This window comes from Streptomyces muensis, from assembly GCF_021474425.1.
Classification (GTDB): domain Bacteria; phylum Actinomycetota; class Actinomycetes; order Streptomycetales; family Streptomycetaceae; genus Streptomyces; species Streptomyces muensis.
Genome location: NZ_JAKEIP010000007.1, coordinates 1 through 109,252, shown reverse-complemented (window position 1 = coordinate 109,252; position 109,252 = coordinate 1). Strand labels below are relative to the sequence as shown.

Sequence of the window (109,252 nt, the reverse complement as noted above, 5' to 3'; positions counted from 1 at the left end):
GGGGTGGGACCGGGTGTGGCTCCGGGTGCTGTGGCTCCGGGCCCGGTGGCGGTCCCGGATGGACCGGGTCCGTATACGGGTTGGTCATGGCGTTCTCCAGCCAGTCCGTGACATCGGCTCTGGACTACTCCCCCGCGTACCCGATGGCCGCTCCAGCAGTCACTCAGCCGCGTCACCGCGGGCGCCCGAGTGGCCCGTCGGGGGCGGCCCCGCGAACCGCCCCTCGGCGGGAACCGCCGTTCGTCAGAACCGCCCCGGGTGCTCCCGCAGCCAGTCCTTCGCCGCCTCCAGCAGCCCGGGGTCAGCCGCCGGGGCCTCGTCGGGGTGGCGTTCGGCCCACTTCACGACGTACGGGCACAGCGGCGCGACGACGACTCCCTCGCGCGCCGCCATGCCGTACAGCTCACGTGCCAGGGAGCCCGCGATGCCCTGCCCCTCGTGGGCCGGTTCCACGATGGTGTGGACGGGGACGAGGGCACGGGCCGGGCCTTCGAGGACGAAGTACTCGATACGGCCGGTGACTTCGTCGCCCAGCAGGGCCTCCAGGCGGCCCGCCGCCCGGTCGTCGCGGATCTCGATGTCGCTCATGGCACGCTCCTGGTCCGGCTCGGGTGGGACGTCGAGTGCGCTCAGAGGGCCGGCACGGCCTGCGGACTGCGCTCCTGGTCGGAGCCCGGCACCGGCTCGGACGGGTCGGCGCCCAGGGCCACGATCCGGTTGGCGCCGTCCACGTGCACCACTCGCGGCTCGAACTCCCGCGCCTCGGCGTCGGTCAGCTGAGCGTAGCTGATGATGATCACCAGGTCACCGGGGTGCACGAGATGGGCGGCGGCACCGTTGATCCCGACGACCCCCGAGCCGCGCTCGCCCTTGATGACGTACGTCTCCAGCCGGGCGCCGTTGGTGATGTCGACGATGTGGACGAGCTCACCGGGGAGCAGGTCGGCGGCGTCGAGGAGGTCCGCGTCGATGGTCACCGATCCCACGTAGTGCAGGTCGGCCTGGGTGACGGTGGCGCGGTGGATCTTGGACTTGAACAGCGTACGAAGCATCGGTGAACTCCCGCACATAGGCTCCCTGCCTGCGCTTTTGCAGGTCAAGGGCTGGTTTTCGTCGCGGGGTGCCCGGAGTCGTCGCCCGTTCCCGCGCCACCCCACGACGAACGGCAGACGCCAGCCTACGCAACGGACTCCGAAGACGTTCGTGACCATCGCCACAGGGCACGCGCACCGTCCCGCCCGCCCTCGCCGTGGCCGCTCCGAAGCCTCTCCGGCCGGGACACGGCATGATCAGTGAATGGAGGCAGCCGAGGACCGGACAGGCGGTGGTGGGGACATGGGTGAGCGGGCGGAGATCTCGTCGCCGAAGGAGGCCGCGAACAACGCGCTGGTGCTGGCGTTCGGGCGGCTGCAGGGGGCCGCGAACCGGCTGGAGTACATCCTGGGGCGGGCCCTGGAGCGTGAGTGCGGCATCAGCCATCTGATGTACGAGGTGCTGCTCATCCTGGGGCGGGCGGAGGGGGCCGGACTGTCGATGCGGTCCCTCGCCCAGGAGCAGGTGCTGACCACGGGTGGGGTGACCCGGCTGGTGGACCGGATGGAGGCGGCGGGGCTGGTCGAGCGCACCGAGGACCCCGGCGACCGTCGTGGGCGCCTGGTGCGACTGACGCCGTTGGGAGAGGAGACCACCGTGCGCGCCTCCCTGCTCCATGTGGAGAACATCCGGCGCTACTTCCTGGCGCCGTTGCCGCCCGAGGACCGGGAGCGGTTCGCCGAGAACCTGCGCGTTCTGAGCCACTCGGCGCGCGACGAGCTGCCTCGTCTGCCCTGAGGTGCACTGAGGTGCACTGAGGGAAGAGGGCACAGATGTGGCCGCCGTCACAGGAGCGAGGAAATATCTGACGCGTCAGCTACTGTTCTGTCAGATGAATCGCTCGCATCCGGCGGGCGCCCTGCCGAGGATCGCCATGCAGCTCGTCTACGTCTTCGATGCCTACTGCGGCTGGTCGCACGGGTTCTCCGGCGCCCTGCGCGAGGTCTCCTCCCGTCACCCGGAGCTGCCGGTGGTGGTGGTCTCCGGGGGCCTGTTCACCGGGCCGCGTCGGGTGCCGATCCGTGAGTTCGGATACGTCCAGGGAGCGAACGCCAAGATCGCCGAGCTGACCGGCGCCGAGTTCGGCGACGCGTACGAACGGCTGATCGCCGACGGGTCGTTCGTGATGGACTCCGAAGCCGCCGCGCGAGGCGTCGCGGCTCTGCGGCGGATCGCCCCCGAGCGCGCCGCGGAGCTGGCCATGGCCCTGCAGCGGGCCTTCTACGTCGACGGTCTGAGCCTCTCCGAGCCCGCGACCTACCGGGAGATCGCCGAGCGGGCCGGGCTGGACGCGGACGCCGTGGCCGCCGCCTTCGCGGCCCCCGAGGCGCTGGAGGCGGCCCAGGCCGACTTCCACCTCGGTGCCGAGCTGGGCGTCACCGGCTTCCCCACCCTCCTCGCCGTCGACGGCGACCGGGTCACTCCCCTTGCCCACGGCCACGCCACGGCCGACGAGGTCGACGCACGGCTCGCGGACCTCGCCACCTCCTGAAGCTCCTCCCCACCCTTCACCTCCCGTTCAAGGAGTCACGATGAGCACTCTGTCCTTCAAGGTCCTGGACCTGGACTTCCCCGCCGGCAGCAAGAACAAGACAGCCACACTCGTCACCGGGGAGAACGAGGCCCTGCTGGTGGACGCCGCCTTCACCCGCGCCGACGGCCACCGCCTCGCCGCCGAGATCCTCGACTCCGGCAAGAAGCTCACCACCGTCTTCATCAGCCACGGCGACCCCGACTTCTACTTCGGCGCCGAAGTCATCGCCGACGCCTTCCCCGAGGCGAGGTTCGTCGCCACCGAGCACGTCATCGCACACATCCGGCACTCCTACGAGGGCAAGCTCAAGGCGTGGGCGGCGCTCGGCGCGAATCTGCCGACCCGCCTCGTCGACATCGAACCGCTCACCGGCGACCTCTCCCTGGAGGGCCACCGCTTCGAACTCAAGGGCGGCCCGGCCGAGCTGTCCGACCGGCACTACCTGTGGCAGGCCGAGCAGCGCGCGATCCTCGGCGGTGTCCTGCTCTTCCAGCAGGAGCACGTCTGGGTCGCCGACACCCGGACCCCCGAACAGCGCGCCGCCTGGGTCGAACTGCTCGACGAGATGGCCGCGCTCGACCCCCAACTGGTCGTCCCCGGTCACCGTCTGCCCGACACCGCCGCCGACGTCTCCGCCATCATCGCCACCCGCGACTACCTGGTGGCCTTCGAGGAGGAGCTCGGCAAGGCCGCCGATGGCGCCGCGCTGACCGAGGCCCTCGTCGCCCGCCACCCGGACCACGGCATGCTGATCGCCGCCCAGATCGGCGCCAAGGTCGCCAAGGGCGAGATGAAGTGGGGCTGACCGCGATGACCGACACCGCCACCGACTTCGCCACGTCCACCGCCCCCGCCGACGTCGTACGCCGCCAGTACCTGGCGTCCGCGAACCGGGACCTGGCAGCCCTGCGCGCGACCCTCGCCCCCGACGTGGAGTGGACGGAGATGGCCGGCTTCCCGCTCGCCGGTACCTACCGCACGCCCGACGGGGTCACCTCCAACGTGATGGAGAAGCTGGGCCAGGACTGGGACGACTGGACCGCCCACGACGACACCTATGTCGTCGACGGCGAGAACGTCGTCGTCCTGGCCCGCTACACCGCGGTCAACAAGGCCACGGGCAAGCCGATCGACGTCCGGGTGGTCCACCACTTCGTGGTACGCGGCGGGTTGATCGTCCGCTTCGAGCAGTTCGTCGACACCGCGCTCGTCCGCGACGCCATGACCGGCTGAGGCTTTCGCGAGCGTGGGGGTGGCGGTGTAGGGAGCGCCGCCCCCACGTTCGATCACGAGATGCGTCGGGCAAGCCGGTGGTCGTGCAGGGCGGCCTTGTAGACGTCCGCCGTCGCCGCGGCGGCCGTGGCCCAGCCGAAGGACCGGGCGTGCCGGAGCGCGGCCTCGCTCATGCGGGTGCGGCGGGCCGGGTCGTCGGCGAAGCCGTACATCGCCCGCGCGTAGTCCGCGGGATCGTGCCCGCGTACGAGGATGCCGCTCACTCCGTCCCGTACCGCCACCGGAAGACCGCCGACCTCGGCGGCGATCACCGGGGTGCCGCAGGCCTGTGCCTCGACGGCCACCAGTCCGAAGGACTCGCTGTGGGACGGCATGACCAGGACGGACGCCGCCCGGTACCAGTCGGCGAGGCGGTCCTGGCCGACCGGTGGCCGGAACAGCACCACATCCGAGATGCCGAGCCGGGCCGCCAGCTTCTGCAGTCCTTCCGGCCTGGCCAGGCCGCTGCCGCTCGGCCCTCCCACCACCGGCACCACGAGCCGCTCACGCAGCCACGGTCGTTCCTGGAGCAGCCGGGCGACCGCGCGCAGCAGGACATCGGGTGCCTTCAGCGGCTGTACGCGGCCCACGAAGAGCGGGATCAGGGCGTCCTGCGGCAGGCCGAGCCGGGAGCGGGCCGCCGACCGGCCGGCCTCGACACCGCGGGCGTCGGGGCGGAAGCGTTGCAGGTCTACGCCGGGGTGGACGACGGCGACCCGGCCGGTCTCGGCGTCGTAGTGACGGAGCAGTTCGCCGGCTTCCTTCTCGGTGTTCGCTATCAACCGGTCGGCGGCCCTGACGACCTGGGTCTCGCCGATCACCCGGGCCGCCGGCTCGGGGGTGTCGCCCTGGGCGAGGGAGGCGTTCTTGACCTTGGCCATGGTGTGCATGGCGTGGACGAGAGGGACGCCCCAGCGCTCGGCGGCGAGCCGGCCGACATGGCCCGAGAGCCAGTAGTGGGAGTGGACCAGGTCGTAGTGGCCGGGGTGGTGACCGGCCCAGACCCGCGTCAGGCCGTGGGTGAAGGCGCACAGTTGGGCGGGCAGGTCCTCCTTGGCCAGTCCCTCGTAGGGTCCGGCGGCCACGTGCCGCACCAGGACGCCGGGCGCGAGTTCGACACTGGGCGGGAGGGCGGCGGACGTGGCCCGGGTGAAGATCTCCACCTCGATGTCGAGGGTGGCGAGGCGCTTGGCGAGCTCGACGATGTACACGTTCATGCCGCCGGCGTCGCCCGTGCCGGGCTGGTGCAGCGGTGAGGTGTGCACGCTGAGCATCGCGACGCGGCGGGGGCGGCGGGGTGCGCCACGTGTCCGAAGTCGGGGCGGCGGGCCGGTGAGTGCGGTGGCGTGCCGTCGCTCTTCGAGCCCGGTCATGGGCCGGCTCACCTCGTCGGCCCCCCGGCCATGGCCTCGGCTCGCAGGTCGAGGCGCTGCTCACCGGCGTACACGTTCATGGAGCCGCCGCGCAGGAAGCCGACGAGCGTGAGGCCGGTCTCGGTCGCGAGGTCCACGGCGAGGGAGGACGGTGCCGAGACCGCCGCCAGCAGGGGGATGCCGGCCATCACCGCCTTCTGCGCCAGTTCGAAGGACGCCCGGCCGGACACGAGCAGGATGCTCCGGGACAGCGGCAGGTGCCCGGACCGGAGCGCACGGCCGATCAGCTTGTCGACGGCGTTGTGCCGGCCCACGTCCTCACGGAGGTCGAGTAGTTCGCCCTCCGGGGAGAACAGCCCGGCGGCGTGCAGACCACCGGTGCGGTCGAACACCCGCTGGGCGGCCCGAAGTTGGTCGGGCAGGGCCGCGAGCAACGCGGGTGTGACACGGACCGGCGGCGTGTCGGCGATCGTCCACCGCGCGGTGGTCCGTACGGCGTCCAGGGAGGCCTTTCCGCACAGACCACACGACGACGTGGTGTACACATTGCGCTCAAGGGTGATGTCGGGCACCGGCACACCCGGGGCGAGCCGCACGTCGACGACGTTGTACGTGTTGGAGCCGTCGGCCGTGGCGCCCGCGCAGTACACGACGCTGGCCACCTCCTCGGCCCGGCCTATGACGCCTTCGCTCACCAGGAATCCGACGGCCAGCGCGAAGTCGTCGCCGGGCGTGCGCATGGTGATCGCGAGCGGCCTGCCGTTCAGCCGGATCTCCAGCGGCTCCTCGGCGACCAGGGTGTCCGGGCGGCTGCTCGCCGCGCCCTCGCGGATCCGCAGTACCCGCCGTCGCTCGGTGACCCGTCCCATGGCCCTGGTTCCTCAGCACTCGATGACGTTGACGGCGAGGCCGCCGCGGGCGGTCTCCTTGTACTTGACCTTCATGTCGGCGCCGGTCTCCTTCATGGTCTTGATGACCTTGTCGAGGGAGACGTGGTGGCGGCCGTCGCCGCGCAGGGCCATCCGGGCGGCGGTGACGGCCTTGACCGCGGCCATGCCGTTGCGTTCGATGCAGGGGATCTGGACGAGGCCGCCGACGGGGTCGCAGGTGAGGCCGAGGTTGTGCTCCATGCCGATCTCGGCGGCGTTCTCGACCTGTTCGGGGCTTCCGCCGAGGACCTCGGCGAGGCCGCCGGCGGCCATGGAGCAGGCGGAGCCGACCTCGCCCTGGCAGCCGACCTCGGCGCCGGAGATGGAGGCGTTCTCCTTGAAGAGCATGCCGATGGCGCCCGCCGCGAGGAGGAAGCGGACGACGCCCTCGTCGTCGGCGCCCGGCACGAAGTCGAGGTAGTACTGCAGTACGGCGGGGATGATGCCCGCGGCGCCGTTCGTCGGAGCGGTGACGACCCGGCCGCCCGCCGCGTTCTCCTCGTTCACGGCCATCGCGTAGAGGGTCACCCACTCCATGGCGCGGCCCGTCGCGTCGCCCTCGCTGCGCAGTGCCCGCGCCGCCGCGGCGGCCCGCCGGCGGACCTTCAGCCCGCCGGGGAGGATGCCCTCGCGGCCCAGCCCTCGGGAGACACAGGCCGTCATGACGCGCCAGATCTCCAGCAGGCCCGCGCGGATCTCCTCCTCGGTGCGCCAGGCCTTCTCGTTCTCCAGCATCAGCGCGGAGATCGACAGGCCGGTCTCCCGGGAGAGCCGCAGCAGTTCGTCACCGGTGCGGAACGGGTGCGGCAGCACGGTGTCGTCGAGTTTGATCCGGTCGGCGCCGACCGCGTCCTCGTCGACCACGAAACCACCGCCGACCGAGTAGTACGTCTTCTCCAGCAGCGGCACCCCGTCGGCGTCGTAGGCGAAGAGGATCATGCCGTTGGCGTGGTACGGCAGCGAGCGCCGGCGGTGCAGGACGAGCTGGGTCGAGGCGTCGAAGTCGATCTCGTGGGCCGGGCCGATCTCGGCGCCGAGGAGGCGGATGCGCCCGGTGTGGCGGATCCGTTCGACGTCCAGGTCGGCCTGGGCGACGTCGACGGTGTGCGGTTCGTTGCCCTCCAGGCCGAGCAGGACCGCCTTGGGGGTGCCGTGGCCGTGGCCGGTGGCACCGAGGGAACCGAACAGTTCGGCCCGTACCGCGGCGGTCTCGGCGAGTACGCCGTCCTGCTTGAGCCGGGTGACGAACATGACGGCGGCACGCATCGGACCGACGGTGTGCGAACTGGAGGGGCCGATACCGATGGAGAACAGGTCGAAGACGCTGATTGCCACGCCATACTCCGGGGGATGGGAGGGGCGTGCCGAGCGGTCACGGGCACGCCCCCTGCGGGAGGTTGTCGGTTTACAGACCGGGGTAGAGCGGGTGCTTGTCGGCCAGGGCCTTGACCCGGGCCTTCAGCGCCTCGGCGTCGTACGAAGCCTTGAGCATCTCGGCGATGACGTCCGCGACCTCGGCAAAGTCCTCGGCGGTGAAGCCGCGGGTGGCCAGCGCCGGGGTGCCGATGCGCAGGCCCGAGGTCACCATCGGCGGGCGCGGGTCGTTGGGGACGGCGTTGCGGTTGACCGTGATGCCGACCTCGTGGAGGCGGTCCTCGGCCTGCTGCCCGTCCAGCTCGGAGGCGCGCAGGTCGACCAGGATCAGGTGCACGTCCGTACCACCGGAGAGCACGTTCACACCGGCCTCACGGGCGTCGGCGGCCGTCAGCCGCTCCGCCAGGATGCGGGCGCCCTCGACCGTGCGGCGCTGGCGCTCCTTGAACTCCTCGCTCGCGGCGACCTTGAAGGAGACCGCCTTGGCCGCGATCACATGCTCCAGGGGGCCGCCCTGGAAGCCCGGGAAGACCGAGGAGTTCAGCTTCTTGGCGAAGTCCTTCTTCGCCAGGATGATGCCGCCGCGCGGGCCGCCCAGCGTCTTGTGGGTGGTGGAGGTGACCACGTCCGCGTACTGGACCGGGTTGGGGTGCAGCCCGGCCGCCACCAGGCCCGCGAAGTGCGCCATGTCGACCCACAGGTACGCCCCGGCCTCGTCGGCGATCCGGCGGAACTCGGCGAAGTCCAGCTGCCGCGGGTACGCCGACCAGCCCGCGATGATCACCTTCGGCCGGTGCTCCTTCGCCAGCCGCTCCAGCTCCGCCATGTCGACGAGCCCGCTCTCGGAGTCCACGTGGTACGGGACCACCTTGAACTGCTTGCCCGAGAAATTGATCTTCATCCCGTGGGTGAGGTGGCCGCCGTGGGCCAGGTCCAGGCCCAGGATGGTGTCGCCGGGCTGGGCCAGCGCGAACAGGGCCGCCTGGTTGGCGGAGGCGCCGGAGTGGGGCTGGACGTTGGCGTACTCGGCGCCGAACAGCTCCTTGACCCGGTCGATGGCGATCTGCTCGGCGACGTCGACGTGCTCACAGCCACCGTAGTAGCGGCGGCCCGGGTAGCCCTCGGCGTACTTGTTGGTCAGGACCGAACCCTGCGCCTCAAGCACGGCGACCGGGGCGAAGTTCTCGGAGGCGATCATCTCCAGGGTCGACTGCTGACGCTCCAGCTCGGCGTCGACAGCGGCGGCGACGGCCGGATCGAGCTCGTGCAGGGGCTGGTTGAACAGGGTCATCGGCGGTCTCCTCGGGTGTGCGCACAGTGGGCGGCGTAGGCATCGGCGTTCAGCGCGCCGGCGATGTTCTCGACCCGTAGCCGGAACAGCCAGCCGCCGGTGTAGGGGGCGGCGTTGACGACGCCGGGGTCGTCGGTCAGTGCCGTGTTGACTTCAAGGACCCAGCCCGAGGCGGGGGCGTACAAGCCGCTGACGGCCGTGCGGGACTCGATCTCGCCACAGCTCTCCCCCGCCTCGACCCAGGCGCCGACCGCGGGCAGCCGGAGGTGGACGACGTCGCCGAGGGCCTGCGCCGCGAAGGCGGTGATGCCGACGGTCGCGTTGCCCTCGTCGACGATCAGCCACTCGTGGTCCCAGGTGTACCGCAGATGCCGCGGGATGCTCGGGGCGGTCTCCCGCGTGGCATGCGGGGAGAGCCGAGGCGAGGCGCTCATGAGACGGCGGCCGCTGCGGCGGGGACGAGGGTGCGGCGGAGCCGGTTGAAGAACTTCGGCTGGTTGAGGGAGAGCACGGCGACCGGGGTGCCCTCACGTCGGTAGACGGCGGTGAAGGCCCGGCTGTCGACGTCGCCCTCGACGACCTCGGGCTCGGCGCCGGGGGCGACGTGTCCGGCGACCTGGATGCGCACGCCGTACTGGTCGGACCAGAAGTACGGCGCGGTGAGCGGGGCAGGGGCCGACACACCGGTCAGCAGGGTGCGGGCGGCCGTCTTCGCCTGCTCGGTGGCGTTGCTCCAGTGCTCGATGCGGGCGTGCCGTCCGGTGAAGGGGTTGGGGCAGCGGGCGACGTCGCCGACGGCGACCACGCCCGGGACACCGGTCGAGCAGCCGGCGTCGCACACCACACCGTCGTCGATCTGCACACCGGAACCGGCGAGCCAGTCGGTGTTGGGCCGCACGCCCACCCCGGCCACGACGATGTCGGCGGGCAGCAGACGTCCGTCCGCGAGGCGTACGCCCGTCACCCGGCCCTCGCCGACGAGTTCCGCCACTCCGGTCCCGCGCAGCAGGCGCACCCCGTGATCGCTGTGGAGCGAGGAGCACACCAGCCCCATCTCGCGGCCGAGTTGGCGCTCCAGCGGTACCTCGAGGGCCTCGACGACGGTGACGTGGAGTCCGAGTCCCCGGGCGGTGGACGCCACCTCGGCACCGATGAACCCGGCGCCGATGACGACGACCCGGGGCCTGCCGTCGAGCAGTTCCGCACGCAGGGCCTGGGCGTCGTCCAGGGTGCGCAGGGTGTGGACGCCGGCGAGTCCGTCGGTGCCGGGGAGCGTGCGGGGGCTGGCGCCGGTGGCGACGACGACTCCGTCGGTGCGCACATGCCGGCCGCCGCCCAGGGTGACGGTGCGGGCCACGGGGTCGAGCCGCACGGCGCGCTCACCGAGCAGCCACTGCGCGTCCAGGATCTCGTACTCGTCCGCGTCGCTCAGCGCGAGCGCGGCGGCGTCGACGTCCCCCTTGAGGAAGTCCTTGGACAGCGGGGGGCGGTCGTAGGGATCGTGGCGCTCCTCCCCCACGACGACGATCTCGCCGTCATAGCCCTCGGCGCGCAGCGCACGGACCGTGCTCAGCCCTGCCAGCGACGCTCCGACGACGGTGATGCTCCTCATGCCGGCTCCAAAGAGAGGGGATGTCTCATATGACACAACGACACTCGCTATACGCAACATGCTTTCCGCGTGGCGCGGGCGTTGTCAAGGGAGGTGTCGTACATCGATTTCTGATGATGCTCACGGTTGCGCGACTCGCAACGTCGGTGGGGCGGATGGCCCCCTGGCCCGTCCACCTGCCGGAGGGGCCGCAACAGCAGGTGGACGGGCGGTTCCGGGGTGGCGGCGATCAGTGCGCGGGCCGTACGTCCAGCTTGTTCTGGAGCCAGGTGTGGAACTCGCCGATGTGGTGCTCACTGGGCACCAGGACGCCGCCCTTGGCGTACGCCTTCGAGCTCATCGCCGGCTGGGTGCGCTCACAGGCGTCGAAGTCCTGCTGGTTGACCCGGTGGAACAGCTCCACCGAGCGGTCCACGTCCTTGCCGCTCTCGACGACGTGCGGCAGGTACAGCCAGTCGCACTCGACGACCGTGCGGTCGGCCGCCATGGGGTACATCCGGTGGAAGATCACATGGTCGGGGACGAGGTTGATGAAGACCTGCGGCCGGACGGTGATCGCGTAGTAGCGGCGGTCCTGCTCCTCGGCGACACCGGGGATGCGGTCAAGACCCTCGGAACCGTCCACGGTGAAGCCCTGGACGTCCTCGCCGAACTCCGCTCCGTGACCCACGTAGTACTGGGCGGCGTATCCGTCCGCGAACTCCGGCAGGACCTCGGTCAGTTCGGGGTGGATGGTCGCGCAGTGGTAGCACTCCATGAAGTTCTCGATGATGAGCTTCCAGTTGGCCTGGACGTCGTAGGTGATACGGCGGCCCAGCCGCAGGTTGTCCATGTCGTAGCGCTCGATCGACTCGAGGTCGCCGAGCCGCTCCACTACCGCGCCCTGCACGTCGGCCTCGAAGGAGGGCGGGTTGTCGGCCAGGCACACCCATACGTACCCGAGCCACTCCCGCACATGGACGTTGACCAGGCCGTACGCGGTGCGGTCGATGTCCGGCATCGAGGTCAGGTTGGGCGCGGCGACGAGCTTGCCGTCCAGGCCGTAGGTCCAGGCGTGGTACGGGCACTGGAAGGCCCGCTTGACCTCGCCGGACTCCTCGGTGCACAGCTTGGCCCCGCGGTGCCGGCAGATGTTCAGGAACGCCTTGACCGAGCCGTCCCGCGAGCGGGAGATCAGCACGCTCTCGCGGCCCACCTGGTAGGTGCGGAAGGCGCCGGGCTTGGCCAGGTCGGCGGCGCGGGCCGCGCAGAACCACATGGTCTCGAAGACCCGCTCCTGCTCCTGGGCGAAGACCGCGGGGTCGGTGTAGTACTCGCCGGACAGCGTGGGGATCAGGCTGGGCGGCAGGTTCGTGATGGTCATCTCGTCACCTTCGGAGAATGTCAGACGCGCACGCGGCGGGGGTCGAACAGGGCGATGGGGTGGTCGGTGCTGCCTTCCGTTGCCAGGTCGGCGATGATCTCGCCGATGACGGGGACGAACTTGAACCCGTGGCCGGAGAATCCGCAGGCCACCGTCACCTGCGGATGATCGGGGTGCGGGGCGAGGACGAAGTGCTCGTCCGGGGTGTTGGCGTACATGCAGGCCGCGCCCTTGAGGAAGCGGCCGGGCAGGGTGGGGATGCGCGGGCGCAGGTACTCGGCCATGGCCGCGATCTCGTCCGGGTGGATCTCGCGGTCCAGGGTGTCGGGGTCGCTGGGGGCGCCCTTGCGGAAGAAGGCGACCTTGGCGCCGCCGTCGGGGCCGTCGAGCGCGGGGAAGCCGTAGATCTGGGTACCGTCCGGGTCCTCCCAGATGTAGACCGGGTGCCGTTCGGCGCTGAACGGACGGACCCCGCCCTCGGGTTGGAACCAGTACATGACCTGGCGCTCCACCGTCACGCGCACGCCGAGGTCGGCCAGGAGCTTCGGGGCCCAGGCGCCGGGGGCGATGACCAGCCGTTCGGCGGTGTAGGCGCCCCGGTCGGTGACCACCCAGGCCTTGCCGCCCGCGCCCTCCGCCTCCCAGCCGAGCACCATTTCGGCGAAGTGCAGATCGGCGCCGTGGGCCTTCGCCAGCTCCAGGTGGGCCGTGACGGTGGCCTCGGGCCGGGCGATGCCGGCCTTGCGCTCGTAGAAGGCGACGTCCTCGGCCGCCGGGTGGAAGGTGGGGAAGCGGCGCCGGATCTCGGCGGCGCCCAGGACCTCGTGGTCCAGGCCCCACTCGTGGGCGCTGCGCAGCGTGCCGGCGAAGGCCTCGCTGTTCTCACGGCCGATCATGAGACCGCCGGTCTCCCTGAAGACCTCGCGGCCGGAGTCGGCGGCGAGCTTCTCCCACAGTTCGTGGGAGCGCAGAAGCAGCGGTACGTAGGCCGGGTCCTCGAAGTAGGCCTGCCGGTAGATCCGGGATCCGCCGTGGCTGGACCCGAGGTTGTGGGCCGGGCCGAAGCGCTCCAGGCCGAGCACGCGCTGCCCGCGAGCGGCGAGGTGACAGGCGGCGGCGCTGCCCATCCCGCCCAGGCCGACGACGATCACGTCGTACGAAGTGGCCATGTCCATCTCCTGGGGAAGTTGGCGATGAGGGTGTGGTGCTGTCGGCGCCCGGCGCCGGTTCAGCGCCGGATCCGGGACATCTCCGGGTCGAAGAGGGGCTCGGCGGCGGTGACGGCCGGGACCTTGACGCCGAAGTACTCGATCTCCACCGCCGTTCCGGGCGCGGCGTGTTCGGCGGGCAGCCAGGCGTAGGCGATCGGGGCGCCGACGGTGTAGCCGTACGCGGCGCTGGTCACGTGGCCGACCGGGCGGCCGTTCACGTACACCGGTTCGTGCCCCATCACCACCGACTGCTCGTCCTGGACGACCAGCGGCGTGAGCCGGCGGGTGACGGTCTCGTCGCTGATGCCCTCCAGCGCGGATCTGCCGGTGAAGTGCGCCTTGGCGCGGCGGACGGCGAAGCCGAGACCGGCCTCGTAGGGGTTGTGCTCGGTGGTCATGTCATGGCCCCAGGAGCGGTACCCCTTCTCCAGGCGCAGGCTGTTGAAGGCGCTGCGTCCGGCGGCGATGATCCCCAGCTCCTGACCGGCGTCCCACAGGGTGTCCCACAGTCTGGCGCCGAGGTCGGCGGTGGTGTAGATCTCCCAGCCGAGCTCGCCGACGTAGCTCAGCCGCATCGCGGTGACCGGGACGTCGCCGAGGTGGGCCTGCCTGGCTTTGAAGTAGCCGAATCCCTTGTGGGAGAAGTCGGTGTCGGTCAGCGGCTGCACGAGGTCGCGGGCGAGCGGGCCCCACACGCCGAGGCAGCAGGTTCCCGCGGTGATGTCCCGTACCTGCACGGAGCCGTCGCCGGGCAGGTGTCGGCGCAGCCGGTCCAGGTCGAGGTTGCCGTTGGCGCCGATCTGGAAGCGTTCGGTCTCCAGGCGGGCGATGGTCAGGTCGCTGCGGATGCCGCCGGCGGAGTCGAGCAGCAGGGTGTAGGTGACCGAGCCGACCGGCTTGTCGAGCTGATTGCTGGTCAGTTTCTGGAGGAAGGCGAGCGCTTCGGGGCCGGTGACCTCCAGCCGCTTGAGCGGGGTCATGTCGTACAGGGCCACCCGTTCGCGGGTGACGAGGGCCTCGGCGCCGGCGATCGGCGACCAGTGGCGGGACGCCCAGGCGTTGCGTCCGGGGATCCGGGCGACCTCGGGCAGGGCGGCGTTGGCCTCGTACCAGTGCGGGCGCTCCCAGCCGCCGCCCTCCAGGAAGACCGCGCCGAGGGCCTGCTGACGGGTGTGGAAGGGGCTGACCCGCAGGGGGCGCGGCCGTTCGGCCGGCTGCAGCGGGTGCAGGATGTCGTACACCTCGGCGAAGTTCTGGCAGCTGCGCTCGTGCACGTACGACGGCGCCAGCTGGACCTCCTCGAAGCGGTTGAGGTCGCATTCGTGGACGTCCGTGCCGGGCCGGCCGTCGACGAGCCACTCGGCCATGGCCCTGGCGACGCCCGCCGAGTGGGTGACCCACACGGCCTCCGCCAGCCAGAAGCCCTGGACCCTGGACGACTCGCCCATCAGCGGCATGCCGTCGGAAGTGAAGGAGAAGACGCCGTTGAAGCCTTCCTCGATCTTCGTGTCCGCCAGGGACGGGAGCAGGGCGAGTGAGTCGGCCCAGGCGCCCTCGAAGTCGGCCTCGGTGAACTCCAGCGAGGACGGCATCACCGCGTCACGGGGGTGTGCCACGTCGTCCAGGCTGACGGGCATCGGCCGGTGGGCGTAGGAGCCGATGCCGATCCGGTCGACGAGTTCGCGGTAGTACAGGCCCGCGTCCTGGTTGCGCAGGATCGGCAGGGACGCCTCGGTGCGCTCGTCGTTGCGGCCGGCCAGCAGCGGGAGTCCGGTGGTGCGGGCGTACTGGTGGGCCAGGGGCACCAGGGGCACCGGCTGTCCGACCATGCGGCCGATCCTCGGTCCCCAGAAACCGGCGCAGGAGACCACGACGTCCGCCGGGAAGGTGCCCTGGTCGGTGACGACCGCGCTGACCCGGTCGCCCGTCGTCTCGATGCCGGTCACGGTGTGGTGGGCGTGGAAGCGGGCGCCGCGGGCCGTCGCCAGGCGGGCCTGGGCCTCGCTCGCCCGCAGCGCCTTGGCCAGGCCGTCGCTCGGGATGTGGAATCCGCCGAGGATCCGCTCGGGGTCCAGCAGGGGGTGCAGTGCCGCCGACTCCTCGGGGGTCAGCAGTCGGCTGTCCACGCCCCAGGAGGTCAGCCATCCGTGCCGGCGCTGGATCTCCGCCAGCCGCTCGGGGCTGGCGGCCACCTCCAGGCCGCCGACCTGGTTGAAGCACCACTGCCCGTCCAGGGTCAGCGCGTTGTACTTCTCGACGGTGTAGCGGGCGAACCCGGTCATCGTCTTGGACCCGCTGGTCTGGAACACCAGGCCGGGGGCGTGGGAGGTGGAGCCGCCCGTGGCGAAGAGCGGGCCCTGCTCCAGGACGGTGACGTCCGTCCAGCCGCGTGCGGTCAGTTCGTCACTGAGCGCGCACCCGACGATGCCGGCGCCGATGATGACCACCTTCGGCTGTGCCGCCATGGCCTTCCTCCAGATTCGTGTGCGGCTCGTTTGTTGCGCTATCCGCAACCATCTTCGCTATAAGCAACGAACGACCAAACTGTCTCCTCGCGGACACTCACTGTCAAGGGGTTGGTCGGGCGAACTCGTTCCCTGACGGGACGGGTCGTGCGAGGATGCGGGCGGACGCCGTGGACGCATGGTTATAGTTGCGGTATGAGCAACCACACTGCAGAGGGCGCAACAACAGGTCCCGCGGCGAGCGGAGTTCAGTCCGTCGACCGTGCCGTCAGTGTCCTGGAGATCCTCGCCCAGCGCGGCGAGGCGGGGGTCAGCGAGGTCGCGGCCGAGATCGACGTCCACAAGTCGACCGCGTTCCGTCTGCTCGGGGCGCTGGAGGCGCGGGGGCTGGTCGAGCAGACGGCGGAGCGGGGGAAGTACCGGCTCGGCTTCGGGCTGGTCCGGCTGGCCGGCGCGGTCACGGGTCGGCTGGACATCACCCAGCAGGGCCGGCCGGTGTGCGAGCGGCTCAGCGACGAGCTCGGCGAGACCGTCAACATCGCGGTCCTCCAGGAGCACTTCGCCGTCAACCTCTATCAGGTGCGCGGACCGGGCGCGGTCGGCACGCACAACTGGGTCGGCCAGCTCACTCCGGTGTACGCCACGTCGAGCGGCAAGATCCTGCTCGCTCATCTGACGGAGCAGGACCGCACGCGGGTGCTCGCGGAGTCGGGGATCCACAAGCTGACGCCGCACACGCTGACGGCCAGGACGAAGCTGGAGAAGAACCTGGCCGAGTCCCGCGAGCGCGGCTATGCGGTGGCGCTGGAGGAACTGGAGATCGGACTGCACGCCGTCGCGGCGCCGATCCGGTCCCGCGAAGGCGAGGTCATCGCCGCGCTCAGCGCCTCCGGCCCCACCTACCGCTTCACCGAGGACCACATCCACGAGGTCGCGCCCGTGCTGATCGGCGGCGCCGACGAGATCAGCCGCCGCATGGGCTGGCTGGGCTGACGCCCCGGGGCGGCGCTCAGCCCAGCGGCGACCGCACCGACTCTCCCGCCTCGGCTCCCCAACGGGCCGTCACCCGTACCGCGTCGGCCGTCGAGGCGACATCGTGCACGCGCAGGCACCACACGCCCTGTGCGGCGGCGAGCACGGACACGGCGGTGGTCGCGGCATCGCGCAGCCGCGCCGGGCGGGGCTGTCCCGTCGCGCGGTCCGCCAGCAGGCTGCCCAGGAACGCCTTGCGGGACGCGCCCACGAGGACGGGATGGCCGAGGGCCACGACCTCCCCCAGACGGCCCAGCAGCTCCCAGTTGTGCTCGGCCGTCTTGGCGAAGCCCAGCCCGGGGTCGACGACCAGGCGGCCGGGCGTGATCCCCGCCTCAAGGGCGGCCTCGATCCGCAGCCGCAGCTCGTCGAGCACATCGGTGACGACGTCGCCGTAGAGGGCGTTCGCCTGCATGCCGGCCGAGTGCCCCCGCCAGTGCATCAGGACGTACGGCGTCCCCGCCCGCGCCATCAGCGGCAGCATGGCGGGGTCGGCGAGGCCCCCTGAGACGTCGTTGACCAGCCGCGCACCCGCGTCCAGCGCGCGGGCGGCGACCTCGGCCCGCATCGTGTCGACACTCACGACGGCGCCCGCCGCCGCGAGTTCCCGGACGACGGGCAGCACCCGTCGCAGTTCCTCATCGACCGGCGGGCGTACGGCGCCGGGGCGGGTCGACTCGCCGCCCACGTCCACGATGTCCGCGCCCTGTTCGAGCAGCGCGAGTCCATGGGCGACGGCCGATTCCGGGGCGAACGACAGGCCGCCGTCGGAGAACGAGTCCGGCGTCACGTTCACCACACCCATGACCATGGTCCGGCCGGGTCGTGGCAGCCCACGCGGATGGAGCCCGGGCGTTCCCGGATGCGCAGGCGCGGTCGTGTCAGCGGTGGTGGTCACGGGGTATCCGCCCTCAGACGTACTCTGTCGCCGCGTCGAGCAGCCAGTCCGCCAGATACCCGGCGAACGACGAACGGACCAGGACCCAGAACCCGGCTCTGGGTTCCTCCCGGGCGGCCAGGACGACCTGGGTGCGGCCCAGTGTCGTCTGGGCGCAGCGTCCGGGGCCGAAGACCCGCGGGTGCAGGTCCAGCGAACAGCCGTGGGCCAGCAGGTCACGGGCGTGCGGGCCGGTGACGAGGAGCGTGGTGCGCTGCGCGGAGACGTCGGTGACCGAGACCGGCTCGTCTCCCGCCGCCTCCCGGATCCGGCTCTCCAGGTCCCGCTCGGTCCCCGGCGGTCCGACCAGGAGCCACTCGTCGGGACCGAGCCACAGCGCGGTCGACTCCCCCGCGCGCACGGCGGTGTTCGGCTGGAGGGGCAGTTGGAGGTCGAGTGCCAGGCCGACGGCTTCGGCCGCAGGCCCCTTGGCGTCGAGGCGCAGGTCGATCTGGGCCAGGAAGGGCAGTTCAGCCAGCCGGATCGCACCCCCGGAGGCGCGCGTCGCGGCGGCCAGGCGATCCGCGACGTGCGACAGGGGGCTGCGGAGCGGGGCGTTGGGGGCGGTCTCAGCCATCGCGGCGGGCTCCCTCGGGGTCGTAGAGGACAGGGCCGGTGACGGTCACCGGCACCAACTGGTCGCCGACAGGGGCGTACAGCAGCTCGCCGATGCGGTCCCGGCCGCCCTTGATCAGGGCGAGCGCGAACGTCCGGCCCAGAGCGGCGCTGCGATAGCTGGAGGTGACGTGGCCGAGCATGGGGACCGGCGGGGCCGGCAGCACACCGTCGGCGATCAGATGGGTGCCCTCCGGGAGGAAGGTGCCCGGGTCCTCGGGGAGGAGGCCGACCAGGTGCTTGCGGTCGGGGCGGACGGTGTCGGCGCGGGAGTAGGAGCGCTTGCCGATGAAGTCCGGCTTCTTCTTCGACACCACCCAGCTCATGCCGAGGTCCTGGGGTGTGACGGTGCCGTCGGTGTCCTGGCCGATGATCGGGTAGCCCTTCTCGGCCCGCAGGACGTGCATGGTCTCCGTGCCGTACGGGGTGATGCCGTACGGGGCGCCGGCCTCGTACACGGCCTCCCACAGGGCGAGGCCCTGCCACGGTGACACGTTGATCTCGTAGGCGAGTTCGCCGGAGAAGCTGATCCGGCAGACCCGCGCCTCGATGCCCGCGACGGTCGTCTCGCGCCAGGCCATGAACGGGAAGTCGTCGTTGGCGACGGCGAGTTGGGGTGCGAGCGAGCCGAGGACCTCGCGGGACTTCGGGCCGACGAGGGCGACCGTGGCCCACTGCTCGGTCACGGACGTGCAGTGGACCTCGAGCTCGGGCCACTCGGTCTGGAGCCACTCCTCCATCCAGTCCAGTACGGCGGCGGCGTTGCCGGTCGTCGTGGTGGCCAGGAAGCGGTCCTGGGCGACGCGGATGACCGTGCCGTCGTCGAAGACCATGCCGTCCGGACGGCACATGACGCCGTAGCGGATCATGCCGACCTTCAGCGTGCTCATCATGTTGGTGTAGAGCCGGTCGAGGAAGACGCCCGCGTCCGGGCCCTGGACGTCGATCTTGCCGAGGGTGGAGGCGTCCATGAAGCCGACGCTCTCGCGGGTGGCGGCGCACTCGCGGAGCACGGCGGCCTCCATGTCCTCGCCGTCCTGCGGGTAGTACCAGGGGCGCTTCCACTGGCCGACGTTCTCGAAGAGGGCGCCGTGCGCGACGTGCCACTCGTGGATGGCCGTCGTACGGACCGGGTCGCTCAGCGCGCCCCGGTCGCGGCCCGCGAGGGCGGCGAAGGAGACCGGCGTGTACGGCGGGCGGAACGTGGTCGTGCCGAGTTCCGAGATGTCCACGCCGAGCAGTTCGGCGACGACGCCGCTGGCCAGGACGCCGGAGGTCTTGCCCTGGTCGTTGGCGGTGCCGGCCGTGGTGTAGCGCTTGGTGTGCTCGACCGAGCGCAGTCCTGCGCCGGTCGCGCGGGCCAGGTCGTCGACGGTGACGTCGCGTTGGAGGTCTACGAAACGGGGCGCGTCGTCCGTGCCGCCCGGGACGACGTACACGTGCATCGGCGGCGTCTGCCGCGGCTGTGCGGGTACCTGCGGGAGGCGGGGCGTCTCGGGCCGGTAGCCCTCGGCCGCCACGGCCCGGGCGCCGGCGGCCGCGCCCTGCGCCAGGACGGTGGCCGGGTCGAGGGCGCCGCTCGCGCTGCCGGCGACCTCGACCGCCTGGCGGGTGGTGTCGGGGACGAAGGAGCCCAGCGTCTCGTCGTGGCGCAGCTTGCCGCCGGACTGGCTGAACAGGTGCGCCACCGGGTTCCAGCCGCCGGAGACCAGCAGCAGGTCGGCGGCGAACTGCCGCTGCCCCGCGGACTCTCCGTACGGCGCGACGGTCACGGCGGTGAGGCGGTCCTCGCCCTCCGTGCCGGTGACGGCGTGGCCGGGCAGGACTTCGATGCCGGCCGCCCTGGCGCGCTCGGCCCACTCCCCCGGTTCGGGGCGGGTGTCGACGATCGCGGTGACGGCGAGGCCTGCTGCCGTGAGGTCCAGCGCTGCGGCGTAGGCGCTGTCGTTGGTGGTGAAGACGACCGCGTGACGGCCGGGCAGGGCGCCGTGGCGGTTGACGTGCGTGCGGGCCGAGGAGGCCAGCATCACGCCCGGGCGGTCGTTGTCCGGGAAGGCCAGCGAGCGTTCGTGGGCGCCGGTGGCGAGGACGACGCGGCGGGCGCGGATGCGGTGGACACGTTCGCGGGAGACGTTCTCGGGGGCGTCGGTGCCGAGGTGGTTGGTGCGGCGCTCCACGGCGAGGAGGTGGTTGTCGTCGTAGTAGCCGAAGACGGTGGTGCGGGGCAGGACGCGGACCTCGGGGGCGGCGTCGAGCTGCTCGGTCACCTCCCGTACCCAGTCGAGGTGTTCGGCGGTGCCGAGGAGGCTGCCGCCGGGTTCCGGCTGGTCGTCGGCGAGGATGACGCGGGCGCCGCTGTTCGCTGCTGCGGCCGCTGCCGCGAGGCCGGCCGGGCCGGCGCCGACGATCAGCAGGTCGCAGTGGGTGTGTACGGCGTCGTAGCGGGCGGCGTCCGGGGCTGTGGCGAGGCGGCCCTGGCCGGGGAGGCTGGTGGCGACCAGGCCGTCGTAGAGCTCGACGGTCGTCGCCGGGAGCATGGGCTCCGGGAAGGGTTCCTCGATCTGCACGACCGCGTTGGGCTCTTCGACGCCGGCCGAGAAGATGCCTCGGGGGCGGCCGAGCTTGATGCTGGTGCCGGCCTGGACGACGCCGTTGGCGAGGAGGGCGGAGGCGAGGGTGTCGCCTCGGTAGCCGCGGTATTCGGTGCCGTCGAAGGTGAAGGTGAGGGGGGTGTCGCGGTCGATTCGGCCGCGGGTGGGGTGGCGGAACGGATTGGTCTCGCCCCCGCCGCCCCTACCCTTCCCATCCTGAAGGGGCTCCGCCCCTTCGACCCCGCTGGGGGCTGCGCCCCCAGACCCCGCTTCGGCCTGAACGGCCTCGTCCTCAAGCGCCGGACGGGCTGAGAGGGCCGGCCTCGGCTCGACAGGTGCTGGGCGTTCCTCTCCCGTCCTGTACACCGTCAGGATCTCGTTCGTCGACGTGTCCCGCACCGCGTTGAACCAGCGGCGGCAGCCCGCGGAGTGGGTCCAGCGTTCGGCGAAGGGGCCCTTGGTGTTGTCGCGGAAGAAGAGGTAGCGGGCCCACTCCTGGTCGGAGAGGGACGCCGGGTCCTGCGGGTAGGGCACGTGGGCCTGGCCGCCGTAGTGGAACTCGGCCTCGTCGCGGGGCCCGCACCACGGGCAGGGGATGAGCAGCATGGTTCGGCTCCCTAGTGGGCCACCGCGGCAGCGCCGTGCTCGTCGACGAGCGCGCCGGTGGTGAAACGGTCGAGCGAGAAGGGGGCGTTCAGGGGGTGTGGCTCGTCGTGGGCGATCGTGTGGGCGTAGACGGAGCCGACGCCCGGCGTGGCCTTGAAGCCGCCCGTGCCCCAGCCGCAGTTGAGGTAGAGGTTGTCGACGGGGCTGAGCCCGATGATCGGTGAGGCGTCGGGGCTGACGTCGACGATGCCGCCCCAGGTGCGCAGCACATGGGCGCGAGCGAAGACCGGGAAGAGCTCCAGGGCCGCCGCCATCTGCTCCTCGATGATGTGGAACGCGCCGCGCTGGGTGTACGAGTTGTACGCGTCGATGCCCGCGCCCATGACCAGTTCGCCCTTGTGGGCCTGGCTGACGTACACGTGGACGGCGTTGGACATGACGACCGTGGGGTGGATCGGCTCCAGGAGCTCCGAGACCAGTGCCTGCAACGGGTGGCTCTGGAGGGGGAGTTCGATGCCCGCCATGGCGGCGAGGACCGAGGTGTGGCCCGCCGAGCAGAGCGCCACCTTGCCGGCCGCGATGGGGCCGCGGTTCGTCCGGACGCCCACCACGCGGTTGCCGACCACGTCCAGGCCCGTGACCTCGCAGTTCTGGATGATGTCGATGCCTGCCGCGTCGGCCGAGCGGGCCAGGCCCCAGGCGACGTAGTCGTGCTTGGCGATGCCGGCGCGCGGCTGGTAGGTGGCGCCCAGGACCGGGTACCGCACGTCCTCGGAGATGTTGACGATCGGGCAGACTTCCTTGACCCCGTCCGCGTCGAGCCACTCCGCGTCCACGCCGTTGAGCCGGTTCGCCTCCACTCGGCGCACGCTGTCGCGGACGTCCTGGAGGCTGTGCGCCAGGTTCAGCACACCGCGCTGGGAGAACAGGATCGGGTAGTCCAGCTCCTCGGCCAGGCCCTCCCAGAGCTTGAGCGCGTGCTCGTAGATGCCGGCGCTCTCGTCCCAGAGGTAGTTGGAGCGGATGATCGTGGTGTTGCGGGCCATGTTGCCGCCGGCCAGCCAGCCCTTCTCCAGCACGGCGACGTTGGTGATGCCGTGGTTCTTGGCCAGGTAGTGGGCGGTGGCCAGGCCGTGTCCGCCGCCGCCGACGATCACCACGTCGTACGACCGCTTCGGCTCGGGATTGCGCCACAGCCAGTCCGGGTGGTCCGGGAGGTCGGCGCCGGGGGTGCGGGGGCTCATCGGACGGCTCCGTCCTCTTGGCGCGGCAGGGACAGGTTCATACGGTGTTCGCGTTCCTCTCGGCGGCCTCGACGACGTTGGCCAGCAACATCGCCCGGGTCATGGGGCCGACGCCGCCGGGCATCGGCGCGAGCCATCCGGCGACCGTCGCGGCCTCCGGGTGCACGTCGCCGACCAGGCCCTCGTCGGTGCGGGTGATGCCGACGTCCAGGACGGCAGCGCCGGGGCGCAGCATGTCCTTGGTGATCAGTCCGGGCGAGCCGGCGGCCGCGACGACGATGTCCGCCTCGCGTACATGCCAGGCCAGGCCCTTGGTGCCGGTGTGGCAGAGGGTGACGGTGGAGTTCTCGGAGCGGCGGGTGAGCAGGAGGCCGATCGGGCGGCCCACGGTGATGCCCCGGCCGATCACGCACACCCGTGCCCCGGCCAGCGGGACGTCGTAACGCCGCAGCAGTTCGACGATGCCGCGCGGGGTGCACGGCAGCGGCGCCTCGACACCCAGGGTGAGCCGGCCGAGGTTGACGGGGTGCAGTCCGTCGGCGTCCTTGGCCGGGTCCATGCGTTCCAGTACGGCGTTGGCGTCCAGGTGGCGCGGCAGCGGGAGCTGGACGATGTAGCCGGTGCAGTCCGGGTCGGCGTTGAGCTCGTCGATCGTCTCCTCGACCTGCTGCTGCGAGGCGTCGGCCGGCAGGTCCCGACGGATGGAGGCGATACCGACCTGGGCACAGTCACGGTGCTTGCCGCCGACGTAGGCACGGCTGCCGGGGTCGTCGCCGACCAGGACGGTGCCGAGGCCCGGCGGGCGGCCACCGGTGGCGGTCAACTTGGCAACGCGCTCGGCAAGTTCACGTCGAATCGCGGCGGCGGTCGCCTTCCCGTCAAGCACTTGGGCAGTCACCGACGGCACTCCTTTCAACAGGGCTCAGCGGCATCGCCCCAAAGGGGCGCGGGGAACTGCGCGACCAGCCACAACGAACCAGCAGCCGATCGACAACCAATCGCGGCACTACGAACCACTCACCCACGCAGACGTGACATCGTGGGGTCGAACAGGGGCTCCTCAGCGACCGCCGCCTCGACGCGCTGGTCGAAGTAGCCGATCTGCAGGGACGTGCCGGGAACAGCCAGCTCGGCCGGGAGCCACGCGTACGCGATGCCCTTGCCGATCGTGTAGCCGTACGCGGCGCTGGTGACGTAGCCGACGGCACGGTCACCGTCGTACACCGGCTCCTTGCCCAGGACGACCGACCGCGGGTCGTCGATGGTGAGGCAGGTCAGCCTGCGCCCCACGTTCTCCTTGCGGCGCAACAGCGCGGCCTTGCCGATGAAGTCCTCCTTGTCGAGCTTGACCGCGAAGCCGACGCCGGCCTCGTAGGGGTCGTGCTCGTAGGTCATGTCGGTGCCGAAGGAGCGGTAGCCCTTCTCCAGGCGGAGGCTGTTGAAGGCGCCGCGGCCCGCGATGACGCCGCCGAGCGGCGCCGCCGCCTCCCACAGGGTGTCCCACAGCTTCTGGCCCTGGTCGGCGGTGGTGTACAGCTCCCAGCCGAGCTCGCCGACGTACGACAGCCGCATCGCCGTGACCGGGACGCTGCCGATGTAGGCGCGCTTGGCGCGGAAGTACTTCAGGCCGTCCTTGGAGAAGTCCTCGTCCGTCAGCGGCTGGAGGACCTTGCGGGCCAGCGGGCCCCACAGGCCGATGCAGCAGGTGCCGGGCGTGATGTCGCGGACCTGGACCGTGCCGTCGGCGGGGAGGTGGCGGGTGAACCAGTCGAGGTCCAGGTTGCCGTTGGCGCCGACCTGGAAGACGTCACGGGCGAGGCGGGCGACGGTGACGTCGCTGCGGATGCCTCCGTCGTGGTCCAGGAGCAGGGTGTACGTGACCGAGCCGACGGACTTGGCGACCTTGCCGGTGCACAGGCGCTCCAGGAAGTCGGCGGCGCCGAGGCCGCTCACCTCCAGGCGCTTGAGTGCCGTCATGTCGTACATCGCGACGGTCTCGCGGGTGACCTGCGCCTCGGCGCCGACGATCGGCGACCAGAACTGGGCGGCCCAGTCGTTCGGGGTGGGGACGGAACGGCCGTCGACCAGGTGGGCGTTGGCCTCGTACCACTGCGGGCGCTCCCAGCCGTTCGCCTCCAGGAAGAAGGCGCCGTGCTCCTGCTGGCGGGCGTGGAAGGGGCTGGTGCGGATCGGGCGCGGGTCGCCGGAGGGCTGGAGGGGGTGGAGGATGTCGTAGACCTCGACGAAGTTCTGGCAGTCGCGGGCCAGGACGTACTCCGGGGCGAGCTGGTGCGGCTCGAAGCGGTTGACGTCGCACTCGTGCAGGTCGAAGGACGAGCAGTGGCCGTCGACCAGCCACTCGGCCATCGCGCGGCCGACGCCCGCGGAGTGGGTGACCCAGACGGCCTCGGCGACCCAGAAGCCCTTGACGTCCCTCGACTCGCCGAGCAGCGGGAAGTTGTCGGTGGTGAAGGAGAACAGGCCGTTGATGCCTTCCTCGACCTTGGCCTCCTGCGTCGCGGGGAGCAGGGACTGGGTCTCGGTCCAGGCGGGCTCGAAGTCCTCTTCGGTGAACTCCAGGACCGAGGGCATCTCGGCGTTCTCGTCGAAGGCGCGGATGTCGTCGGCGGAGATCGGCATGGGGCGGTGGCCGTAGTAGCCGATGCCGATGCCGTCGAAGCGGTCGCGGTAGTAGAGGTCGGCGTCCTGGTGGCGCAGGATCGGGCGGACCGCCTCCTCGGTCTGGCCGGCGAGGGCCGGGACGGGGCCGGTCCAGGCGAGCTGGTGGGCCAGCGGCGTCAGCGGCAGGTTCATGCCTGCCATGCGGGCGATCTTCGGGCCCCAGATGCCGGCGCAGCACACGACGATGTCGGCTTCCAGATCGCCCTGGTCGGTGCGGACACCCGTCACCTCGCCGTCGGCCTTGAGGATGTCGAGGACCTCGTGGCGGGCGAGGAAGCGGACGCCGCGCTCGGTGGCCCGGCGGATCTGGGCCTCGACGGCGAGGACCGCCTTGGCGAGGCCGTCGGTCGGGACGAGGAGGCCGCCGAGGACCTTGTCGCGGTCGACCAGCGGGTGCTTCTCGACGCACTCGTAGGCGGTCAGGATCCGCGACTCGATGCCCCAGGCGGTGATCCAGCCGTGGCGGCGGTGCAGTTCGGCGAGGCGCTCCGGCGTGGTCGCCACCTCCAGGCCGCCGACCTGGAGGAAGCAGGGCTTGCCGTCGACGTCGAGGGAGCAGAACTTCTCGACGGTGTAGCGCGCCAGTTCCGTCATGGTCTTCGAGGAGTTGGTCTGGAAGACCAGGCCGGGCGCGTGCGAGGTCGAGCCTCCGGTGGCCGGGAGCGGCCCCTGGTCGACCACGGTCACCTCGGTCCAGCCCCGTGCCGAGATCTCGTCCGCGAGCGCCGCGCCGACGACTCCCGCTCCGATGATGACCACACGCGGTCCCGCCATCGCCGCACCTCCGGTTGAGTTGCTTTCTGCGCAACGTGATTCAGGTTGCGCAACTCAATGTGCCTGCCGTGCAGGTGGGTGTCAAGAGGTCCGGTGACGTAGGGGAAGGCACGGGAAAGCGGCGTGGAGAACGGCCTGGAAAACGGGAATGCCCGGCGGGCGGTGCGCGTCCGTGCGCACCGCCCGCCGGGCATCCGGGAAGGGGCTACTTGATCCAGGCCTCCACCTTGTCGCGGTTGGCGTCGACCCACTTCTTCGCCGCCGCCTCGGGGGTCATCTTGTCCACCGCGATGTACTTGGCCACGACGTTCTGGTCGTCGTTGGACCAGGTGAAGTTCTTGACCAGGTCATAGGCCGGGCTGCCGGACTTGGCGAACTTCGCGCTGACGATCTTGTCCAGCTTGTACACCGGGTAGTCGCAGTTCACCTTCTCGGCGTCGGCGTCGCAGCCCGTCTTGTACTCGGGCAGCTTGACCTTCTTCAGCGGCACCTCGGACATGAACCACTGCGGCTCGTAGAAGTAGCCGATCACCCATTCCTTGTCCTTCTCCGCCTTGCGGAAGGCCTGGATGAGGGCGGTCTCGCTGCCCGCGTACACCACCTTGTAGTTCAGCTTCAGATTCTTCACCAGCGCCTCGTCGTTGGTGACGAACGACGGGTCGCCGTCGAGGAGTTGGCCCTTGCCGCCGGACTCGGAGGTCTTGAACTCGGCCGCGTACTTGTTGAGGTTGTTCCAGTCGAGGATGTCCGGGTGCTCCTCGGCCAGCCACGGCGGCACGTACCAGCCGATGAGGCCTTCGTTGCCGGTCGGACCGGCGTCGACGGCCGTCTTCTGGCCGGTGATGTACTTCTTCTTCAGGTCGTCGTGACCCCAGTTCTCGACGACGGCGTCGACCTCGCCCGTACCGAAGCCCTGCCAGGCGATCTCCTCCTTCAGGTCCTTCTTGGTGACCTTGCAGCCGAGGTCGTTCTCCGCGACGTAGGCGATGACCGCCGCGTTGGCCTCGTAGCCCACCCACGGGTTCACCGCGAGGTTGAAGGTGCCGCACTTGCCGGAGCTGCCCGAGCCGCCGGCGTCCGAGGAGCTGTCACCGACCTTCGCGCCGCCGCAGGCGGTGAGGGTGAGGCCGAGGACCGCTATGCCGGCCGCGCCGACTCTCCACTGTCTTGCTTGCCCTGCCATGGTCAGTTGCTCCTTACGCGCTGGTACGCCGCGCCGCTGCCTGAGTGATCCGGTCGAACATGACTCCGAGAAGGACGATGGCCAGCCCCGCGGCGAGCCCCTTCCCGTACAGCTGTCCCTGCGAGAAACCGGCCACGACGTCGTAGCCGAGGGCGCCCGCCCCCACCAGGCCGCCCACCACAACCATCGACAGCACGTAGATCAGGCCCTGGTTGGTGGCGAGAGTCAGGGCGCCGCGTGCCATCGGCAGTTGAACCTTGGTGATGATCTGCCAGGTGTTGCACCCGGCCGAGGTGGCCGCCTCCACGGTGGTGGCGGGCACGTTCCGTACCCCGTCCGCGATGATCTTCATGGCGACGGGGGCCGCGTAGACGATGGCCGCGACGATCGCCGTGAAGCGGGTCGCGCCGAACAGCGCGAGGAACGGCACGAGATAGACGAACGGCGGCATGACCTGCGCCGCGTCCAGGGTGGGCCGGATCAGCCGGTCCACCAGCGCGCTGCGCCCCATCCAGACGCCGAAGACGATGCCGAGCAACATCACGAGCACCGTGGCGACGAGGGTCGACGCCAGCGTCGTCATGCCGTCCGACCACACCCCGGTGGCGACCAGCAGGCCCACGCAGACGGCCGTGGTGATACCGGCGCGCCAGCCGCCGAGGACGACGGCGAGCCCGATCAGTGCCGCGCCGACGAGCCACCACGGGGAGTCGGTGAGCAGCGCCTGGAACGGGTTGAGCAGACTGTTGGTGAGGACGTCCCGGAAAGCGTTGGTGACCCCCGAGAGGTTGTCCTGCACCCAGGTGGCCACGCTGTCCGCCGTGCTCCTGATGGTGCTGCCGGTGCTCCCCTCGCCCGGGAACTCCGCGGCCCACAGATAGGTGTGGGACAGATAGGCCAGGACCGCCGTGACCGCCGCACCGGCCGCCAGCAGCGGGCGTCGCCAGGTGATGAAGCGGTTCTTCGAAAGGCGGGCGGCCTCCTCGCGTGCGCTCGCCGCGGTGGTGACCCGGTCCAGCACGATGGCCATGACGACGATGGCCAGACCCGCGTTGAAGGCCGTGCCGACGTCGAGCGTCTGGAGCGCCTGGACGACGGTCTTGCCGAGGCCGGGCGCGTCGATCAGGGCGGCGATGGTCACCATGGCCAGGGCGGCCATGATGGTCTGGTTGACGCCCATCACCACGGTCCGCTTGGACATCGGCAGCAGGACCTTCATGAGGGACTGCCGTCGCGTGGCACCCAGTGAGTCGGCCGCCTCCACCGTGGTCTCCGGGACGGAGCGGATGGCGTGCGCGGTGATGCGGATCGTCGGCGGCGCCGCGTAGATCAGCGTGGCGATCGTGGCGGAGGACGGGCCGATCTGGAAGAACAGGGTCAACGGGGCCAGATAGACCATGGTCGGCATCGTCTGCATGAGGTCCAGGAAGGGCGTGACGACCCGGTTGAACCGGTCCGACAGCCCCGCCCACACGCCCAGCGGGATCGCGAACAGCAGCGCCACGAACACCGCGGAGACGGTGAGCGCCAGGGTGTCCATGCTCTCCTGCCACAGGCCCTGGAGGCCCAGGAAGGTGAAGCCGGCCACCGTGAGGAGCGCGACCCGCCAGTTGCCCACGGCCCAGGAGACGTAGCCGACGATGCCGACGACACCGAGCCAGCCGATCTGCGGGACGGGCCGGTCGACGGACGGCTGCGAGATCAGCTCCTGCACGAAGGTCACCAGGGAGTCGATGACCAGGCGGATCTCGTTGAAGAAGTAGAGGAAGAGCGGGTTGGAGTTGCGGTTGGCGCCGATCGAGTCGTTGACGTCGTTGAACCACCGGTGCAGGTCGGTCAGGTCGGCCGCCGCCAGCGTGAGGGTCTGCTTTCCCCGCAGTACGAGGAAGAGCACCAGCCAGACGACGAGGATCGCGGCCACGACCATGGACCGGCTGACCTTGCGCACGCTCCTGGCGGGAGCCGGCGGCTCCACCGGCCCGGTCTTCTCCGGTCTCTCCGTCTTCTCCACGGCGACGGTCATCACGCGCCGCCTTCCTGCCCGGCGACCACGGCGAGGATCTCCTCGTCGCCGACGATCCCGAGCAGCTTGCCGTTCTCGACGACCTTGACCGGCTTGTCGGCGGCGAGCACCGCCCGGGTGGCCTCCTTCACCACGACGTCCGGGCCCAGCTCGGGACCGTCCAGCGGGTCGCCGTCGGCCGGCGGACGCATGATCCACCGCAGGGTGAGCACGTCGCCGCGCGGAACGTCCTTGACGAACTCGCGGACGTAGTCGTCCGCCGGCGCACCGACGAGTTCGTCGCCGGTGCCGCACTGGACCATCTTGCCGTCGCGCATGATCAGGATGCGGTCGCCGAGCTTGAGGGCCTCGGAGAGGTCGTGGGTGATGAACACCATGGTCTTGCCGACCTCGTGGTGCAGCCGGATGACCTCGTTCTGCATGTCGCGGCGGATCAGCGGGTCGAGCGCGGAGAACGGCTCGTCGAAGAAGAGCACGTCGGGATCGCCTGCCAACGCCCGGGCCAGGCCCACGCGTTGCTGCATGCCGCCGGAGAGCTGGTCGGGGTAGGAGTTCTCGTAGCCCGCCAGCCCGACCAGTTCGACGACCTCCTGGGCCCGCTTGACGCGCTCGGCCCTGCCCATGCCGCGGATCTCCAGCCCGAACGCCACGTTGTCGACGACGCGACGGTGGGGCAGCAGACCGAAGTGCTGGAAGACCATGGAGAACTTGCGGCGCCGAAGATCGCGCAGGCGCGCCGCGTCGGCCTGGCGGATGTCCTCGCCCTCGAAGACGATCTCGCCCGCGGTGGGCTCGATCAGCCGGGTGAGACATCGCACCAGGGTGGACTTGCCGGAGCCGGACAGGCCCATGACGACGAAGACCTCGCCGGGCGAGACGTCGAAGTGGACGTCCCGTACGGCGGCGGTGCATCCGGTGCGGTCCATGAGCTCGCGGCGGGTGAGGCCGCACAGCTCCTCGGAGTCCGGCACCCGGTCGGCCTTCGGCCCGAACACCTTCCACAGCCTGCGCACGGATATGACCGGGGTGGAGCCCGAGTCCTGGGGCGTGCCGCGCCGCTGCGGCACCTCGGTCTGTGTGGTCACGTTCGACCTTCTTTCGGCGTTCAGCCGCTGAACCAGCGCTGCGGCCGGGGTTGGATGTTCTGCCAGATGTGTTTGGGCTCTCGGTACTCGTTCAGGCCGGCAGGTCCCAGCTCCCGGCCCACGCCCGAATGCCCGAAGCCACCCCATTCCGCTTGCGGCACATAGGGGTGGTAGTCGTTGATCCACACCGTGCCGTGCCGCAGCCGCCGTGCGACCCGCTGGGCCCTGCCCGCGTCCTGGGTCCACACGGCTCCGGCGAGTCCGTACTCGGTGTCGTTGGCGATGCGTACGGCGTCGTCCTCGTCGGTGAAGCGCTCCACGGTGAGGACGGGTCCGAACGACTCCTCGTGCACCACCCGCATGTCCTGCCGGCACTCGTCGAGCACGGTGGGCAGGTAGTAGTGGCCGTCGGCCAGCGCGGGGTCGTCGGGCCGGGCGCCGCCGCAGCGCAGTACGGCGCCCTCGGCGAGGCCGGAGGCGACGTACGCCTCGACCTTCTCCCGGTGCTGTGCGGAGATCAGCGCGCCGGTCTCGGCGTCGGGGTCGAAGGGGCCGCCGAGGCGGATCCGGCGGGCGCGACGGACGACCTCGTCGACGAAGCGGTCGTGCAGCGAGTCCTGGACGATCAGCCGTGCGCCGGCCGAGCAGACCTGTCCCGAGTGCAGGAAGACGGCCGTGAGGGCGAAGTCGACGGCCGTCTCGAAGTCGGCGTCGGCGAAGACGACGTTGGGGTTCTTGCCGCCGAGCTCCAGCGCGACCTTCTTCACGGTCGCGGCGGCGGTGGCCATGATCCGCTTGCCGGTCTCCAGGCCACCGGTGAAGGAGACCATGTCCACGGCCGGGTGCTCGGAGAGTGGTGCGCCCACCTCGGGCCCGGCGCCCAGGACCAGGTTGGCGGCGCCGGCCGGGAGTCCGGCCTCCTGAAGCGCCTTGATCAGCAGGATCGAGGTGGAGGGGGTGAGCTCGCTGGGCTTGAGGACGATCGTGTTGCCGGCCAGGAGCGCCGGGGCCACCTTCCAACTGGCTTGCAGCAGCGGGTAGTTCCACGGGGTGATCAGTGCGCACACACCGACCGGCTCGTACCCGACCCGGCTGACGGCGTCGTCACGGCCGGTGTCGATCACCCGGCCGGCGTCGGTGCCCCCGATGCCGCCGTAGTAGCGGAAGCAGGAGACGACGTCGGCGATGTCGTACTCGCTCTCCACCAGCCGCTTGCCGGTGTCCAGGGACTCGGCGCGGGCGAACTCCTTGGCGTCGCGCTCGATGATCTCGGCGGTGCGCAGCAGCAGCGTGCCGCGCTCGCGCTCGGAGGTGCCCGGCCAGGGGCCCTCGTCGAAGGCTCGGCGGGCCGCGGTGATCGCCGCCTCGGTGTCGGGGCGGGTCGCCTCCGAGACGGTCGCCACCAGCGTGCCGTCAGCGGGACATCGAATGTCCCGGTGCCCACCGGCCACCGGGTCCCGCCATGCGCCATCCACGTACAGGTCTGCCACGCGCCGAGCCTTTCCACAGAAATTCGTTGCGCATCGTGCACCCGATTGCTTGTGGTGGAACACCCTGGCGAATGTCCAGACAGACGTCAAGAGGACCGCCGATGACGATTTCACCATGTGACGCTTTTCCCGCCCACCCTTGACCGCAGACGGCACCGCGCCGACCATGTTGCGTATCGCTCACCTTGTTGTGCAATACGCACCAGCGGAGGCCCGCACATGTCCCCTCGCCCGCAACCTGGCCGTGAGTTCGTCCTCACCCTCTCCTGTCCGGACAGCGCCGGACTGGTCCATGCCGTGAGCGGCTTCCTCGTCAGGAACTCCGGCAACATCCTGGAAAGCCAGCAGTTCGACGACCGACTGCAGGGCCGCTTCTTCATGAGGGTCCACTTCGACGTTTCGGACCCCAACACCGATCTGGAAAAGCTGCGTTACCGGTTCGCCCCGGTGGCCCAGGCCTACGGCATCTCCTGGGCCCTGAGCGAGGCGGCCACGCCGACCCGGACGCTGATCATGGTGTCCAAGTTCGGCCACTGCCTCAACGACCTGCTCTTCCGCCGGCGTACCGGCGCCCTGAACATCGAGATCCCCGCGATCGTCTCCAATCACCGGGACTTCGAGAAGCTGGCGGACACCTACGGCATTCCCTTCCACCACGTCCCGGTGACCAAGGACACCAAGCCCGAGGCCGAGGCGCGGTTGCTGGAGCTGGTGCAGGAGCTGGACGTCGACCTCGTGGTGCTCGCCCGCTACATGCAGATCCTCTCCGACGACCTGTGCAAGCAGTTGGAGGGCCGCGCGATCAACATCCACCACTCCTTCCTGCCCAGCTTCAAGGGGGCACGCCCCTACGAGCAGGCCTACCAGCGCGGGGTGAAGCTCGTCGGGGCGACGGCCCACTATGTGACGCCGGACCTGGACGAAGGGCAGATCATCGAGCAGGACGTGGTCAGGGTCGACCACTCGCTCGACCCCGGAGAGCTGGTCACGGTCGGCAGGGACGTGGAGGCACAGGTGCTCGCGCACGCCGTGAAGTGGCACAGCGAGAGCCGGGTGATGGTGGACGGCAACCGCACGGTGGTCTTCCGCTGAGCCAGAGCGGCAACGAGGCGGGACCGGGCATTCCGGTCCCGCCTTCTCGCGTCCCGGCGCCTACTCCGCCTGCCTCTGGACGTCGCGGTGGCGGTAGTACGCGGCCTTCGACGGCGCCTGCGGCTCCTTGCCCAGGATCAGGTCGGCCGCCTTCTCCGCGATCATCATCACGGGCGCGTAGATGTTGCCGTTGGTGACGTAGGGCATGACGGAGGCGTCCACGACCCGCAGGCCCTCCAGGCCGTGCACCCGCATGCTGGCGGGGTCGACGACGGCCATCTCGTCGGTGCCCATCTTGCAGGTGCAGGACGGGTGCAGCGCGGTCTCCCCCTCCTTGGCGACCCAGGCGAGGATCTCCTCGTCCGTCTCCACCTGCGGGCCGGGCGAGACCTCCCCGCCGTTGTAGGGGGCGAGCGCGGGCTGGTCGAGGAGCCGGCGGGCCACGCGGATCGCCTCGACCCATTCGCGGCGGTCCTGCTCGGTGGAGAGGTAGTTGAACCGCAGCGCCGGGTGCTCGCGCGGGTCCTTGCTCTTGATCTTCACCGAGCCGATCGCGTCGGAGTACATCGGCCCCACGTGCACCTGGTAGCCGTGGCCGCCGGCCGGCGAGGAGCCGTCGTAACGGACCGCGACCGGCAGGAAGTGGAACATCAGGTTGGGATAGTCGACGTCCTCGTTGCTGCGGGCGAAGCCCCCCGCCTCGAAGTGGTTGGTGGCCGCCGGGCCCTTCCGGAACAGCCACTGCAGCCCGATGAAGGGAGCGCGCCACTTCGCCATGTACGGCTGCATGGAGACGGGCTGCTTGCAGGCGTACTGGACGTAGACCTCCAGATGGTCCTGCATGTTCTCGCCGACGCCCGGAAGATCGTGTACGACCTCGATGCCGAGCGCCCGCAGCTCCTCGGCGTTGCCGACACCGGAGAGCTGGAGCAGTTGCGGGGAGTTGATCGCCCCGCCGCAGAGGATGACCTCCCCGGCGCGGACCTGCTGGAGGGCGCCGCGGCCGCGCTGGAACTCGACGCCGACGGCGCGCTTGCCCTCGAAGAGGACGCGGGTGACGAGGGAGCGGGTCCTGACGGTGAGGTTCGGCCGCTTCATCGCGGGCTTGAGATAGGCCTTGGAGGCCGAGAGCCGGCGTCCGCGATGGACGTTGCGGTCGAACTTGGCGAAACCTTCCTGCCGATAGCCGTTGACGTCGTCGGTGGGCGCGTAGCCCGCCTCCTGGGTGGCCTTGAGGAAGGCCCCGAACAGGGGGTTGGTGGCCGGGCCGCGCTCCAGGACGAGCGGGCCGTCGTGGCCGCGGAACTCGTCGTCCGGGTCGGCCGCCAGACAGTTCTCCATGCGCCGGAAGTACGGCAGACAGTGGGCGTAGTCCCAGGTCTCCATGCCCGGGTCGGCCGCCCAGCGCTCGTAGTCCATGGGATTGCCGCGCTGGAAGATCATGCCGTTGATGCTGCTGGAGCCGCCGAGCACCTTGCCGCGCGCGTGGTAGACGCGCCGGCCGCCCATGTGGGGCTCGGGCTCGGACTCGTACTTCCAGTCGTAGAACCGGCTGCCGATCGGGTAGGTCAGCGCCGCGGGCATATGGATGAAGACGTCCCACGGATAGTCCGACCGGCCCGCTTCCAGGACCAGCACCCGGTTCGCGGGATCCGCCGAGAGTCTGTTCGCCAGTGCACTGCCGGCCGAACCTCCACCGACGATGACGAAGTCGTACTGCAGGGGAGCCATGGTGCCTCGTCTCGCTCGCGCCGTCGATACGCGAGGCATGCTAGACCCGGTCCCGTGATACGCACCAGGTTGCGAACAACGCAACTTGCGAGGTCTTTGTTGCGGTCCGGTTACTTGCAAGGACGTTGTTTACTACGCGTATAGTTTCACTGTGAGCAACTACAGTCATGACACGGAAACGTCGAATTCGCAGGCCGGGGGCGTCCAGTCGGTGGACCGCGCCATCAGCGTCATGGAGATCCTCGCCCAGCGTGGCGAAGCGGGCGTCAGCGAGGTCGCGGCCGAGATCGACGTGCACAAGTCCACCGCGTTCCGCCTGCTCGGCGCCCTGGAGGCGCGCGGACTGGTGGAGCAGGCCGGCGAGCGCGGCAAGTACCGCCTCGGCTTCGGCATCGTGCGTCTGGCCGGCGCGGTCACCGGCCGTATCGACATCACCCAGCAGGGGCGCCCGATCTGTGAACGGCTCGCCGAGGAGCTCGGCGAGACCGTGAACATCGCGGTCATGCAGGAGCACTACGCGATCAACCTGTACCAGGTGCGCGGTCCGGGAGCCATCACCGCGCACAACTGGGTGGGCCAGCTCACCCCCCTGCACGCCACGTCGAGCGGCAAGGTCCTGCTGGCGTACATGCCCACCAAGGAGCGCGCGGCGCTGCTGGCCGAGGCCGGCATGAAGAAGGTCACGCCGCGCACCATCACCGCGAAGACGAAGCTGGAGAAGAACCTCGCCGAGACGCGGGAGCGGAACTACTCCATCACCCTGGAGGAGCTGGAGATCGGCCTGCACGCCATGGCCGCCCCGGTCCGCAACCGGGACGGCGACGTCATCGCCGCGCTGAGCGCCTCCGGTCCCGGGTACCGGCTGACCGAGGAGCGCATGCACGAGCTCTCGCCGGTGCTGCTGAAGGGCGCAGAGGAGATCAGCCACCGGATGGGCTTCCTGGGCTGACCCGCCGCCCGATCCGCTGTCCGCCCCACCGCCCGCCCCGCGCGGCTACGGCAGGGGGGCGCCGAGGCGTTCGTTCACCCAGTCGTGGAACGCGCCGATGTGGTGCTCGCTGGGCACCAGCACCCCGCCCTTGGCGTACATACGGGAACCCATACCGGGCTGGGTCCGCTCGCAGGCCTCGAAGTCCTGGCGGTTGACCCGGTCGAAGAGTTCCACGGACCGGCTGACGTCCTTGCCGCTCTCGACGACGTGCGGAAGGTACAGCCAGTCGCACTCCACGATCGTGCGGTCCACGGACACCGGGAACATCCGGTGGAAGATCACATGGTCGGGGACGAGGTTGATGAAGACCTGCGGCCGGACGGTGATCGCGTAGTAGCGGCGGTCCTGGTCGTCGGCGACGCCGGGGATGCGGTCCAGACCCTCGGAGCCGTCCACGGTGAAGCCCTGGACGTCCTCGCCGAACTCCGCCCCGTGACCCACGTAGTACTGGGCGGCGTACCCGTCCGCGAACTCCGGGAGCACCTCGGTCAGTTCGGGGTGGATGGTCGCGCAGTGGTAGCACTCCATGAAGTTCTCGATGATGAGCTTCCAGTTCGACCTGACGTCGTAGACGATGCGCTTGCCGACGGAGAGGTCCTCGATGCCGTAGCGCTCGATCGACTCGACGTCGCCGAGGCGGGCGACGACGTCACCGATGACGTCCTCGTCGAAGTCCGGCGGGTTCTCCGCCAGGCAGACCCAGACGTAGCCGAGCCACTCGCGCACGGCCACGCTCACCAGGCCGTACTCGGTGCGGCCGATGTCGGGCATCTTGGTGAGGTTGGGGGCCGCGACGAGCTTGCCGTCCAGGCCGTAGGTCCAGGCGTGGTACGGGCACTGGAAGGCCCGCTTGACCTCGCCGGACTCCTCCGTGCACAGCTTGGCGCCACGGTGCCGGCAGACATTGAAGTACGCGCGGATCGAGTTGTCCCGCGCCCGGGTGACGAGGATGCTCTCGCGGCCCACGTCGACGGTCCGGAACGCGCCGGGCTTCGCCAGTTCTGCGGCGCGCGCGACGCAGAACCACATGGTCTCGAATATGCGCTCCTGCTCCTGGGCGAAGATGCCCGGATCCGTGTAGGAGGAGCCGGGGAGGGTGGCGATCAGGCTGTCCGGCAGGCTGGTCGAGGTCACGGTGCACTCCTCGGGAGAACGTCGTGGAGGGGTCATTCACGCGCCGGGAAGAGCGACTCCGGACGGCGTTGTGTATGGAGCAACACTGCGTGCTATGCGCAACCGCAGCATGGGATGCGACGGGGGCGGTGTCAAGAGGTGGCGGCGGCGAGCTGCTTGCGCCAGCGCATGAACGACCGCGGCTGGTTCATCCCGAGCACGGCGACCGGGTTTCCGGCCCGCCGGTAGACGGCCAGGACGTCACGCCCGTCCGCGGTGCCGTCCTCGACGGTCACACTGTCGGCGGCCGCCGCGTGACCGGCGAACTGGATCTTCACGCCGTACTGGTCGGACCAGAAGTACGGCGGCCGGGGGACGCCCGGTTCCACCGCGCCCCCGGCCAGCAGCGTGGCGACCGCGGCGTCGGGCCGCTCGCGCGCGCCGGTCCAGTGCTCGACGCGGCGGTGCAGGCCGAGGCGCGGCTCGTACCAGTTGGCGCAGTCACCGACCGCGACCACGCCGGCCAGGCTGGTGCGGCCGTCCGCGCCGCACTTGACGCCGTTGTCGAGCGCGACGCCGGAACCCTCCAGCCACTCGACGTTCGGGCGGGCGCCCACACCGACCACGACGATGTCGGCCGGGATGCTGCGGCCGTCCTCGAGCAGGACGGCGTCCACCCTCCCCCAGACTCCGTCCGGGGGGACCCCCATCTCGCTTCGCTCGTCCCCGCTCAGCCCCTTGACCCCCACGCCGCACAACAGCCGTACACCGTGGTCGGTGTGCAGGCCGGAGACGATGGCGCCCATGGTCTCGCCGAGCGGTCCGGCGAGCGGCGTCGGGGCCGCCTCCACGACGGTCACGTCGAGCCCGAGGGCGTACGCCGTGGAGGCGATCTCGGCGCCGATGAAGCCGCCGCCGATCACCACCAGTCGTCCGCCGCGGCCCAGTTCGTCCCGCAGGGCGCGCGCGTCGTCCAGGGTGCGCAGGGTGTGCACCCCGGCCAGGCCCTCGGAGCCGGGGAGGGTGCGGGCCGCGGCGCCGGTCGCGATGACGAAGCCGTCGGCGTGCACCTCCCTGCCGTCCGCGAGCCGCACGGCACGGCCGGTGTGGTCGAGTCCGGCGGCCCGGACGCCGAGCAGCCATTCGGCCGCCAGGTCCTCGCCGTCCGTCTCCAGGGCGAGTTCGGCCTCGCCGAGGGTGCCGGACAGGAACTCCTTGGACAGCGGGGGCCGGTCGTACGGGCGGTGGAGCTCGTCCCCGATGAGGACCAGCCGGCCGTCGTAGCCCTGCTTGCGCAGCGAGCGCGCCGCCGAGAGTCCGGCCAGCGAGGCGCCGACGACGGCGACCGTCCTCACGCGGGACCTCCGGCGAGCCGGGCTGCGATGCAGGGCGGCAGGTTGGGCGCGTCCGTGGACAGCCGGACGTAGATCATGCCGTCCTCGACCAGGACCTCGTGCGTCCGGACCGGGAGCTTGGCCGGCGGGGCGTCGACCGCGCCGGTCTTCAGGTCGAACTTGGAAGCATGCAGCGGGCATTCGACCTCACGCCCCTCCAGCCAGCCGTCGGCGAGCGACGCGTCCTGGTGGGTGCATGTGTCGTCGATGGCGAAGAGCTCGCCGTCGTCGGTGTGGAACACCGAGACCGGCGGGTGGACGTCGAGCCGGTGGGCCTCGCCTCGCGGAAGGTCCACGAGCCGGCACGCGGGAATCATCATGACACCTCGGTGCGTATAGCGAAACGGATTGCGGTAAGCGCAACGCCAGTTTGGGGGCCGCTCAGAAGCGTTGTCAAGCCGTCAAAAGGCCTCGTTCGGACACACTTCGCGCCCCGGTCCCCGGGCAGCCCGAAGCGCCCGAACCACCTGCGCGAACAGGCGGAACGGGCGCCACCGGCAGCCTCCCCGGAGGGCATCAGAAGCCGCGGTCGATCCACTCCTGGAGGTGCGGGGACTCGGCGGCGACGGTGGTCCGATCGCCGTGTCCGGTGTGCACGACGGTGTCGCCGGGCAGCGCCAGCAGCCGGTCCCTGATCGACTCGATGATGGTCGGGAAGTGGCTGTACGACCGTCCTGTCGCCCCAGGGCCACCGGCGAACAGGGTGTCGCCGCTGAACAGGGCCGACAGCGCCGGGGCGTACAGACAGACCGCGCCGGGCGCGTGACCGGGCGTGTGCAGCACGGTCAGCTCGATTCCGGCCACCGTGAGGCCCTGTCCGTGGGTCAGTTCGGCGTCCGGCGCCCGGTCGGGGTGGGTCTGCTTCCACAGCGGCAGGTCGTCCGGGTGCAGGAGCACCGGGGCACCCGTGCGCGCCGCCAGTTCCGGCGCGGCGTCGATGTGGTCGTTGTGCGCGTGGGTGCACACGATGGCCCGCAGGGCACGCCCCGCGACGGCCGCGGCGATGGCGTCGGCGTCGTGCGCTGCGTCGATGACGATCGCCTCGGTGTCGTCGCCGACGATCCACACGTTGTTGTCGACGTCCCAGGTGCCGCCGTCCAGCGAGAACGTCCCCGAGGTGACCAGATGTTCGATGCGGGCGGCCATCAGAGGACCACCACCGAACGCAGCACGTCGCCGTGGTGCATCCGCTCGAAGGCCTTCTCGACCTCGTCCAGCGCGATGGTCTCGGTGACGAAGGCGTCCAGATCCAGCCTGCCCTGGAGGTACAGGTCGATGAGCATCGGGAAGTCCCTGCTCGGCAGGCAGTCGCCGTACCAGGAGGACTTCAGCGCGCCGCCCCGGCCGAAGACGTCCAGCAGCGGCAGCTCCAGCTTCATCTCGGGGGTCGGTACGCCGACCAGGACGACCGTGCCGGCGAGGTCACGGGCGTAGAACGCCTGCTTGTACGTCTCCGGGCGGCCGACCGCCTCGATGACGACATCGGCGCCGTGGCCCCCGGTCAGCTCGCGGATCGCCTCGACGGCGTCGGCTTCCTTGGAATTGACGGTGTGGGTCGCGCCCAGCTTCCTGGCGTTGTCCAGCTTGCGGTCGTCGATGTCCACCGCGATGACCTTCGCGGCCCCGGCCAGGCTCGCTCCGGTGATCGCCGCCGCGCCGACGCCGCCGCAGCCGATGACGGCGACCGAGTCGCCCCGGCCGACGTTGCCGGTGTTGATGGCCGCGCCGATGCCCGCCATCACCCCGCACCCCAGGAGTCCGGCGGCGGCCGCCGAGGCGGCCCGGTCGACCTTCGTGCACTGGCCGGCCGCGACCAGCGTCTTCTCCGCGAACGCGCCGATGCCAAGGGCCGGCGCCAGCTCGGTGCCGTCCAGCAGGGTCATCTTCTGCTTGGCGTTGTGGGTGCTGAAGCAGTACCACGGCCGCCCGCGCTGACAGGCCCGGCACTGACCGCACACCGCACGCCAGTTGAGGATGACGAAGTCACCCGGGGCCACGTCGGTGACGCCCTCCCCCACCGACTCCACGACGCCCGCGGCCTCGTGGCCCAGTAGGAAGGGGAAGTCGTCGTTGATGCCGCCCTCGCGGTAGTGCAGATCGGTGTGGCAGACCCCGCAGGCCTCGATCTTCACCAGCGCCTCACCCGGGCCCGGGTCGGGCACGATGATCGTCTCCAGGCTGACGGGGGCGCCCTTGCCCCGCGCGACGACGGCACGGACCTGGTGCGTCATGGCCACTCCTCGGCTGATCGAGCTTGAATCGATGTTGCTCATTACGGCACACATCTCGTGTGTCGCAACACAGCATCCTGGAGGGCCGACCGGTGGTCAAGGAGCCCGACGGGGGTTCCTCATGCCGGGCGGAATCGCGCCGTGGCAGCACGAACACCCGGCGGGGCCGTGGGCCGGACATGCCGGTTCCACGACCCCGCCGGGTGCGGGTTGCGCCGGTGTCAGCGGGCGGAGGTGGAGGACGGGGCGGGTTCTGTGGACTCCTCGGGCAGCGTGGAATCCTCGGGCAGCGCGGACTCCTCGGACGGTGGAGCCTCCGTACCGTCGTTGCACGCGGTGGGACCGATGCGGAGTTCGAAGTCGCCGTCGTACTTCTCATGGCCGACCATGACGGCCGTTTCGATGGCTTCCTTGCCCTTGCGCCCACGGATGATGAGCGGGTCCTGGCGCAGATCGCGGTTGAGCGCGACACACAAGCCGACCATCACCACGGTGAACGGGGCCGCCGCGAGAATGGTGAGGTTCTGCAGTCCGGTGAGCGCGTCGCCCTTGCCGCCGCCGATGAGCAGCATGATCGCGGCGACGGCGCCGGTCAGGACTCCCCAGAACACCACGACGGTCCGGGTCGGTTCCAGGGATCCGCGCTGCGAGAGGGTCCCCATCACGATCGAGGCGGCGTCGGCGCCGGACACGAAGAAGATGCCGACGAGGATCATCACCACCACACTCGTCACCGTGGCGACCGGATACTGCTGGAGCACGTCGAAGAGCTGGCCCTGGGCGGTCCCGGCACCGCTGAGGCGGTCCCCGTCCTGAAGGTGCATCGCCGAGCCGCCGAAGATCGCGAACCACACCAGGCTGACGGTGCTGGGCACCAGGATGACCCCGCCGACGAACTGCCGGATGGTACGGCCGCGGCTGATCCGCGCGATGAACATGCCGACGAACGGCGTCCAGGAGATCCACCAGGCCCAGTAGAAGACCGTCCAGCCGGCCAGCCAGTCGGCGACTCCCTCACCGCTCGACGCCTCGGTGCGCCCCACCATCTGGGGCAGGTCGCCGACGAAGGCGCCGATGGAGGTGGGGAGCAGGTCGAGGATGAAGATGCTCGGCCCGACGAGGAACACGAAGACCGCGAGGCTCACGGCCAGCACCATGTTGATGTTGGACAGCCACTGGATGCCCTTGGCGATCCCGGAGACCGCCGAGGCGACGAACGCCACGGTCAGCACCGCGATCACGGCGACCAGCAGGCCCGTGCCGACGGATCCCATCCAGCCGAGGCCGGTGAAACCGCTGCCGATCTGCAGGGCGCCGAGCCCCAGGGAGGCCGCGGAGCCGAAGAGGGTGGCGAAGATGGCGAGGATGTCGATGACTCTGCCACCCCAGCCGTTCGCCCGCCGCTCGCCGATCAGTGGGGTGAAGACGGCGCTGATCAGCTGCCGGCGGCCGCGCCGGAAGGTGCTGTAGGCGATGGCGAGACCCACGACCGCGTACATCGCCCACGGGTGGAGCGTCCAGTGGAAGAGGGTGGTGGCCATGGCGGTCTCCATGGCCTCGTTGGCATCGGCCGGGTCGGTGCCCGGCGGTGGCGTGGTGAAGTGGGAGAGCGGTTCGCTGACGCCGTAGAACATCAGGCCGATGCCCATGCCGGCGCTGAACATCATGGCGATCCATGAGATGGTCCGGAACTCGGGCTGCTCACCCTCCTCGCCGAGGGTGATCCGCCCGTAGCGGCTCATCGCCAGCCAGAGGGCGAAGACGACGAAGCCCGAGGCGGCGAGGACGAAGGCCCAGCCGCCGTTCCGGATCGTTCCGTCCAGCAGTTTTCCGGACACGCTCTCCAGCGTGTCGGTCGCCGTGGCGCCCCACACGACGAAGGCCAGGGTGAGGACAGCGGCGACACCGAAGACCGCCAGGTCGGTCCGGGGCCGGGCGGCTGCCGCCGGTCCTCCCGGCGGCTCTGCCTCGACGGGATGGCTTCGGCTCCCGTTCCTTTCACGAGTTTCATTCATCAGCTCGTCCTTTCCGCTGACGGCAGTGCACTCTCTGTCGCGGACGACGGATGCGCGACCGAGCAAGAGGGAACATCGTTGATTCCGCCGTGCCACCTGGGGCACCGTTGCGGATAATGCATAGTGATTCGCTATGGGCAACAACACTCTGACGCCTCAGTAAGGGTGTCAAGAGGTCGGTTCCAACCGGACGACGATGGACTTCGACGTGGGGGTGTTGCTGACGGCCGCCGTGGAGTCCAGCGGTACGAGCACGTTGGTCTCCGGGAAGTAGGCGGCGCAGCACCCGCGGGGCGTCGGGTACGACACCACCCGGAAGGCCGGCGCCCGGCGTTCCACGCCGTCCTCGTACTCGCTGACGATGTCGACGAGGTCCCCTTCGGCCAGCCCTCGCTCGGTGAGGTCGTCCGGGTGCAGGAAGAGGACCCGGCGCCCCTGGTGAACACCTCGGTAGCGGTCGTCCAGGCCGTAGATGGTGGTGTTGTACTGGTCGTGGGAGCGCAGGGTCTGCAACAGCAGCCGGCCCGGCGGGACATGGGGCCGCTCCAGCGGGTTCGCGGTGAAGTTGGCCAGGCCGGTCGCGGTGGTGAAACGGCGCTCGTCGCGGGGCGGGTGCGGCAGCGCGAAGCCGCCCGGCCGCCGTACCCGGGCGTTGAAGTCCTCGAAGCCGGGGATCACCCGCTCGATGCGGTCGCGGATGCGGTCGTAGTCCGACTCGAAGTCCTCCCACGGCACCTGGGAGCCGGTCTCTGCGAGGGCGGCCCGGGCCATGCGGCAGATGATCGCGACCTCGCTCAGCAGGTGCTCGGACGCGGGGGCGAGTCTCCCCCGTGAGAGGTGCACCATGCCCATGGAGTCCTCGACCGTGACCAGTTGGGGACCGGTCGGCCTCAGGTCGGCCTCGGTGCGGCCGAGGCAGGGCAGGATGAGCGCCTGCTCCCCGGCGACGACATGCGACCGGTTGAGCTTGGTCGAGATCTGGACGGTGAGGCGGCAGCGGCGCATCGCCTGCTCGGTCAGCTCGGTGTCGGGGGCCGCGGCGACGAAGTTGCCGCCCAGCCCGACGAAGACCCGTACGTCGCCGTCGCGCATGGCACGGATGCTCTCCACCGCGTCGTGGCCGTGGTGGCGCGGCGGCGTGAAGGCGAACTCGGCGCCGAGCGCGTCCAGGAACGCGTCGTCCGGCTTCTCGTAGATGCCCATCGTGCGGTCGCCCTGCACGTTGGAGTGGCCGCGCACCGGGCAGAGGCCGGCGCCCGGGCGGCCGATGTTGCCGCGCAGCAGAAGGAAGTTGACGACGTCCCGGATGGTGGGGACGGAGTGCTTGTGCTGGGTGAGTCCCATCGCCCAGCAGACGACGATCTTCTCGGCGGCCAGCACCTGCCCGAACGCGGTCCGGATCTCTTCCTCGGTCAGACCGGTGGCCTCGAGGACGTCGTCCCACGCCACCTTGCGGGCGTGCTCGGCGAACTCCTGGAAGCCGTGGGTGTACCGGTCGATGAACTCCGTGTCCAGGCAGGTGCCGGGCGCCTCGTCCTCCGCCTCCAGCAGCATGCGGTTGAACGCCTGGAACAGCGCCTGGTCCCCGCCCAGCCTGATCTGCAGGAACTGGTCCGACAACCGGGTGCCGCCGCCGAGGACGCCGGAGGGCCGCTGGGGGTTCTTGAACCGGAGCAGCCCGGCTTCGGGCAGGGGGTTGACCGAGATGACGCGAGCGCCCTGCCGCTTGGCCTGTTCCAGGGCGGAGAGCATACGGGGGTGGTTGGTGCCGGGGTTCTGCCCGACCACGAGGATCAGGTCGGCCTCGTAGAGGTCGTCCAGGCTGACGCTGCCCTTGCCGATGCCGATGGTCTCCGTCAGGGCGGAACCGCTTGACTCGTGGCACATGTTGGAGCAGTCGGGCAGGTTGTTGGTGCCGAGCATGCGGACGAACAGCTGGTAGAGGAACGCGGCCTCGTTGCTGGCCCGCCCGGAGGTGTAGAAGGCGGCCTGGTCCGGGTGGTCGAGCGCGGCGAGTTCGCGGGCGATCACCGCGAACGCGTCGTTCCAGGAGATCGGCCGGTAGCGGTCACCGCCGGCCGGGCGGTACATGGGGTGGGTGAGCCGTCCCTGCTGCCCGAGCCAGTAGTCGGTGCGCGGGAGCAGCTCCTCCAGGGTGTGCCCGGCGAAGAAGTCGGGGGTGACCCGGCGCACGGTGGCCTCTTCGGCCACCGCCTTCGCCCCGTTCTCGCAGAACTCCGCCCGGTGCCGGTGCTCCGGCTCGGGCCAGGCGCAGCCCGGACAGTCGAACCCCTCCTTCTGATTGACCCGGAGCAGAGTGAGCAGGCTGCGACGAGCCCCCATCTGCTCGCCGGCGTGCCGCAGCGAGGAGGTGACCGCGGGGATGCCGGCGGCGTACTCCTTCGGGGGGCCGACCTTCAGACGGGCGTCGCCGGGGTCCTCGGCAGGTGGCTTGCGAGTCATCTGTAGCGCTACTCCGCGGTGTCGGGGAACCAGAGCCGTGCCATGACCGGAGCCATGGTTGCGTACTACACAACCGTAGTGCGATACGCAACAGCCCAAGGAAGCCCTACACCTGCCCCTCTGTCAAGACCTCCGAACCGGCCTCACGGCCTCAGTGGGCCTCGCGGGCCGCGTGTGCCTCGGCCAGCAGGAGATAGCCGGCGGCGGTCCAGGTGTAGGCGCGGTCGCGCAGGCCCGTTCCGGTCAGGGCGTCGAAGTTCTCGGCGAAGCCGTGCCTCTCGCACAGGGCGCGGAAGCGGGCACTGATCTCGTCCGCCAGCCGGAGATGTCCGCCGCGCCGCAGGCCGTCCTCGATGAGGACCGTCGCGGGGGCCCAGATCGGGCCGCGCCAGTAGCCGTCGGCGACGTAGTGCGGCGAGGTCGGCAGCTCGGTGGCCAGGCCGTGCGGCGTCAGATGGGTCGCGATACGGGCGGCCAGTACGGCGCTGATCTCGGCCGGCAGATACTCCCCCAGCGCGATGGGCATCAGGTCGAGCAGGCCGGCGCTGTGCCAGGTATCCCCGCTCGCGACACCCCGCGCGAGGAACCGCTCCCCGCTCCAGAGCTGGTCGAGCATCGCCGCCTGGGTCTCCTCGGCGGCACTCGTCCAGCGTCGGGCGTCGTCCGGTCTGTCCAGGTGCTCCGCCAGCGCGGCGAGTTCGCGGAGCTGGAGGGCGAGGAAGGCGGCCAGGTCGGCGGTGACGACCACGCGCTCGGGGTCGAAGGTGGTGGCGTTGTCCCAGCCGCTGTCGTTGCCGTGCTGGTAGTGGGGCAGATCCTCGCCGGGGGCACGCCGGGCCGTGAGCCAGAAGCCGGTCCAGCGTTCCAGCCTGTCGTACGTCTCGGCGAGTTCCGCCGGGCTCGCGGGCGTGCCGAGCCTGCGGCGCAGGTGGCCGAACGCCCAGCCGTGGATGGGCGGTTTGACGAAGTTGCGCAGGACCTCGGAGTGCGTGACCGAGTCGGGCAGCGCGCCGGTCTCGTCCTGGTGGTCGAACGGCAGGTGGAACTGGTCCCAGGCCAGGCCGGGGCAGCCGGGCGCCAGCGCCAGGGCGTTGAAGCAGTGGTCCCAGCTCCAGACCTTGTCCATCCAGTGCTTGGACATCAGCACGCCGGGCCGGGTGACCAGTCCCGCCGGGCGTACCGTCGCCGACCACAGGACGTAGGCGGCGAGTTCGGCGGCGGGGGTGGCCGGCGAACGCCAGGGGGCCACCGTGTCGACGAACTCGGCGAAGGCGTTCCCCGCGGCCTCGACGATCTTGTCGAAGGCGGCCGTCGACGCGTACGGAGGGCGTGCGGTGTCGATCTCCTCGACCGCGATCTCCCAGGCACCGTCCGCGTCGGCGGCGAACGTGAGGCCGCGGTCGGCGCCGCCGAGTGACTGGTCGCCGAACACCTCGGCCACCGAGCCGCAGAGCACGGTGACGCGGTAGCGGCGGCCGGTCTCGTACGAGGTGAACACATACGCGTCGGCGGCGGCGTCGTGGAAGAAGTAGGTGCCGCTGAACGGGGTCAGGGTCGGGGCCGCCGCGCGCAGCCGCAGCGCGAGACCCGCGCCGCGCAGCCGGACCGTGTCGGGCGACTCGTAGGCGAGGTCGACCCGGCCGCCCGCGCCGATCCAGCTCAGCAGGCTCGGGGTGGCCGCCACGCGGGTCTCGGCCCGCTCGCCGGTCGTGGCGTGCAGCGGTACGAGTCCGAGGACTGCGTGCATGCCGTTCTGGTGCGAGACGAGGTGGAGGTCCTCGGCGTACGTCTTCTCCGCCACCACGGGCGAGATGTCGAACCAGGAGCCGTGCGTGCTGAAGGGGATGTCGTGGACGGAGAAGGCCGGGCCGGGAAGGGCGGCGGTCATGAGGTGCGACTCGTTTCTCGAGCACAGGACTCGAACAGAGGGAAGGGAACTCAGTCCTTGACGGCGCCGGCGGTCACACCGGCGGCGACGTAGCGCTGGGCGAGGACGAGGATGACCGCGGCCGGCAGCGAGGCCACGACGGCGGTGGCCATGATGGCGTTCCACTCCTGGTTGTTGTTGCCGATGTAGTGGTAGATGCCGAGGGTGATCGGCTCGTGGGCGCCGCCGTTGACGAGCGTGCCGGCGAGGACGAAGTCGGACCAGGACCACAGGAAGGCGAACAGGGACACCGTGACGACGGCGTTGCGGCTCATCGGCAGGACGATGGACCAGAAGGTGCGCAGCGCCCCGGCACCGTCGGTCCGGGCCGCCTGGAGCAGTTCGCCGGGGATGCCGGACACGAACGCGGTGAAGATGAGCACGCCGAACGGGACGGCCAGGGTGGAGTCGGCGACGATCAGGCCGGGGACGGACTGGAGCAGGCCGAGCTGGAGGTAGATGGCGTAGAAGCCCATCGCCATGATGATGCCGGGGATCATCTGCGCGGCCAGCAGGACGAAGCTGAGGATGCCGCCGCCGCGCGGGCGCAGCTTGGCCAGCGCGTAGCCGGCGGGCGCGGCGAGGGCCACGGTCAGGACGACGGTGCCCAGGCCGATGACGAGGCTCGTGCCGAGGTAGGGCAACTGCTCGTCCAGGACGGTGCGGTAGCCGGCCAGGGTGGGGTGCACCGGGAACAGGTCCGGTGGGCTCTTGCGCATGTCCTGGTCGCGGGTGAGGGACACGTTCAGCATCCAGTAGACCGGGAAGAGCATGATCCCGGTCAGCAGGAGACCGATCGTCGTCCTCACCCGGCCGCGCGTGCCGCTTCGGGTCATGACAGGGCCTGCTTTCTCTGCACCCGGACGTAGACCAGGCCGAAGACCAGGGCGGCGACGACGAGCAGGTTGCCGACGGCCGCGCCCGGGCCGAAGGCGGGCACCAGGTTGCCGAAGCCGAGCTGGTAGGACCAGGTGGCGAAGGTCGTGGACGAGTCCGCGGGACCGCCCTTGGTCATGATCCAGATGATGTCGAAGACCTTGAGTGTGTAGACCAGCCCCAGCAGCAGGGTGATCGCGGAGACCGGGCGCAGCAGCGGGAAGGTGATGCGCCAGAACCGCTGCCAGGCGTTCGCGCCGTCGAGGGCCGCCGCCTCGTACAGCGAGACCGGGATCGACTGCAGGCCGCTGTACAGCACGACCAGGTTGAACGGGACGCCGATCCAGATGTTCGCGATGATCACCGAGGTCAGTGACCAGGACGGCGCGGTCAGCCAGTTGACCGGATCGATGCCGACGGCGCCCAACAGGGCGTTGACGAGGCCCGATTCACTGTTGAGCAGCCACGACCAGGTGGACGCCGACACGATCAGCGGCAGCAGCCACGGCACCAGGAACAGGGCCCGCAGGGTCGCGGAGAGCCGGAAGTGCTGGTTGAAGAAGACCGCGAGGGCGAGGCCGAGGGCGTACTGGAAGACCAGGCACACGGCCGTGAAGACCACGGTGTGCAGCAGGGCGGGGCCGAAGGTCGGGTCGTCGAAGACCTTCTGGTAGTTGTCCAGTCCGGTGAACGGGGCGTCGCCCTGGACGAAGGAGCGGACGGTGTAGTTGCGCAGGCTCAGGTCGAGGTTGCGGTAGAGCGGATAGGCGTAGAAGAGGACGAGGTAGAGGGTGACCGGGGTGAGGAAGGCCCAGGCAGCCCACTGCTGGGAGCCGGGGCGGGGCCGGTCCCGGCGCGGGGCGGTGGCGGCCACGCCGGGGCCGGACGCCGGGCGGCGGTACGGCTTCTGGGTCGTGGAACTCATCAAGTGGCCCTCGGTCGTGGTCACTTGACGGCGGACTGGGCGGCGGCCAGCGCGTCCTTCGGGGACTGCGAGCCGCTGAGGGCGGACTGGACGGCCTTCCACATCTGCTCGGAGATCTTCGGGTACTTGGTGCCGAGGTCGTCGCTGGTGCGGCCCTTGGCCGCCTTGACCGCGTCGATCCACGGCTTCAGAGCGGGGTTCGCGGCCAGCTGCTTGTCCTGGACCTCGGTGGTGGGGGCCACGTAGGACAGGGTGGTGTCGGTGTCGTAGAGGTTCTCGGTGCTGGTCAGGCAGGTGACCAGCTTCCGGGTGGTGGCGTAGCGGTCGGTGTCGCCCTGGACCGGGACGGTGACGAACTCGCCGCCGGTCGGCGCCGCTGCGCTGCCTCCGGCGGCGCCGGGTATGGGCAGCACGCCGTAGTCGAAGCCGGCCTTCTCGGCGGCCGCAAGCTGCCAGGTGCCGTTCTCGGCGAAGGCGTAGTCGCCGCTGGCGAACTCCTGCCAGCTGGTGGTCTGGGTGTTGTTGATGACCGAGTTGGGCGCGTAGCCCTTGTCGAGCCAGTCCTTCCACAGGGTCAGCGCGGAGACGGCCTGGGCGGAGTCGAGTTCGGTCAGCTTCGCGCCGGAGCCCCAGAACCAGGGCAGGAACTGGAAGCTGCCCTCCTCGGTGCCGATCGCGGAGAAGGTGATGCCCTTCTTGCCGGCCTTCTTCACCTTCTCCAGGGCCGCTGTCAGCGACTTCCAGTCCTTGATGGAGGCCGTGTCCACGCCGGCTTCCTTCAGCACCTCCTTGTTGTAGTAGAGGGCGAGGGTGTTGGCGCCGATAGGAGTGCCGTAGGTCTTGCCGCCCGTCTGGCCGGCCGCGACCAGGTTGGCCTCCGCCTTGGAGGTGTCGAGCTTGTTGTCGTCGGTGGTGGTGAGCACGCCGGCCTCGGCGAGGGTCGACACCACCGGGTTGTCGACGATGAGGACGTCCGCGGAGTTGTCCTGCTGGGCCGCCAGCAGCGCCTTGTTCGACAGGTCGCTGGTGTCGTAGGCGGTCCGCTTGATCTTCACGCCGGCCTGGGTGCCGCAGCCGTCCAGCAGCTTGGCCCAGGCCGAGCTCTTGTCGAACTGCGGATACGGGTCCCAGATGGTGTAGGTGCCGCTGTCGGCCGCGCTCGACCCGCCGCCGCCCGAGCCGGAGCCACAGGCGGTGGCGGTGGTGGCGACGGCCAGGGCGGTCAGGGCCGCGGCGGTCAGGCGGCGTCGTCTGGAGGAGCTGTTCATCGCGGTTCCTTCGGTTTTCGGCATGCGGGTGCCGAGGCGGTGGGTGGCGAAGCAGTGGTGACGAAGCAGTAGGTGCCAGTGGCGAAGCGGTGGGTGCCGGTGGCGAAGCAGTGGGTGGCGGGCGGAGAGCGGGTACGGCTGACCGCGCGGTCGAGCGGTTCGGGCGTGCCGTGGGGTCAGGGCGTCGCGTCGGACCGGGTGGCTCCGGCGGGACCGGTGCTGGCCCGCAGCGAGATGGGCGGGGTGAGCAGATGGTGCCGGGGCGGCGCGTCGGGGTGGTCGAGCCGCTCCACCAGCAGGTCGACGGCGAGCCGGCCCAGCTCGGCCGCCGGTACGTCCGCCGCGGTGAGCTGCGGGGTCACCGTCTCCGCCCAGCGGCTGGCGACGACTCCGGTGACGGAGAAGTCGCGCGGGACGTGGCGGCCCGCCTGGGCGAGCCCCCGGTAGAGGCCGCCGAGCGCGGCCTCGTTCAGCGTGACCAGGGCCGTGGTGGCCGGGTCGTCGTGCAGGATCCTCTCCACGCAGCCCTGGCCGGAGGCGGCGTCGTCGCCGCAGCAGTACGTCCGGACCGTCAGCCCGCGCTCGGCGGCGGCCTTCGTGAAGCCGTCGAGACCGCGGTGCGCGGACTCGTAGCCGGCCCGCAGCAGTTGCTCGGGGCGGTTGACGAAGGCGACCCGGCGGTGGCCGAGGTCCGCGAGGTGGTGGACGCACGCCTGGACGAGGGCGGTGTGGTCCAGGCCCACCCACCAGCTGCCCTCGGGGTGGGCGGTGCGGCCGATGGCGACGGAGGGGAAGTCCAGCTCGGCCAGGTGGTCGGCCCGGTCGTCCTCCAGTCTGATCTCCATCAGGATCGCGCCGTCGACCCTGCGCTCCCCCAGCAGCCGCTGGAAGGAACGGTCGCTGTCCATGCCGCTGGGTGACAGCAGCACGTCGTAGTCATAGGCCGCGGCGGCCTCCACCACGCTTCCGATGAAGTCCAGCTGCATGCCCGTGTAGTGGTTCCCGGCCGGCGGGAAGACCAGGCCGATGGTGCTGGTCCGCCCGTTGGCCAGGGCGCGGGCGCTGGCGCTGGGCCGGTACCCCAGTTCGTCGACGACCTGCTGGATCTTCCGGCGGGTGTCCTCCGAGACGGGGCGCTTGCCGCTCAGCGCGTAGGACACGGTGCTGCGCGAGACACCGGCCCGCCGGGCGATCTCACCGATGTTCACGGCACTCCTTCGTCGAACCGGTTCGATGGCGGACCAGCTGTCGAACCGGTTCGCGTGAAGCGAAGGTAGGAACCCCTCGGGCGCCTGTCAACACCAATGGCCTCACTTCCTGGTACGGGCGACAGGAGTCGAGAAACCTTGCGCCGGGGGGATTGCTGGCCGGGAGTCCCGGTGCTAGCTTCGCGAACCGGTTCGATGAAGAGATCCTTCCGACGACTGAGGGCTCGTTACCGCGCCTGCCCGGAACTGCAGGGCTGCCGACCGCGCCATCCGAAGACCACCCTGCCGCCGCGACGCAGTGGGATCGAACCGGTTCGACGCTTGCTCGCTCTTCGACGCTCACTCTTCGACACCCACCCAAGGATTGAGGACGCGATCCATGCCATCCGCTGACAGATCCGCCCGGCGCCGCGCCCCGGCCGCCGTGGCACTGACTCTCGGCGCGGGCCTGCTGGCCGCACCCGTCTCCGCCGCTCAGGCGGCCGAGGCGCCCGCGCCCACCGCCCGCTACACCTTCGACCAGGACGATCTCGCCTCCGGCCGGATCACCGACAGCTCCGGCAACGGCCTGTCGGCGACCCTGGTGAACGGCTCCACCGCCCGGTCCGTCGAGGGCACCGACGGCGGCAGGGCGCTGGCCCTGCCCGGCGGGGCGCCCACCTCCGACGGCGCGTATGTCCGCCTGCCCCGTGAAGTGGTCGGCGACGCGACCGACCTGACGGTCTCCGCCCGAGTGAAGTGGAGCGGCGACAAGTCGTCCTGGCAGCGGATCTTCGATCTGGGCACCAACACCACCAAGTACCTCTTCAGCACCCCGTACAACGGCAACGGGCTGTTCCAGACGTCCGTGACCACCGGCGGCGGGGGCGCGGAGGCACAGGTGCGCGGTTACGCGATGCTTCCCGCCGAGGAGTGGCGGACGGTCACCGTGACCCTCGACTCCACCGCCGGCCGGCTCACCACCTACCTGGACGGTGTGGCGGTCTCCTCCGCCGCGACCGCCATCAAGGCCAGGGAACTGCTGGACGGTTCGGCCACGGCGGCCGGATACATCGGCAAGTCCTTCTGGCCGGACCCGCTGCTCAAGGGCGCGATCGACGACTTCACCGTGTGGCACACGGCGCTCAGCGCCGAGCAGGTGGCCGGTACGGTCTCAGCTGTGCCGACGGTCCAGGAACTCTCGAAGACGTCGTTCGACGTCCGCACCACGACCGGAACCGCCCCGTCCCTCCCGGCCGCGGTCCGCTCGACCTTCTCCGACGGCTACGACCGGGACGTGCCGGTCACCTGGGACGCCGTGCCGCCGGAGAAGTACGACGCGCCGGGCACCTTCACGGTGGCGGGTTCGGCGGCGGGGCGGGCCGTGCGGGCGACCGTGACCGTGGTCCGCGAGGGGCAGCTCAGCGTCGATCTCGGCTCGAACACCGGCGCGTTCCACGGCGGCGCCTCCGGCACCCTCTACGGGGTGTACGGCCCGGACGTGCCGACCAACAACCTCATGGAGGGCATGGGCCTGCGCACGGTCTCCACGAAGGCGCAGGACGGTCCGCAGCACCCCGGTGCCGACGCCCTGGAGGTGGTGAAGCCGCTGGCCGACTCCACCAACGGCGATGTCTACATCTACATGACGGACATCCACCGCGGCTTCCCCTACCAGTGGCCGGGCGCCACCCCCGCGGAGAAGCTCAAGCTCTACAAGGAGAAGGTCGCCGCGCAGGTCGACCAGGTCCTGAAGCTGCCCGAGCAGTACCGGGACAACGTCGTCTTCGTGCCGTTCAACGAGCCCGAGGGCAACATGTTCGGCACCGGCGAGTGGAGCTACGACAAGGTCAGCTGGCTGAACGACCCCGACGACTACTTCGCCGCCTGGGACGACTTCTACAAGCTGATCAAGGGCAAGATGCCCGACGCCCGCATCGCGGGACCGAACACCAGCGTCCTCTACGACCAGGTCAAGGGCTTCCTCACCCACACCCTCGCCGCCGGCACCCTCCCGGACGTCATCACCTGGCACGAGCTGAGCCACCCGGAGGCGGTGCGCGAGAGCGTCGCCAAGTACCGGGCGTGGGAGAAGGACCTGTTCAAGGGCACCACCCGTGAGGGCACCCAACTCCCCATCAACATCAACGAGTACGCCTTCAACTACCACACCTCGGTACCCGGCCAGATGATCCAGTGGGTGTCCGCGATCGAGGAGTCCAAGGTGGACGCCGACATCGCGTACTGGAACATCGACGGCAACCTCTCCGACTCGGCCGTGCAGGCCAACCGCGGCAACGGCCAGTGGTGGCTGCTGAACTCGTACGCCTCGATGAGCGGCCACACCGTGTCCGTGGCCCCGCCGTTCCCCGGCCAGAACTACACCATGCAGGGCGTCGCCACCCTGGACGAGAAGAAGAAGCAGGCACGGCTGATCTTCGGCGGGTCCACCGGCAAGGGCCACATCACCTTCGCGGGCGTCCCGAAGAAGGTCTTCGGCAGCCAGGTCCACGCCTGGGTGCGCGAGATCGAGTGGAGCGGGCAGGTCGGCGACAACTCCGGTCCGAAGCTGCTCACGGAGAAGAACCTGAAGGTCGGTGACGACGGCACGGTGGTCGTCGACTTCGGCGACGGCGCGCTGCCGACGCTGAAGGAGTCCTCGGCGTACGAGATCGTCCTCAGCCCGGCCGGGAAGGCGAAGGGCACGCAGGCTCCGCCGGTGCGCTGGCAGGGTTCGTACGAGGCGGAGGACGCCGCCCACACCGGATCCGGCTACACGAAGAACGGGCCGGAGGGCTCGCCGCGCGACGTGTCGAAGTTCTACACCTCCGGCGGCTACGACGTCGGCGGTCTGCGCACCGGTTCGGACATGACGCTCGACTTCACTGTGGACGTGCCCGAGGACGGCACCTACGACCTGGGCGTCTTCGCCAACTCCCTGAACACCTACGCCAGTGTGAAGGAGCAGGGTCCGACCAACGTCTTCGTGCGCGTGGACGGGAAGGCGGACAGCGAGCAGGAACTGCATCTGCCGCTCGGCTACAAGTGGGTGGTGTGGGACCACACCGACACCAAGGTGAAGCTCACCAAGGGCAGGCACACGTTGACGCTCGCCGCGAAGAGCGCCGACGGCAAGCGCGCCACCAAGGGGGATGCCATCGTCGACCGCCTCACCCTGTCCCTGCCGGACGCTTCCGCCGGCAGTCAGGTGTACGAGGGTGAGCTGGCCTGGCTGGGCGGCGGCGCGCGGCCCCGCTACGACCTTCCGAAGCAGGCGGCCACGGGATCAGGCGCGGCCCGGCTCTCCAGGGGCCAGACCGCCACGTTCTGGGTCTACTCCCCCGCCGACCGCGAGGCCACCCTCAAGGTGGACACCCTCGACGGCACGGGGGCCCGGCTCTCGGTCAACGGGCATGACGTCCTGCGTCTGGCCAAGGGCGGGAGCAGCGTCGCGGTCTCCCTCTCGGGCGGTGTCAACAAGGTGACGCTGACCGGGGGTTCGTCCACCACCCTCGTCGACCGCCTCACGGTCACGCCCACCAAGGGCACGCTGCCGGAGCGCACGTACGAGGCGGGCGACGCCGAGCTCGCGGGTTCGGCCGCGCTCTCCTCGCTGTCCCTGGCCACCGGCGGCACGGCGATCACCGGGATCGGCGGCGACCCGGGCAACGGCAACACCGCGACCTTCACCGTCGCCGCGGACCGGGCCGGCCTGTACGCGCTGCGCGTGCGCTACTCCAACCCCGAGCAGTCCGAAGCCACCCACTACAACCCGGACCCGCTCGCCCGCCACGCCGACATCACCGTCAACGGCGGCGAGAAGCGCCGCGTCGGCTTCCCGCACAGCTTCCACCAGAACAACTTCTGGGAGCTGACCGTCCCCGTCCAGCTGAAGAAGGGACAGAACACGATCACCTTCCGCTCCGAGGAACTGCCCAACTTCGACGGCACCACCTACGCCTCGGACACCTTCCCCGGCGTGCTGCTGCGCTCCCGCTACGCCCCGCTGATCGACCGGGTCACCGTGGCGCCGTACGCGCGGGAGGTACGACGGGCGACTCCGTGACGTGATCCCGCCGGCGGCGAGGTGGCGTACCCGAAGGCCGGGACCACCTCGCCGCCGGTCATGTGCGTCACTCCGCCGCGGTCGGCCTGCGTGACGCCCTCGTCGCCTCGTCGACCTCGGTCAGCGGGCGCAGCCGGTAGGTGTAGGAGTAGTCGCGGCTCGCGAACAGCTTGTACTCGTCGTGTGTGTGGGCGCCCCAGCTGTTGTCGCCGCCCACACCCATCTGCCGGTGGCTCACCCGCAGGACGACCTCTTCACGCGGGGTCAGCTGGTAGTCGTGGCGTGCGCCGACCGACAGGTCCTCCGGGGTGAAGTGCGAGGCGTTGACCTCCAGGAGCGGCTCGCCGGAGACGAGCAGGCCGGTGCCGTCGCGGCCGGTGAGGGCGATCCAGCGGACGTCGGTCTTGTTGCCGTTCTCCTGCGGGCGGATGTAGGGCTCCCACTGGCCGGAGACGGTGCCGGAGTAGCGGCCCACGTCGGTGCCGTTGTTGCGGTCCCAGTGGTTCTCCTCGGGCCCGCGGCCGTAGTAGTGCAGCTTCTCCAGGCGGCCGGGCAGGAACAGCAGGGTGCCGACCTCCGGGATGTACGGCAGCGAGGACGCGCCCGGGTGCAGGGTGTTGTCGACCTTGATCTCGCCGTTGCCGAAGACCGTGTAGGTGGTGGTGTACGTCGACTCGGTGGTCGTCGGGAGGGTGCCGGCGACCTTGATCTCGACGGCCCGGTCCCGCAGCCCGCGCACGGTGACGTCGGTGACCTTGCGGCCCGCGCCGGCGTCACGCCAGGTCTGGTTGCGGGTGTGCTGGCCGTTGCCGTGGTCGTTGTCGGTGGGCGCCCGCCAGAAGTTCGGGACGGGCCCGGAGGTGATGAGCTGGGCGCCGCGTGCCTTGTAGGAGGTGATGACGCCGCTCTTCTTGTCGACGACGACGGAGAAGCCCCGGCCCGTGACGGTGACCGCGTCGTCGCCGTCCTCGTATGTCAGTGCCGGAACGCTGTCCAGCGGCACCGCTGTCACGGCCGGGCTGCCCGCGTCGACGGGGAGCTGCTGCTTGGCGACCTCGAAGCCGGTCCTGGCCCACGGCGTCGTCTCCTTCGTGGCGAAGGAGAGCTCCAGGAAGTACTCGGTTCCCGGCGCCGGGTCGGCCGGCACCGTGAAGGGCACGGTGATCTCCTTGCTGGTGAGCGGCGCGACGTCCAGCTGGGCGCGGCTCAGCTTCCCGCGCCGCACCACCCTTCCGTCGGCCACGAGCGCCCACCGTCCCTCGAACTCACGGAGGTTGGTGAAGAGGTTCTCGTTGGTGAGGGTGACCGCCGCGCCGGGCGTGAGCCGGTCGCCGGAGGCGGGGGCGGCGTTGACCGCCTGGTAGATCCGCTTGATCTCGGCGGCCTTGCCGGTGTGGCCGCGATCGGCGGTGACGATGCCGTCGGCGACGAAGTTGAAGTCGTTGGGGTTGTCGCCCCAGTCGCCGCCGTACGCGAAGAAGGTCTTCTCCTTGGGCCGCTTCTGGGTCAGGGCGACCGTCGCCGCGTCGAACCAGAACCGCACCCCGTCGTCACGGGGGCCCCGGCTGTCGGAGGCCAGTTCGCCGGCGCTCAGGGCCCGGGCGTAGACGCGGGCCCGCCGGATGGTGCCGCTGAACTCCCGGCTGGGGTTGTCCGTGTCCGTGGCGAGCGCGAGGGAGGCGGTGTTCTTCGCCGGCTTCTGGGTGGTGGTGCGGGTGGCCTTGGCCTCGCCGTCGACGTAGAGGGTGAGCCGGCCCGCGTCCGCGTCGAAGACGCCCGCGACGTGGTGCTCGGTGCCGGTCCAGCCGTCGGGCAGCGCCCAGCTCGCGGTGATCCACTGGCCGCCGCCGTAGATGAAGAACTCGAGGTTCTTGTTGGTCTGCTTCAGCGCGTAGTGGGTGTCGCCCTTGGCGAGGATGGGCTGGTGGTAGCCGAGGACGTGCGGGGTGATCCACGCCTCCAGCGTGAGGGAGCCGGTGAGGTCGAGGCTCGCGTCGCGGGCGAAGACGGTGCCGCCGAAGACGCCCTTGGCGCGGTCGAAGGTGCCGCTGGGCGCGAGGATCTCACCGCGCAGGCCGGCCGGTCCGGCCTCCGTGAACTGCTTGCGGGCCGGGGTCGGCCAGCTCAGGGACTGGTCGACGAAGTCCCAGATCCAGCCGCCCTGGAGGACGGGATAGCGGCGGATCAGGTCCCAGTACTTCTTGAAGTTGCCGTTGGAGTTCCCCATCGCGTGGGAGTACTCGATCATGACGTACGGGCGGGTGTCGCTGGTGTTCTTGGCGCGGGACTCGACGGTGGCGGGGCTGTCGTACATCTCCGAGCGGATGTCGCTGATCGTCGGCCGGTCGTCGCCCTCGTACTGGACGACACGCGTGGTGTCGTACGACTTGATCCAGTCGCGCATGGCGACGAACGTGCTGCCGCCGCCCGCCTCGTTGCCGAGCGACCAGATGACGACCGAGGCGTGGTTCTTGTCGCGGTGGACCATGTTCTGCGCGCGGGCGACGCACGCCTCGCTCCAGTCGGCGTGGTTGCCGGGGTACTGGCCGCGGATGCCGTGGGTCTCGAGGTTGGTCTCGTCGACGAGGTAGAGGCCGTATTCGTCGGCGAGTTCGTACCACACCGGGTTGTTCGGGTAGTGCGAGGTGCGGACGGTGTTGATGTTCAGGCGCTTGATGACGGTGATGTCCTCGACCATGTCCGCGCGGGTGAGCGCGATACCGCGGTCGGGGTGCATCTCGTGCCGGTTGGTGCCGCGGAACGAGACGGGTTTGCCGTTGATCCGCATCAGGCCGTCCTTGAGCGCGAACTCGCGCAGGCCGACGCGGTGGGACAGGGTCTCGACCACCCTTCCGGCCGGGTCGCGCAGTTGGAGGACGGCGGTGTAGAGGTAGGGGTGCTCGGCCGACCAGAGCTTCGGCGCGGGCACGGCCCGCTCGGCCTGTACGGTCACGTCCTCGCCGACGGCACCCACGTCGACCCGCTGCTGCAGGGGGCGGGACCAGACGGGGTGCCCGGCCCGGTCGTACAGCTGTGTCTCGACGGTGTAGCGTCCGCCGCCGCTTCCGCCGTAGGCGCGCACGCTCGCGGTGACCGACAGGGCGGCGGCCTGGTAGCCGTCGCTGAGCGGGGTGTCCAGCTTGAAGTCGCGCAGGTGCACGACGGGGGTGGAGTACAGGTAGACCGAGCGGAAAATGCCGCTCAGCCGGATCATGTCCTGGTCCTCCAGCCAGTCGCCGTCGGAGTAGCGGTACACCTCCACCGCGATCTGGTTGGTGCCGGGCTTGAGGTACTTGGTGATGTCGTACTCGGCGGGGGTGAAGGAGTCCTCCTTGTAGCCCACCAACTCGCCGTTGATCCACACGTAGTGGGCGGACTTGACACCCTCGAAGTGCAGGAAGGTCCGCCGTCCGTTCCAGTCCTTCGGGACGGTGAAGGTACGTCTGTACTGGCCGACGGGGTTGTAGCGGGTGGGGGCGTTCGGCGGCTGGGGCTCCTCGCCGAGACCGTTGGGGCCCCACCACGGGTAGGTGATGTTGACGTAGATCGGGAAGTCGTAGCCGTGCATCTGCCAGACGGAGGGGACCGGGATGGTGTCCCAGTCCCGGTCGTCGACGTCGGTGCGGTAGAAGTCGGCGTCGCGGTCGTCGGGGCGGTCGGCGTAGGCGAACTTCCACTTGCCGTCCAGGCTCATGCGGTACGGCGAGCGGGTGCGGTCGGCGGCCAGGGCCTGCTTCACGTGCGCGTACGGCATGAGCGTGGTGTGCGGTGGCTCGGCGCCGACCTGGAAGAGGTTGATCTGGCCGTTCCACTCCGGGGTTTCGGCCGCGGCTCCGGCCCCGTCGGCCGCGTGTGCCACGGCCGCTGACGATCCGGACAGGGCGAGCGCGCCGAGGACGGCGGCCCCGCCTTCCAGGAGACGACGCCGGCTGACGGGCACCCCCTGGGTGTGGGACGCGTGGCCGACAGGGGACTCAGGAGCGTGCGGCATGACGTGGCCTTCCTCGGGACGGCAGAGCGCGAGCACTGTGTGGCTTGAGGGAACGTCAGATCCTGTGCGGTGCTGTTGGGAAACCGAACGCACACTAGGTTGTGAACACGGTCGAAGCAATGATGCTGTCGATGTTTGTGTGTTCCTGACGAGTCCTGCCGTCGACGTTGGCCGAATCGGGGTCGTGCGCCGTCCACCGGTCCGCTACGCGGCCTCCCCCGCCGCCTCGACCTCGGCCGCGATCTCCGCCATCCCGGAGACCCCCTGCTCGAACTGCGTCCGGTACAGCTCGGCATAACGTCCGCCGGCCGCCAACAGCGCCTCGTGCGTGCCGCGTTCGACGATCCGGCCCGCCTCGACGACCAGGATCAGGTCCGCCGCCCGCACGGTGGAGAGCCGGTGGGCGATCACCACGGCGGTCCTGCCCTCCAGGGCCTCGGTCAGCGCCTCCTGGACGGCGGCCTCGGAGGTGTTGTCGAGGTGGGCGGTGGCCTCGTCGAGGATGACGACGCGTTGACGGGCCAGCAGCAGGCGGGCGATGGTCATGCGCTGCCGTTCGCCGCCGGAGAGCCGGTATCCGCGCTCGCCGACCACGGTGTCGAGGCCGTCGGGCAGGGACCGTACGAGATCGTCGAGGCGGGAGCGGCGCAGGGCGTCCCAGAGTTCGGCGTCGGTGGCGCTCGGGCGGGCGAGGAGCAGGTTGGCGCGGACGGTGTCGTGGAAGAGGTGGCCGTCCTGGGTGACCATGCCGAGGGTGGCGCGCAGCGACTCGGCGCTCAGGTCACGGACGTCCATGCCGCCCACCCGCACGGCGCCCTCGTCGACGTCGTAGAGACGCGGCAGCAGCTGGGCGATGGTCGACTTGCCCGCGCCGGACGAGCCGACCAGGGCGACGGTCTGCCCGGGTTCGGCGCGGAAGGAGATGCCGTGCAGCACCTCGGCGCCGCCGCGGGTGTCGAGGGTCGCCACTTCCTCCAGGGAGGCGAGGGAGACCTTGTCGGCGGACGGGTATCCGAAGCGGACGTCGTCGAACTCCACCGACACCGGGCCGTCCGGGACCTTCTTCGCGGCCGGCTTCTCCTCGATCAGCGGCTTGAGGTCGAGCACCTCGAAGACCCGCTCGAAGCTGACGAGGGCGCTCATGACCTCGACGCGGGCGCCGGCCAGTGCGGTGAGCGGCGCGTACATACGGGTCAGCAGCAGGGCCAGCGAGACGACGGCGCCCGGCTCCAGTGTGCCGCGCAGGGCGAACCAGCCGCCGAGGCCGTAGACCAGGGCGAGGGCCAGGGCGGACACCAGGGTGAGCGCGGTGATGAACACCGACTGGGCGGTGGCCGTCCGTACGCCGATCTCGGCCACCCTCCTGGCCCGGCTCGCGAACTCCTCCGACTCCTCCTGCGGGCGCCCGAAGAGCTTGACCAGCGTGGCTCCGGGGGCCGAGAAGCGCTCGGTCATACGGGTGCCCATCGCCGCGTTGAGGCCGGCCGCCTCCCGCTGCATCCTCGCCATGCGGTGCCCCATGCGCCGGGCCGGGAAGACGAACACCGGCAGCAGGACGAGGGCGAGAAGGGTGATCTGCCAGGACAGGGTGAGCATGACGGCGACCGTGAGCAGCAGTGTGACGAGGTTGCTGACCACGCCGGACAGGGTGTTGCTGAAGGCGCGCTGGGCGCCGATCACGTCGTTGTTGAGACGGGAGACGAGCGCTCCCGTACGAGTACGTGTGAAGAACGCGACCGGCATGCGCTGCACATGATCGAACACAGCCGTCCGCAGATCGAGGATCAGACCCTCGCCGAGGGTGGCCGAGAGCCGCCGGGCGAGGATCCCGAGGGCTGCCTCTACGAGCGCGATCAGGGCGATCAGCAGGGCCAGCCGGACGACGGTGCCCTCGTCGTCGCCCGTCACGATCGCGTCGACGACATGTCCGGCGAGCACGGGGGTCGCGACGGCGAGCAGCGCGGTCATCATCCCGAGCACGACGAAGAGCGCGATCCTGCGGCGGTGCGGGCGGGCGAACGCGCCGATCCGGCGCAGCGTGGCGCGGGCGAACGGACGCCGCTCCCGCTGGGCGTTCATGACGCTGTACAGCTGTGTCCAGGCTGTGGTCTCCATGCTCATGGTGGCGACCGTAGAACCTCAAGCGACATTGAGGTCAATCCTTTTCTCCGTAAGGCGCCGTCCCCACGGCCGCAACCCGCCGTTGGCGCTGCCTGGAGAGGCTCTCCGAATGTGACAGCCGTACGACTCTCCGCGGGACGCCTGGCCAGGCGGCTCCCGCTGCGCCACATACTGTGCCTGCTTCCGCTCGTCCTCGTCGTCGTGGTCGCGGTGCGGCACCGGGCCGTGCTCGCCGAGGGCGTCGGCCATCTGGCGACGGCCAAGTGGCCCTGGCTTCTCGCGGCGGTCTGTGTGACCTGTCTGACCTGGGTGGCGGCGGCGGTGACGCGGCAGGGCGCAGTGGTCGACCGGCTGCCCCGACTGCGGCTGCTCGTCACGCAGTTCGCGGCGGGCTCGGCCAACCATCTGCTGCCCACCGGGCTGGGCGCGAGCGCGGTCAATCTGCGCTTCATGACGGTGTGCGGGCTGCCGCTCGCGCGTTCCTCGGCCGCGCTGGCGCTGTATCTGCTCGCGGAGAGCGTGGCCCGGGTCGGGCTGCTGGCCGCGCTGCTCATCACCTTCCCGCACGCCCTGCGCCTCGGGCCGCTCCTTCCGGACGGCGCCTGGGGTCCGCTGCTGCTGGCCGTCGGTGCGGCGGCCCTCGTGGTCGTCGCCGTCTTCGCGCTCGTACGCCGCCTGCGCGCGGCCGTGCTGTCGTTCCTGCGGACCGCGCTGGGCGAGGCGCGCTCGGTGCACACCCGCCCCTCCAGGGCGCTGGCGTTGTGGGGCGGCTCCCTGGCCTTCCCGGCGCTCCAGGCGTCCGGGCTGGTCCTGGTCGGCCTCGCGCTGGGGCTGGACGTGCCGCCGGCTCACATGGCGCTGGCGTACCTCGCGGCGACCGTGGCCGTCGCCCTCGTGCCCACGCCGGGCGGGATCGGCTCGGTGGAGGCGGCGCTGATCGTGGCGCTGGTGGCGGTGGGCGGCCCGGTGGCGGTGGCGACGGCGGTGGTCCTGGCGTACCGGATCATCACGGTGTGGCTGCCGCTGCTGCCGGGGGCGTTGACGTTGGGTGCGCTGGTGCGGTGGAAGGTGATCTGAGCGGCCGGTGGTCCGGATGGACGGTGATCTGAGCGGCCCGTTCCGGTGGAAGGCCATGTGACTGGTCAGTAACGTGCGAGGTCCGACCATCGAAAGGGGCCCCGCCATGCCGGTCCGTGTCGAGCGCCAGGGACACGTCAGCACCGTAGTCCTCTCCAGGCCCGAGGTCCGCAACGCGGTCGACGGCCCCACCGCCGCCGAACTCGTCGCCGCCTTCCGGGAGTTCGAGGCCGAGGACGAGGCGCGGGTGGCGGTGCTGTGGGGGGAGGGCGGCACGTTCTGCGCGGGAGCCGACCTCAAGGCGCTCGGCACCGAGCGCGGCAACCGGGTCACCGAGGTGGGCGACGGGCCGATGGGGCCGACCCGGCTGCGGCTGTCGAAGCCGGTGATCGCCGCGGTCGCCGGGCACGCCGTCGCCGGGGGGCTGGAGCTTGCCCTGTGGTGCGATCTGCGGGTGGCCGAGGAGGACGCCGTCTTCGGGGTGTTCTGCCGCCGCTGGGGTGTGCCGCTGATCGACGGCGGCACGGTACGGCTGCCCCGGCTGATCGGCACGAGCCGCGCGCTGGACATGATCCTGACGGGACGGGCGGTTCCGGCGGGCGAGGCCTACGACATGGGGCTGGCCAACCGTGTCGTGCCGACCGGGCGCGCCCGCGCCGAGGCGGAGCAGCTGGCCGCCGTGATCGCGGGGTTCCCGCAGGCCTGTCTGCGCGCCGACCGGGCCTCGGTGCTGGAGCAGGACGGGTTGGACGAGCCGGCGGCGATGCGAGGGGAACTCGCGCACGGGATGGGCGTACTGGCGGAGAGCCTGGAGGGTGCGGCTCGATTCGCCTCCGGCGCCGGGCGGCATGGATCTTTTGCTGACATGTGAGGAGGGAGCGGTGCCCGGCCGGCTCGGGACGACTGCTCCGTCGGGGGGTGCGAGTTCGTGGGGGCTGATCGCGCCCGCGCGGCGGAGCCGCATATGGATGCAGCCTCGCGCCCCTACGGGGCGTTCCCGTCACGTACGGCGTCAAGTGGTCGTCCGGCGTGCGCCCGTGTGCCGCGGGCGCGCACCGACTGAGCCCCGGCGTGCGGCCGTTCCGCCTCCGGGGAAGCGGCTGTCCGGGGGAGAATGCCCGAAAGCGGTCGATGCGGCCGTCCGGCCGACGATCCCGGCACGAACACGTGTACCCGATACGGCAGGATGAGCCCTCGCGCCGGTCTCGGGGGATGGGGTGACCGGCGCGACGGCACATCGCGGAATCGAGCAGGTGACAACGTGACGAGACTTCACATCCGGCCGTCGGCGAAGGGGTTCGCCGCAGTTCTTCTTCCCGGAGGTGACCGGTGAACCGAGCGCTCACCGTGGACGACCTGGTCGTCGCCGGAATCGCGGTGGCCGCGGGGCTGCTCGCGGCCTTCCTGCTGCGGATGCTGCTGCGCTGGCTGGGCAAGCACGCCGACCGCACCCGCTGGAGCGGCGACGACCTGATCGTGGACACCCTGCGGACCGTGGTGCCGTGGGCGGCCTTCCTCGGCGGCGCGGCCTCCGCGGGCGCCGCGCTGCCGCTGACCCGGACGGTCCAGCACAACGTCAACCAGATCCTGACCGTGCTGCTGATCTTCGTCGTGACGCTGGCGGTGGCCCGCGGGATCGCCGGGCTGATGCGGACGGTCACCCAGTCCCGGCCCGGTGTCGCCGGGTCGGCCACGATCTTCGTCAACATCACCCGGATCCTGATCCTGGCCATCGGTTTCCTGGTGGTGCTCCAGACCCTGGGCATCTCGATAGCGCCGCTGCTCACCGCCCTGGGCGTCGGTGGTCTCGCGGTCGCGCTCGCCTTGCAGGACACGCTCGCCAACCTCTTCGCGGGCATCCACATCCTCGCCTCCAAGACCGTCCAGCCCGGCGACTACATCCGGCTGAGCAGCGGCGAGGAGGGCTATGTCGAGGACATCAACTGGCGCCAGACGACGGTCCGCAACCTGTCCAACAACCTGGTCGTGATCCCCAACGGGGAGCTCGCGAAGACGAACATGACCAACTACATGCGTCCCGAGCAGCAGCTGACGATCCTGGTCCAGGTCGGCGTCGCCTACGACAGCGACCTGGACCATGTCGAGCGGGTGACGAACGAGGTCATCGGCGAGGTGATGGCCGAGGTCGAGGGAGCGGTACCGGACCACGAGCCGATCATCCGCTTCCACACCTTCGGCGACTCCCGGATCGGCTTCACCGTGATCCTGGGCGTCGGCGAGTTCAGCGACCAGTACCGGATCAAGCACGAGTTCATCAAGCGCCTGCACCGGCGCTACCGCAAGGAGGGCATCCGTATCCCGGCGCCGGCCCGCACGGTGGCGATCCAGCAGGGCGCGGTGGCGATCCCGCAGCAGCGTGGCCCCGAGGAGGCGGCCGAGCTGCCTCCGGTCCGCCTCGACTGACCGGAGGAATCCGGCCAGATCCTGGCCCGAGGCGTGCACGGTGTGCGGGTCGGCGGAGCGCGGGCGGAGGGGCGGCGGCCAGGGCGGCTGCCGTCCCCGGTCACCGGATCGGTCGGCCCGCATCCCGCACCCGTGTGCGGACCCCTGTCGAGCCGAGGTCGATCACGAGATATCTTGATGTCGAGCAATGTTGCAGACGTGGAGCGGAGCACCCGGTGACTGACTCGACCATCATCTATACGCACACTGACGAGGCCCCGGCCCTGGCGACGTATTCCTTCCTGCCGGTGGTCCAGGCGTACGCCTCGCAGGCGGGTGTCACCGTGGAGACGCGTGACATCTCGCTGGCCGGCCGCATCATCGCGGTGTTCCCGGAGTACCTGGCCGAGGACCAGCGCATCCCGGACGCCCTCGCCGAGCTCGGCGAGCTCGCGAAGACGCCCGAGGCCAACATCATCAAGCTGCCGAACATCTCGGCGTCGATCCCGCAGCTCAAGGCGGCCATCGCCGAGCTCCAGGGCCAGGGCTACGCGCTGCCGAACTACCCGGACGACCCGAAGACCGACGAGGAGCGGGAGATCCAGGCCCGCTACGACAAGGTCAAGGGCTCTGCGGTGAACCCGGTCCTGCGCGAGGGCAACTCCGACCGGCGCGCCCCCGCCTCGGTCAAGAACTACGCCAAGACCCACCCGCACCGCATGGGCGCCTGGACCTCCGAGTCCAAGACCGACGTGGCGACCATGGGTGAGAACGACTTCCGCTCCACCGAGAAGTCCGCCGTGATCTCCGAGGCGGGCGCGCTGAGGATCGAGCACGTCGCCGAGGACGGCACCACCACCGTCCTGCGCGAGTCCGTACCGGTCCTGGCCGGCGAGGTCGTCGACGCCTCCGTGATGCGCGTCGCCGCGCTGCGCGAGTTCCTCACCGCGCAGATCGCCGAGGCCAAGGCCCAGGGCGTGCTGTTCTCGGTGCACCTGAAGGCCACGATGATGAAGGTCTCCGACCCGATCGTCTTCGGCCACGTGGTGCGCGCCTTCTTCCCGAAGACCTTCGCGAAGTACGGCGAGGTCCTCGCCGGCGCCGGGCTGTCCCCGAACGACGGTCTCGGCGGCATCTTCAAGGGCCTGGAGGCCCTGCCGCACTTCGGTGAGGAGATCAAGGCCTCCTTCGACGCCGAGCTCGCCGAGGGCCCGGAGCTGGCCATGGTCGACTCCGACCGGGGCATCACCAACCTGCACGTGCCGTCCGACGTGATCGTCGACGCCTCGATGCCGGCCATGATCCGCACCTCCGGCCACATGTGGGGCCCGGACGGCCAGGAGGCCGACACCCTCGCGGTGCTGCCGGACTCGTCCTACGCGGGCGTCTACCAGGCCGTGATCGACGACTGCCGCGCCAACGGCGCCTACGACCCGTCGACGATGGGCTCGGTCCCGAACGTCGGCCTGATGGCGCAGAAGGCCGAGGAGTACGGCTCCCACGACAAGACCTTCGAGATCAAGGCGGCCGGTACGGTCCGTCTGGTCGACCAAGGCGGCAACGTGGTCATCGAGCAGCCGGTCTCCGAGGGCGACATCTTCCGTGCCTGCCAGACCAAGGACGCGCCGATCCGCGACTGGGTCAAGCTGGCCGTCACCCGCGCCCGCGCCACCGGCGACCCGGCGGTGTTCTGGCTGGACGAGACCCGCGCGCACGACGCGCAGCTGATCGCCAAGGTCAACGAGTACCTGCGGGAGCACGACACCGAGGGCCTGGACATCCGGATCCTCGCGCCGGTCGAGGCCACCAAGCTGTCGGTGGAGCGCATCCGCCGTGGCGAGAACACCATCTCGGTCACGGGCAACGTCCTGCGTGACTACCTCACCGACCTCTTCCCCATCCTGGAGCTGGGCACCAGCGCCAAGATGCTGTCGGTCGTCCCGCTGATGGCGGGCGGCGGCCTGTTCGAGACGGGCGCCGGCGGCTCCGCGCCGAAGCACGTCCAGCAGCTGGTCAAGGAGAACTACCTGCGCTGGGACTCCCTCGGTGAGTTCTTCGCGCTGGTGCCGTCCCTGGAGCAGTACGCGACCGCCACCGGCAACACCCGCGCCAAGGTCCTCGCCGACGCCCTCGACCGCGCCACGGCGACCTTCCTCAACGAGGACAAGTCCCCGACCCGTCGCGTCGGCGGCATCGACAACCGCGGCAGCCACTTCTACCTGTCCCTGTACTGGGCGCAGGAGCTCGCCGCGCAGACCGACGACGCGGACCTGGCGAAGGCCTTCGCCCCGCTCGCCGAGACGCTCGCGGCCAACGAGCAGAAGATCGTCGACGAGCTCAACGCCGTCCAGGGCAAGCCGGCCGAGATCGGCGGCTACTACCAGCCCGACCCGGCCAAGGCCGCCGCGGTCATGCGCCCGTCGGCCACGTGGAACGCCGCACTGGCGTCCCTGAGCTGACGCAGGTGCCTTGAGGCTGCCGCCCCGACCGGTCGCGTACCGGCCGGGGCGGAGCCACGCTTTTAGGGGCGCGGGGCTGTATCGATATGCGGCTCCGCCGCGCGGGCGCGACCAGCCCCAACGGTGCAGCAGACAACCGACAACCCCGGGAGCAACCGTGATGCCCTCGTTCGAACTGCTCCCCGGCGCGCCCGATTCCCCCGTGATCCTGCACATACCGCACTCTTCACGCGAGATACCACCCGACGTCCGCACCGGCATCGTCCTGGACGACACCGCCCTGGAACGCGAGCTGGACCACATCGTCGACGCACACACCGCCGACCTCGCGGAGACGTCGGCCAAGTCAGCGCAGCGCCCCCCGTGGCGGTTCGTGAACCGGCTGTCGAGGCTGGTCGTGGACCCGGAGCGGTTCCCGGACGAGCGCGAGGAGATGCAGGCCGTCGGCATGGGTGCCGTCTACACCCGGACCACGCACAGGCAGCCGCTGCGGCCCGCCGACACCGACCCCGCCCCGCTGGTCGAGCGGTACTTCCGGCCGTACTCGCGGGCCATGACGGACGCCGTGGCCGACCGTCTCGCCGGCACCGGACAGGCCGTGATCATCGACGTCCACTCCTACCCGACCGCCCCGCTCCCCTACGAACTGCACGGCGAGGGGCCACGGCCGGCGGTGTGCCTGGGCACCGACTCCTTCCACACCCCGCCCGCGCTGCTCGCCGCCGCCCGGGAGGCGTTCGCCGGGTGCGGGGAGACGGGACTCGACAGCCCGTTCAGCGGCACGTACGTCCCGCTGGAGTTCTACGGCAAGGAGCCGCGCGTCAGTGCCCTGATGGTCGAGATCCGTCGGGACACGTACATGACGGAGCCGGGTGGTCCGGCCGGTCCCGGACTCACCCGGCTCGCGCGGGCACTCGCGGCGCTGGTGGACGCCGTCTCCCCCTGACCCGAGGGTCGAGGCCGTGGAAGGGCCTCAGGCCCGCAGCCACTCGGTGACGACGGTCTCGCCGCCGGTCCGCAGCCGCAGGGCGAACGGGCCGGTGGGCGGTGCGTCGCTGGTGAAGCGGCCCATGTCGTCGGCGACGACCGACGTGGCCGTCTGCGGACCGCCGAGCACCTCGATCCGCGCCTGCTGCGGCGGCAGCACCTGGCCCAGCAGGCCCTGCGCGCTCACCTCCACGTCGACGGTCACCTCACCCGCGCGGAAGGTCAGCATCCGCGGCACGTCCGTCGCCCCTCTGACCGGGATGGCGTCCACCACCGAGTCGAAGGTCAGCTCGGCGATCCGGGCGTCGAGATCGTGCAGTGCGAAGGCCTCGACGGCGAGTTGGCGCAGTTGCGCCGGTACCGGGTCCAGGATGGTGGCGGCCTGGCGGAGCTCCTCCTCCAGCAGTTCGCCGTCGAACCCGTCGTCGTGCATGTCGTCGTTCACAGCGCTCCCCGTGCGTCGAGTCGGGCCCGAAGGCGGCGCAGACAGCGCTGGCGCAGCGGCCCGATGCTGCCCACGGCGATGCCCAGTGCGGCGGACACCTCCTGGTAGCTGGGCGGCGGCGAGGCCATCAGGACGCGCAGCAACTGGCGGCAGCGCTCCCCGAGTTCCTCGAACTCCTGCCACATCCAGCGGATGCGCTCGGACTCGGCGGCGGCCTCCTCGGAGTCCAGGACCGACTGTTCGGGCGTACGGTCCTCGCTGACCCGGTCCAGCAGTTGCGGATCGCTCGTCACGGTCAGCCGCCGCAGGCTCTTGAGAACCTTCAGGCACTCGTGCCGTGCGGTGCTCGCGAGCCATGACCCGGCCTTCTCGGGTTCGCGGATCCGCCCGAGGTGCTGGGCGAAGCGGAACCAAACCGTCTGGTACACCTCATGGGCGTCGGCGTCCCCCAGCCGATGCGCGCGCACGACGGACCACACCAGCGGGCTCAGCCCCTCCACGAGCGCCTTCCAGGCCGCCGCGTCGCCGTCGACGGCGGACTGGACCAACGCACCGACATCTGCACGGTCCACAGTCCCACCCCTCGTGTACGGCAAGTCATCGTACGCCGCGGAGGGGACGGTTCCGACCCTCATGAGCGAGGAGCCGGCGGGGTGACGGGGACAGGGCGCCAGGTCGGGGGGCGAAGGGCCGGCACATGCGCCCCCCGCACCTCCGCGTACCCGGAGTTCGCGGCGAGCATCTTGTACCGGGCGACCCTCGGGTCGCGCTCCGCCTGCGCGCTCATGTGGGCGGCGATCATGCCGGCGACGAGGGGCGTGGCGAACGAGGTGCCGCTCCACTGCGCGTACCCCTCGAACATCACCTGGTCGGGCTTGGCGGTGCCGCCGGGCTCGCTCAACAGGCCGGTGTGGCGCGGGGACTGGCAGGTGCAGGAGTAGCCGAAGCCGTAGCGGCAGGCGTCGTAGGTGGAGTGCTGGTACACGTACGGCACGGGCCCGTCGAAGCCGGTGAGGGCGCTGGTGAGGCGCTCGCCGGGCGCGTACACCTTCACCCAGCCGCCGTGGTTGCTGAAGCAGGCGCCGAACTCGCCGTCGCCGCGCAGCGCTCCGACCGACAGCACGACGTCCTGGTAGTCGGGCCGGTCGGCGTAGGCGGCGGGCCAGAACGGCGTGGCGCTGCCGTTGTTGCCGGCCGCCGCGACGAGCAGGGTGCGCTGGTCGCGCAGTTCCCGCATGAAGGCCTCGACGCCGAGCAGGCCGTCGGTGCGGCCGTTGGAGGTGCCGGCGGAGAGGCTGAGGATGTCGGGCCAGCCGCCCTCGTCGACGGCCTCGAAGAGCTTCTCGCCGAACTCGGACTCCAGGATGGCGCCCGCGTCGTGCAGGGTGTTGCGGACGGTGATGTCCGTGTTGGGCGCGACGGCGGCGACGAGCCCGGCGATGAAGGTGCCGTGGCCGACGTACTGCCGCAGGACTCCCTGCTCGTCGCACTCCTGGACCTGGGCGTCGCCCTCGGTGTGGGCGAGCAACGGGAAGGAGCGGTAGTCGTGCATGAGGCCGGTGTCGATGACGAGGACGCCGACCGCGCTGGACGGGTCGTGGGCGCCCTCGGCCGCCGTGGGGTTGGTGCCGTCGGCGAGCGGGGCGGGCGCGGGTTCGTCACCGGGGCAGGAGTTGACGTCTCCCGTGATGCCCACGAGGTGGTTGCGGCTGACGAGCCGGCGTCCGGCGCGGCCCTCGGTCTCCCGCAGGGCACGCAGGGCGTGCGCGACGGTGGGATCGCCGCTGCGGTCGCCCGCGCCGGGGTCGCCGACCTGGATACGCGTGATGCCCGAACGGTTCGTCCGCGGACCCGCGCGGCGCACATGGTCCTGGACCAGGTCGGGGTCGGCGGTGAAGTGCGCGCGGACGGTGTCCTCTACGACGCGGGCGTCCTCGCCGTCACGGACGAGGACGTAGCCCTTCTCGTAGATGAACTCGGCCGAGTCGTCCGGTCCCATCGCGAGCGGCGTGTCGGGCATGGAGCGCTGGATCTGCTCGAACTGCTCGTGAAATCGCTGTGGTGCCATGGCGTGTCCTCCCCCTGAGGCAGCAATCGTCAATCAGAGCCCGCAAGTGGCTGATTGATACAGCGCCAAACCTGTGTGACGTCGTTCCGGTGCAACTACCATCCGTGGAGTGACAGCGGGAAGCGACTCGGTTCTCGAACTGCTGCCGATGGTGTTCGCCGCCCCGAACGACGCGCTGGCGAGGGCGGAAGGGGTGCTCGACGCCGATCCGTCGCCGTTGCACGCCTCCGTCGCCCATCAGGTGATCGGCATCTGGCAGCGCGACTGGGGCGACATGCGCATCGCCCTGTACCACCTGCGGCGTGCCCGGGATCTCGCGGCACGCGCGGATTCGGCCGACCGGGAAGCGGACGTCCTGGCCGCGCTCGGCGTCGCGCTGGTGCACGCGGGCCGCACCCAGCAGGGGCTGGCCGCGCTGGAGCGCGGGGTGGAGCGGGGCAGCGGGCACACCCGCGCGCGCGTGTTGTTCCGTCGGGCCTACGCGCGCTGGGTGCTCGGCCAGCACCGGGAGGCGCTGGAGGACGTGCGCCGGGCGATACCCGTGCTGCGGCAGATGGACGACGTGATCTGGACGGCACGGGCGCTGACGTTGCGCGCGACCGTGCATCTGGCGCTGGGCGCGATGGACCGGGCGGATGCCGACTTCACCGCGGCGGAGGCGCTGTGGGACACCACGGGCCAGGAGCACGACAAGGCCGACGCGGTGGAGAGCCGGGGGCTCGCCGCCTTCCGGTCGGGCGACATACCGGCGGCGCTGAGGCTGCTGGACGAGGCGGAGGAACGGTACGCCAAGCTCGGCACGCCGACGTTCATGCTGAACATCCGCCGCTGCGAGGTGCTGATGGCAGCGGGGCTGGCCCCGGAGGCGCTGGCCGAGGCGGACGCGGCGATCGGGGTGCTCGACGGGATCGGCGGTCAGTCCACCCGCAAGGCCGAGCTGCTGCTGGCGGCCGCGCGGGCCGCCCGGCTGGCGGGTGACGCGCACACCGCCATCGCGCGCGCGGACATGGCCGTACGGCTGTTCGCGGGGCAGCGGCGCAGCTGGTGGGAGACGCATGCCCGGCTGGTGCTGATCGAGGCGCGGGTGGCGGCCGGGCGCAGTTCGGGGCGGCTGGTGGCCGACACGGCGGCGGTCGCGGAGCGGCTGGCCTCCTTCGGCGCGCCGGCCGCGCCGGAGGCCTCGCTGCTCGCGGGCCGGATGGCGCTCGCCCTGGGGTGGCGGGCCGACGCCGAGCGGCATCTGCGCGACGCCGCCCGCAGCAGGCACAGCGGGCCGCCGCTGGCGCGGATGACGGGCTGGGCGGCGCAGGCGCTGCGGGCCCGGGCGGCCGGTTCGGGGCGTGGTGTCGTGGAGGCCTGCCGGCGTGGCCTGGACGTGCTCGACGCGCACCGGATGACGCTGGGCGCCTCGGAGCTGAGGGCCCGCGCGAGCGCGCAGGGCGCCGAACTCGCCGCGCTCGCCCAGCAGGCCAGCCTGGACTCCGGCAGTCCGCGCCGGCTGTTGGTGTGGAGCGAACGCTGGCGGGCCACCGCCCTGTCGACGCCGCCGACCCGCCCGCCGGCCGACCCCGCGCTCCAGAGCGACCTGACGGCGTTCCGGGAGATCGCGGCGCGCGCCGAGGAGGCCCGCAGCGAGGCCCGTCCGGTGCCGGCGCTGGAGCGCGAACAGCGGCGCCTGGAACGGGAGATCCGCTCCCGGACCCTGCATCTGCGCGGTGAAACGCCCGGCGACGGCTACCGCTTCGACCCGGGCCGGCTGCTGGAGCGGCTGGACGAGGACGGCGTACGGCTGGTCGAACTCGCCGTGCTGGACGGGCGAGTGCAGGTGCTGCTGTGCGGGCAGGGGCGGGTGCGTCGGTACGAGGCCGGGCTGCTGGCCGACGCGGAGACCGAGGCCGAGCACGTCCAGGCCGGGCTGCGGCGGCTGGCCCATCCGGGTGCGGAGGGGCGGCTCGCGGTGGTGGAGGCCGCGGGGCGGCGCCTGGAGGAGCTGCTGCTCGGTCCGGCCGCGGCCCATCTGGGCGAAGGCCCGGTGGTCATCGTGCCGCCGGCCCGGCTGCACCGGGTGCCGTGGGCGTTGCTTCCGTCGCTGCGGGAGCGGGTGCTCAGCGTGTCGCCGTCGGCGAGCAGCTGGCTGCGCGCCCGGGAGACCGAGGCCCCGGCGGGCGGCCGCCAGGTGCTGGTGCGGGGGCCGGGGCTCGCGACGGGCGGTGCGGAGGTGCCGCATCTGGCGGGGCGGTACGGCGGTGCCGTCGTCCTGGAGCACGCCGAGGCGCGCGTGCCGCGGGTGCTGGAGGAGCTGGACGGCGCCGCGCTGGCCCATATCGCCGCCCATGGCACGTTCCGGGCCGACAGCCCGTTGTTCTCGTCGCTGCGGATGGCGGACGGGCCGATCGTGGTGCACGACTTCGAGCGCCTGGACCGCAGCCCGTACCGGATCATCCTGTCCTGCTGCGACACCGCCCGGTTCGCCTCCGTCGGCGCCGACGAACTGCTCGGCCTGGTCACCGCCCTGCTGCCGCTGGGCACGGCGGGGGTGGTGGCGTGCACGGCGCCGGTCAACGACGCCGCGGTGGTGCCGCTGATGCTCGCCCTGCACAAGGGGCTGAGCGAGGGCCTGTCCCTGGCGGAGGCACTGCGCGACGCGCGGGCGGCGCTGCCGAGCGACGCGTTGCACCAGGCCACGGGGTGGGCGTTCTCGGCGTTCGGCGCGGCCTGATCGACACAGGCGGCCGGGAGTCCTTACGCCGACTGTGCGTCCGGCAGCGCCACCAGCCACGGCAGGGCGCCGCGGTCGCTCGCGCCGAGGCGGGCGTAGGCGCTGTACAGGTGGTTGCCGACGGTGCGGACGGACAGGGTGAGCTTCTCGGCGATCTGCCGGTTGCTCAGACCCGCGGCCGCCAGGTCGACGATCTGCCGCTGCCGGGCCGTCAGTTCGCCGAGGACGAGGCCGGAGAGCGCCGGGGTGCGGGCGCCCTGGCAGCGGCGGGCCAGGGTGACGGCACGCGTGCGTGAGGTGCGCGCGGCGCTCGGGTCGCGGTGGGCCCGTACGGCCTGGGCGTGCGCCTCGGCCGCGAACAGCAGGAAGCCGCGCTCCTCCAGTTCCCCGGCCACCCGGTCCAGCGCGGGACCGTCGGCGCGGTCGAGCGCCTCGGCGTGCGCGGCGAAGACGCCGGTCAGCCGGCCCGCGGCACGCTCGGGTGCGCCGAGACGGACGGCGTCGTACGCGTCGTCGGTGAGGTCGCCCCCGTCGGCGGCGCCGCGGGCCGCTGTCGGCCGGGTGACCGCCCCACCCCCGTGGGAGCGGCCACCCAGGATCGTGTGCGCGGCCGGCGTGTCGCCGGACTGCGCTGCGGCGAGGGCGAGTTCGAGGCGGCAGGACGGATCGTCGCCGTGTTCCCGCAGCCCCTCCCGCGCCCATGCGGCCGCCTCCCGCAGTTCCCCGCGCAGCCGCGCGAACCGGGCGCGTACGGCCGCGTACCCGGCCGGCACCGGGGCGCCCTGAGCGGCCAGCCACTCCCCCACGGGCGTCGGCATCGCCCGTACGTCCGCCCGCTCGATACGGCGGGTCAGCTCGGCCCGCTCGGCGTCGAGGGCGGGTCCGCACTGTTCCGGCGTCCGCGAGAGCCGCCTCGCCCGCAGCCGGCCGGCCGCGGCCCGCAGCACCGGGCCGTGCAGGGGGTGGGTGAGGCGGACGGCGCCCTGGTCGTCGACGTGGACCAGGGAGTCGGCCTCCAGGTGTTCCAGGACACGAAGCGGGAGTTCGTCCAGGTGCAGGGGCAGCGGCTCGGCGAAGGCGAGGCGTTCGAGGGTCTCGCGCTCTTCGGGGGAGCCGCGGTCGAGGAGGTGTGCGGTGCGCTCGCGCACGGCGGTCGTGACCGGCACGGGACCGCGCCACGCCCATGCGGCCGAGTCCGGGAGACGGGTGAGGAGCCCGCGCCGGCGTGCGCCGGCCACCAGGTCGCGCAGCAGCCGAAGGTCTCCGCGGCACAGGCGGTGCAGCCGGTTCACGGTGAGCGGTTCCAGGGCGTCACCGCCGGCCGCGCCGGCCAGCAGCAGGCCGGTCTCCTCGCGGGACAGCGGCTCCAGGGTGAGGCGGGGCAGCAGGTCACCGGTCCACAGCCGGGAGATCGCGCCCGGGACCGGGGCGCCGTCGGTAGTGACGACCAGGAGGCGGGTGCGGCCCTGCACGGCCAGCTGGTGGACGAGGGCGGCGGAGGCGTCGTCGAGCAGATGCGCGTCGTCGACGAGGAGCAGCCGTACGCCGGACAGGTGCTGGAAGGCGCCGTGCAGGGACGCCGACTCGGGGACGAGGTGCGCGAACGCGGCGAAGCGGATCCGGCGGGTCTCCGGGGTGCCGACCACCCGGGCGCAGTCGGCGCCGCGGACGGCCTCGGTGACGAGCCGCGTCTTGCCGCAGCCCTCCGGGCCCGTGATCACGATGCCGTGCCGACCGGCGGCCAAGGACCCGCGGACCAGGTCGAGTTCGTCCGCCCGGCCGGTGAAGGGCCAGGGCCTGTCCAGGGTCTTCGCGTCCCGTTCGAAAGTCGTCACGGGAGTAGGAGCACGGTGACTCACCCTTGATACAGGGGTACTTGAGTAGCCCTCGACTCAGGCGCCCGGAGCGGGTCGACGGCACCCTGTTTCGCATGACCGCACGGTACTGCTCCCTCGCGCAGCGGTCGGTCCCCGCGTTCGCACCGGGACTGGCCGCCGAGCGGCTGCGTGCGCTCATCGGCGGAAGCCGGATGTGGGTCAACGGCACGGTGCTGCACTACTACTTCTTCGACCGGGACGGCGACGGATCCGTGATCGCCGACCCGGAGACCGGCCGCAGCGGGCATGTCCCGTGGGCCGGCGGCAAGGAGCAGCGGGACGTCGTGCGCGAGTGCTTCCAGGAGTGGCAGGACCTCGGTATCGGGCTGTCGTTCGTGGAGGTGGGCGACCGGTCGGAGGCCGAGCTGCGCATCGGGTTCCAGCTCGGCGACGGTTCCTGGTCGCACGTCGGCAAGGACGCGCTCGGGGTCGGTCGGGGCGAGCGCACGATGAACTTCGGCTGGGACCTGACCGCGCCCGGGGAGCGCGGCACGGCCCTGCACGAGATCGGGCACGCGCTCGGCATGCTGCACGAGCACCAGAGCCCGTTCGCCGGCATCCACTGGGACGACGAGGCCGTGTACACCGATCTGGCGGGCCCGCCGAACTACTGGAGCCGGGACACGACGTACTTCAACATCCTGCGCAAGCTCGACCCGAACGAGGTCAACGGTTCCGTCTGGGACCCGCACTCGATCATGGAGTACGGCTTCTCGGCCGGGCTGATCCTGGAGCCGGAGCAGTTCCGCGCGGGCCTGAACCCGCCCGGCGTGCTGTCCAAGGCCGACAAGGAGTTCGTACGCCGCTGGTACCCGCCGGCCGAGCCCACGGGTCCGCGCGAGCTGGTGCCCTTCCGTTCGGTACCGCTGCGGCTCGGCCCGGCCGAGCAGGCCGACTTCGTCGTCGCGCCGCCGGAGACCCGCACGTACACGGTGGGCACCTTCGGCGACAGCGACACCGTCGTCGTGGTCTTCGAGGAACGGGACGGCGAGCCCCGCTACGTCACCGGTGAGGACGACGGCGGCACCCCGCGCAACGCCACCGTCCAGGTCCGCCTCGTCAAGGGCCGCCGGTATTTCGTCCGAGTGCGTCTCTATGCCAACTGGGGATCGGGGGAGACAGCGGTCATGTGCTGGTGACGGCACGGATCCGCTGACGCGCACGGACGCTGCGTCCACAGTCCGGCGCCGGGGGATGTGGCCGGGCGCGCCGCCTTCGGGGGAGGGCGACGCGTCCGGCCACGCCATTTCCACGGACCCCCTCGGGAGTGGGCGGTCGGGGTTCCTTCGTACAATTTGAACCCGAACGACACCGCTGTCCGACTTCCCCGCGGCGAAGGAGCGTGCCATGCCCGGCCAACGATCGATCACCGAAGCCGAGAAGCTGGCCGAGGCCAAGCTCGGTGGCATCGCGCTGCACCGGGAGCAGATGGCCGTCGTCGCCAACATCTACCGCGCCGCCTCCACCGTCCGCCAGCACCTGGAGAACTCGGTGCTGCGCGGCGCCGATCTGACGTGGACGGCGTTCGTGGTGCTCTGGGTGGTGTGGGTGTGGGGCGAGTCGGAGACCCGGCATGTCGCGGAGGAGGCCGGGATCTCCAAGGGGACGCTCACCGGGGTGGCGCGGACGCTGGAGGGGCGGGGGCTCGTGAAGCGGGCCGGGCATCCGACCGACGGCAGGCTGGTGCTGCTCAGCCTGACCGAGGAGGGCGAGGCGCTGATGCGGCGCCTGTTCCCGGCCTTCAACGAGGAGGAGGCGTTCGTCGCCGGGCAGCTGAGCGGCGAGGAGTGCCGGAGCGTCGCCGAGGGGCTGCGCAAGGTGGTGCTGCAGGTCGAGGAGCGGGGCGAGGAGCGCCGCCGCACCCTGCTCGACGGCGCCGAGCCGGCACCGCGGCGCAGCGGGCGCCGGCCGCGGGCCTGAGCGGCGCCCGGATCAGGAGCGCCAGGGCCTAGCGTGCGGCGGCCCGCACCAAGGCGTCGAAGAGACCCTGTTGCGCCGGGTCCCGGTGGGCGGTGTCCTCGGGATGCCACTGCACCGCGGTGAACCACCCTCGCGCGCCGGGGAGTTCGAGTCCCTCCACCGTCCCGTCGGCGGCTCTCGCGGTCACCGTGAGCCCCTCGCCGAGGCGGTCCACGCGCTGGTGGTGGTAGCAGGAGGCCTCCGCCTTCTCGGCGCCGGTGGCCTGTTCCAGCAAGGTGCCGGGCCGGATCGGCACGGGGTGCACGAGGTGCCGGTGTTCGCGGTCGGGGCCGCCCATGTCCTGTTCCAGCGTGCCGCCGAGGGCGACGTTCACGACCTGCGCGCCGCGGCAGATCGCGAGCAGGGGGATGCCCAGGTCGAGGGTCCGCCGGGCGACTTCGAGGTCGAAGGCGTCCTGGAGGTCGTCCACGTCGTAGACGCTGCCGTGGATGTCGGTGGCGCCGTAGCGGTGCGGGGCGAGGTCGCCGCCGCCGGGGAGCAGTACGCCGTCGAAGCGGGCGAGGCGCTCCCCCACGTCGGCGTCCGCGGGGTCGGCCGGGTGGATGCTCGCCGGTTCGCCGCCCGCTCGCCACACCGCGTCGATCAGGGCGCGGGCGTTGACCTCGGCGGCGTACCGGAGGGCCGAGGTGGTGGCGGAGAAACGGGCGGGGACGGCGATCAGCGGGCGGGAGGACGTACGGTTCACAGCTGGATCCAGGTGGTCTTGAGTTCGGTGTACTTCTCCAGGGCGTGCGCGGACTTGTCGCGGCCGTTCCCGGACTGCTTCATGCCGCCGAAGGGGACGGTGAGGTCGCCCTCCTCGTAGCAGTTGACCCAGACCGTGCCGGCCTTCAATGCGCGGGAGACCCGGTGGGCGGTGGACAGGTCGGAGGTCCACAGGCCGGCGGCGAGGCCGTACTCGGTGGCGTTGGCCAGCCGTACGGCCTCGTCCAGGTCGTCGAAGGCGAGGACGGACAGAACGGGCCCGAAGATCTCCTCGCGGGCCAGCCGCATGCCGGGGTCCACGTGGTCGAAGACCGTCGGCTGCAGGAAGCTGCCGCCGGTGTCGGTGAGGGTGCGGGAGCCGCCGGTGAGCAGGCGGGCGCCTTCGCTCAGGCCCGTCGCGATGTGGTCCCGCACGCGCCCCAGGTGGGCCTCGCCGACCAGGGCGCCCATCTCGGTGGCCGGGTCGAGGGGGTCACCGACCCGCAGCTCCCGGGCTCGCCGGACGACGGCCTCGGTGACCCGGTCGGCGATCGAGGAGTGCACGAGGAGCCGGGAGGGCGCGGTGCACATCTCGCCCTGGTTGAAGAAGATGCCCCAGGCGGCGGTGGCGGCGGCCTTCTCCAGGTCGGGGGCGTCGGGCAGGACGATGTTCGGTGACTTGCCGCCGAGTTCCAGCCAGACGCGCTTGAGGTTGGAGTCGGCGGCGTAGTGCAGGAAGTGACGGCCGACGGCGGTGGAGCCGGTGAAGGCCAGGACGTCGACGTCGGGGTGGAGTCCGAGGGCGCGTCCGGCGACGGGGCCGTGGCCGTTGACGACGTTGAGCACACCGGGCGGCAGCCCTGCCTCGGTCGCCAACCGACCGAGCAGCAGGGCGGACAGCGGGGAGTTCTCGGACGGCTTCAGTACGACGGTGCAGCCGGCCGCGAGCGCCGGGGCGAGTTTCCAGCCGGCCAGCGTCAGGGGGAAGTTCCAGGGGACGACGGCGCCTACGACGCCGGCCGGTTCGCGGGTGACGAGGGCGAGGGCGTCGGGGGTGGTGTGCGGTGACTCGTCGGTGAGCTTGTCGGCGAGTTGGCCGTACCAGCGGAAGGTGGTGATGGCGGCGCGCAGTTCGATGTCGTACGCGTCCGTGATCGGTTTGCCCATCTCCAGGCTGACGGCCAGCGCCAGTTCGGCGCGCCGCTCCTGAAGCAGGTCGGCGAGGCGCAGCAGCGCCCGGCCGCGTTCGGCGGGCGCGAGGCGTGGCCACGGCCCGGTGTCGAACGCCCTGCGGGCCGCGGCCACGGCCACGTCCACCTCGGCCGCGCCCCCGTCGGCGACCTGCGCCAACACCTGGCCGTCCCGGGGTGACACGGCCACGAAGTGCCCTCCTGAGCCCGGCTCGTCGGCACCGTCGATGTGATGGGCCCCGGACAGCTCCAGGGACTTGGCGCGACGCAGCCACTCTTCGTGGGTGATGTCCAGCATGCGGGGACCTCCAGAGAGAACGTTTGGGGAAGGACGACATCGGCCGGATTTGCCGTGGTCTGACGGACACACGCCGGGGGGCCAGCACGGGCCGGGGCTGGCGGCACCTGGGCGGGAGCGCGGGGCACGGCCGGGGTGGACAGGCGAGGTTCGGCGCCCACGCGGGCCGGGGTCGGCACACGGCCCGCGTGGGCACCCCGGGTCGGGCGAACGCCCTGAGCGTGGGGTGGCGACGCACGGCCAGGGCCGAACACCCGAGGTCGGGCTGCCGCCCCGGGCCTGAAGTGGCGGCACACGGCCAGAGCGGACACCCGAGGTCGCGCTTGCCTCCCCAGGCCTGGGGAGGCGGCACACAGCCAGGGCCGACACCTCAGATCGCGCTGCCTCCCCGGACCTGGGGTGGCGACACACGACCAAGACCGACACCCCAGGGCAGGCAGACACCCCCAGGCCTGCAGAGGCGGCACACGACCACAGCGGACACCCGAGGTCGCGCTGCCTCCCCAGGCCTGGGGAGGCAGCACACTGCGCAGACCGACACCCCCGGGTCAGGCAGACACCGCCAGGCCTGCGGCGGCGACACACGGCCAATGCCGACACCCGAGGTTGCGCTGCCCTTCCGGCCTGGAGTGGCGACACACGGCCCAGACCGACACCCCCAGGTCGGGCAGACACCGCCCAGACCTGCAGCAGCGGCACACGCCCAGGGCCGACATCCGAGATCAGGCGGACACCCCGGACCGGGGCCGACACACGGCCCGTTTGGACACCCCAGGTCGGGCGGACGCCCCAAGCACCGGGCGAGCGCCCGCCCCCGGCCGACGATCCGTCGACCCGGTGGCCGGCCTGACCTACGAACGGCCCGTGCGCGTCAGCCGGCCAGCGGCGACGCCCAGCACCAGGACGGCCGGAACCGTCAGTTGCAGCCATACGGCGGTGGACCGTTCGCCGCCGATGAGGGTCGTGAAGTTCTCGACGATCAGCCAGATCGCACCGGCGATCCCGAGTGCCCCCAGCACGGGTGCGATCAGCGTGTTCCACGGCCGGGTGTCCAGGCGTTCACGCCGGAAGAAGGCGACTACCGAGACCGAGGTCAGGAAGTACAGGAGCATGATCGCCAGCACGGCGACGCCGCTGCCCCACGAGAACAGGGTCACCACCGGGTCCTTGTCGGCGAGCGCGAACGGGATCACCAGCAGCGCGGCGATCGTGGTCTGTGCGAAGCCCGCGACGCCGGGCGAGTGCCGGCGGTTGACCGCCGACAGCCGGCGCGGCAGGAGCCCTTCGCGGCTGAGCGAGAACAGGTAGCGGTTGGCCGAGTTGTGGAAGGCGAGGATGCCGGCGAAGAGCGAGGTGGCGAGCAGGATCGGCAGGACGTCGTTGACCCAGGTGCCGAACTGCGCGGCGATCGGCGCGAAGACGAATGCCGTGGAGTCACCGCCCTCCAGTGCCTGCCCGGCGGCCGCTCCCGCCTTCAAGGCGCCGTAGGAGGAGATCAGCATCCAGGAGGCGAAGGCGAAGAAGCCGGTGACGAGGGCCACGGCCAGGTAGGTGGCCCGGGGCACCGTCTTGCGGGGTTCGCGTGCCTCCTCGCCGTAGATCGCGGTGGCCTCGAAGCCGATCATGGAAGCCACGGCGAACATCAGCGCCACACCCGGAGCCCCGTCGAGGGCCGCCCCCGGCGAGAAGGTGTCCGCGAGCCCGAGCCCCTCGGGGCCCCCGCCCTTGACGAAGGTGACGACGGCGAAGGCGGCCAGGACGCTGAACTCGGCGAGCACGAAAACGGCCAGCACCTTGGCGCCCATCTCGATGCCGAGGGCACCCAGCACCTGCACGATCGCCATCGTGACCAGGGCACACACCCACCAGGGCACGTCCACCCCGGCGTAGTGCGCCAGCAGTCCGCTCACGGTGGCCCCGTACAGGCCGTACATGGCGGCCTGGATCGCGCAGTACGCGAAGAGGGCGATGGCCGCGCTGCCGTTGCCGAGGCTGCGGCCGAGCCCTTTGCCGATGTAGCGGTAGAAGGCCCCGGCGTCCACCACATGCCGGCCCATGGCGACGAAGCCGACCGAGAACAGCAGGATGATCAGGCCGGCCGCGAGATAGGCGGCGGGGGCGCCGGCCCCGTTGCCGATGGCCACGGCGATCGGGACGGCGCCCGCGACGCCGGTCAGCGGCGCCTGGGCGGAGAGGACGAAGAAGAGGATGCCCAGCACGCCGAGCGAGTTGGGCTTGAGCTTGCCTGCGGTGGAGGCGTCGGGCGCGGTCTGGTTCCGGACCGCCGTCTGACTGTCCACTCGGATCACCTGCCTGGAGAAGAGGACTTCGTTTCAGGCCAAACGAGTTGCCTCATGGTGGGCTGGAACTATCCGTTTGGCAAGGGCTTCTGCGAAGAATTGGTACGACGGTGAATCGAGGGCGGCGAAGGATGGATACGGCAATGAAAAGGGACCCCGGGCGACGGCTGCCCAGGGTCCCGAAAAGCCCAGGTCAGCCGTCGTTTCCCGGCATCTTGGGACCGTCGTTCTCGGGACCGTCGTTCCCGGTTGCCTCGCCACCGTCGGCCGCCAGCAGCCGCAGCAGCCCCCGCAGCTCCTCGATCGCGGCGTCGGTGGTCCCGGGCTCGCCGAAGACGAGCTGGTGCAGCACGAGCCCGTCCAGGGCGGCGAAGACCAGCCGGGTCAGCGGGCGGCCGGCGCCGTCGGGCAGCATGCGGGACAGCTCGCGCTCGGTGGCGTCGAAGTAGCCGTCGTACAGGGCACGGATCTGCGGCAGCAGCTCGGGGCGGCGCCGGGCCTCCAGGAGCAGCTCGTACTGGAAGGCCTGGGTGTCCGGACCGGCCGTGACCATGTCGGAGACGCCGACGGAGAAGTCGGCGACCTTGCCGGTGCCCGGTTCGAGCGCGCTGGTGTTGAGCGAGGTGCGGATGGTGTGGGCGAGGGTCTCCTCGATCAGCGCGTCGCGCGAGCCGAAGTGGTGGACGACCAGCCCGTGCGTGGTGCCCGCCTCCTGCGCGACCGCCCGGTAGGTCAGCTTGCGCAGCCCGCCGCGCGCCACGACCCGCACCGCGGCGTTCAGCAGGGCCTCACGCCCCTCGCCGTAGTTCATGCGCCGGCGCGGCTTGTGGTCCCCGGCCTCCTGGCCTTCCTCGGGCTCCTCGGCGGATGCGGTCATGTTCGCGACCTTACCCGCCGGGTCGGACACCGCCGTACGGCTGGTCGACGCCGTGCGCACGGTCAACGCCGGGGCGGGCGGACGCCGCGGAACTCCCAGTCGCCGCCGAGCGCGGTGGACAGCACCTCCTCGGACTCGGTCGGCTGGGCGCCGACATCGGCGCGGATCGGGGTGGGGCCGGTGACGATGTGGTTGGTGAGCCGGCCGAGGCCCTCGACCTCGACCTCGACGACGTCGCCGGGCCGCACGGGCCGGGAGTTGGCGGGTGTGCCGGACAGCAGGACGTCGCCCGGGTACAGGGTGATGGTGCGGGCGATGTCGGCGACGAGGTAGTGCATGTCCCACTTCATCTCGTCGGTCGAACCGTCCTGGACGACCTCGCCGTTGACGTACGTCCGCAGCCGCTTGCCGTGGAAGTCCCAGTCGGTGACCAGCCCCGGCCCGAGTGGGCAGAGGGTGTCGGAGCCCTTGACGCGGAGCATCGAACCGGCGTCCGTGTCGCGGAAGTCGTGCAGCCCGTAGTCGTTGGCGATCGTGTAGCCGGCGATGTACTCCCCCGCCTCGGCCGGCGAGACGTTCCGCGCGGTCCTGCCGATGACGATGGCGACCTCCCCTTCGTAGTTGAGCCACTTGCAGCCCTCGGGCCGGACGACGGCTCCCTTGTGGGAGTTGAGGGAGGAGGTCGGCTTGTGGAAGTAGGTGGGGGTGTCGGGGAGTTCGATCCGGAACTCGTCGACGCGGCTGCGGTGGTTGAGGTGGACGGCGATCACCTTGGAGGGGACCACCGGGGGCAGGTGCTGCGCCTCCTCGATCTTGACGCGGCGGCCGTCACCGGCGACGAGTTCGGCCCCGTCGACACCGGCCTGGACGGCGGCTCCGTCGAGGAGGATGCGGCGGTACTCGGAAAACGCTGCCATGTCTCAGACCTCCTGGGGGCGGCTGTGCGGGATGCTCTGATACGACGGTGAGGGCCGGCCGGTGCCGGTCCAGCCGTCGGCCGGCCGGTCGAACCACAGATGGACCTGGCCCGTGCCGATGGAGTTCTCGTACTCCCCGTACTGCCGGGCCTTCGCGACGCAGGCCTGCTCGCCGAGGGCGCCGGCCATCATCAGATAGTGGAAGAACCTCGCCTCGGGCTTGTACTTCCAGAACTCGTCCATGGTGTCGAGGACCTTGTCGTGACGGCCCTCCTTGAACCAGGCGATGCGCTCGTAGTCGGCCTCGCGGGCCTCGGGTGTGAAGATGTGCGCCGGGTCGCTGGCCTCGTGGTCGCGCAACTCGCGCAACGGCCAGAAGGTGTGCGACAGGGCACCCGAGGCGATGAGCAGCACGCGTCGCCCCGGCGTGGCGGCGATACCGTCGGCCAGGGCCCGCCCGAGCCGCAGATGGTCCTCCATGTCACCGGTCTGGCAGACGCCGATGGTGACCCACCGCTTGTCCTGAAGCCCCTCCCCCAGGAACTTCCAGAGGTTGATGGTGGCGTAGTAGATCGGCAGGTGGTCGTCGTCGATCGCGGTGATCCAGGTGCCGTGCCGGTCCGCGAAGTTCTCGATGTTGCGGGCGAGTTCGGGGTCGCCCGGGAAGTCGTACGGCATCCGGCACATGCCGCGCGGCAGCTCCTCGGAGGTGAAGAGCCCGGCTCGGCGCGACTGCGCGGTGACGACGAACTCGACCGTGGTGGCCCAGTGCGAGTCGAGGACGACGACGGTGTCGTAGTCGTCCCGCTCGAACACCTCGGCGCGCAGCTGCCGGAGCCCGGTGACGAGGGTGATCTCCTTGCCCTCGTTGAGCTCCAGCCGGTCGGCCTCCGGCAGGACGATGGTGGGGACGTGGGCGAGCAGGCCCGCCCCGACGATCTCACCCATGGGACTTCCACCCTCCAGGTGCGGTGACGGTGTTCTTCAGATCGCAGTAGAAGTCGAAGCTCCACGTGCCGCCCTCGCGTCCGACGCCGGAGTGGCGTGAGCCGCCGAAGGGCGCCTGGAGGTCCCGTACGAAGAAGCAGTTGACCCAGACCGTGCCCGCGACCAGCTGTGCCGTGACCCGTTCGGCGCGCTCGGGGTCGCCGGTGGCGACGGTGGCGGCGAGCCCGAACCGGGTGTCGTTGGCGAGCCGTACGGCCTCGTCCTCGTCGGCGAAGGTCTGGAGGGTCAGGACCGGCCCGAAGACCTCCTCCTGGACGATCTCGGAGTCCTGGGCGACCTCGGTGAGCAGGGTGGGCGCGTAGTACTGGCCATCGCCGGGGTGCCCGCCGATGACGGCACGGGCCCCGCCCTCGATCGCCCGCCGCACGAAGCCGTCGATCTTCTGAAGCTGGCGGGGATGGATGTTGGGCCCGATGTCGGTGGCCTCGTCCCGAGGGTCGCCCTGTGTGAGCGCCGCCGCCTTCTCCTCGAACCGGCGCGTGAACTCCGTGGCGATCGACTCCTCCACCAGGATCCGGGTGGCGGCGAGACAGACCTGCCCGGCGTTGTCGTACTGCTCCACGGCTAGCTCGACGGCCAGGTCGAGATCGGCGTCGGCGAACACCAACAGCGGTGACTTACCGCCGAGTTCGAGGCTGAGCGGCGTCAGGTTCGCGGCGGCGGACGCGGCGATGCGCCGAGCGGTCGGCACCGAGCCGGTGAAGCTGATCCGGCGTACGTCCGGGTGGGAGGTGAGCGCGTCGCCGATCTCGGAGCCGTAGCCCTGGACGACGTTGAGGACACCGGCGGGCAGCCCGGCCTCGGCGGCGATGTCGGCGAGGAGCGAGGCCGTCAGCGGCGACCACTCGGCGGGCTTGAGCACGACGGTGTTGCCGGCGGCGAGGGCGGGGGCCACCTTCCAGGTCGCCAGCATCAGCGGCGCGTTCCACGGGGTGATCAGCACGCAGGGGCCAGCCGGGTCCCAGCTGACGTGGTTGTTGTGCCCCCGCGTCTCGAAGTCCTCGTGCCCCAGCTTCAGCAGCCAGTCGGCGAAGAACCGGAAGTTGTGGGCGACGCGGGGCATGACCCCACGGCGGTGCGAACGCAGGAGGGCGCCGTTGTCGGTGGTCTCGACGATGGCGAGTTCCTCGATCCGCTTCTCCACGCCGTCGGCGATGGCGTGAAGGATCCGGGCGCGTTCGGCGCGGGGGGTGGCCGCCCAGGAGGGGAAGGCGTCGCGGGCGGCGGCGACGGCGGCCCGGGCTTCGGCGGGGCCGCCGCGGCTGATCTCACCGATCACACTGCCGTCAATGGGCGAGGCGTCGGTAAAGGTCTCATCGGAAGCGACCCGCTCGCCACCGATCCAGTGCCGGGTGTCGACGGAGACACCGCCGACGACGATCTTGTCAGCCATAAGAAGGGCTCCATTCATACGAAGGGGGATCCGGCCCACCCAGGGGCGCGGGGAACTGCGCGACAAGCCACAACGAACCGGCAGACCGCCACCGACCTCACCCGGCAGCCGCTTCCGACGTACCGACCTCCAGCAGCCGCCCCCCATCCCAAACCACCCCGACCTGCCGGAAATACGCAGCGATCGGCTCACGAACCTCCAGCCGGGCAAGCTCCTCCGTAGGCGCCTCGAACAGCTCCAACTCGGCATCCCCCACCCACGGTTGACCACCCTCGAAAGAAGCCGCCCCGGTCTCGATCAGCTCATCGAGAGCCAACCCCTTGCCCTTCTCGATCGAGGGCAGCCACCGGTGATGAGCCATGGGATGCGCATTCACGAACCCGTTCGACTCGGAAGGCTCCCGCAACGTCACCACAGCCTGAGCCAACCGCCGATCCGCCGCAGCCAGCGTCGCCCCGAACCGAGCCCCCGCCTCGACCCGCGGAGCGGGCCCGTACGGATGGGGCCGCGTCTGGTGAATGGACCCGAGCTTCTTCGGATACCCCTGGTGCAGTCCCCGCGCGATGGCGAAGTCCTTGTCCACCCAGATGTACACACACCGCGAATAGGTCCGCCCCCGGAACCCGCACCGCACGACCGCGAACGCCTCCTTGTACTGCGAGAGCACGGGATCGAACAGTTCCGCCCCGGACCCGGAGCACGACTGCCAGTCGGCCCAGATCAGCGCGACGGCACCGGGATCCTCGTCGGCCAACTCCAGTGGTTCCGGCAGGAGTTCGCGGACGCGCGCCGGATCGGTCCGGTACTCGACGGTCAGCAGGTCACCGGAGTAGCGCCACGGCGGCGACGGAATCAGCGACGACGCACCACTGGCCGTCTTGGGATGGAAGTAACCACGAACTGAGGACATGAGGAGGTTCCTTACGCGGCGAGGGCGGGCTGCTTCAGCAGTTGGGCGCGATAACGGGCGGCACCCATGGCGGCGCCGTGGCCACCGAGCGCCACGACTCCGACGAGCCGCCCGTCGGCGTGGTACCCGACGAGCACGTCACCCTCCGGATCACGGTCCGGATCACCGTCCAGCACCCGGACGTCACCGAGGCCGAGGACGGGCGCTCCGAAGGACTGCAACCGGAAGTCGTGCTGGTCGCTCCAGAAGGTGGGCAGCGGGGCGAACGGAGCCAAGTCGGCCTGGACGCCGGTCAGTTCGGCGACCAGCATCCGCGCCGCGTGTTTCGCGCTGTCGGTCGGGATCGACCAGTGCTCGACACGGCGGGGCACGCCGTCGTAGCGGGCGTTGGGGAAGCGGGCGACGTCACCGACGGCGACCACTTCGGGCCGGCCGCCGACGCGCAGGTGTTCGCAGGTGAGGACGCCGTCGGAGAGGTCCAGGCCGTTGCCGTCCAGCCACTCGCCGTTGGCGACCGAGCCGACGGACTCGACCACCACGTCGGCGGGCAGCACGCTGCCGTCGCCGAGGACGACCCCGGTCACCCGGTCGTCGCCCTCGAACCCGGCGACCCCGGTCCCCAGCCGGAAGCGCACGCCGCGTTCCTGGTGCCGCTCGAGCAGCGCGCGGGCGAGCAGTTCACCGAGTGGGCCGACCATGGGCAGGGGCAGCGGGTCCACGACGGTCACCTCGGACACGCCCAGGCCGACGGCCGTTGCGGCGACCTCGCAGCCGATGAAGCCGGCGCCGACCACGACGACACGCACGCCCGGCCGGGTCAGTTCGCCCCGCAGTCCCTGGGCGTCGGTCAGGGTGCGGACCGTGTGGCGTCCGGTGAGCGGGCCGGGGCAGGTCAGCCGCCGGGGGCGCATGCCGGTGGCGACGACGAGTCCGTCGTACGAGATCGCCGAGCCGTCGTCGAGATCGACGACGCGGCGGTCGAGGCCGGCCGCGACGACCCTCGTGCCGAGCCGCCACTCCACGTCGGCGGCGGCCGCCTTCGGGGTGAAGGCCAGCGACTCGAAGGGGGCCTTGCCGGCCAGTACCTCCTTGGAGAGCGGCGGCCGGTTGTACGGCATGTGCGGCTCGTCGCCGACGACCGTGATCGCGCCGGTCCAGCCGGCCGCGCGCAGCTGTTCCACGGCGCGCAGGCCGCCCATCGAGGCGCCGGCGACGACGATGCGTCCGGTCATGGGCTCAGTCCTCGATCCGGATGGCCTGGAGCGGGCAGACGTCGGCGGCCTCCTCGACGTCGTCGCGCAGCGTGTCGTCGGGCTCGGCGACGAACACGAGGTGTCCGTCGTCGTCCATCGAGAAGACGTCGGGGGCCGCGAAGACGCACTGTCCGTGGTCCTGGCACTTGTTCATGTCGACGACGACCTTCATGGCCGTTCCTCCTGGAAGGGGGTGGACGGGGCCCGGCCGGCCTGTCGGCCGGGCCCCTGGGCCAAAGGGGTGCGAGATCCGCACCCCCTACTCGTTTGGCTTCAAACAACATAGGAAGCCGCCGGACCCTGGTCAATACCTGTCCAGGTGGATAAATTTTTGCGGCCACCCCCTTGCGGGACGGCGAATCGTGTCCATACCGTTCGGGTTCAAACGACGACTGCCGGGGCGCCCTCCCCCACGCCGCCCCCCTTCTGCTCAGGTCGTCCTCACGCCACCCATCCCATCCGCCCTCCGCCCGAGGAGACATCGGTGAGCGCTCACGACATCCCAGACATCCGCCGGCACCTGGAGCGGCTCACCGCCGAGGGCGTTGACGTGGTCCGGGTCATGTATCCCGACCTCATCGGCACCGACCGCGCCCGTGACGTCCTGGTGGAGCATCTGCCGGCGGCGTGCGAGCACGGTCTTGCCTTCTGCCGGGCCGTCTACCACACCAGCCCGCAGGGCGACGTGGTCCCGGTCGCGGGCGGCCTGGACGCCGGCCTGCCGGACGTGACCGTGCGCCCCGACCTGTCCACCCTGACCGTGCTGCCCTGGGAGCCCGGTGTCGCCACCTGTCTCGGCGAGGTCACCGACCCGGCGACCGGCGCCCCCGCCCCGGAGTCACCCCGCGACCTGCTGCGCTCGGTGCTGGCCCGCTGCGCCGAACAGGGCCTGCGCCCGGTCGTCGGCCCGGAGCTGGAGTACTTCCTGCTGGCCCCCGCCCCCGGCACCCCCACCGGCTGGCGCCGCGCCCCCGAGGTCACCGGCGCCGTCTACACGGCCGGACTGCGCGCCGACCCCGACAACCACCTGCTGCGCACCCTGCGACAGCTGCGCGATCTGGACATCGGCGTTATCACCGGCAACCACGAGTTCGACGGCGGCCAGTACGAGATCAACCTGACCCACTCCGACGCGCTGGACGCGGCCGACCGCTCCTTCCGCTTCAAGGCCGCGGTGAAGGAGCTGGCCCGCAAGGAGGGCAGGACCGCCACCTTCATGGCCAAGCCGTTCGGGGACGCGGGCGGTTCCGGTTTCCATCTGCACCTGTCCTGCGAGGCCACCGGCGAGGAGGGTGGCCGTAACGCCTTCGACGACCCCGGGGGCGCGTACGGCCTCTCGGCCACCGCCCGGCACGCCGTCGCCGGCATCGTCGCCCACGCGCCCGCGCTCGCCGCGCTGGCCAACCCGACCGTCAACTCCTACAAACGCTTCGGCCCCGACACCCTCGCGCCCTGGCTGATCGACTGGGGTCTCGACAACCGCAGCGCCATGGTCCGCATCCCACCGGAGCGCGGCTCGGGTGCCCGCGTCGAACTCCGCCTCGGCGACGCCAGCGCCAACCCCTACCTCCTCGTCGCCGGCACGATCGCCGCGGCACTGCTCGGCATCCGGGCCGGCGAGGAGCCGCCCGCGCCGCTGGAGGGCTACGGCTACGACACCGCCAGGTCGGGCCTGCTGCCCACGACCCTGTCCGCCGCGCTGGACGCCCTGGAGGCGGACACGGCCCTGACCGAACTGCTCGGCAAGGGCTTCACCTCATCCTTCCTGACCTACAAGCGCAACGAGGTCGAACGCTTCCAACGGCACGTCACCGACTGGGAGTTCACCGAGTACGCCTACCACCTGTGACCGTTTGGAGCCACCCATGACCGCCGCCCCCGAGCCGATGCCGCTCGCCGACGTGAACCTCGCCGACCTCGACAACTTCACCGACGGCGTGACCCCCTGGCGCATGTTCCACACCCTGCGCCACGAGGACCCCGTCCACTGGCAGCCGGAGGACGCCCCCAACTCCGGATTCTGGGCGCTGACCCGGCACGCCGACATCGCCCGCGTCGACCGCGACCCCGAGACCTTCACCTCCACGAGGTTCGTGAACCTGGAGGAGGTCGACGAGGACCAGATCAGCAAACGCGCCTCCATCCTGGAGATGGACGGCGTACGCCATCGCGCGCTGCGCAGCGTCATCCAGCGGCAGTTCGGCGCGAGCGTCATCAACAGCTACAGCGACTTCCTGCGCGGGCTGACCGCGACGACCCTGGACGCGGCCCTCGCCAAGGGCACCTTCGACTTCGTCGCCGACGTCTCCGCGGACTTCCCCATCAACGTCCTGGCGCGGCTGCTGGACGTGCCGCCGGAGGACAACCAGCAGCTCATCGACTGGGGCAACCGCATCATCGGCCACACCGACCCCGACTACGCGGACGTGCTGCTGCACAGCGAGGAGAGCGAGAAGTACCGCGACCTGCCGTTCCGTTCCCCCGCCTCGATCGAGGTCTTCGAGTACGGGCGGGAGCTGGCCCGGCAGCGGCGCGGCGGTGCCGGCACGGACCTGGTGTCGAAGCTGGTCAACACGGTCCCGCGCGACGGGGTCCCGCTCTCCGCGCAGGACTTCGACAACTACTTCCTGCTGCTGGTGGTGGCCGGCAACGAGACCACCCGGCACACCATCTCCCACTCCATGCTGGCCCTCCTGCAGCACCCCGAGCAGCTGGCCCGCCTCCAGGAGGACCCCTCGCTGATCCCGACGGCCGTCGAGGAGTTCCTGCGCTGGGCCTCCCCCGTCTACCACTTCCGCCGCACCGCGACCCGGGACGTCGAACTCGGCGGCAAGCGGGTCAAGGAGGGCGACAAGGTCGTCATGTGGTTCGCCTCGGGCAACCGTGACGAGGAGGTCTTCGGCAATCCGTACGACTTCGACGTCACCCGCGCCGACAACGACCACGTCACCTTCGGCAAGGGCAGCCCGCACCTGTGCCTGGGCAACCTGCTCGCCCGCACCGAGATCCGCATCATGTTCGAGGAGCTGATCCCGCGCATCGCCGACATCAGGCCGGCCGGCGACGTGCCACGCGTGCGGTCCAACTTCGTCAACGGCATCAAGAAGCTGCCGGTGGAGGTGAAGCCGGCCTGACCGACAGGGCGTGGTGGAAGACGTCACGGGGGTCCCACTTCGCCTTGACGCGCTGGAGCCGACGGTAGTTGTCGCCGAAGTACAGGGTCTGCCAAGGAGCGCCCGTGTTCCGTTCCGGGTCGGCCAGGTCGGTGTCCGGGTAGTTGATGAACGCGCCGTCGGCCGCCGCAGGGGCGCCGCCGGTGTCGGCGTACAGGTCCTCGTAGAGCTCACGCAGCCAGCGGATGTGCCGGGCGTCGTCGCGGGGGTCCTCCCAGCCGTTGACGTAGAACATCTTGATGCTCGCGTCGCGGTGGGGCGTCGCGGTCGCGTCCGGTGCCACGGTGTTGACCTTGCCGCCGTGGGTGTAGAGGCTCACGCTGCCGCCCGGGTGGTCGTAGTCGGGCCGGGTGAGGTGGTGGTGCAGGGCGTCGATCTGCCGGTCGGTGAAACGGCGGCGCAGATAGCCGGACTTGACCTTCAGCCGGTAGACGGGTCCGGGGTCGCCCGGTGAGCCGGCCAGGGCCGCGGCCAGCCAGGACTGGTTGCGCACCGTGCGGACCGGCTGGACCGGGACGCCCCGGTTGATCGCCGCGAGGTGCTCGTCCAGCATCCGCTCGGCACCGGAGTCCGCCGCCACCTGCCCGATCATGAGGACGGTACCCGACGGGCGGCGGGTCAGGGCGAGTTCGCTGTAGAGGGCGAGGTACGGCGAGTCGGGGGCGCTGTGCCGCTCGGCCCAGGCGCCGTGGTTGTGGACCAGCCGGGTGAAGGACGTCCTGTCCAGCTGCTGCCAGTCCCAGGAGACGGAGAAGCTCAGCACACCGGAGGGCGGGGCGGGCAGCAGGCCGGACGGGTCGTCGCCCAGGGCGCCGGGTGTGCGGAACCAGTAGCGGGTGACGATGCCGAAGGTGCCGCCTCCGCCTCCGGTGTGCGCCCACCACAAGTCCCGGTGCGGATCGGCCGGTTCACGTGTGGCCACCACACTGCGCGCCCTGCCGCCGCGGTCCACGACGACCACCTCGACCGCGTACAGATGGTCCACGGACAGGCCCATCAGCCGGGACAGCGGGCCGTAGCCGCCGCCCGGGACATGGCCGCCGACACCGACGTCGGCACACCAGCCGGCCGGGATCGTCACACCCCAGCCGAGGTACAGCCTCCGGTACACCTCGCCCAGCAGCGCACCGGCCTCGACCGCGAAGGCGCGGCGGCCCGGGTCGTAGGCGACGGCCGTCATGGCGGACAGGTCGACCACCACCTCGACGGCCGGGTCGGCGACGAAGTTCTCGAAGCCGTGGCCGCCGCCGCGGACCGTGATCCGCCGCCCGCTGTCGACCGCCTCCTGCACGGCCCGTACGACATGTGCCGTCGTGCCGACGACCCACACGTGCTCCGGGTCGCCCACGAAGCGACGGTTGTAGCCCCGGGACGCCAGCGACCGGTACCGCGGCTCGCCGCGTCCGACCATGGCCGGTCCGGGCGGCGGAGCGCCGGACGCCCCGTTCGCCGCGCCGGCCACTCCGGGCGCCACGACCCCCGCCGTCGTGGCGACCACGCCGCCGCGCAACACGTTCCTTCGACTCAATGCGCTCATCACGTCTCCTCGACTCGGCCCGCTCCCGTCATTCACGAAGCTAGGTCGCAAAGGCGGCGAGCACAGTCGTCCCAGCCCCCCGGTCAGGGTGGTGCCAGCACCCGAGTCCGGTCCCGCGCACGGAAATTCGGGTGCCCGGGCCCGACGGCCGGCAGTACGGTCCCGGCGTGACCGATGACAACGGCTACACCGACGACGGCTACACGGACGACGACAACTACACCGATGACGGCTACTTCGGCGAGGACGTCGCGGCCGACTACGACGACGACACCGCGGACATGTCCCACCCCGACGCGGTGGACCCCGCGGTCGACCTGCTGGCCGGGCTCGCCGGTGACGGCGCGGCGCTCGAATTCGGCGTCGGCACCGGCCGGATCGCGCTGCCGCTGGCCGGCCGGGGCGTGCCGGTGCACGGCATCGACATGTCCCGCGCGATGGTGAAACGGCTGCGGGCCAAGCCCGGCGGCGATGCCGTCGGGGTAACGATCGGGGACTTCGCGACGACGCGGGTGGCGGGCGAGTTCGCGCTGGCCTATCTGGTGTTCAACACGATCAACAACCTGACGACGCAGGACGCCCAGGTCGACTGCTTCCTGAACGCCGCCGCGCATCTGCGGCCCGGCGGCTGCTTCGTGGTCGAGGTGGGGGTGCCCGAGCTGCGTCGGCTGCCGCCCGGGCAGAGCGCCGTACCGTTCCACATCAGCGACACCCGCTGGGCGTTCGACACCTACGACCCCGCCACCCAGGCGATGAGCTCCAACTACGTCACCATCGTCGACGGCCGGGCCGAGCACTCGTCGATCCCGTTCCGGTACGTGTGGCCGGCCGAGCTGGACCTGATGGCCCGGCTGGCCGGCCTGCGGCCCCGCGACCGGTGGGAGAGCTGGACGCGTGAGCCGTTCACCGGCGAGAGCCGTCGGCACGTGTCGGTGTGGGAGAAGCCGGCCGGCTGAGGATCGGCGCGGATCACCTCGTCCAGTCGACGATCGGAACCGCGGCGCCGGCCGCCTCCTGGCCGCGGCAGTGGGCGTGGTGCCTGCGGGCGATGGCGTCCAGGTCGAGATGGGAGCCGAAGGCGGGGTGGGCGGCCAGCCGGCGGGCGTAGGCCCACAGGTGCGGGTGGGCGGTGACGCGGTGCACGGCGTCGGCGCAGAGGTGGTGGCGGTGCACGGTGTCCAGCTGGACCAGGGTGACCCACAACTCGACGTCGGCGAGGGTGATTTCGGCTCCGAGCACGTACTCCTGGGTGGTCAGTTGCCGGTCGAGTTCGTCCAGTGCGCGCAGGAGTGCGGCCAGCGCGGCGTCACGTGCGGTCGGGTCGGTGTGCGGCTCCCCGGCGCGCTGCGCAGCCCTAGTGATGTCGTGCTCGCAGAGCCGGGCGATGCCGTCCATGGCGTCCTCGGCGCCGCGGGGGAAGAGGTCGGGGCCACGGCCGCCGAACCTGCGGGCCAGGTCCCGCAGGATGTCGGGGGCGTGGGTGCTGACGATGGTTCCGGTCCAGGCGTCGCTGAGCACCGGTGCGACGGCCGGCCCGGGGTGCTGGTGCGAACTGGCCTCGTACAGCGGGCGCAGCTCAAGGTGCCCGCCGTCCTCGGCGTCGGGAACCGCGGGCAGCAGCGTCACCGGGACGGTGTCGTCGAGGCCGAGGAGGCTGTGCGTGACGGCGATCCGCAGACAGTGCGGGCACGAGAGCGAGAGGTGGAGCCGGTAGCGGCGGGGCGCGGCGTAGTAGCCGCTGCGCGCGTCGCAGCCGATCCTGCTGCGGAAGGACGGCACGGCGGTCGGAGCTGGGGCGGACATGCGTCTCCCTGGGGGTGCTCGGTCATGGGCATACGACGGCTCGGGCGCGCGGCGGCGGCCGGGATGCGGCAGGTGAGCGTGAGGGTGAGGGGAGCTTCAGACGCGGACGGGCGTGCCGCCCTCACCGTGCGGGGAACTCGCGGCGCTGCACACACGGGCGAGATCGATGTGGCGGCGGGAGGTCAGCAGGGGCAGCGGCCGGACGGCGACGCGGACCACGTCACTGCCGAGGTCCAGCGCGGTGCGACCCATGGTTCCCTACCAATTCACTAGGATTCCCTGAGTGGAGTGTCGGGCCACATCCCGGCCACGTCAAGAGGGCCGCCGAGCAGCGAGACGCCGGTCAGGGGTTGGTCCACGCCTCGGGGTCGTCCGCGAGGCTCAGCACGTCGTCGGGCAGCTTGGCCGCGGCCACGTGCGCCAGGGTGACCTCGCCGAGGATCTTGCGGACGTTGGCGCGTACGGCGATCCACAGCGGCAGCAGGGACTCCGCGGGGCCGATGTAGGAGAGGTCGGGCGGGCGTACGCCGCGCACCGAGACGAGGGGGCCGTCGGCCACCCGGATCACGTCCGCGATGGGGATCGAGTCGGCCGGACGGGCCAGCCGGTAGCCGCCCTTGCCGCCGCGCTGGCTGATCACGAGGCCGCCGCGGCGCAGGTCGCCGAGGATGCCCTCCAGGAACTTGTGCGGGATGCCCTGTGCCTCGGCGATGGCCTCGGCCTTGAGCGAGGTGTCCTCTCCTGCCGCGGCCAGCTCCAATGCCGCCCGCACCGCATAGTCCGCCCTCGCCGAGATCCGCATGCTGAGATTATCCATCACCGCCGCGCCCGTACCCACCGGCCGGTCCCCCGGTCAGGCGGGGAGGCTGAACGGGGGGTGCGCGCCGTTGAGGAAGTAGTCCCCGACCTCGCGCAGTCGGTGGGCGACCGGCTCGCGCAGGGTGTGGGTGCGGGTGTCGCGCCAGAAGCGGTCCAGGCCGTGCCGGGCGTAGGCGGCGGGTGCGCCGACGGCGTCCAGGGCGCGGGTGGTGATGTCCTGCGCGGCCCGTGCGGCGGCGGCCTCGGCCGCGCTCGCGAGGACGGCGATCTGCGCGCACTCCTCGTCGTCGAGGTCCTCACCTTGGGCGAGACCGCGGGTCAGGGCCGCCACCGCCTGGTCGGCGAGGGCGGACGCGGCGTGTGCGGTGACGGCGAGTTCGCCGTAGGCGGTCAGCACGTACGGATCCTGCGGTGCGTGCCCCTGCCACGGCTGCGGGGGGAACGACTCCCACGACGGGTTCACCGTCCGTCCGTGTTCGCGGACTTCGCCGAGCAGGCCTTCGGCGACGCCGAGACAGAACTGGGCGGAGACCAGCCGTGCGGTCGGCGCGGCGAGGCCGGCGTAGGGCGAGAGGGCACCGTCGTCGGCGGAGAGGGAGCCGAGCACGTCGTCGCGCGTGACCGGTACGGCGTCGAAGCCCACGCCGCCGGCGGCCGCCAGTCGCCGGCCGAAGGTGTCGCCGGAGCTGCCGCCCACCAGCCCCGGGTGGGCGGGGTCGACGAGGACGGCGAGGGGCTCGCCGGTACCGGGCACGGCGGCGCGGACCAGCAGGCGGTCGGCGACGCCGACTCCGGAGCCGTAGCACTGATGGCCGTCCAGCAGATAGCCGCCCGCCGTGGGGGTCAGCATGAGCGGCGGTTCCTGGGAGGCGATGCCGCCGCCCCAGTACCACTGCCCGGCCGCGAAGGCCCGTTCGACGCGTGCGGCGCGGTCGGGCCCGGCGAAGAACCGGGCGCAGTAGGACAGGAAGTAGTGGGCGCCCAGCAGATGGCCGACGGCGCCGTCGGCGGCCGCGATGGTCCGTACGACGGCGTAGGCCGTGCGCCAGTCCGCGCCCCCGCCGCCGCGTTCGGCCGGTACGAGCAGCGTCAGCAGTCCCGATTCACGCAGCCGGGCGACCTCGTCGAGCGGGGGTTTGCCGGCCTGTTCGCGCTCGACCGCGTCCGTGGCGAGGTCGTCGGCCAGCTCACGCGCGATATGTCGCCAGTCGTCCGGTCCCGCCTCCCAGGGGGCCGCGTCCGCCGACAGCGCGGCCGCGCCCCGCTCGGAGTCGCCGAACGGAGCGGCCGGGGCCGAGGGAGCGATCGTCATGGCGTCATCCTCACTCGCTCCACCGACAGGGGTCAACACTTCCCTAGTAATTCGATAGGAAATCTAGGGAATGCGTGACGGCGTGGCCGATTCCCGCCCCCGACCGGCCAGTTCACGTGGCCGGGACCGCCGTGTCCCGTGGCCGGACCTCACCGGCTCCCGGCGCCCGCGAACGGAACCTGGGCCGCGGGCAGTACGGCCGTCGCGCCCGGGAAGGGGTGCCTCCACAGTCCTCGCGCCTCCAGCCGCGGCAGCACGCCCTCGCCGAACCAGTACGCCTCCTCCAGATGCGGATATCCGGACAGCACGAACTCGTCGATGCCCAGCCGGTGGTACTCGGCGATCCGGTCCGCCACCTCGTCATGGCTGCCGACCAGCGCCGTGCCCGCGCCGCCCCGCACCAGTCCGATGCCGGCCCAGAGGTTGGGGTGGATCTCCAGTTCGTCGCTGCTGCCGCCGTGCAGGGCGAGCATCCGCCGCTGCCCCTCGGACTCGCTGCGGGCGAGCCCGGCCTGGACGGCCCGTACGGTCTCCGTGTCGAAACCGGCCAGCAGCCGTCGGGCCTCCGCCCACGCCTGCTCGCCCGTGTCACGGGTGATGACGTGCAGACGGATGCCGAACCGGACGCTGCGGCCCTCCTTCTCGGCCAGCGCCCGGATCCAGGCGATCTTCTCGGCGACGGCGGCCGGCGGCTCGCCCCAGGTGAGGTAGACGTCGGCATGCCGGGCGGCGATCTCCCCGGCGATCGGCGAGGAGCCGCCGAAGTACACCTCGGGGACCGGGTCGGGCACCCGGGCCAGCTTCGCGTCCTCCACCTGGAGGTGCTCGCCGACCAGATCGACGGTCCTGCCCTCCCACAACCCCCGTACGATCTGGAGGAATTCACCGGTACGGCGATAGCGGTCGTCCTTGTCCAGGAAGTCGCCATAGGCCCGCTGCTCGCGGCTCTCCCCGCCGGTCACCACGTTCAGCAGCAGCCGTCCGCCGCTCTGCCGCTGGAAGGTGGACGCCATCTGCGCGGCGAGGGTCGGTGAGACCGAGCCGGGCCGGAAGGCGACCAGGAACTTCAGGCGCTCGGTGTTCTGGCTGACCATGGCGGTGGTCAGCCAGGCGTCCTCGCACCAGGCGCCGGTCGGGGTGAGCGCGCCGACGAAGCCCAGGTCCTCGGCGGCACGGGCGATCTGGCTCAGGTAGGCGACCGTCGGCGGCCGGTCGCGGCCCGACGCGGTGGCCGGGGTGCCGTGGCCACCGCCGACGACATGGCGGCTGTCGCCGTTGGTGGGCAGGAACCAGTGGAAGGTGAGGGCCATGGGAGGTCTCCGATCGAGGTGGTGCGTCACAGCAGGCCGTGCCGGGGCGGCCGAGTGCCGTTGAGGACGTGGCGGCCGATGTGCTGGACCTTCCAGCGGGCCGGCTCGTGCGATCCAGAAAGGTCCGGGCGTCGCGCCAATGGCGGTGCAGGCCCAGGCAGTCGAGCGTCGAGCGGGTGCCGAACCGCTCCCCGCGCGGTCATCCGGTGGCCGCCAGCAGGGTCGGGCGGCCGCCCAGGGCGAGTGAGAACTGGTCGGTGACCTGGGCCAGGGCCTCGGCGGTGCCGGGGGCGACGGTCAGGGTGCCGTCGTCGCCCACGGCGATGTCCTTGTCGAGGGTGAACCAGCCCGGGGTGATGTGGGCGGGGCCCATGGAGTTCAGTACGGGGCGCAGGGCGTAGTCGATGGCCAGGACGTGGGCGGTGGTGCCGCCGGTGGCCAGCGGCAGGACGGTCTTGCCGGCGAGCGCGTACTGCGGGAGCAGGTCGAGGAGCGACTTCAGCAGACCGGAGTAGGCGGCCTTGTAGACCGGGGTGCCGATGACGATGCCGTCGGCGCGCTCGACCAGCGCGGTGGCCTCGATGATCGCCGGGTGCCGGAAGTCGGCGTGGAGCAGGGCCTCGGGTGGCAGGGTGCGGACGTCGAGCGGGATCACGTCGTGGCCCTGGGCCGCGAGCCGGTCGTCCAGGTGGCGCAGCAGGCGGGCGGTGCGGGAGGTGGCGGAGGGGCTGCCGGAGACGGAGAGGACGGTGGCCATGGGTGGACCTTTCAGGAGACCGGGAGGTGGAGTTGGCGGGGCATGACCTCGTGTCCTGTCGGATGGGTCGGCTACTTGTCGGTCCTGGGCAGGCCCGGCGGGTTGATCGCGGACTTGGTCACGGCCTCGTCGGACAGGCCCCAGCGCTGCAGGACCTTCGCGTACGTCCCGTTGTCGATGACGTGGTCGAGGGCGTCGGCGAGCGGCTCGACCAGACCGCTGTCCTTCTTGGTGGTGGCCGCGATGAGGCCCTGGAGGGTGGCGCCGGCGCCGGAGTAGGTGCCGACGACCTCCGTCCTGCCGGTGGTGGCCGCGTGGTAGGCGGCGGTCGGGTTGGGGCCGAGGTAGAGGTCGATCCGGCCGGACTGGAGAGCGAGGTAGGTGTCGCTGTCGTTCTGGTAGTACTTGATGTCCACCGGCTCGCGGCCGGCCTTCTCGTTCTCCTTGCTCCACTCGATGAGCAGCTTCTCCTGGTTGGTTCCGCTGCTCACGGCGACCGTCTTCCCCGCCACGTCCGCGGGGCCGGTGACCTTCAGGCCGCTGCCCTTCCTGGCCTCGAAACCCAGGTTGTCCTCGCGGTAGGTGGCGAAGTCGTACTTCTCCTTGCGTTCCTCGGTGACGGTGATGTTGCTGAAGCCGACGTCGTACTTGGCGCTGTCGAGGCCGACGAAGATGTTCTCCCAGGACACCGTGTTGATGTGCGGCTTGAGACCGAGGACGTCGGCGACCAGGTAGGCGAGGTCCGGCTCGACTCCGATGACGGTCTTGTTGTCGGTGGCGTAGAAGGTCAGCGGCGCGGCGGAGCCGGACGAGGCGACGAGTTCCAGGGTGCCTCTCTTGCGGATCTTCTCCGGGACCTCGGCGGCTATGGAGTCGACCTTGCCGGTGGTGACACGGTTCTGGTCGGGACTGAGGTTGATCTTCGTCCTGGTGCCCGACGTGGCCGCGACCTCTGTGGTGCCGCCGTCGGTGGGGTTGGCGCAGGCGGCGAGGACGAGGGCGGAGGCGAGTCCGAGGGCGGCTGCGGCACTGCGGCGACGGGTGGGGCTGGTGGACATGGTCGTTCTCCTTGCGTGTGGAACCGGGGTGACGGTGGCTGGGGGCGGGTCAGAGGACCTTGGAGAGGAAGGCGCGGGTGCGGTCCTGGCGGGGGTGGTCCAGGACGGCCGTGGGCGGGCCCTGTTCCACGACGACGCCGCCGTCCATGAACACCACGGTGTCGGCGACCTCGCGGGCGAAGCCGATCTCGTGGGTGACGACGATCATGGTGGTGCCGGTGCCGGCCAGGTCCTTGATGACGTCGAGGACCTCGCCGACGAGTTCCGGGTCGAGGGCCGAGGTCGGCTCGTCGAAGAGCAGCACCTTCGGTTCGAGGGCGAGCGCGCGGGCGATGGCGACGCGCTGCTGCTGGCCGCCGGAGAGCTGGCGCGGGTAGGCGTCGGCCTTGTCGGTGAGACCGACACGGTCGAGGAGCCGACGGGCGGTGTCCTCCGCCTCCCTGCGCGGGCGGCGCAGCGCGGAGACGGGGGCCTCGACGAGGTTCTCCAGCACGGTCAGATGCGGGAAGAGATTGAAGTTCTGGAAGACGAACCCGATGTTCGTCCGCTGCTTGAGAACGTCCTTCTCCTTCAGCTCGTGCAGCCTGTTCCCCGAGCGGCGGTAGCCGATGAGTTCGCCGTCGATGCTGACCCAGCCGCGGCTCACCTTCTCCAGGTGGTTGATGGTGCGCAGCAGCGTGGACTTGCCGGAGCCGGACGGGCCGAGGATCACGGTGACCTCGCCGGCGCGGACCTGGAGGTCGACGCCGCGCAGCACTTCCAGCGGGCCGAAGCTCTTGTGGACGCCGTGGACGTCCACCATGACGGCGCTCATGAGGTCTCCTTCGCCACGAACCGGCGCCGGACGCGCTGGAGCGGGGTGGGCGGTGGGGTGCGGTCGGCGCCGCGGGCGTAGCGGCGCTCCACGTAGTACTGGGCGACCGAGAGGAGGGAGGTGAGGACGACGTACCAGGCGGTGGCGACCAGCAGCAGCGGGATCACCCGGCCGTTGCGGCCGTAGATCACCTGGACCTGGTAGAAGAGCTCGCCGATGGACATCACGTAGACCACCGAGGTGCCCTTCAGCAGGCCGACGATCTCGTTGCCGGCCGTGGGCAGGATGGCGCGCATGGCCTGCGGCAACACGATCCGCCGGATCTGCCGCAGCCGCGGGATGCCGAGCGTCGCCGCCGCCTCCAGCTGGCCGTGGTCGACGGAGAGGACGCCGCCGCGCACGATCTCGGCGGCGTAGGCGGCCTGATGCAGCGTCAGTCCGATGATGGCGGCGCCGATGGTACCGATGAGGGTGTTGCTGTCGACGGAGAAGAACACCGGGCCGAAGGGGATGCCGACGCCCAACTCCTTGTACAGGGCGCTGAGGTTGAACCAGAAGACCAGCTGGACGATCATCGGGATCGACCGGAAGATCCAGATGTAGGCCCAGGCGACGGTCGAGAGCACCGGGCTGCGCGACAGCCGCATGAAGGCGAGCACCGTGCCGAGGAGGAAGCCGAGGACGGTGGCGTAGGCGGTGAGCTGGAGGGTCACCCACACCGCCTGGACGATCGTCTCGGAGAAGACGTAGTCCCGGAAGACGTTCCACTCCCAGACGGGGTTGGTGACCAGGCCGTGGATGAACTGGGCCACCAGCACGATCACGGCGACGCCCGCGGCCCAGCGGCCGTAGTGGCGGGTGGGGACGACCTTCGGTTCAGCGGAGTTCTCGACCGGTCGCGTGGTCGGTCCTGTGATGGTGTCGCTGCTCATGGGTGTCACCTGTGTTCGGCCGGATTGATCCGCGACGTGTCGATCGCGGAGGCGGCGGTGCCCCACTTGGCGAGGATCCGGGCGTAGGTGCCGTCCTTGATCAGCTCGTTGACGGCGGCCTGGAAGGCCTTGGTGAGCGGGGAGCCCTTCTTGAAGGCGAAGCCGACGTCGAGGCGGTGGAACTCGCCGAGGAACGTGGTCTGCGACGCCGGCTGGGCGGCCTGGTGGCGCAGGCCGTTGATGGTCGACATGATCACGTCGATACGGCCCTGCTGGAGCGCGGTCAGTGTCGCCCCGTTCTCCGCGTAGACCTTCACGTCGTACGGCTTCTTGCCCGCCTTGGCGCACACGCCCTTCTGGGCGGTGAGGGTCGCCTCGAAGGTGGTGCCGGCGCCGGTGCCGATGGTCAGCCCGCACAGCTCGGTGAGATCGGTGACCTTCTTCTTCAGCGCGGTGTCGCCCTTCTTCGCCGCGAAGCCCTGGCCGTCGTTGATGTAGGTGACGAAGTCGATGGTCTTCAAGCGGACGCTCGTGACGCCGAAGTTCCCGGTGCCGAAGTCGTACTTTCCGCTGCCGAGGGCGGGCAGGATCGTCTCGAAGGAGGCGTCCTGGCGTTGCAGCCGCACGCCGAGCACCTTGGCGACGGCGTCGGCGAGGTCGATGTCCTGGCCGGCGGGCGCCTTGTCCGTGCCGTTCGGGTAGTACGCCCCGGGCGGTGACCCGATCGAGCTGCCGACCCGCAGCGTGCCCGCCTCGCGTACGTCGGCCGGGAGCAGGGCGGCGACGGAGTCCACCTCGCGTACGGCGGCGACCGGGTCGTCGGTCGGCGCGGGCGAGCCCTGGGCGCCGACGGCCGCCGTCTCGTCGCTCGCGCCGGAGCCGCAGGAGGTCAGGGCGAGCAGCGGGAGCAGGGCGAGGGCGGCGGCGCGCAGTCGGGTTCTGGACGTGCGGATGGTCACTGGTCAGGGGCCCTTCCCGTGCGTTCCCGGAGGGCGAGGTGTTTCTCGAAGGGCAGCGGGCCGATGGTCTCCGGGTCGGCCCCGGTGTCGAAGAGCGGTGTGTAGCCGGTGGCCAGGTACAGGCCGCGGGCCTCGGGCTGGCGTGGCCCGGTGGTCAGATAGAGCCGCAGGTAGCCGCGGGTGCGCGCGGCGCGCTCCAGTTCGTCGATGACGCGCCGGGCGAGGCCGCGTCTGCGGTGGGCGGAGTGGGTCCAGATCCGCTTCAGTTCGGCCGTGGTCGCGTCATAGCGGCGGAAGGCGCCGCCCGCGACGGGCTCGCCGCGTTCCAGGAGCAGCAGGAGCAGACCGCCGTACGGTTCGGTGAACTCCTCGTCGGGGTAGCGGGCGATCTCGGCGTGCGCGTCCTTGCCGTAGCGCGTGGAGTACTCGTGGCCGAGTTCGCGCAGCAGTGGCTCGACCCGGGGATCGGAGACGGGCACCTGAATGACCGTCAACTCCGGGGCGGAGGTCATCCGTTCACCGCCGAGACGGACCGCGTCCCGCGTGCCGCCCGCTCGGCGTCGCGTTTGGCGACCTCCTCGCGGACGAGGGGGATGACGTACCGGCCGAAGTCGATGGCGTCGCCCAGCAGGTCGTAGCCGCGGGCGGAGAGGATGTCGACACCGAGGTCGTAGTAGTCGAGGAGTGCCTGGGCGACCGTCTCCGGGGTGCCGACCAGGGCGTTGGAGTTGCCGGCGCCTCCGGTCGCGGCGGCGGTGGGGGTCCACAGCGCCCGGTCGTAGCGCTCACCGGCCTCGGCGATGGCGATCAGCCGCTGCGAGCCCGCGTTCTGCGGTTGGGCGAGCCCGTTGTGGCGCCTGGTGATCGCCTCGCCGCGCTCCTTGCGGGCCTTGATCGCGCCGACCGTGCGGTGGGCCTTCTCCCAGGCCAGCTCCTCGGTCGGGGCGATGATCGGGCGGAAGGCGACCTGGATGCGGGGCACGTCGGTGCGGCCCGCGGCCTTCGCGGCGGCCTTCACGTTCTCGATCTGCACGGCGGTCTCGGCGAGCGGTTCGCCCCACAGGCAGTAGATGTCGGCCTCGGCGCCTCCGGCCGCGTACGCGGCGGCCGACGAACCGCCGAACGATACGCCCGGGCGGGGCTGTTGGACGGGGAAGACATCGCTGACGAAGTCGTGGAAGCGGTAGTGCTCGCCCTCGTGGTCGAAGGGCTCGTGGGTGGTCCAGATCTTCTTGACGATCCGGATGTACTCGCGGGTGCGGGCGTAACGCTCGTCCTTGGTGAGCGTGTCACCCTCGCGGCCCTGCTCGTGGTCGTTGCCGCCGGTGATGAAGTGCACGGTCAGCCGGCCCTCGCTGATCTGGTCGAGGGTGGCGAAGGTCTTCGCGGCGAAGGTGGGGTACGACACGTTGGGCCGGTGGGCGAGCAGGATCTGCAGACGGTCCAGCCGGCTCGCGATGTACGCGGCGGCGGGTGCCGGGTCCGGCGATCCGGAGCCGTAGGCGAACAGCACCCGGTCCCAGCCGTGGTCCTCGTGCGCCCGGGCGAGCCGGAGCGTGTACTCCTTGTCGAAGGCGGCGCCGGAGCGCGGCGTGGTTTCGGAGCCGTCGTTGGTGGCGGCGATGCCGAGGAACTCCACGGGCATGGGAAGACCTTTCGGGAACGCGGGAGCGCACGCGGGCAGGGTGATGTCCAACTGCCTTGTGCGCAGGCATGAGTGAGGAGCCGTCAGATCACGGCTGACGGGTTCGGTGAGGGCGTGACGACGCCGGGCGTCGGTGATGCGGAGGGCGGGGTTGCGGCAGCGCGCGAAGGGAGGACTCGGCCCGCGACGGGGTCACCGAGGGAGGGAAGGGCCGGTCAGACGGCCCGCTGCCGAGTCAGCCGCGACACGCCGCGGACCACACCCGACCGAAGTCGATGTGATCGCGCGTGACCAAGCGCTGCTGGGCATTCATGCGATTAATTGAGCAGGACATCGGCCTTCCCGTCAAGCGAGGCCCGGATGCCGGACCGCCACGACCGGCGTCGCACGACGCGCTGTTGACACATCGATGGCAGGGGCACATACGATCGACGGCGGATCGGCCCCGCGATACGCGGCGGCCTCTCCGGCCGCGTTGAGGGACGCGGCAGCGTGACGACACCGAACCCGGCCGCACCACGCCGCCCCGGGTCACCCACGCCTGCGATTCCCTCCCCCGGAGAGCCTCCTCATGGTCACGCCGCCCGATGTCACGTCCACGCCTGCCGCGAAGACCCCGCGGGCGCCTGACGCCCCTGCCCCCGACCTGCCCCGGATCGTCCCGCGCCGGCACACCGGACGGTGGCTGACCGCCGCCGTCGCCCTGCTGCTGTTCGCGATGGTGCTCAACTCCGTGGTCCGCAACGAGGCGTTCCAGTGGGGCGTGGTGGGCCGGTACTTCACCACCGCCGCCGTGCTCGACGGACTGCTGCTCTCGCTGTGGCTGACCGCGGTGGTGATGGTGCTCGGCTTTCTGCTGGGCACCGTGCTCGCGGCAATGCGGCTCTCCGCCAACCCGGTGCTGCGGACGCTGAGTTGGGGCTATGTGTGGGTCTTCCGGTCCACGCCGCTGCTGGTGCAGCTGCTGTTCTGGTTCAACATCGGCGCCCTGTACCCGACCCTCGGGCTGGGCATCCCGTTCGGCCCGGAGTTCCTCACCGTCAGGACGGTCAACCTGCTCGGGCCGACCCTCACCGCCGTCATCGGCCTGACCCTGCACGAGACGGCCTACGCCGCCGAGGTCGTGCGCGGCGGCATCCTCTCCGTGGACGCCGGGCAGACCGAGGCCGCCCAGGCGCTCGGGCTGGGCAGACGCCGCGCGCTGCGCCGGATCGTCGTCCCGCAGGCGATGCGCTCCATCGTGCCGACCGCCGGGAACATGCTGATCGGCACCCTGAAGGGCACCAGCATCGTCAGCGTGCTGGCCGTGCACGACCTGCTGTATTCGGTGCAGCTGATCTACAACCAGACGTACCAGGTGATCCCGCTGCTGATGGTCGCCACGCTGTGGTACATCGCGGTGACCACGGTGCTGAGCGCGGGCCAGTTCTACGTCGAGCGGTACTACGCCCGCGGCGACTCCCGCGCCCTGCCGCCCACCCCGCTCCAGCGGCTGCGCGGGCACCTGACCGTCGTGCGCCTGCGGCTGAGCGCGGCGACGGCGTCCGACGGCCGTCCGGTGATCGGCGGCGACCGGTGAGCGGCGGCCCTTCCGCGGCCGTCCTGGTCGTCGTGGGCGCGGGCCCGCGTGCCACCGGGCTGCTGGAGCGGATCGCCGCCAACGCGCCCGAACTGTGGGACGGGAGGCGGGAGTTGCGCATCCATCTGGTGGATCCGCACCCGCCCGGGCCTGGGCGGGTCTGGCGGGACGAGCAGTCCGGGCTGCTGCGGATGAACTCGATGGCCGAGGACGTCACGATGTTCACCGACGAGTCGTCCACCATCGAGGGCCCGGTACGGCCGGGTCCCTCGCTCGCCGAGTGGGCCGCCCAGTTCTCCGGCCGCGGCCCGCGCCACACGCCGTACGTCGAACCGGCCGACCCGGACGTGCTCGCCGAGCTGCGCTCGCTGGCCGGGAGCGACTTCCCCACCCGCCGTGCCCAGAGCGCCTACCTGGACTGGGTGTTCCGCAGGGCGCTGGCCGAGCTGCCGCCCACCGTCACCGTCGAGTGGCACCGCACCACCGCGACCGCCGTCACCGGTCCCCCCGACGGCCCCCAGCACGTCCACCTGGCCGACCGCACCGGCCCACTCAGCGCGGACCTGGTGGTCCTGGCCCAGGGCCACATCGGCTCCCACCCCGCCGCCGAGCACCGCGACCACGCCGCCTTCGCCCGCCGGCACGGCCGTTTCCACCTCCCGCCGGAGTTCTCCGCCGACGCCGACCTGTCCGCGCCGCGCCCCGGCGAACACGTCATCCTGCGCGGCTTCGGGCTCGCCTTCGTCGACCTGATGTCCCTGCTCACCGAGGGCCGCGGCGGCGCCTACCGCACCGAGCCCGACGGCAGCCTCACCTACCTGCCCTCCGGCCGCGAGCCCGTCCTGCACGTCGGATCGCGGCGCGGGGTGCCGTACCACTCCAAGACCCGGTACCAGCTCCAGGGGCCCCGGCCCCCGCTGCCCCGGTTCTTCGGACCCGAGGCGGTCGACGCGCTGCTCGCCGAGGACCGCCCGCTCGATCTGCGGCGCGACGTGTGGCCGCTGATGGCCAAGGAGATCGGCTTCGGCCACTACCACGAGCTCTTCCACGCCCACCCCGGGCGCACCGCCCTCCCCTGGCCGGACTTCGTCGCCGCGTACGACCGTCTGGACTGGTACGGCGAGGAGATGACGGCCCTCGTCGCCACGGCCGTACCGGACCCGGCGGACCGGCTGGACTTCGAGGCCCTGGACCACCCCCTGGACGGCCTCGCCTTCACCGACCCGGAGGCCTTCCAGGACCATCTGCGCGACCACATCGCCCGGGACGTCACCCGCCGCGAGGACCCGGAGTTCAGCGCCGACCTCGGGGCGTTCCTCGCCCTGCTCTCCCTGTACGGGCAACTGCCCCGGCTGGTCGCGGCGGGACGGCTGACCGCACGGTCCGTCGCCGAGCAGCTCGACGGCTGGTGGCAGGGCTTCTTCAGCTTCCTGGCGTCCGGGCCGCCCGGCTTCCGGCTGCGCCAGCTGCTGGCCCTGTCCCGGGCCGGGGTCGTCCGATTCCTCGGCGCCGGCATCCGGATCGGCACCGACGAGACCACCGGCACCTTCACCGCGACCAGCCCCACCGTCCCCGGCCACACCGTCCATGCGTCCGCGCTGATCGAGGCGTATCTGCCCAGAGCCTCCCTCGACCGCACCGAGGACCCCCTCCTGCGCGACCTGCACCGGGCCGACGCCCTCACCGAGGAGGTCATCGCCGACGCCACCCACACCCACCGCTCCGGACTGCTCGCCGTCTCCCCCACGGACGGCCACGTCCTCGACCCGTCCGTGGGCGGCGCGCATCCGCGCCGTATCGCGCTGGGCGCCCCGACCAACAGCCGGGCCGTGGCCGCGTTCGCCCGCCCGCGCACCGACGCGCCCGCGTTCCGCCAGAACGACGTGGTAGCGCGTGCGCTGCTGTGCGCTCTGAGCTCACCGTTCCCAAATAGAGAGATGGCATCGTCCATTATGTGAACAACCCCTTGGGGTGGGCGCCACCTTCTGCCACGATCCCCATCAACCAGGTAGGAAAACTAGGGATCCGCGGAGGGGTGGGGCGGCCATGCGATCACGCAAGCGCACACGTCCGTTGCCCTCGCTGCTGACCTCGCGTCGCCACATCGACTTCGGGCGTACGTCCAGCGCCATCTGTCGACCCGTCTGAGACGCCCCCGCACCGCGCTCCCCGGAACCGCCGCGCTCTCCCGTGCGGCTTCGACCGCATTCCTTCCCTGTCACTCATCCCTGAGAGGACACCTCCGTGTCTGCCGCAAGACCGCTCTCCGCCCTGCGCACCCTCGCCGTCATCACGGCGCTCCCCCTGCTGCTGACCGCCTGCGGCTACGGCGCCGAGTCCACCGACGACGGCAAGCAGGCCGAGGTCGCCGCGGACGCCAAGAAGCTCTCCGCCGACGAGGTCAAGATCGGCTACTTCCCCAACCTCACGCACGCCACCGCTCTGGTGGGCGTCCAGGAGGGCCTGCTGCAGAAGGAGCTCGGCGGCACCACGATCAAGCCCTCGACGTTCAACGCGGGGCCGTCGGAGATCGAGGCGCTGAACTCCAAGTCCATCGATATCGGCTGGATCGGCCCCTCCCCCGCCATCAACGGCTACACCAAGGCGGACGGCACCAACCTGCGGATCATCTCCGGTTCGGCCTCGGGCGGCGTGAAGCTCGTCGTGAACCCGGAGAAGATCAAGTCCCTGAAGGACGTCAAGGGCAAGAGGATCGCCACACCGCAGCTCGGCAACACCCAGGACGTGGCGCTGCTCAACTGGATCTCGGAGCAGGGCTGGAAGGTCGACGCGGAGAGCGGCAAGGGTGACGTGTCCGTCGTCCGTACCGACAACAAGATCACGCCGGACGCCTACAAGTCCGGGTCGATCGACGGCGCGTGGGTGCCGGAGCCGACCGCGTCCAAGCTGGTCTCCGAGGGCGCCAAGGTGCTCCTCGACGAGGCCGACCTGTGGCCCGACAAGAAGTTCGTGATCACGAACATCATCGTGCGGCAGGACTTCCTGAAGGAACACCCGGACGTCGTCGAGGCGGTGCTGCGCGGTTCGGTGAAGACCAACGCGTGGATCAACGCCAACCCGGACAAGGCCAAGGCCTCCGCCAACAAGGCCCTGGAGCAGCTCTCCGGCAAGGCCCTGCCCGCCAAGGTCATCGACCCGGCCTGGAAGTCGATCACCTTCCTGGACGACCCGCTGGCCGCGACCCTCGACACCGAGGCGGACCACGCGGTCCAGGCCGGTCTGCTGGAGAAGCCCGACCTCAAGGGCATCTACGACCTCGCGCCGCTGAACAAGGTCCTCAAGGCCGAGGGCAAGGACGAGGTCGACGACGCCGGTCTCGGCGTCAAGTAACAGCACCGCACCCACGAGTTCCCAGGAGGTGACGACCATGGCCACAGCAACGGCCACGACCGGCAAGGTCGCCGAGGACGCCACGGCGGTGCCCCGCGCCGCCCGGATCGAGCACGTCTCGAAGTCCTTCGCCGGCCCCGCCGGGCAGCAACTCGTCCTGGACGACATCACCCTCGATGTCGCGCCCGG

The 109,252-nt window shown here is 71.1% G+C and carries 85 protein-coding genes and 2 pseudogenes; 23 read left to right on the top strand and 64 right to left on the bottom strand.

Annotated features, from left to right (window positions below):
• Window positions 1-243: 243 nt before the first annotated feature.
• Complete coding sequence (locus L0P92_RS03790; RefSeq protein WP_234761008.1) at window positions 244-588, bottom strand: GNAT family N-acetyltransferase; 345 nt, start codon at window positions 586-588, stop codon at window positions 244-246.
• Window positions 589-629: 41 nt separating this feature from the next.
• Entirely contained in the window at window positions 630-1,052 is a 423-nt protein-coding gene (gene panD / locus L0P92_RS03785) for an aspartate 1-decarboxylase (protein ID WP_234761007.1), read from the bottom strand.
• Window positions 1,053-1,335: 283 nt separating this feature from the next.
• Here panD and L0P92_RS03780 point away from each other — a divergent pair, with 283 nt between their 5' ends.
• The 4 genes from L0P92_RS03780 to L0P92_RS03765 all read left to right on the top strand — a co-directional run bounded on the left by L0P92_RS03780 (window position 1,336) and on the right by L0P92_RS03765 (window position 3,859).
• Window positions 1,336-1,830 (top strand): MarR family winged helix-turn-helix transcriptional regulator, encoded by a 495-nt coding sequence (locus tag L0P92_RS03780; RefSeq protein ID WP_234761015.1) that lies wholly within the window; start codon window positions 1,336-1,338, stop codon window positions 1,828-1,830.
• A gap of 136 nt (window positions 1,831-1,966) precedes the next feature.
• A complete protein-coding gene (locus tag L0P92_RS03775; RefSeq protein ID WP_234761014.1) occupies window positions 1,967-2,584 on the top strand; it encodes a DsbA family protein in 618 nt (205 codons plus the stop codon).
• Between the two features lie 40 nt (window positions 2,585-2,624).
• On the top strand, window positions 2,625-3,431 hold the full coding sequence (locus L0P92_RS03770; RefSeq protein WP_234761006.1) for an MBL fold metallo-hydrolase: 807 nt from the start codon (window positions 2,625-2,627) through the stop codon (window positions 3,429-3,431).
• A 5-nt stretch (window positions 3,432-3,436) separates the two neighbouring features.
• Complete coding sequence (locus L0P92_RS03765; RefSeq protein ID WP_234761005.1) at window positions 3,437-3,859, top strand: nuclear transport factor 2 family protein; 423 nt, start codon at window positions 3,437-3,439, stop codon at window positions 3,857-3,859.
• Window positions 3,860-3,912: 53 nt separating this feature from the next.
• Here the strand turns inward: L0P92_RS03765 and mshA are convergent, their stop codons facing one another.
• The 9 genes from mshA to L0P92_RS03720 all read right to left on the bottom strand — a co-directional run bounded on the left by mshA (window position 3,913) and on the right by L0P92_RS03720 (window position 15,516).
• Window positions 3,913-5,271 carry a D-inositol-3-phosphate glycosyltransferase gene (gene mshA / locus L0P92_RS03760; protein ID WP_234761004.1) on the bottom strand — a complete coding sequence of 453 codons (1,359 nt, stop codon included), beginning with the start codon at window positions 5,269-5,271 and terminating at the stop codon, window positions 3,913-3,915.
• Between the two features lie 8 nt (window positions 5,272-5,279).
• Complete coding sequence (fdhD, locus tag L0P92_RS03755; protein WP_234761003.1) at window positions 5,280-6,140, bottom strand: formate dehydrogenase accessory sulfurtransferase FdhD; 861 nt, start codon at window positions 6,138-6,140, stop codon at window positions 5,280-5,282.
• A 12-nt stretch (window positions 6,141-6,152) separates the two neighbouring features.
• A complete protein-coding gene (locus L0P92_RS03750; protein WP_234761002.1) occupies window positions 6,153-7,535 on the bottom strand; it encodes an L-serine ammonia-lyase in 1,383 nt (460 codons plus the stop codon).
• A 70-nt stretch (window positions 7,536-7,605) separates the two neighbouring features.
• Window positions 7,606-8,865, bottom strand: a complete 1,260-nt coding sequence (gene glyA / locus L0P92_RS03745) for a serine hydroxymethyltransferase (protein WP_234761000.1) — start codon at window positions 8,863-8,865, stop codon at window positions 7,606-7,608.
• Entirely contained in the window at window positions 8,862-9,299 is a 438-nt protein-coding gene (gene gcvH, locus L0P92_RS03740; protein ID WP_234760999.1) for a glycine cleavage system protein GcvH, read from the bottom strand. Before gcvH ends, glyA begins: the two co-directional genes overlap by 4 nt.
• Window positions 9,296-10,477, bottom strand: coding sequence for an NAD(P)/FAD-dependent oxidoreductase (locus tag L0P92_RS03735; protein ID WP_234760998.1), 1,182 nt, complete (start codon window positions 10,475-10,477; stop codon window positions 9,296-9,298). Before L0P92_RS03735 ends, gcvH begins: the two co-directional genes overlap by 4 nt.
• Before the next feature lie 229 nt (window positions 10,478-10,706).
• Window positions 10,707-11,840 carry an aromatic ring-hydroxylating oxygenase subunit alpha gene (locus L0P92_RS03730; protein WP_234760997.1) on the bottom strand — a complete coding sequence of 378 codons (1,134 nt, stop codon included), beginning with the start codon at window positions 11,838-11,840 and terminating at the stop codon, window positions 10,707-10,709.
• 20 nt (window positions 11,841-11,860) lie between these two features.
• Window positions 11,861-13,009, bottom strand: coding sequence for an N-methyl-L-tryptophan oxidase (gene solA / locus L0P92_RS03725; RefSeq protein ID WP_234760996.1), 1,149 nt, complete (start codon window positions 13,007-13,009; stop codon window positions 11,861-11,863).
• Window positions 13,010-13,068: 59 nt separating this feature from the next.
• On the bottom strand, window positions 13,069-15,516 hold the full coding sequence (locus L0P92_RS03720; protein WP_234760995.1) for a GcvT family protein: 2,448 nt from the start codon (window positions 15,514-15,516) through the stop codon (window positions 13,069-13,071).
• A gap of 195 nt (window positions 15,517-15,711) precedes the next feature.
• On the opposite strand from L0P92_RS03720, the gene L0P92_RS03715 reads away from it, so the two are divergent.
• Window positions 15,712-16,509, top strand: coding sequence for an IclR family transcriptional regulator (locus L0P92_RS03715; RefSeq protein WP_234760994.1), 798 nt, complete (start codon window positions 15,712-15,714; stop codon window positions 16,507-16,509).
• Window positions 16,510-16,525: 16 nt separating this feature from the next.
• On the opposite strand, the gene folP is transcribed toward L0P92_RS03715, so the two are convergent.
• From folP to L0P92_RS03665, 10 genes are all read right to left on the bottom strand, one after another.
• Window positions 16,526-17,446 (bottom strand): dihydropteroate synthase, encoded by a 921-nt coding sequence (gene folP / locus L0P92_RS03710; protein ID WP_234760993.1) that lies wholly within the window; start codon window positions 17,444-17,446, stop codon window positions 16,526-16,528.
• 13 nt (window positions 17,447-17,459) lie between these two features.
• Window positions 17,460-18,062 (bottom strand): sarcosine oxidase subunit gamma, encoded by a 603-nt coding sequence (locus L0P92_RS03705; protein WP_234760992.1) that lies wholly within the window; start codon window positions 18,060-18,062, stop codon window positions 17,460-17,462.
• On the bottom strand, window positions 18,055-21,297 hold the full coding sequence (locus tag L0P92_RS03700) for a sarcosine oxidase subunit delta family protein (protein WP_234760991.1): 3,243 nt from the start codon (window positions 21,295-21,297) through the stop codon (window positions 18,055-18,057). The genes L0P92_RS03705 and L0P92_RS03700 overlap by 8 nt, the downstream gene beginning before the upstream one ends.
• Before the next feature lie 11 nt (window positions 21,298-21,308).
• Window positions 21,309-22,541 carry a sarcosine oxidase subunit beta family protein gene (locus L0P92_RS03695; RefSeq protein ID WP_234760989.1) on the bottom strand — a complete coding sequence of 411 codons (1,233 nt, stop codon included), beginning with the start codon at window positions 22,539-22,541 and terminating at the stop codon, window positions 21,309-21,311.
• A 37-nt stretch (window positions 22,542-22,578) separates the two neighbouring features.
• Entirely contained in the window at window positions 22,579-23,439 is an 861-nt protein-coding gene (locus L0P92_RS03690) for a bifunctional methylenetetrahydrofolate dehydrogenase/methenyltetrahydrofolate cyclohydrolase (protein ID WP_234760988.1), read from the bottom strand.
• Window positions 23,440-23,558: 119 nt separating this feature from the next.
• Complete coding sequence (locus L0P92_RS03685; protein WP_234760987.1) at window positions 23,559-25,997, bottom strand: GcvT family protein; 2,439 nt, start codon at window positions 25,995-25,997, stop codon at window positions 23,559-23,561.
• Window positions 25,998-26,202: 205 nt separating this feature from the next.
• Window positions 26,203-27,180: an ABC transporter substrate-binding protein gene (locus L0P92_RS03680; protein WP_234760986.1), complete on the bottom strand. Its 978-nt coding sequence runs from the start codon at window positions 27,178-27,180 to the stop codon at window positions 26,203-26,205.
• A 13-nt stretch (window positions 27,181-27,193) separates the two neighbouring features.
• Window positions 27,194-28,720 (bottom strand): ABC transporter permease, encoded by a 1,527-nt coding sequence (locus L0P92_RS03675; RefSeq protein WP_372497194.1) that lies wholly within the window; start codon window positions 28,718-28,720, stop codon window positions 27,194-27,196.
• 482 nt (window positions 28,721-29,202) lie between these two features.
• Window positions 29,203-30,288, bottom strand: coding sequence for a quaternary amine ABC transporter ATP-binding protein (locus L0P92_RS03670; RefSeq protein WP_234760983.1), 1,086 nt, complete (start codon window positions 30,286-30,288; stop codon window positions 29,203-29,205).
• 20 nt (window positions 30,289-30,308) lie between these two features.
• Window positions 30,309-31,778, bottom strand: coding sequence for an aldehyde dehydrogenase family protein (locus L0P92_RS03665; protein ID WP_234760982.1), 1,470 nt, complete (start codon window positions 31,776-31,778; stop codon window positions 30,309-30,311).
• Between the two features lie 219 nt (window positions 31,779-31,997).
• Between L0P92_RS03665 and purU the strand changes: the two genes are divergently transcribed.
• Window positions 31,998-32,870: a formyltetrahydrofolate deformylase gene (gene purU / locus L0P92_RS03660; RefSeq protein WP_234760981.1), complete on the top strand. Its 873-nt coding sequence runs from the start codon at window positions 31,998-32,000 to the stop codon at window positions 32,868-32,870.
• Between the two features lie 60 nt (window positions 32,871-32,930).
• Here purU and betA read toward each other — a convergent pair whose 3' ends face one another.
• A complete protein-coding gene (betA, locus tag L0P92_RS03655) occupies window positions 32,931-34,601 on the bottom strand; it encodes a choline dehydrogenase (protein ID WP_234760980.1) in 1,671 nt (556 codons plus the stop codon).
• Between the two features lie 151 nt (window positions 34,602-34,752).
• On the opposite strand from betA, the gene L0P92_RS03650 reads away from it, so the two are divergent.
• Window positions 34,753-35,550, top strand: coding sequence for an IclR family transcriptional regulator (locus L0P92_RS03650; protein WP_234760979.1), 798 nt, complete (start codon window positions 34,753-34,755; stop codon window positions 35,548-35,550).
• A 45-nt stretch (window positions 35,551-35,595) separates the two neighbouring features.
• On the opposite strand, the gene L0P92_RS03645 is transcribed toward L0P92_RS03650, so the two are convergent.
• The 12 genes from L0P92_RS03645 to L0P92_RS03590 form a co-directional block, all read right to left on the bottom strand.
• Complete coding sequence (locus L0P92_RS03645; protein ID WP_234760978.1) at window positions 35,596-36,726, bottom strand: aromatic ring-hydroxylating oxygenase subunit alpha; 1,131 nt, start codon at window positions 36,724-36,726, stop codon at window positions 35,596-35,598.
• A 131-nt stretch (window positions 36,727-36,857) separates the two neighbouring features.
• Window positions 36,858-38,060 carry an NAD(P)/FAD-dependent oxidoreductase gene (locus L0P92_RS03640; protein WP_234760977.1) on the bottom strand — a complete coding sequence of 401 codons (1,203 nt, stop codon included), beginning with the start codon at window positions 38,058-38,060 and terminating at the stop codon, window positions 36,858-36,860.
• Window positions 38,057-38,419 (bottom strand): bifunctional 3-phenylpropionate/cinnamic acid dioxygenase ferredoxin subunit, encoded by a 363-nt coding sequence (locus L0P92_RS03635; protein WP_234760976.1) that lies wholly within the window; start codon window positions 38,417-38,419, stop codon window positions 38,057-38,059. Before L0P92_RS03635 ends, L0P92_RS03640 begins: the two co-directional genes overlap by 4 nt.
• A gap of 196 nt (window positions 38,420-38,615) precedes the next feature.
• Entirely contained in the window at window positions 38,616-39,245 is a 630-nt protein-coding gene (locus L0P92_RS03630) for an MBL fold metallo-hydrolase (RefSeq protein ID WP_234760975.1), read from the bottom strand.
• The gene (locus L0P92_RS03625; RefSeq protein WP_234760974.1) at window positions 39,245-40,330 is read right to left on the bottom strand and encodes an S-(hydroxymethyl)mycothiol dehydrogenase; all 1,086 of its coding nucleotides are present in this window, start codon (window positions 40,328-40,330) and stop codon (window positions 39,245-39,247) included. Before L0P92_RS03625 ends, L0P92_RS03630 begins: the two co-directional genes overlap by 1 nt.
• A gap of 221 nt (window positions 40,331-40,551) precedes the next feature.
• Complete coding sequence (locus L0P92_RS03620) at window positions 40,552-42,345, bottom strand: BCCT family transporter (protein ID WP_234760973.1); 1,794 nt, start codon at window positions 42,343-42,345, stop codon at window positions 40,552-40,554.
• A gap of 168 nt (window positions 42,346-42,513) precedes the next feature.
• Complete coding sequence (locus tag L0P92_RS03615; protein ID WP_234760972.1) at window positions 42,514-44,808, bottom strand: FdhF/YdeP family oxidoreductase; 2,295 nt, start codon at window positions 44,806-44,808, stop codon at window positions 42,514-42,516.
• A gap of 151 nt (window positions 44,809-44,959) precedes the next feature.
• Complete coding sequence (locus L0P92_RS03610; protein ID WP_234760971.1) at window positions 44,960-46,696, bottom strand: amylo-alpha-1,6-glucosidase; 1,737 nt, start codon at window positions 46,694-46,696, stop codon at window positions 44,960-44,962.
• A 50-nt stretch (window positions 46,697-46,746) separates the two neighbouring features.
• Entirely contained in the window at window positions 46,747-47,571 is an 825-nt protein-coding gene (locus L0P92_RS03605; RefSeq protein ID WP_234760970.1) for a carbohydrate ABC transporter permease, read from the bottom strand.
• Window positions 47,568-48,536: a carbohydrate ABC transporter permease gene (locus tag L0P92_RS03600; protein WP_234760969.1), complete on the bottom strand. Its 969-nt coding sequence runs from the start codon at window positions 48,534-48,536 to the stop codon at window positions 47,568-47,570. Before L0P92_RS03600 ends, L0P92_RS03605 begins: the two co-directional genes overlap by 4 nt.
• Before the next feature lie 20 nt (window positions 48,537-48,556).
• On the bottom strand, window positions 48,557-49,804 hold the full coding sequence (locus L0P92_RS03595; RefSeq protein WP_234760968.1) for a sugar ABC transporter substrate-binding protein: 1,248 nt from the start codon (window positions 49,802-49,804) through the stop codon (window positions 48,557-48,559).
• Between the two features lie 176 nt (window positions 49,805-49,980).
• On the bottom strand, window positions 49,981-51,012 hold the full coding sequence (locus L0P92_RS03590; RefSeq protein WP_234760967.1) for a LacI family DNA-binding transcriptional regulator: 1,032 nt from the start codon (window positions 51,010-51,012) through the stop codon (window positions 49,981-49,983).
• A gap of 379 nt (window positions 51,013-51,391) precedes the next feature.
• Here L0P92_RS03590 and L0P92_RS03585 point away from each other — a divergent pair, with 379 nt between their 5' ends.
• Window positions 51,392-55,057 (top strand): LamG-like jellyroll fold domain-containing protein, encoded by a 3,666-nt coding sequence (locus L0P92_RS03585; protein WP_234760965.1) that lies wholly within the window; start codon window positions 51,392-51,394, stop codon window positions 55,055-55,057.
• A 67-nt stretch (window positions 55,058-55,124) separates the two neighbouring features.
• Here L0P92_RS03585 and L0P92_RS03580 read toward each other — a convergent pair whose 3' ends face one another.
• Both L0P92_RS03580 and L0P92_RS03575 read right to left on the bottom strand, forming a co-directional pair.
• Window positions 55,125-59,048: a glycoside hydrolase family 2 TIM barrel-domain containing protein gene (locus L0P92_RS03580; protein WP_234760964.1), complete on the bottom strand. Its 3,924-nt coding sequence runs from the start codon at window positions 59,046-59,048 to the stop codon at window positions 55,125-55,127.
• A 204-nt stretch (window positions 59,049-59,252) separates the two neighbouring features.
• Window positions 59,253-61,169, bottom strand: a complete 1,917-nt coding sequence (locus tag L0P92_RS03575; protein WP_234760962.1) for an ABC transporter ATP-binding protein — start codon at window positions 61,167-61,169, stop codon at window positions 59,253-59,255.
• Window positions 61,170-61,280: 111 nt separating this feature from the next.
• On the opposite strand from L0P92_RS03575, the gene L0P92_RS03570 reads away from it, so the two are divergent.
• The 5 genes from L0P92_RS03570 (at window position 61,281) to L0P92_RS03550 (ending at window position 68,054) form a co-directional block, all read left to right on the top strand.
• A complete protein-coding gene (locus tag L0P92_RS03570) occupies window positions 61,281-62,246 on the top strand; it encodes a lysylphosphatidylglycerol synthase transmembrane domain-containing protein (protein ID WP_234760961.1) in 966 nt (321 codons plus the stop codon).
• 106 nt (window positions 62,247-62,352) lie between these two features.
• Window positions 62,353-63,117, top strand: coding sequence for a crotonase/enoyl-CoA hydratase family protein (locus L0P92_RS03565; protein ID WP_234760960.1), 765 nt, complete (start codon window positions 62,353-62,355; stop codon window positions 63,115-63,117).
• A 458-nt stretch (window positions 63,118-63,575) separates the two neighbouring features.
• Window positions 63,576-64,670 (top strand): mechanosensitive ion channel family protein, encoded by a 1,095-nt coding sequence (locus L0P92_RS03560; protein WP_234760959.1) that lies wholly within the window; start codon window positions 63,576-63,578, stop codon window positions 64,668-64,670.
• A gap of 215 nt (window positions 64,671-64,885) precedes the next feature.
• Window positions 64,886-67,108, top strand: coding sequence for an NADP-dependent isocitrate dehydrogenase (locus L0P92_RS03555; RefSeq protein WP_234760958.1), 2,223 nt, complete (start codon window positions 64,886-64,888; stop codon window positions 67,106-67,108).
• Window positions 67,109-67,268: 160 nt separating this feature from the next.
• Window positions 67,269-68,054, top strand: a complete 786-nt coding sequence (locus tag L0P92_RS03550) for an N-formylglutamate amidohydrolase (RefSeq protein WP_234760957.1) — start codon at window positions 67,269-67,271, stop codon at window positions 68,052-68,054.
• 27 nt (window positions 68,055-68,081) lie between these two features.
• On the opposite strand, the gene L0P92_RS03545 is transcribed toward L0P92_RS03550, so the two are convergent.
• Genes L0P92_RS03545 through L0P92_RS03535 form a run of 3 tightly spaced genes read right to left on the bottom strand, consistent with a single transcriptional unit; the run spans window position 68,082 to window position 70,608 of the window.
• Window positions 68,082-68,528, bottom strand: a complete 447-nt coding sequence (locus tag L0P92_RS03545; RefSeq protein WP_234761012.1) for a hypothetical protein — start codon at window positions 68,526-68,528, stop codon at window positions 68,082-68,084.
• Window positions 68,529-68,536: 8 nt separating this feature from the next.
• Window positions 68,537-69,112 carry an RNA polymerase sigma factor gene (locus L0P92_RS03540; RefSeq protein ID WP_234760956.1) on the bottom strand — a complete coding sequence of 192 codons (576 nt, stop codon included), beginning with the start codon at window positions 69,110-69,112 and terminating at the stop codon, window positions 68,537-68,539.
• Between the two features lie 59 nt (window positions 69,113-69,171).
• On the bottom strand, window positions 69,172-70,608 hold the full coding sequence (locus tag L0P92_RS03535; protein WP_234760955.1) for a S8/S53 family peptidase: 1,437 nt from the start codon (window positions 70,606-70,608) through the stop codon (window positions 69,172-69,174).
• A 148-nt stretch (window positions 70,609-70,756) separates the two neighbouring features.
• Between L0P92_RS03535 and L0P92_RS03530 the strand changes: the two genes are divergently transcribed.
• Window positions 70,757-73,327: a CHAT domain-containing protein gene (locus tag L0P92_RS03530; RefSeq protein WP_234761011.1), complete on the top strand. Its 2,571-nt coding sequence runs from the start codon at window positions 70,757-70,759 to the stop codon at window positions 73,325-73,327.
• A gap of 23 nt (window positions 73,328-73,350) precedes the next feature.
• On the opposite strand, the gene L0P92_RS03525 is transcribed toward L0P92_RS03530, so the two are convergent.
• A complete protein-coding gene (locus tag L0P92_RS03525; protein WP_234760954.1) occupies window positions 73,351-75,162 on the bottom strand; it encodes a LuxR family transcriptional regulator AbsR2 in 1,812 nt (603 codons plus the stop codon).
• Between the two features lie 95 nt (window positions 75,163-75,257).
• Between L0P92_RS03525 and absR1 the strand changes: the two genes are divergently transcribed.
• Window positions 75,258-76,343, top strand: a complete 1,086-nt coding sequence (gene absR1 / locus L0P92_RS03520) for a beta-glucuronidase AbsR1 (RefSeq protein WP_234760953.1) — start codon at window positions 75,258-75,260, stop codon at window positions 76,341-76,343.
• Window positions 76,344-76,551: 208 nt separating this feature from the next.
• On the top strand, window positions 76,552-77,124 hold the full coding sequence (locus L0P92_RS03515; protein ID WP_234760952.1) for a MarR family winged helix-turn-helix transcriptional regulator: 573 nt from the start codon (window positions 76,552-76,554) through the stop codon (window positions 77,122-77,124).
• A gap of 28 nt (window positions 77,125-77,152) precedes the next feature.
• Here L0P92_RS03515 and L0P92_RS03510 read toward each other — a convergent pair whose 3' ends face one another.
• The 10 genes from L0P92_RS03510 to L0P92_RS03465 form a co-directional block, all read right to left on the bottom strand.
• Entirely contained in the window at window positions 77,153-77,869 is a 717-nt protein-coding gene (locus L0P92_RS03510) for a gamma-glutamyl-gamma-aminobutyrate hydrolase family protein (protein ID WP_234760951.1), read from the bottom strand.
• Window positions 77,866-79,356, bottom strand: coding sequence for an aldehyde dehydrogenase (locus L0P92_RS03505; protein ID WP_234760950.1), 1,491 nt, complete (start codon window positions 79,354-79,356; stop codon window positions 77,866-77,868). The genes L0P92_RS03510 and L0P92_RS03505 overlap by 4 nt, the downstream gene beginning before the upstream one ends.
• A gap of 851 nt (window positions 79,357-80,207) precedes the next feature.
• Window positions 80,208-81,656: an APC family permease gene (locus tag L0P92_RS03500; RefSeq protein WP_234760949.1), complete on the bottom strand. Its 1,449-nt coding sequence runs from the start codon at window positions 81,654-81,656 to the stop codon at window positions 80,208-80,210.
• Window positions 81,657-81,849: 193 nt separating this feature from the next.
• Window positions 81,850-82,533 carry a TetR/AcrR family transcriptional regulator gene (locus tag L0P92_RS03495; RefSeq protein ID WP_234760948.1) on the bottom strand — a complete coding sequence of 228 codons (684 nt, stop codon included), beginning with the start codon at window positions 82,531-82,533 and terminating at the stop codon, window positions 81,850-81,852.
• A gap of 62 nt (window positions 82,534-82,595) precedes the next feature.
• The gene (locus L0P92_RS03490) at window positions 82,596-83,450 is read right to left on the bottom strand and encodes a fumarylacetoacetate hydrolase family protein (RefSeq protein ID WP_234760947.1); all 855 of its coding nucleotides are present in this window, start codon (window positions 83,448-83,450) and stop codon (window positions 82,596-82,598) included.
• A gap of 3 nt (window positions 83,451-83,453) precedes the next feature.
• Window positions 83,454-84,398, bottom strand: coding sequence for a 3,4-dihydroxyphenylacetate 2,3-dioxygenase (locus L0P92_RS03485; protein WP_234760946.1), 945 nt, complete (start codon window positions 84,396-84,398; stop codon window positions 83,454-83,456).
• Window positions 84,391-85,851, bottom strand: a complete 1,461-nt coding sequence (locus L0P92_RS03480) for an aldehyde dehydrogenase (protein WP_234760945.1) — start codon at window positions 85,849-85,851, stop codon at window positions 84,391-84,393. Before L0P92_RS03480 ends, L0P92_RS03485 begins: the two co-directional genes overlap by 8 nt.
• 97 nt (window positions 85,852-85,948) lie before the next feature.
• The gene (locus tag L0P92_RS03475; protein ID WP_234760944.1) at window positions 85,949-86,761 is read right to left on the bottom strand and encodes an acetoacetate decarboxylase family protein; all 813 of its coding nucleotides are present in this window, start codon (window positions 86,759-86,761) and stop codon (window positions 85,949-85,951) included.
• Window positions 86,762-86,772: 11 nt separating this feature from the next.
• Entirely contained in the window at window positions 86,773-87,993 is a 1,221-nt protein-coding gene (locus L0P92_RS03470; protein ID WP_234760943.1) for an NAD(P)/FAD-dependent oxidoreductase, read from the bottom strand.
• Window positions 87,994-87,997: 4 nt separating this feature from the next.
• On the bottom strand, window positions 87,998-88,186 hold the full coding sequence (locus L0P92_RS03465; protein ID WP_234760942.1) for a ferredoxin: 189 nt from the start codon (window positions 88,184-88,186) through the stop codon (window positions 87,998-88,000).
• Window positions 88,187-88,498: 312 nt separating this feature from the next.
• Between L0P92_RS03465 and L0P92_RS03460 the strand changes: the two genes are divergently transcribed.
• Both L0P92_RS03460 and L0P92_RS03455 read left to right on the top strand, forming a co-directional pair.
• Window positions 88,499-89,863: a glutamine synthetase family protein gene (locus L0P92_RS03460; protein WP_234760940.1), complete on the top strand. Its 1,365-nt coding sequence runs from the start codon at window positions 88,499-88,501 to the stop codon at window positions 89,861-89,863.
• A gap of 16 nt (window positions 89,864-89,879) precedes the next feature.
• A complete protein-coding gene (locus L0P92_RS03455; protein ID WP_234760939.1) occupies window positions 89,880-91,148 on the top strand; it encodes a cytochrome P450 in 1,269 nt (422 codons plus the stop codon).
• Here L0P92_RS03455 and L0P92_RS03450 read toward each other — a convergent pair.
• Complete coding sequence (locus L0P92_RS03450; RefSeq protein ID WP_234760938.1) at window positions 91,114-92,724, bottom strand: FAD-binding oxidoreductase; 1,611 nt, start codon at window positions 92,722-92,724, stop codon at window positions 91,114-91,116. The genes L0P92_RS03455 and L0P92_RS03450 overlap by 35 nt on opposite strands.
• Before the next feature lie 167 nt (window positions 92,725-92,891).
• Between L0P92_RS03450 and L0P92_RS03445 the strand changes: the two genes are divergently transcribed.
• Complete coding sequence (locus L0P92_RS03445; protein WP_234760937.1) at window positions 92,892-93,680, top strand: class I SAM-dependent DNA methyltransferase; 789 nt, start codon at window positions 92,892-92,894, stop codon at window positions 93,678-93,680.
• 13 nt (window positions 93,681-93,693) lie between these two features.
• On the opposite strand, the gene L0P92_RS03440 is transcribed toward L0P92_RS03445, so the two are convergent.
• From L0P92_RS03440 to L0P92_RS03380, 13 genes and pseudogenes are all read right to left on the bottom strand, one after another.
• Window positions 93,694-94,527 carry a glutathione S-transferase C-terminal domain-containing protein gene (locus L0P92_RS03440; protein WP_234760936.1) on the bottom strand — a complete coding sequence of 278 codons (834 nt, stop codon included), beginning with the start codon at window positions 94,525-94,527 and terminating at the stop codon, window positions 93,694-93,696.
• Between the two features lie 96 nt (window positions 94,528-94,623).
• Window positions 94,624-94,779, bottom strand: coding sequence for a hypothetical protein (locus tag L0P92_RS03435; RefSeq protein ID WP_234760935.1), 156 nt, complete (start codon window positions 94,777-94,779; stop codon window positions 94,624-94,626).
• Window positions 94,780-94,870: 91 nt separating this feature from the next.
• Entirely contained in the window at window positions 94,871-95,329 is a 459-nt protein-coding gene (locus L0P92_RS03430) for an RrF2 family transcriptional regulator (RefSeq protein WP_234760934.1), read from the bottom strand.
• 51 nt (window positions 95,330-95,380) lie between these two features.
• Entirely contained in the window at window positions 95,381-96,658 is a 1,278-nt protein-coding gene (locus L0P92_RS03425; protein WP_234760933.1) for an acyl-CoA dehydrogenase family protein, read from the bottom strand.
• Between the two features lie 149 nt (window positions 96,659-96,807).
• On the bottom strand, window positions 96,808-97,968 hold the full coding sequence (locus L0P92_RS03420) for an LLM class flavin-dependent oxidoreductase (RefSeq protein WP_234760932.1): 1,161 nt from the start codon (window positions 97,966-97,968) through the stop codon (window positions 96,808-96,810).
• 26 nt (window positions 97,969-97,994) lie between these two features.
• Window positions 97,995-98,149: pseudogene (locus L0P92_RS03415) on the bottom strand (SfnB family sulfur acquisition oxidoreductase); the annotation flags it as partial.
• A gap of 18 nt (window positions 98,150-98,167) precedes the next feature.
• Complete coding sequence (gene ssuE, locus L0P92_RS03410) at window positions 98,168-98,725, bottom strand: NADPH-dependent FMN reductase (RefSeq protein WP_234760930.1); 558 nt, start codon at window positions 98,723-98,725, stop codon at window positions 98,168-98,170.
• A 71-nt stretch (window positions 98,726-98,796) separates the two neighbouring features.
• The gene (locus L0P92_RS03405; RefSeq protein WP_234760928.1) at window positions 98,797-99,783 is read right to left on the bottom strand and encodes an ABC transporter substrate-binding protein; all 987 of its coding nucleotides are present in this window, start codon (window positions 99,781-99,783) and stop codon (window positions 98,797-98,799) included.
• A gap of 49 nt (window positions 99,784-99,832) precedes the next feature.
• Complete coding sequence (locus L0P92_RS03400; protein ID WP_273633993.1) at window positions 99,833-100,597, bottom strand: amino acid ABC transporter ATP-binding protein; 765 nt, start codon at window positions 100,595-100,597, stop codon at window positions 99,833-99,835.
• On the bottom strand, window positions 100,594-101,529 hold the full coding sequence (locus tag L0P92_RS03395) for an amino acid ABC transporter permease (RefSeq protein WP_234760927.1): 936 nt from the start codon (window positions 101,527-101,529) through the stop codon (window positions 100,594-100,596). Before L0P92_RS03395 ends, L0P92_RS03400 begins: the two co-directional genes overlap by 4 nt.
• Window positions 101,530-101,534: 5 nt before the next feature.
• Window positions 101,535-102,482, bottom strand: coding sequence for an ABC transporter substrate-binding protein (locus L0P92_RS03390; protein WP_234761009.1), 948 nt, complete (start codon window positions 102,480-102,482; stop codon window positions 101,535-101,537).
• A gap of 2 nt (window positions 102,483-102,484) precedes the next feature.
• Window positions 102,485-103,000 (bottom strand): GNAT family N-acetyltransferase, encoded by a 516-nt coding sequence (locus L0P92_RS03385; protein WP_234760926.1) that lies wholly within the window; start codon window positions 102,998-103,000, stop codon window positions 102,485-102,487.
• On the bottom strand, window positions 102,997-104,133 hold the full coding sequence (locus L0P92_RS03380) for an LLM class flavin-dependent oxidoreductase (protein WP_234760925.1): 1,137 nt from the start codon (window positions 104,131-104,133) through the stop codon (window positions 102,997-102,999). Before L0P92_RS03380 ends, L0P92_RS03385 begins: the two co-directional genes overlap by 4 nt.
• A 571-nt stretch (window positions 104,134-104,704) precedes the next feature.
• Here L0P92_RS03380 and L0P92_RS03375 point away from each other — a divergent pair.
• From L0P92_RS03375 to L0P92_RS03360, 4 genes and pseudogenes are all read left to right on the top strand, one after another.
• Window positions 104,705-105,712, top strand: coding sequence for an amino acid ABC transporter permease (locus L0P92_RS03375; RefSeq protein ID WP_234760924.1), 1,008 nt, complete (start codon window positions 104,705-104,707; stop codon window positions 105,710-105,712).
• Window positions 105,709-107,670, top strand: coding sequence for an FAD/NAD(P)-binding protein (locus L0P92_RS03370; RefSeq protein ID WP_234760923.1), 1,962 nt, complete (start codon window positions 105,709-105,711; stop codon window positions 107,668-107,670). Before L0P92_RS03375 ends, L0P92_RS03370 begins: the two co-directional genes overlap by 4 nt.
• A gap of 286 nt (window positions 107,671-107,956) precedes the next feature.
• Complete coding sequence (locus L0P92_RS03365) at window positions 107,957-109,063, top strand: aliphatic sulfonate ABC transporter substrate-binding protein (RefSeq protein ID WP_234760922.1); 1,107 nt, start codon at window positions 107,957-107,959, stop codon at window positions 109,061-109,063.
• Between the two features lie 37 nt (window positions 109,064-109,100).
• Window positions 109,101-109,252, top strand: a pseudogene (locus L0P92_RS03360) (ABC transporter ATP-binding protein); the annotation flags it as partial.

What these genes read in the sequence shown, in the direction of transcription:
- L0P92_RS03450 (WP_234760938.1), bottom strand. Translation starts at nt 92,724, where the DNA reads ATGAGCGCATTGAGTCGAAGGAACGTGTTGCGCGGCGGCGTGGTCGCC.
- L0P92_RS03395 (WP_234760927.1), bottom strand. Translation starts at nt 101,529, where the DNA reads ATGAGCAGCGACACCATCACAGGACCGACCACGCGACCGGTCGAGAAC.
- solA (WP_234760996.1), bottom strand. Translation starts at nt 13,009, where the DNA reads ATGGCCACTTCGTACGACGTGATCGTCGTCGGCCTGGGCGGGATGGGC.
- L0P92_RS03680 (WP_234760986.1), bottom strand. Translation starts at nt 27,180, where the DNA reads ATGGCAGGGCAAGCAAGACAGTGGAGAGTCGGCGCGGCCGGCATAGCG.
- L0P92_RS03375 (WP_234760924.1), top strand. Translation starts at nt 104,705, where the DNA reads ATGGTCACGCCGCCCGATGTCACGTCCACGCCTGCCGCGAAGACCCCG.
- L0P92_RS03535 (WP_234760955.1), bottom strand. Translation starts at nt 70,608, where the DNA reads ATGGCACCACAGCGATTTCACGAGCAGTTCGAGCAGATCCAGCGCTCC.
- L0P92_RS03575 (WP_234760962.1), bottom strand. Translation starts at nt 61,169, where the DNA reads ATGAGCATGGAGACCACAGCCTGGACACAGCTGTACAGCGTCATGAAC.
- mshA (WP_234761004.1), bottom strand. Translation starts at nt 5,271, where the DNA reads ATGACCGGGCTCGAAGAGCGACGGCACGCCACCGCACTCACCGGCCCG.
- L0P92_RS03605 (WP_234760970.1), bottom strand. Translation starts at nt 47,571, where the DNA reads ATGACCCGAAGCGGCACGCGCGGCCGGGTGAGGACGACGATCGGTCTC.
- L0P92_RS03545 (WP_234761012.1), bottom strand. Translation starts at nt 68,528, where the DNA reads ATGCACGACGACGGGTTCGACGGCGAACTGCTGGAGGAGGAGCTCCGC.
- L0P92_RS03515 (WP_234760952.1), top strand. Translation starts at nt 76,552, where the DNA reads ATGCCCGGCCAACGATCGATCACCGAAGCCGAGAAGCTGGCCGAGGCC.
- L0P92_RS03700 (WP_234760991.1), bottom strand. Translation starts at nt 21,297, where the DNA reads ATGCTGCTCATCCCCTGCCCGTGGTGCGGGCCCCGCGACGAGGCCGAG.
- L0P92_RS03685 (WP_234760987.1), bottom strand. Translation starts at nt 25,997, where the DNA reads ATGGCGGGACCGCGTGTGGTCATCATCGGAGCGGGAGTCGTCGGCGCG.
- L0P92_RS03475 (WP_234760944.1), bottom strand. Translation starts at nt 86,761, where the DNA reads ATGTCCTCAGTTCGTGGTTACTTCCATCCCAAGACGGCCAGTGGTGCG.
- L0P92_RS03490 (WP_234760947.1), bottom strand. Translation starts at nt 83,450, where the DNA reads ATGGCAGCGTTTTCCGAGTACCGCCGCATCCTCCTCGACGGAGCCGCC.
- absR1 (WP_234760953.1), top strand. Translation starts at nt 75,258, where the DNA reads ATGACCGCACGGTACTGCTCCCTCGCGCAGCGGTCGGTCCCCGCGTTC.
- L0P92_RS03495 (WP_234760948.1), bottom strand. Translation starts at nt 82,533, where the DNA reads ATGACCGCATCCGCCGAGGAGCCCGAGGAAGGCCAGGAGGCCGGGGAC.
- L0P92_RS03600 (WP_234760969.1), bottom strand. Translation starts at nt 48,536, where the DNA reads ATGAGTTCCACGACCCAGAAGCCGTACCGCCGCCCGGCGTCCGGCCCC.
- L0P92_RS03505 (WP_234760950.1), bottom strand. Translation starts at nt 79,356, where the DNA reads ATGCTGGACATCACCCACGAAGAGTGGCTGCGTCGCGCCAAGTCCCTG.
- L0P92_RS03630 (WP_234760975.1), bottom strand. Translation starts at nt 39,245, where the DNA reads ATGGCCGCCCGCATCGAACATCTGGTCACCTCGGGGACGTTCTCGCTG.
- L0P92_RS03765 (WP_234761005.1), top strand. Translation starts at nt 3,437, where the DNA reads ATGACCGACACCGCCACCGACTTCGCCACGTCCACCGCCCCCGCCGAC.
- L0P92_RS03455 (WP_234760939.1), top strand. Translation starts at nt 89,880, where the DNA reads ATGACCGCCGCCCCCGAGCCGATGCCGCTCGCCGACGTGAACCTCGCC.
- L0P92_RS03480 (WP_234760945.1), bottom strand. Translation starts at nt 85,851, where the DNA reads ATGGCTGACAAGATCGTCGTCGGCGGTGTCTCCGTCGACACCCGGCAC.
- L0P92_RS03625 (WP_234760974.1), bottom strand. Translation starts at nt 40,330, where the DNA reads ATGACGCACCAGGTCCGTGCCGTCGTCGCGCGGGGCAAGGGCGCCCCC.
- L0P92_RS03580 (WP_234760964.1), bottom strand. Translation starts at nt 59,048, where the DNA reads ATGCCGCACGCTCCTGAGTCCCCTGTCGGCCACGCGTCCCACACCCAG.
- L0P92_RS03470 (WP_234760943.1), bottom strand. Translation starts at nt 87,993, where the DNA reads ATGACCGGACGCATCGTCGTCGCCGGCGCCTCGATGGGCGGCCTGCGC.
- ssuE (WP_234760930.1), bottom strand. Translation starts at nt 98,725, where the DNA reads ATGGCCACCGTCCTCTCCGTCTCCGGCAGCCCCTCCGCCACCTCCCGC.
- L0P92_RS03485 (WP_234760946.1), bottom strand. Translation starts at nt 84,398, where the DNA reads ATGGGTGAGATCGTCGGGGCGGGCCTGCTCGCCCACGTCCCCACCATC.
- L0P92_RS03430 (WP_234760934.1), bottom strand. Translation starts at nt 95,329, where the DNA reads ATGCGGATCTCGGCGAGGGCGGACTATGCGGTGCGGGCGGCATTGGAG.
- L0P92_RS03715 (WP_234760994.1), top strand. Translation starts at nt 15,712, where the DNA reads ATGAGCAACCACACTGCAGAGGGCGCAACAACAGGTCCCGCGGCGAGC.
- L0P92_RS03405 (WP_234760928.1), bottom strand. Translation starts at nt 99,783, where the DNA reads ATGTCCACCAGCCCCACCCGTCGCCGCAGTGCCGCAGCCGCCCTCGGA.
- L0P92_RS03565 (WP_234760960.1), top strand. Translation starts at nt 62,353, where the DNA reads ATGCCGGTCCGTGTCGAGCGCCAGGGACACGTCAGCACCGTAGTCCTC.
- fdhD (WP_234761003.1), bottom strand. Translation starts at nt 6,140, where the DNA reads ATGGGACGGGTCACCGAGCGACGGCGGGTACTGCGGATCCGCGAGGGC.
- purU (WP_234760981.1), top strand. Translation starts at nt 31,998, where the DNA reads ATGTCCCCTCGCCCGCAACCTGGCCGTGAGTTCGTCCTCACCCTCTCC.
- panD (WP_234761007.1), bottom strand. Translation starts at nt 1,052, where the DNA reads ATGCTTCGTACGCTGTTCAAGTCCAAGATCCACCGCGCCACCGTCACC.
- L0P92_RS03425 (WP_234760933.1), bottom strand. Translation starts at nt 96,658, where the DNA reads ATGACGATCGCTCCCTCGGCCCCGGCCGCTCCGTTCGGCGACTCCGAG.
- L0P92_RS03465 (WP_234760942.1), bottom strand. Translation starts at nt 88,186, where the DNA reads ATGAAGGTCGTCGTCGACATGAACAAGTGCCAGGACCACGGACAGTGC.
- L0P92_RS03550 (WP_234760957.1), top strand. Translation starts at nt 67,269, where the DNA reads ATGCCCTCGTTCGAACTGCTCCCCGGCGCGCCCGATTCCCCCGTGATC.
- L0P92_RS03675 (WP_372497194.1), bottom strand. Translation starts at nt 28,720, where the DNA reads ATGGACACCCTGGCGCTCACCGTCTCCGCGGTGTTCGTGGCGCTGCTG.
- L0P92_RS03780 (WP_234761015.1), top strand. Translation starts at nt 1,336, where the DNA reads ATGGGTGAGCGGGCGGAGATCTCGTCGCCGAAGGAGGCCGCGAACAAC.
- L0P92_RS03735 (WP_234760998.1), bottom strand. Translation starts at nt 10,477, where the DNA reads ATGAGGAGCATCACCGTCGTCGGAGCGTCGCTGGCAGGGCTGAGCACG.
- L0P92_RS03420 (WP_234760932.1), bottom strand. Translation starts at nt 97,968, where the DNA reads ATGGCCCTCACCTTCCACTGGTTCCTGCCCACCAACGGCGACAGCCGC.
- betA (WP_234760980.1), bottom strand. Translation starts at nt 34,601, where the DNA reads ATGGCTCCCCTGCAGTACGACTTCGTCATCGTCGGTGGAGGTTCGGCC.
- L0P92_RS03620 (WP_234760973.1), bottom strand. Translation starts at nt 42,345, where the DNA reads ATGAATGAAACTCGTGAAAGGAACGGGAGCCGAAGCCATCCCGTCGAG.
- L0P92_RS03440 (WP_234760936.1), bottom strand. Translation starts at nt 94,527, where the DNA reads ATGTCCGCCCCAGCTCCGACCGCCGTGCCGTCCTTCCGCAGCAGGATC.
- L0P92_RS03380 (WP_234760925.1), bottom strand. Translation starts at nt 104,133, where the DNA reads ATGCCCGTGGAGTTCCTCGGCATCGCCGCCACCAACGACGGCTCCGAA.
- L0P92_RS03595 (WP_234760968.1), bottom strand. Translation starts at nt 49,804, where the DNA reads ATGAACAGCTCCTCCAGACGACGCCGCCTGACCGCCGCGGCCCTGACC.
- L0P92_RS03730 (WP_234760997.1), bottom strand. Translation starts at nt 11,840, where the DNA reads ATGACCATCACGAACCTGCCGCCCAGCCTGATCCCCACGCTGTCCGGC.
- L0P92_RS03400 (WP_273633993.1), bottom strand. Translation starts at nt 100,597, where the DNA reads ATGAGCGCCGTCATGGTGGACGTCCACGGCGTCCACAAGAGCTTCGGC.
- L0P92_RS03775 (WP_234761014.1), top strand. Translation starts at nt 1,967, where the DNA reads ATGCAGCTCGTCTACGTCTTCGATGCCTACTGCGGCTGGTCGCACGGG.
- L0P92_RS03770 (WP_234761006.1), top strand. Translation starts at nt 2,625, where the DNA reads ATGAGCACTCTGTCCTTCAAGGTCCTGGACCTGGACTTCCCCGCCGGC.
- L0P92_RS03695 (WP_234760989.1), bottom strand. Translation starts at nt 22,541, where the DNA reads ATGAGCCCCCGCACCCCCGGCGCCGACCTCCCGGACCACCCGGACTGG.
- L0P92_RS03435 (WP_234760935.1), bottom strand. Translation starts at nt 94,779, where the DNA reads ATGGGTCGCACCGCGCTGGACCTCGGCAGTGACGTGGTCCGCGTCGCC.
- L0P92_RS03635 (WP_234760976.1), bottom strand. Translation starts at nt 38,419, where the DNA reads ATGATGATTCCCGCGTGCCGGCTCGTGGACCTTCCGCGAGGCGAGGCC.
- gcvH (WP_234760999.1), bottom strand. Translation starts at nt 9,299, where the DNA reads ATGAGCGCCTCGCCTCGGCTCTCCCCGCATGCCACGCGGGAGACCGCC.
- L0P92_RS03720 (WP_234760995.1), bottom strand. Translation starts at nt 15,516, where the DNA reads ATGGCGGCACAGCCGAAGGTGGTCATCATCGGCGCCGGCATCGTCGGG.
- L0P92_RS03790 (WP_234761008.1), bottom strand. Translation starts at nt 588, where the DNA reads ATGAGCGACATCGAGATCCGCGACGACCGGGCGGCGGGCCGCCTGGAG.
- L0P92_RS03610 (WP_234760971.1), bottom strand. Translation starts at nt 46,696, where the DNA reads ATGACCGCCGCCCTTCCCGGCCCGGCCTTCTCCGTCCACGACATCCCC.
- L0P92_RS03585 (WP_234760965.1), top strand. Translation starts at nt 51,392, where the DNA reads ATGCCATCCGCTGACAGATCCGCCCGGCGCCGCGCCCCGGCCGCCGTG.
- L0P92_RS03530 (WP_234761011.1), top strand. Translation starts at nt 70,757, where the DNA reads ATGGTGTTCGCCGCCCCGAACGACGCGCTGGCGAGGGCGGAAGGGGTG.
- glyA (WP_234761000.1), bottom strand. Translation starts at nt 8,865, where the DNA reads ATGACCCTGTTCAACCAGCCCCTGCACGAGCTCGATCCGGCCGTCGCC.
- L0P92_RS03705 (WP_234760992.1), bottom strand. Translation starts at nt 18,062, where the DNA reads ATGGCTGAGACCGCCCCCAACGCCCCGCTCCGCAGCCCCCTGTCGCAC.
- L0P92_RS03385 (WP_234760926.1), bottom strand. Translation starts at nt 103,000, where the DNA reads ATGACCTCCGCCCCGGAGTTGACGGTCATTCAGGTGCCCGTCTCCGAT.
- L0P92_RS03615 (WP_234760972.1), bottom strand. Translation starts at nt 44,808, where the DNA reads ATGACTCGCAAGCCACCTGCCGAGGACCCCGGCGACGCCCGTCTGAAG.